The 112,572-nt window shown below is 68.1% G+C and carries 101 protein-coding genes, 6 tRNA genes and 1 riboswitch (1 of these 108 only partly in view); of the genes, 68 read left to right on the top strand and 39 right to left on the bottom strand.

All coding sequences use genetic code 11. The annotated features are described in order from the left end of the window. The 3 genes from QRN67_RS10980 to QRN67_RS10970 form a co-directional block, all read left to right on the top strand. Positions 1–392, top strand: the 3' end of a protein-coding gene (locus tag QRN67_RS10980) for an alpha/beta fold hydrolase (protein ID WP_285411780.1). It extends 502 nt beyond the left edge of the window; the window shows 392 of its 894 coding nt (coding positions 503–894); its start codon lies off the left edge, out of view; the stop codon is at positions 390–392. A 56-nt stretch (positions 393–448) separates the two neighbouring features. Beyond that, on the top strand, positions 449–955 hold the full coding sequence (locus tag QRN67_RS10975) for a DUF1993 domain-containing protein (protein WP_106937473.1): 507 nt from the start codon (positions 449–451) through the stop codon (positions 953–955). A 137-nt stretch (positions 956–1,092) separates the two neighbouring features. Continuing rightward, complete coding sequence (locus QRN67_RS10970; RefSeq protein WP_081270933.1) at positions 1,093–1,656, top strand: thioredoxin family protein; 564 nt, start codon at positions 1,093–1,095, stop codon at positions 1,654–1,656. A 7-nt stretch (positions 1,657–1,663) separates the two neighbouring features. Here QRN67_RS10970 and hemH read toward each other — a convergent pair whose 3' ends face one another. Then, positions 1,664–2,695, bottom strand: coding sequence for a ferrochelatase (gene hemH, locus QRN67_RS10965; RefSeq protein ID WP_081270892.1), 1,032 nt, complete (start codon positions 2,693–2,695; stop codon positions 1,664–1,666). Between the two features lie 15 nt (positions 2,696–2,710). On the opposite strand from hemH, the gene QRN67_RS10960 reads away from it, so the two are divergent. Further along, a complete protein-coding gene (locus QRN67_RS10960) occupies positions 2,711–3,442 on the top strand; it encodes an HAD family hydrolase (RefSeq protein WP_285411779.1) in 732 nt (243 codons plus the stop codon). Positions 3,443–3,446: 4 nt separating this feature from the next. Here QRN67_RS10960 and QRN67_RS10955 read toward each other — a convergent pair whose 3' ends face one another. Further along, complete coding sequence (locus QRN67_RS10955) at positions 3,447–3,752, bottom strand: NIPSNAP family protein (protein WP_285411777.1); 306 nt, start codon at positions 3,750–3,752, stop codon at positions 3,447–3,449. A 119-nt stretch (positions 3,753–3,871) separates the two neighbouring features. Between QRN67_RS10955 and QRN67_RS10950 the strand changes: the two genes are divergently transcribed. Further along, entirely contained in the window at positions 3,872–4,516 is a 645-nt protein-coding gene (locus QRN67_RS10950) for a LysE family translocator (RefSeq protein WP_081270889.1), read from the top strand. 16 nt (positions 4,517–4,532) lie between these two features. Here QRN67_RS10950 and QRN67_RS10945 read toward each other — a convergent pair whose 3' ends face one another. Genes QRN67_RS10945 through hpnC form a run of 5 tightly spaced genes read right to left on the bottom strand, consistent with a single transcriptional unit; the run spans position 4,533 to position 8,671 of the window. Further along, positions 4,533–4,841, bottom strand: a complete 309-nt coding sequence (locus QRN67_RS10945; RefSeq protein ID WP_285411776.1) for a hypothetical protein — start codon at positions 4,839–4,841, stop codon at positions 4,533–4,535. After that, complete coding sequence (hpnE, locus tag QRN67_RS10940; RefSeq protein ID WP_285411775.1) at positions 4,838–6,097, bottom strand: hydroxysqualene dehydroxylase HpnE; 1,260 nt, start codon at positions 6,095–6,097, stop codon at positions 4,838–4,840. Before hpnE ends, QRN67_RS10945 begins: the two co-directional genes overlap by 4 nt. Continuing rightward, on the bottom strand, positions 6,094–6,909 hold the full coding sequence (locus tag QRN67_RS10935) for a hypothetical protein (RefSeq protein WP_285411774.1): 816 nt from the start codon (positions 6,907–6,909) through the stop codon (positions 6,094–6,096). The genes hpnE and QRN67_RS10935 overlap by 4 nt, the downstream gene beginning before the upstream one ends. A gap of 11 nt (positions 6,910–6,920) precedes the next feature. Next, a complete protein-coding gene (gene hpnD, locus QRN67_RS10930; protein ID WP_285411773.1) occupies positions 6,921–7,760 on the bottom strand; it encodes a presqualene diphosphate synthase HpnD in 840 nt (279 codons plus the stop codon). Further along, complete coding sequence (hpnC, locus tag QRN67_RS10925; RefSeq protein ID WP_285411772.1) at positions 7,757–8,671, bottom strand: squalene synthase HpnC; 915 nt, start codon at positions 8,669–8,671, stop codon at positions 7,757–7,759. Before hpnC ends, hpnD begins: the two co-directional genes overlap by 4 nt. Before the next feature lie 153 nt (positions 8,672–8,824). Between hpnC and QRN67_RS10920 the strand changes: the two genes are divergently transcribed. From QRN67_RS10920 to QRN67_RS10905, 4 genes are all read left to right on the top strand, one after another. Continuing rightward, positions 8,825–10,669, top strand: coding sequence for a potassium transporter Kup (locus QRN67_RS10920; RefSeq protein ID WP_285411863.1), 1,845 nt, complete (start codon positions 8,825–8,827; stop codon positions 10,667–10,669). Positions 10,670–10,792: 123 nt separating this feature from the next. After that, positions 10,793–12,004 carry an efflux RND transporter periplasmic adaptor subunit gene (locus tag QRN67_RS10915; RefSeq protein WP_285411771.1) on the top strand — a complete coding sequence of 404 codons (1,212 nt, stop codon included), beginning with the start codon at positions 10,793–10,795 and terminating at the stop codon, positions 12,002–12,004. Beyond that, the gene (locus QRN67_RS10910) at positions 12,001–15,159 is read left to right on the top strand and encodes an efflux RND transporter permease subunit (RefSeq protein ID WP_285411770.1); all 3,159 of its coding nucleotides are present in this window, start codon (positions 12,001–12,003) and stop codon (positions 15,157–15,159) included. Before QRN67_RS10915 ends, QRN67_RS10910 begins: the two co-directional genes overlap by 4 nt. 102 nt (positions 15,160–15,261) lie before the next feature. After that, positions 15,262–15,348: transfer RNA gene (locus QRN67_RS10905), tRNA-Leu, on the top strand. An 87-nt stretch (positions 15,349–15,435) separates the two neighbouring features. Here QRN67_RS10905 and QRN67_RS10900 read toward each other — a convergent pair. Then, positions 15,436–16,413 (bottom strand): tetratricopeptide repeat protein, encoded by a 978-nt coding sequence (locus QRN67_RS10900; RefSeq protein ID WP_285411769.1) that lies wholly within the window; start codon positions 16,411–16,413, stop codon positions 15,436–15,438. A gap of 266 nt (positions 16,414–16,679) precedes the next feature. Here QRN67_RS10900 and tig point away from each other — a divergent pair, with 266 nt between their 5' ends. From tig to QRN67_RS10860, 8 genes are all read left to right on the top strand, one after another. Then, positions 16,680–17,996 carry a trigger factor gene (gene tig / locus QRN67_RS10895; protein WP_081270881.1) on the top strand — a complete coding sequence of 439 codons (1,317 nt, stop codon included), beginning with the start codon at positions 16,680–16,682 and terminating at the stop codon, positions 17,994–17,996. A gap of 115 nt (positions 17,997–18,111) precedes the next feature. Further along, a complete protein-coding gene (clpP, locus tag QRN67_RS10890; protein WP_081270880.1) occupies positions 18,112–18,720 on the top strand; it encodes an ATP-dependent Clp endopeptidase proteolytic subunit ClpP in 609 nt (202 codons plus the stop codon). A gap of 109 nt (positions 18,721–18,829) precedes the next feature. Next, a complete protein-coding gene (clpX, locus tag QRN67_RS10885) occupies positions 18,830–20,095 on the top strand; it encodes an ATP-dependent Clp protease ATP-binding subunit ClpX (RefSeq protein WP_081270879.1) in 1,266 nt (421 codons plus the stop codon). A 23-nt stretch (positions 20,096–20,118) separates the two neighbouring features. Next, positions 20,119–22,560: an endopeptidase La gene (gene lon, locus QRN67_RS10880; protein ID WP_081270878.1), complete on the top strand. Its 2,442-nt coding sequence runs from the start codon at positions 20,119–20,121 to the stop codon at positions 22,558–22,560. Between the two features lie 65 nt (positions 22,561–22,625). Further along, positions 22,626–22,701, top strand: a tRNA-Gly gene (locus QRN67_RS10875). 63 nt (positions 22,702–22,764) lie between these two features. Further along, positions 22,765–22,838: transfer RNA gene (locus QRN67_RS10870), tRNA-Cys, on the top strand. A 99-nt stretch (positions 22,839–22,937) separates the two neighbouring features. Beyond that, a tRNA-Leu gene (locus QRN67_RS10865) sits at positions 22,938–23,029 on the top strand. 20 nt (positions 23,030–23,049) lie between these two features. Then, the gene (locus tag QRN67_RS10860; protein ID WP_081270877.1) at positions 23,050–23,691 is read left to right on the top strand and encodes a DUF6806 family protein; all 642 of its coding nucleotides are present in this window, start codon (positions 23,050–23,052) and stop codon (positions 23,689–23,691) included. 13 nt (positions 23,692–23,704) lie between these two features. Here the strand turns inward: QRN67_RS10860 and QRN67_RS10855 are convergent, their stop codons facing one another. Genes QRN67_RS10855 through proV form a run of 6 tightly spaced genes read right to left on the bottom strand, consistent with a single transcriptional unit; the run spans position 23,705 to position 30,418 of the window. Continuing rightward, a complete protein-coding gene (locus QRN67_RS10855) occupies positions 23,705–24,490 on the bottom strand; it encodes a PA3715 family protein (protein WP_081270876.1) in 786 nt (261 codons plus the stop codon). 18 nt (positions 24,491–24,508) lie between these two features. Further along, complete coding sequence (murI, locus tag QRN67_RS10850) at positions 24,509–25,303, bottom strand: glutamate racemase (RefSeq protein ID WP_285411767.1); 795 nt, start codon at positions 25,301–25,303, stop codon at positions 24,509–24,511. Between the two features lies 1 nt (position 25,304). Continuing rightward, on the bottom strand, positions 25,305–26,858 hold the full coding sequence (locus QRN67_RS10845; RefSeq protein WP_285411765.1) for a fumarate hydratase: 1,554 nt from the start codon (positions 26,856–26,858) through the stop codon (positions 25,305–25,307). 54 nt (positions 26,859–26,912) lie between these two features. Next, on the bottom strand, positions 26,913–27,929 hold the full coding sequence (proX, locus tag QRN67_RS10840; RefSeq protein ID WP_285411764.1) for a glycine betaine/L-proline ABC transporter substrate-binding protein ProX: 1,017 nt from the start codon (positions 27,927–27,929) through the stop codon (positions 26,913–26,915). A 17-nt stretch (positions 27,930–27,946) separates the two neighbouring features. Further along, the gene (proW, locus tag QRN67_RS10835) at positions 27,947–29,128 is read right to left on the bottom strand and encodes a glycine betaine/L-proline ABC transporter permease ProW (protein WP_285411763.1); all 1,182 of its coding nucleotides are present in this window, start codon (positions 29,126–29,128) and stop codon (positions 27,947–27,949) included. Between the two features lie 21 nt (positions 29,129–29,149). After that, complete coding sequence (gene proV, locus QRN67_RS10830) at positions 29,150–30,418, bottom strand: glycine betaine/L-proline ABC transporter ATP-binding protein ProV (protein WP_081270872.1); 1,269 nt, start codon at positions 30,416–30,418, stop codon at positions 29,150–29,152. Positions 30,419–30,920: 502 nt separating this feature from the next. On the opposite strand from proV, the gene fumC reads away from it, so the two are divergent. Next, the gene (gene fumC / locus QRN67_RS10825) at positions 30,921–32,318 is read left to right on the top strand and encodes a class II fumarate hydratase (RefSeq protein WP_106934745.1); all 1,398 of its coding nucleotides are present in this window, start codon (positions 30,921–30,923) and stop codon (positions 32,316–32,318) included. Positions 32,319–32,438: 120 nt separating this feature from the next. Here fumC and QRN67_RS10820 read toward each other — a convergent pair whose 3' ends face one another. Further along, positions 32,439–33,056, bottom strand: a complete 618-nt coding sequence (locus QRN67_RS10820) for an NAD(P)-dependent oxidoreductase (RefSeq protein ID WP_285411759.1) — start codon at positions 33,054–33,056, stop codon at positions 32,439–32,441. Positions 33,057–33,157: 101 nt separating this feature from the next. Here QRN67_RS10820 and QRN67_RS10815 point away from each other — a divergent pair, with 101 nt between their 5' ends. Continuing rightward, positions 33,158–34,075, top strand: a complete 918-nt coding sequence (locus tag QRN67_RS10815; RefSeq protein ID WP_285411757.1) for a LysR family transcriptional regulator — start codon at positions 33,158–33,160, stop codon at positions 34,073–34,075. Between the two features lie 12 nt (positions 34,076–34,087). On the opposite strand, the gene QRN67_RS10810 is transcribed toward QRN67_RS10815, so the two are convergent. Further along, positions 34,088–34,726: a YqhA family protein gene (locus QRN67_RS10810; protein WP_081270868.1), complete on the bottom strand. Its 639-nt coding sequence runs from the start codon at positions 34,724–34,726 to the stop codon at positions 34,088–34,090. Positions 34,727–34,883: 157 nt separating this feature from the next. Here QRN67_RS10810 and acs point away from each other — a divergent pair, with 157 nt between their 5' ends. Together acs and QRN67_RS10800 are read left to right on the top strand one after the other, a co-directional pair. Then, a complete protein-coding gene (gene acs / locus QRN67_RS10805) occupies positions 34,884–36,881 on the top strand; it encodes an acetate--CoA ligase (RefSeq protein WP_285411755.1) in 1,998 nt (665 codons plus the stop codon). Between the two features lie 137 nt (positions 36,882–37,018). Beyond that, a complete protein-coding gene (locus tag QRN67_RS10800) occupies positions 37,019–37,534 on the top strand; it encodes a LapA family protein (RefSeq protein ID WP_285411754.1) in 516 nt (171 codons plus the stop codon). Positions 37,535–37,553: 19 nt separating this feature from the next. On the opposite strand, the gene QRN67_RS10795 is transcribed toward QRN67_RS10800, so the two are convergent. Continuing rightward, positions 37,554–37,868 carry a c-type cytochrome gene (locus QRN67_RS10795; protein ID WP_081270865.1) on the bottom strand — a complete coding sequence of 105 codons (315 nt, stop codon included), beginning with the start codon at positions 37,866–37,868 and terminating at the stop codon, positions 37,554–37,556. Positions 37,869–37,974: 106 nt separating this feature from the next. Here QRN67_RS10795 and QRN67_RS10790 point away from each other — a divergent pair, with 106 nt between their 5' ends. After that, a complete protein-coding gene (locus QRN67_RS10790; RefSeq protein ID WP_081270864.1) occupies positions 37,975–38,226 on the top strand; it encodes a TIGR04438 family Trp-rich protein in 252 nt (83 codons plus the stop codon). Positions 38,227–38,271: 45 nt separating this feature from the next. Here the strand turns inward: QRN67_RS10790 and ilvD are convergent, their stop codons facing one another. After that, positions 38,272–39,966 (bottom strand): dihydroxy-acid dehydratase, encoded by a 1,695-nt coding sequence (ilvD, locus tag QRN67_RS10785; RefSeq protein ID WP_081270863.1) that lies wholly within the window; start codon positions 39,964–39,966, stop codon positions 38,272–38,274. A 102-nt stretch (positions 39,967–40,068) separates the two neighbouring features. Between ilvD and QRN67_RS10780 the strand changes: the two genes are divergently transcribed. The 7 genes from QRN67_RS10780 (at position 40,069) to QRN67_RS10750 (ending at position 47,642) form a co-directional block, all read left to right on the top strand. Continuing rightward, positions 40,069–41,013 (top strand): LysR family transcriptional regulator, encoded by a 945-nt coding sequence (locus tag QRN67_RS10780; protein ID WP_285411752.1) that lies wholly within the window; start codon positions 40,069–40,071, stop codon positions 41,011–41,013. Between the two features lie 75 nt (positions 41,014–41,088). Then, a complete protein-coding gene (lgt, locus tag QRN67_RS10775; RefSeq protein ID WP_285411750.1) occupies positions 41,089–41,919 on the top strand; it encodes a prolipoprotein diacylglyceryl transferase in 831 nt (276 codons plus the stop codon). Positions 41,920–42,033: 114 nt separating this feature from the next. After that, on the top strand, positions 42,034–42,702 hold the full coding sequence (locus QRN67_RS10770; RefSeq protein WP_081270860.1) for a GntR family transcriptional regulator: 669 nt from the start codon (positions 42,034–42,036) through the stop codon (positions 42,700–42,702). A gap of 28 nt (positions 42,703–42,730) precedes the next feature. Then, on the top strand, positions 42,731–44,197 hold the full coding sequence (locus QRN67_RS10765) for a malonyl-CoA decarboxylase (protein ID WP_285411748.1): 1,467 nt from the start codon (positions 42,731–42,733) through the stop codon (positions 44,195–44,197). Positions 44,198–44,307: 110 nt separating this feature from the next. Further along, complete coding sequence (locus QRN67_RS10760; protein ID WP_081270858.1) at positions 44,308–45,294, top strand: Bug family tripartite tricarboxylate transporter substrate binding protein; 987 nt, start codon at positions 44,308–44,310, stop codon at positions 45,292–45,294. Then, the gene (locus tag QRN67_RS10755; RefSeq protein ID WP_285411746.1) at positions 45,291–46,091 is read left to right on the top strand and encodes an enoyl-CoA hydratase/isomerase family protein; all 801 of its coding nucleotides are present in this window, start codon (positions 45,291–45,293) and stop codon (positions 46,089–46,091) included. Before QRN67_RS10760 ends, QRN67_RS10755 begins: the two co-directional genes overlap by 4 nt. 12 nt (positions 46,092–46,103) lie before the next feature. Beyond that, positions 46,104–47,642 (top strand): malonate--CoA ligase, encoded by a 1,539-nt coding sequence (locus QRN67_RS10750; RefSeq protein WP_285411745.1) that lies wholly within the window; start codon positions 46,104–46,106, stop codon positions 47,640–47,642. A 12-nt stretch (positions 47,643–47,654) separates the two neighbouring features. Here the strand turns inward: QRN67_RS10750 and QRN67_RS10745 are convergent, their stop codons facing one another. After that, positions 47,655–48,719 carry a phenylacetaldoxime dehydratase family protein gene (locus QRN67_RS10745; protein WP_285411744.1) on the bottom strand — a complete coding sequence of 355 codons (1,065 nt, stop codon included), beginning with the start codon at positions 48,717–48,719 and terminating at the stop codon, positions 47,655–47,657. A gap of 18 nt (positions 48,720–48,737) precedes the next feature. Beyond that, positions 48,738–49,742 (bottom strand): carbon-nitrogen hydrolase family protein, encoded by a 1,005-nt coding sequence (locus tag QRN67_RS10740; protein ID WP_285411743.1) that lies wholly within the window; start codon positions 49,740–49,742, stop codon positions 48,738–48,740. Positions 49,743–49,932: 190 nt separating this feature from the next. Here QRN67_RS10740 and QRN67_RS10735 point away from each other — a divergent pair, with 190 nt between their 5' ends. Further along, positions 49,933–50,895 carry an AraC-like ligand-binding domain-containing protein gene (locus tag QRN67_RS10735; RefSeq protein WP_285411742.1) on the top strand — a complete coding sequence of 321 codons (963 nt, stop codon included), beginning with the start codon at positions 49,933–49,935 and terminating at the stop codon, positions 50,893–50,895. A gap of 31 nt (positions 50,896–50,926) precedes the next feature. Here QRN67_RS10735 and QRN67_RS10730 read toward each other — a convergent pair whose 3' ends face one another. From QRN67_RS10730 to QRN67_RS10715, 4 genes are all read right to left on the bottom strand, one after another. Further along, entirely contained in the window at positions 50,927–51,748 is an 822-nt protein-coding gene (locus QRN67_RS10730; protein WP_285411861.1) for a sulfite exporter TauE/SafE family protein, read from the bottom strand. A gap of 303 nt (positions 51,749–52,051) precedes the next feature. Then, positions 52,052–52,396, bottom strand: coding sequence for a cell division protein ZapA (locus QRN67_RS10725; RefSeq protein WP_285411741.1), 345 nt, complete (start codon positions 52,394–52,396; stop codon positions 52,052–52,054). Then, entirely contained in the window at positions 52,393–52,617 is a 225-nt protein-coding gene (locus tag QRN67_RS10720; RefSeq protein ID WP_081270851.1) for a DUF904 domain-containing protein, read from the bottom strand. Before QRN67_RS10720 ends, QRN67_RS10725 begins: the two co-directional genes overlap by 4 nt. Positions 52,618–52,715: 98 nt before the next feature. Beyond that, complete coding sequence (locus QRN67_RS10715) at positions 52,716–54,431, bottom strand: ClcB-like voltage-gated chloride channel protein (RefSeq protein ID WP_285411740.1); 1,716 nt, start codon at positions 54,429–54,431, stop codon at positions 52,716–52,718. A gap of 53 nt (positions 54,432–54,484) precedes the next feature. After that, a riboswitch (cobalamin riboswitch) is annotated at positions 54,485–54,748 on the top strand. Positions 54,749–54,846: 98 nt separating this feature from the next. Between QRN67_RS10715 and QRN67_RS10710 the strand changes: the two genes are divergently transcribed. The 17 genes from QRN67_RS10710 (at position 54,847) to QRN67_RS10630 (ending at position 72,004) form a co-directional block, all read left to right on the top strand. Further along, positions 54,847–56,763: a TonB-dependent receptor domain-containing protein gene (locus QRN67_RS10710; protein ID WP_285411739.1), complete on the top strand. Its 1,917-nt coding sequence runs from the start codon at positions 54,847–54,849 to the stop codon at positions 56,761–56,763. Further along, complete coding sequence (locus tag QRN67_RS10705; RefSeq protein WP_285411738.1) at positions 56,748–58,181, top strand: cobyrinic acid a,c-diamide synthase CobB; 1,434 nt, start codon at positions 56,748–56,750, stop codon at positions 58,179–58,181. Before QRN67_RS10710 ends, QRN67_RS10705 begins: the two co-directional genes overlap by 16 nt. Then, positions 58,150–58,749 carry a bifunctional adenosylcobinamide kinase/adenosylcobinamide-phosphate guanylyltransferase gene (locus QRN67_RS10700; RefSeq protein ID WP_285411737.1) on the top strand — a complete coding sequence of 200 codons (600 nt, stop codon included), beginning with the start codon at positions 58,150–58,152 and terminating at the stop codon, positions 58,747–58,749. The genes QRN67_RS10705 and QRN67_RS10700 overlap by 32 nt, the downstream gene beginning before the upstream one ends. Next, positions 58,746–59,621, top strand: coding sequence for an ABC transporter substrate-binding protein (locus tag QRN67_RS10695; protein ID WP_285411736.1), 876 nt, complete (start codon positions 58,746–58,748; stop codon positions 59,619–59,621). The genes QRN67_RS10700 and QRN67_RS10695 overlap by 4 nt, the downstream gene beginning before the upstream one ends. Then, entirely contained in the window at positions 59,618–60,643 is a 1,026-nt protein-coding gene (locus QRN67_RS10690) for a FecCD family ABC transporter permease (RefSeq protein WP_285411734.1), read from the top strand. Before QRN67_RS10695 ends, QRN67_RS10690 begins: the two co-directional genes overlap by 4 nt. Next, positions 60,640–61,416 (top strand): ABC transporter ATP-binding protein, encoded by a 777-nt coding sequence (locus QRN67_RS10685; RefSeq protein ID WP_285411733.1) that lies wholly within the window; start codon positions 60,640–60,642, stop codon positions 61,414–61,416. Before QRN67_RS10690 ends, QRN67_RS10685 begins: the two co-directional genes overlap by 4 nt. 22 nt (positions 61,417–61,438) lie before the next feature. Beyond that, positions 61,439–62,008 carry a cob(I)yrinic acid a,c-diamide adenosyltransferase gene (gene cobO, locus QRN67_RS10680; RefSeq protein WP_081266951.1) on the top strand — a complete coding sequence of 190 codons (570 nt, stop codon included), beginning with the start codon at positions 61,439–61,441 and terminating at the stop codon, positions 62,006–62,008. A 261-nt stretch (positions 62,009–62,269) separates the two neighbouring features. Further along, the gene (gene bluB / locus QRN67_RS10675) at positions 62,270–62,959 is read left to right on the top strand and encodes a 5,6-dimethylbenzimidazole synthase (protein ID WP_285411732.1); all 690 of its coding nucleotides are present in this window, start codon (positions 62,270–62,272) and stop codon (positions 62,957–62,959) included. Continuing rightward, positions 62,959–63,432, top strand: coding sequence for a MotA/TolQ/ExbB proton channel family protein (locus QRN67_RS10670; RefSeq protein WP_285411731.1), 474 nt, complete (start codon positions 62,959–62,961; stop codon positions 63,430–63,432). Before bluB ends, QRN67_RS10670 begins: the two co-directional genes overlap by 1 nt. After that, complete coding sequence (locus QRN67_RS10665) at positions 63,429–63,782, top strand: DUF2149 domain-containing protein (protein ID WP_285411730.1); 354 nt, start codon at positions 63,429–63,431, stop codon at positions 63,780–63,782. Before QRN67_RS10670 ends, QRN67_RS10665 begins: the two co-directional genes overlap by 4 nt. Then, positions 63,779–67,798: a cobaltochelatase subunit CobN gene (cobN, locus tag QRN67_RS10660; protein WP_285411729.1), complete on the top strand. Its 4,020-nt coding sequence runs from the start codon at positions 63,779–63,781 to the stop codon at positions 67,796–67,798. The genes QRN67_RS10665 and cobN overlap by 4 nt, the downstream gene beginning before the upstream one ends. Before the next feature lie 9 nt (positions 67,799–67,807). Next, positions 67,808–68,788 (top strand): adenosylcobinamide-phosphate synthase CbiB, encoded by a 981-nt coding sequence (gene cbiB / locus QRN67_RS10655; protein ID WP_503010890.1) that lies wholly within the window; start codon positions 67,808–67,810, stop codon positions 68,786–68,788. A 7-nt stretch (positions 68,789–68,795) separates the two neighbouring features. After that, a complete protein-coding gene (locus QRN67_RS10650; protein ID WP_285411727.1) occupies positions 68,796–69,812 on the top strand; it encodes an aminotransferase class I/II-fold pyridoxal phosphate-dependent enzyme in 1,017 nt (338 codons plus the stop codon). A gap of 20 nt (positions 69,813–69,832) precedes the next feature. Continuing rightward, complete coding sequence (locus QRN67_RS10645) at positions 69,833–70,186, top strand: CidA/LrgA family protein (RefSeq protein WP_285411726.1); 354 nt, start codon at positions 69,833–69,835, stop codon at positions 70,184–70,186. After that, on the top strand, positions 70,183–70,911 hold the full coding sequence (locus tag QRN67_RS10640) for an LrgB family protein (protein WP_285411724.1): 729 nt from the start codon (positions 70,183–70,185) through the stop codon (positions 70,909–70,911). The genes QRN67_RS10645 and QRN67_RS10640 overlap by 4 nt, the downstream gene beginning before the upstream one ends. Positions 70,912–70,958: 47 nt before the next feature. Further along, a complete protein-coding gene (locus QRN67_RS10635; RefSeq protein ID WP_285411723.1) occupies positions 70,959–71,510 on the top strand; it encodes a GNAT family N-acetyltransferase in 552 nt (183 codons plus the stop codon). 29 nt (positions 71,511–71,539) lie between these two features. Further along, complete coding sequence (locus QRN67_RS10630) at positions 71,540–72,004, top strand: OsmC family protein (RefSeq protein ID WP_106934718.1); 465 nt, start codon at positions 71,540–71,542, stop codon at positions 72,002–72,004. Between the two features lie 14 nt (positions 72,005–72,018). On the opposite strand, the gene QRN67_RS10625 is transcribed toward QRN67_RS10630, so the two are convergent. Both QRN67_RS10625 and QRN67_RS10620 read right to left on the bottom strand, forming a co-directional pair. Further along, a complete protein-coding gene (locus QRN67_RS10625; RefSeq protein ID WP_106937466.1) occupies positions 72,019–72,774 on the bottom strand; it encodes a flagellar brake protein in 756 nt (251 codons plus the stop codon). A gap of 199 nt (positions 72,775–72,973) precedes the next feature. Continuing rightward, the gene (locus QRN67_RS10620) at positions 72,974–73,888 is read right to left on the bottom strand and encodes a LysR family transcriptional regulator (RefSeq protein ID WP_081271222.1); all 915 of its coding nucleotides are present in this window, start codon (positions 73,886–73,888) and stop codon (positions 72,974–72,976) included. Positions 73,889–74,069: 181 nt separating this feature from the next. Here QRN67_RS10620 and QRN67_RS10615 point away from each other — a divergent pair, with 181 nt between their 5' ends. The 4 genes from QRN67_RS10615 to QRN67_RS10600 all read left to right on the top strand — a co-directional run bounded on the left by QRN67_RS10615 (position 74,070) and on the right by QRN67_RS10600 (position 81,196). Then, positions 74,070–74,966 carry an alpha/beta hydrolase gene (locus tag QRN67_RS10615; RefSeq protein WP_285411722.1) on the top strand — a complete coding sequence of 299 codons (897 nt, stop codon included), beginning with the start codon at positions 74,070–74,072 and terminating at the stop codon, positions 74,964–74,966. Between the two features lie 148 nt (positions 74,967–75,114). Continuing rightward, the gene (locus QRN67_RS10610) at positions 75,115–76,365 is read left to right on the top strand and encodes an efflux RND transporter periplasmic adaptor subunit (protein WP_081271224.1); all 1,251 of its coding nucleotides are present in this window, start codon (positions 75,115–75,117) and stop codon (positions 76,363–76,365) included. 40 nt (positions 76,366–76,405) lie between these two features. After that, positions 76,406–79,684: an efflux RND transporter permease subunit gene (locus QRN67_RS10605; protein ID WP_081271225.1), complete on the top strand. Its 3,279-nt coding sequence runs from the start codon at positions 76,406–76,408 to the stop codon at positions 79,682–79,684. A 15-nt stretch (positions 79,685–79,699) separates the two neighbouring features. Further along, entirely contained in the window at positions 79,700–81,196 is a 1,497-nt protein-coding gene (locus tag QRN67_RS10600; RefSeq protein WP_199851922.1) for an efflux transporter outer membrane subunit, read from the top strand. 84 nt (positions 81,197–81,280) lie between these two features. Here the strand turns inward: QRN67_RS10600 and QRN67_RS10595 are convergent, their stop codons facing one another. Next, the gene (locus QRN67_RS10595; RefSeq protein ID WP_285411718.1) at positions 81,281–81,703 is read right to left on the bottom strand and encodes a hypothetical protein; all 423 of its coding nucleotides are present in this window, start codon (positions 81,701–81,703) and stop codon (positions 81,281–81,283) included. On the opposite strand from QRN67_RS10595, the gene QRN67_RS10590 reads away from it, so the two are divergent. From QRN67_RS10590 to QRN67_RS10575, 4 genes are read left to right on the top strand one after another with little or no spacing between them, the layout of a single operon-like run. After that, complete coding sequence (locus QRN67_RS10590) at positions 81,663–83,123, top strand: cobyric acid synthase (protein WP_285411717.1); 1,461 nt, start codon at positions 81,663–81,665, stop codon at positions 83,121–83,123. The two genes, QRN67_RS10595 and QRN67_RS10590, sit on opposite strands and share 41 nt — an antisense overlap. Next, positions 83,120–84,178, top strand: coding sequence for a nicotinate-nucleotide--dimethylbenzimidazole phosphoribosyltransferase (gene cobT / locus QRN67_RS10585; RefSeq protein ID WP_285411716.1), 1,059 nt, complete (start codon positions 83,120–83,122; stop codon positions 84,176–84,178). Before QRN67_RS10590 ends, cobT begins: the two co-directional genes overlap by 4 nt. Next, a complete protein-coding gene (locus tag QRN67_RS10580; RefSeq protein WP_285411715.1) occupies positions 84,175–84,969 on the top strand; it encodes an adenosylcobinamide-GDP ribazoletransferase in 795 nt (264 codons plus the stop codon). Before cobT ends, QRN67_RS10580 begins: the two co-directional genes overlap by 4 nt. Next, entirely contained in the window at positions 84,966–85,529 is a 564-nt protein-coding gene (locus QRN67_RS10575; RefSeq protein ID WP_285411714.1) for a histidine phosphatase family protein, read from the top strand. The genes QRN67_RS10580 and QRN67_RS10575 overlap by 4 nt, the downstream gene beginning before the upstream one ends. A gap of 19 nt (positions 85,530–85,548) precedes the next feature. Here the strand turns inward: QRN67_RS10575 and QRN67_RS10570 are convergent, their stop codons facing one another. After that, a complete protein-coding gene (locus QRN67_RS10570) occupies positions 85,549–88,371 on the bottom strand; it encodes a LuxR C-terminal-related transcriptional regulator (RefSeq protein WP_285411712.1) in 2,823 nt (940 codons plus the stop codon). A gap of 142 nt (positions 88,372–88,513) precedes the next feature. On the opposite strand from QRN67_RS10570, the gene QRN67_RS10565 reads away from it, so the two are divergent. Beyond that, positions 88,514–90,076: a methyl-accepting chemotaxis protein gene (locus QRN67_RS10565; protein WP_285411711.1), complete on the top strand. Its 1,563-nt coding sequence runs from the start codon at positions 88,514–88,516 to the stop codon at positions 90,074–90,076. Between the two features lie 33 nt (positions 90,077–90,109). Here QRN67_RS10565 and QRN67_RS10560 read toward each other — a convergent pair whose 3' ends face one another. Next, entirely contained in the window at positions 90,110–90,964 is an 855-nt protein-coding gene (locus QRN67_RS10560; protein WP_285411709.1) for an Ivy family c-type lysozyme inhibitor, read from the bottom strand. A 25-nt stretch (positions 90,965–90,989) separates the two neighbouring features. Then, positions 90,990–91,637, bottom strand: a complete 648-nt coding sequence (gene nth, locus QRN67_RS10555; RefSeq protein WP_285411708.1) for an endonuclease III — start codon at positions 91,635–91,637, stop codon at positions 90,990–90,992. A 109-nt stretch (positions 91,638–91,746) separates the two neighbouring features. Here nth and QRN67_RS10550 point away from each other — a divergent pair, with 109 nt between their 5' ends. Further along, the gene (locus tag QRN67_RS10550) at positions 91,747–92,934 is read left to right on the top strand and encodes an aminotransferase-like domain-containing protein (protein WP_285411707.1); all 1,188 of its coding nucleotides are present in this window, start codon (positions 91,747–91,749) and stop codon (positions 92,932–92,934) included. Position 92,935: 1 nt separating this feature from the next. Here QRN67_RS10550 and QRN67_RS10545 read toward each other — a convergent pair whose 3' ends face one another. After that, entirely contained in the window at positions 92,936–93,163 is a 228-nt protein-coding gene (locus QRN67_RS10545) for a hypothetical protein (RefSeq protein ID WP_081267286.1), read from the bottom strand. A gap of 66 nt (positions 93,164–93,229) precedes the next feature. After that, the gene (locus QRN67_RS10540) at positions 93,230–94,252 is read right to left on the bottom strand and encodes a histone deacetylase family protein (protein ID WP_285411706.1); all 1,023 of its coding nucleotides are present in this window, start codon (positions 94,250–94,252) and stop codon (positions 93,230–93,232) included. 126 nt (positions 94,253–94,378) lie between these two features. On the opposite strand from QRN67_RS10540, the gene QRN67_RS10535 reads away from it, so the two are divergent. Then, on the top strand, positions 94,379–94,708 hold the full coding sequence (locus tag QRN67_RS10535; RefSeq protein ID WP_285411705.1) for a DUF6172 family protein: 330 nt from the start codon (positions 94,379–94,381) through the stop codon (positions 94,706–94,708). Between the two features lie 13 nt (positions 94,709–94,721). On the opposite strand, the gene QRN67_RS10530 is transcribed toward QRN67_RS10535, so the two are convergent. From QRN67_RS10530 to mfd, 3 genes are all read right to left on the bottom strand, one after another. After that, on the bottom strand, positions 94,722–95,786 hold the full coding sequence (locus tag QRN67_RS10530; RefSeq protein ID WP_285411704.1) for an Ldh family oxidoreductase: 1,065 nt from the start codon (positions 95,784–95,786) through the stop codon (positions 94,722–94,724). Between the two features lie 255 nt (positions 95,787–96,041). Then, positions 96,042–96,755, bottom strand: coding sequence for a phosphoserine phosphatase SerB (gene serB / locus QRN67_RS10525; RefSeq protein ID WP_285411703.1), 714 nt, complete (start codon positions 96,753–96,755; stop codon positions 96,042–96,044). Then, the gene (mfd, locus tag QRN67_RS10520; protein ID WP_106934704.1) at positions 96,752–100,234 is read right to left on the bottom strand and encodes a transcription-repair coupling factor; all 3,483 of its coding nucleotides are present in this window, start codon (positions 100,232–100,234) and stop codon (positions 96,752–96,754) included. The genes serB and mfd overlap by 4 nt, the downstream gene beginning before the upstream one ends. A gap of 119 nt (positions 100,235–100,353) precedes the next feature. Between mfd and ispD the strand changes: the two genes are divergently transcribed. Next, the gene (gene ispD, locus QRN67_RS10515) at positions 100,354–101,076 is read left to right on the top strand and encodes a 2-C-methyl-D-erythritol 4-phosphate cytidylyltransferase (RefSeq protein WP_285411701.1); all 723 of its coding nucleotides are present in this window, start codon (positions 100,354–100,356) and stop codon (positions 101,074–101,076) included. Beyond that, entirely contained in the window at positions 101,073–101,561 is a 489-nt protein-coding gene (gene ispF, locus QRN67_RS10510) for a 2-C-methyl-D-erythritol 2,4-cyclodiphosphate synthase (RefSeq protein ID WP_081267279.1), read from the top strand. Before ispD ends, ispF begins: the two co-directional genes overlap by 4 nt. Positions 101,562–101,571: 10 nt before the next feature. On the opposite strand, the gene QRN67_RS10505 is transcribed toward ispF, so the two are convergent. Next, the gene (locus QRN67_RS10505; protein WP_285411860.1) at positions 101,572–102,993 is read right to left on the bottom strand and encodes a sensor histidine kinase family protein; all 1,422 of its coding nucleotides are present in this window, start codon (positions 102,991–102,993) and stop codon (positions 101,572–101,574) included. Positions 102,994–103,068: 75 nt separating this feature from the next. Beyond that, a complete protein-coding gene (gene ompR, locus QRN67_RS10500) occupies positions 103,069–103,800 on the bottom strand; it encodes an osmolarity response regulator transcription factor OmpR (protein WP_007837017.1) in 732 nt (243 codons plus the stop codon). Positions 103,801–103,973: 173 nt separating this feature from the next. On the opposite strand from ompR, the gene QRN67_RS10495 reads away from it, so the two are divergent. Together QRN67_RS10495 and QRN67_RS10490 are read left to right on the top strand one after the other, a co-directional pair. Then, positions 103,974–104,336, top strand: a complete 363-nt coding sequence (locus tag QRN67_RS10495; protein WP_285411698.1) for a hypothetical protein — start codon at positions 103,974–103,976, stop codon at positions 104,334–104,336. A 74-nt stretch (positions 104,337–104,410) separates the two neighbouring features. Then, positions 104,411–105,115, top strand: coding sequence for an SIMPL domain-containing protein (locus QRN67_RS10490; RefSeq protein ID WP_285411697.1), 705 nt, complete (start codon positions 104,411–104,413; stop codon positions 105,113–105,115). Between the two features lie 27 nt (positions 105,116–105,142). Here QRN67_RS10490 and QRN67_RS10485 read toward each other — a convergent pair whose 3' ends face one another. Next, positions 105,143–105,913, bottom strand: a complete 771-nt coding sequence (locus QRN67_RS10485; protein WP_285411696.1) for a 3-hydroxybutyrate dehydrogenase — start codon at positions 105,911–105,913, stop codon at positions 105,143–105,145. 26 nt (positions 105,914–105,939) lie between these two features. On the opposite strand from QRN67_RS10485, the gene QRN67_RS10480 reads away from it, so the two are divergent. The 6 genes from QRN67_RS10480 (at position 105,940) to rimO (ending at position 112,080) form a co-directional block, all read left to right on the top strand. Next, complete coding sequence (locus QRN67_RS10480; protein WP_285411695.1) at positions 105,940–106,965, top strand: alpha/beta fold hydrolase; 1,026 nt, start codon at positions 105,940–105,942, stop codon at positions 106,963–106,965. A gap of 61 nt (positions 106,966–107,026) precedes the next feature. Beyond that, positions 107,027–109,216 (top strand): RelA/SpoT family protein, encoded by a 2,190-nt coding sequence (locus QRN67_RS10475; RefSeq protein ID WP_234382854.1) that lies wholly within the window; start codon positions 107,027–107,029, stop codon positions 109,214–109,216. A gap of 48 nt (positions 109,217–109,264) precedes the next feature. Next, positions 109,265–109,341: transfer RNA gene (locus tag QRN67_RS10470), tRNA-Val, on the top strand. Between the two features lie 235 nt (positions 109,342–109,576). Then, positions 109,577–109,960, top strand: coding sequence for a hypothetical protein (locus tag QRN67_RS10465; protein ID WP_285411694.1), 384 nt, complete (start codon positions 109,577–109,579; stop codon positions 109,958–109,960). A 74-nt stretch (positions 109,961–110,034) separates the two neighbouring features. Continuing rightward, positions 110,035–110,595, top strand: coding sequence for a polyhydroxyalkanoate synthesis repressor PhaR (gene phaR / locus QRN67_RS10460; RefSeq protein WP_081267273.1), 561 nt, complete (start codon positions 110,035–110,037; stop codon positions 110,593–110,595). Positions 110,596–110,673: 78 nt separating this feature from the next. Next, the gene (rimO, locus tag QRN67_RS10455) at positions 110,674–112,080 is read left to right on the top strand and encodes a 30S ribosomal protein S12 methylthiotransferase RimO (protein ID WP_285411691.1); all 1,407 of its coding nucleotides are present in this window, start codon (positions 110,674–110,676) and stop codon (positions 112,078–112,080) included. An 84-nt stretch (positions 112,081–112,164) separates the two neighbouring features. On the opposite strand, the gene QRN67_RS10450 is transcribed toward rimO, so the two are convergent. Beyond that, positions 112,165–112,249: transfer RNA gene (locus QRN67_RS10450), tRNA-Leu, on the bottom strand. Positions 112,250–112,572: the final 323 nt, after the last annotated feature.

Genomic DNA, 112,572 nt, shown 5'->3' with positions numbered 1-112,572 from the left:
TGGAGGCGTTCTTTCGCACCGTCTACAAGCCTTACGGCTGGCTCAGCGATGCGCAATGGCGCCGGCTGACCGAAAGCTCCACGCGCCGGCTGTCCGACGGCCGCGTCACGCCGCACTACGACCCGGCCATGGTCCGGCAGTTCAGCGCGCACGACAACGACTACCTGATCTGGCCGCACTACGACGCCATCGAAGTGCCTGTGCTGTGCCTGCGCGGCGTGGAGTCCGACCTGGTGCTGCCCGAAGTGGTCGAGCAGATGCGCCAGCGCGGTCCCGGCGCGGCCGGCCGGCTGCAGGTGATCGAAGTGCCTGCCTGCGGTCACGCGCCGGCGCTCAACGTGCCGGAACAACTGGAGCCGATCGAAGGGTTTATCCGCGCGGCCGGTCGTTGAAGCCCCGGCGGCAGGACAATCGCCGCCGCTTCAACCACAACAAGGCCTCGACCATCATGGCGCTCTCTCTGTACGACCTGTCGGTGCCCGTCTTCGCACGCGGACTCGGCCAACTCACCCATCTGCTCGACAAGGGCCTGGCGCACGCCAAGGCCAACGGCATCGACCCGGCCACGCTGGTCGAGGCGCGCCTGGCGCCCGACATGCTCACCCTGGCCGGCCAGATCCAGCGCGCCAGCGATGCCTCGAAGCTGGGCACGGCCCGCATCGCCGGCATCACCGCGCCGAGCTTTCCCGACGAGGAAAAGACCTGGGATGACCTGCTCGCCCGCATTGCGAAGACGCAGGACTTCCTCGCAAGCGTGGACCGCGCGCTGATCGACGGCCAGGAAGAGCGTCCCGTGACCATCAAGGCGCGCGAAGGCGAGGCGCATTTCACCGCGCAGCGCTACCTGCTGCAGTTCGCGCTGCCCAATTTCTTCTTCCATGTGACCACGGCCTACGACGTGCTGCGCCACAAGGGCATCCCGATCGGCAAGATGGACTACCTCGGGAAGTTCTGAGTCGGTCCCGGCCTTCACGCCGCCGGGACAAAGTTCAAATTGCCGTGACACATGCGCACGCCCGGGGTGCGCCGCAAACAATCGCGCCTGACCGCTGTCGGTCTGACACAAGGAACGGGGTTGCGATCATGAAGAACATGCTGTCCAGGAGAGCTTTCTCGGGGCTCGCCGCGGGGGCGTCGGCCCTGGCTGCGGCGGCCGGTGGCGGGTGGCCGGTACGCAGTGCCCTGGCCGCGTCGCCGGGCCTGCGCGACTACGGCAAGGCCCCCGAGTTCGCGGGCATCGACAAGTGGCTCAACTCGGAGCCACTCACGCTGAAGGGGCTCGCCGGGCAGGTGGTGCTGGTCGACTTCTGGACCTACTCGTGCATCAACTGCATCCGCACGCTGCCGCACGTGGTGAGCTGGTACGAGAAGTACAAGGACCAGGGCTTCGTGGTGGTGGGCGTGCACTCGCCCGAATTCGCCTACGAGAAGCTCACGCGCAACGTGGAAGATGCGATCCGGCGCTTCAACATCCGCTATCCGGTGGCGCAGGACAACGCATTTGCTACCTGGAAGGCCTACGACAACCAGTACTGGCCGGCCTTCTACCTGGTCGACAGCAAGGGCCAGGTGATGCGGCAGCACTTCGGCGAGGGCGAGTACGCCGAGATGGAAGCCGCGATCCAGGCGCTGCTGGCGCGCAAATCGGCGGGCTGAAGTCGCTTCAGCGCGCGGTCGACTGCGTTGGCCAGCCCGCCAGGTTGCGCTCGGCAATGCCCGCGAGCGCGGTGATCCATGCCGGGCTGTCGTTCAGGCACGGGATATAGCTGAATGTCTTGCCGCCCGCGTGCATGAAGGCCTCGCGGCCTTCCATGGCGATTTCCTCGAGGGTCTCGAGGCAGTCGGCCGGGAAGCCGGGGCACACCACGTCGACGCGCTGGATGCCGGAAGCGCCGAGTTCGCGCAGCGTGGGCTCGGTGTAGGGCTCGAGCCACTTGGCTCGGCCGAAGCGCGACTGGAAGGTGACGCGGTGCTGCGCTGCCGAAAGGCCCAGCCGCTCTGCGAGCAGGCGTGCGGTTTCCAGGCACTGAGACTGGTACGGATCGCCGAGCGCGATGTTGCGCGCGGGAATGCCGTGGAAGCTCATCAGCAGCACCTCGCCGCGGCCTTCGGTCTTCCAGTGTTTCTCGATGCCTTGGGCCAGCGCCTCGATGTAGGCCGGGTCGTCGTGGAAGTCATTCACGAAGCGGAACTCCGGCAGGCGGCGCTGCTTGCGGCTCCAGTCGTTCACCGCGTCGATCACGCTGGCGGTGGTGGTGGCCGAGTATTGCGGGTAGGCCTGCAGCACCAGCACGCGGGTGACGCCTTCGGCCTGCAGCGCGTCGAGGCGCGAGGCGATCGACGGGTTGGCATAGCGCATCGCGTCGCGCACCGTCACGCGGTGGCCGCGCTCACCGAGCCAGCCCGCCAGCAGCGTGGCCTGCTTCTGGGTGAACACCTTGAGCGGCGAGCCCTCGGGCATCCAGATGCTCGCGTACTTGGCGGCCGACTTGGCCGGGCGCACGCGCAGGATGATGCCGTGCAGGATGAGCGCCCAGATCGCCCTGGGAATCTCGACCACGCGCGGGTCGCCCAGGAAGTCTGCGAGGTAGGGGCGCACGGCGGCGGCGGTCGGTGCATCGGGCGAACCCAGGTTGCACCAGAGCACGGCGGTGCGCGGGGTGCCCGGCGGGGCGTTCTCGGGATGTGGAGGCATGCGATATTCTCGGTCATGACCTCCGCTTCGACGGCGCCAGCAGGCGCCGAACCCCTCGACCTCCAACGTATTTCCGCGATCTCGCTCGACCTCGACGACACGCTGTGGCCGATCTGGCCGACCATCGAGCGCGCTGAGGGCGTGCTCCAGGAATGGCTGCTGCGCGAGGCGCCCAAGACGGCCTCGCTGCTGCTGACGCCCGGCATTCTTCGCGAACTGCGCGAAGCCACCGCCAAGGAACGCTCCGACCTCGCGCACGACCTGAGCGCGCTGCGCCGGGAGTCGATCCGCACCGCGCTCAAGCGCGCGGGCGAAGACCCGGCGCTGGCCGATCCGGCCTTCGAGGCGTTCTTCGAAGAGCGCCAGCGCGTGACGCTGTATGAAGACGCGCTGCCCGCACTCAAGTGGCTCAGCGAACGCTATCCGCTGGTGGCCATCTCGAACGGCAACGCCGACATTCACAAGACCGGCGTCGGCCGATGGTTCCGCACCGCCTTCAATGCGCGGGCCTTCGGCAGCGGCAAGCCGCATGCGCCCATCTTCCGCGCCGCCGCGGCATCGGTCGGCTTCCTGCCCAAGGACGTGCTGCACGTGGGCGATGACGCCGAACTCGACGTGGTCGGCGCGCTCAATGTCGGCATGCAGGCCGCCTGGCTCGTGCGCGACGAGCGGCCCTGGGTGCACGACGCCCGGCCCCAGCTGATCGTGCCGAACCTGCACGCGCTGTGCGTGGCGCTCGGCGCCTGAGGCCTTACTTGAATACCGGGCGGAAGAAGCTGCGCTCGTAGCTGATGATGCAGCGGGTTTCTTCCGCGTACTTGAAGGCGGCTTGGCATTCCGGGTCCTGCATCGAGTCGGCGCGGTACTTTTCGTAGGCGGCCAGGCTCGGGAAGGTGAACATCGCCAGCGCGACGTTGTTCGTGCCTTCCGAAGGCAGGAAGTAGCCGTGGTGCTGGCCGCCGAACTTCTCGACCAGCGGGATCCAGAGCCTGCCGTAGTGCTCGAACTCCTTGAGCTTGTAGGCGTCGACGATGTAGCGCAGGTAGCAGGTGACCATGGGTGGGGTTCCGGGAGTGAGAGGGTATTAGCGCGGCGTCTGCGCCGATTCGCGGGGCTGACTATAGTTTCCCGTCGTCCTCAACTCCTTGCGGCATCGCGCCGCGCAGGAAACCCAAAGTGCATTTCTCGAACTGGCTCGTCTTCTGCGGCGTCACGCTGCTCGTCGCCTTCACGCCCGGACCGGCGGTGTTGCTCGCGGTCTCGAACTCGATGAGCGTGGGCCCGCGACGCGCGATGATCAGCTCGCTCGGCAACGCGACGGGGCTGTTCATGGTGTCGGCCGCGGCCATGGCCGGGCTGGGCGTGGTGCTCTCGACCTCCGCCCATGCCTTCATGCTGCTGAAGTTGGCCGGCGCGGCTTACCTGATCTACCTGGGCATCAAGCAGTGGCGCAGCCAGGGCAGCGTGTTCGCCGACCTGCAGGGCGCGCCGGCCGGTGCGGTGCCGCGTTCGGGCCTGCGCCTGTTCGGCAACGGCCTGACGGTGGCGCTGACCAACCCGAAGGGCATTCTTTTCTTCTCCGCGCTGTTCCCGCAATTCCTGACGCAGGACGCGCCGCTGGCCATGCAGTTCGCGGTGCTGACGACCACCTTCGCGACCGCCTCGGTGCTGTCGCATGCGTTCTACGTGCTGCTGGCGCGACTTCTGCGCAAGCAGCTCTCGGATCCGCGCCGCACGCGGCTGTTCAACAAGGTGTCGGGCGGGGCCTTCGTGCTGCTGGGCCTGAGCCTGCTGCGTTTGCGCAACAAGACGGCGGCCTGAGCTTCCTGTCGGGCGGTCAGTCGAGCGCGAACTGCTCGCGCAGCGCCGCGCAGAAGTCGGCGGTGCCGCTGAGCGAGAGGGTGACGGTGTCGAAGCGCGGGTTTTCTTCGCGCGTTTCCTGCAGGTCGTAGTCCCACATGGCGCCTTCGTCGAGGGCGCCGCGTGCGTGCGGGAACGTGGCCTCGGCCCACGCCAGCAGGGCGGCAATCTCTTGCTTGACCTCGGGCGTCTTCTCAGGCGTGGTCGACGCCATCGCGTCGAAGGTGCCGTGGCCTTCGGTGTCTTCGCTGTAGTCGAAGTCGAGGTAGCGCAGTTCGGTGGTCATGGGGTCAATGCCTTTGCGGCGGCGAGCCCGCTGAGGACGGCGCCTTCGAGCGTGGCCGGGTAGGGGCCTTCGGTGTAGTCGCCGCAGGCCTGCAGGCCGGGCGCGATGGCCGACGGAGGCCTGGCGAGGGCGGGTGTGCAGGCGAAGGTGGCGCGTTTCTCGACCACGGTCTGCACGAGCTGCAACCGCGTCTGGCCCAGTTGCCTGGCGGCCTGCGCGATCACCTGTTCTTCCAGCACTTCGCGCGAAGCCTCGTTGGCACTGACGACCATCGCGAGCACGCCTTGCATGCCGCCGAGCTGGCCCCGGTCGAAAGCGAACTGCGCGGGGGCGGTGGCCGGGTCGCTGCGCAGCGCCAGCATCGGTTCGGCCAGCGGCGAGGCGCCGCGCACATAGACGGTGGCGATGGCCTCGAAGCGCAGGGCCTCGGTGGTTGCGCACCAGGCATCCGCCTGCAGGCCGGACGCACGCACCAGCCGGGCGGCGTCCCACGGCGCGCATGCCAGCACGACCTGGTCGAAGATTTCATCGTCGACGCGCCACCGGCCGCCCTCGGATGCGATGGCGCGCACGCGGGTGCCGATGCGCACTTGCGCGCCCTGTGCGGTCAGCCACCGGATGGCCGCGTCGGGAAGCAGCGCGCCCAGGTCGGCACGGGGCAGCAGCAGGTCGGCGCCGCCGCTGCCGCTGAAGAGGGCATCCTTCAGCACGCGCAGGAACACTTCGCCGCTCGACTGCCCCACGGGTGTGTTGAGCGCCGACACGCACAGCGGCTCGATCAGCTCCTTCATCACGCGCGGGGTGAGGCCGGCGCACAGGTCGGCGACGGTGGTGCTGGCGGCGCAGCGAAAGCCCGCAAGGCGCCAGCCGATGGCGGTGCGCAGCAGCGACGACTTGTCGCGCCACGTCCAGCCGCGCGCGGTGAAGATGCCGGCCAGCAGGTCGAGCGGCGCGGGCAGCCGCGGCAGCTTGAGCCCGCCACCGTCCGCAAAGCGCAGCGACAGCGGCAGGCGCAACAGCACGCCGTCGACATCCACGCCGACATCGCGCATCAGCTTCAGCGTGGCGGTGTACGCGCCGATCAGGATGTGCTGCCCGTTGTCGAGCGCCAGCCCGTGCATGTCGTCGACGCGCCGCGCGCGGCCGCCGGGCATGTGCGCAGCTTCGAACAGCGTGACGGCATGCCCGAGCCGCGTGGCCTCGACCGCGCAGGCCAGGCCGGCCCAGCCGGCGCCGATGACGGCGAGTCTTTTCATTGAAAGTCGCGCGGGAGCAGGATGCGGTCGTTGTAGGGGGCCAGGTCGTTGTCCGGCTTCTCGCAACGGACGAAACACCCATGCGTCAGCAGCTCGATGCGCTCGGCCCTTGTCAGCCCGTCTTCGCGCATTCGCAGGCCGCTGTCATTCAAGTCGTATTTGCCGTCCGCGTTGAATAGCAGCTTGTCGCCCACGATGTAGTCACGCCTGAACTGCGTTGCCCATTGCGAGTTGGAGCCCCATCCGTCCGCCAGATCCTCCCTGGGCCGGTATTTGCGCCGGTGAGCCCAGTAGAGGGTCGACGACGTCGCGATTTCAGGTTGTAGTGCGCCACACACGCATGACACGGCGACACCTGCTCGCGAGAACATCATGGGACCGAGCATCAGTGCGGGCCAATCCACCCGTTCGAGATCGATGTAATCCTGGCGGGGTCGTGTTCCGTCTGCTTCGACGACTTCGACGATTTCATGAAAGAAGGGCGAGTAGGCCGGCTCGTCGACCACGCGAAAGCCCATGCCAGTCATGAACGCGAGGTACTCCGGCATGGTCAAGGCCGGGCCTTCCCAGCTGTCGTGTGTTCCCCGTTGAAACGCCATCAACAAGATCTGGTTGATGCGCGAAAGCGCATAGAGGCGCCATGAGTCATCGATTTCAATGGGCTCTGGCGACGTTTGCTGCTCGAACGCGGTCAACCATTCGCGCTCGCCTGCCATCCATGGACTGAGCAGTTCATGGAAAAGGTCAGCTTGGGGGTCTATGCTGAGGATCGCCCTGTACAGACCGACATGCGAAAGCTGGGAAGCATCCATGGAAACCGAAGCTAGATTCGCCCCAGCGCCTGGACTTTCCACGCCAGCCAGAACTTGCGCACCGGCGTCAGGCTCACGCGCTGGTTCAGCACCTGGAAATCGTCGCGTTCGATCTCGCGCAGCAGGGTGCGGTAGATGCTGGCCATCATGAGGCCCGGCTTCTGCGCGCGGCGGTCGGCCAGCTGGAGCAGGGCGAGCGCTTCGTCGTAGGCCGCGTGGGCGCGCGCGGCCTGGAACTTCATCAGCGCGACGAAGCGTTCCGAGTGCACGCGGTTCAGGATCTCGTGCGCCTTCACGTCGAACTTCTGCAGCTCGTTCACCGGCAGGTAGATGCGCCCGCGCAGGGCGTCTTCGCCTACGTCGCGCAAGATGTTGGTGAGCTGCAGCGCCAGGCCCAGCTTGTGGGCATAGGCGGTGGTCTGCGGATCGGTCTGGCCGAAGATGCGCGCCGCGACTTCGCCCACCACGCCGGCCACGAGGTGGCAGTAGCGCGCGAGTCCCTGGAAGTCGAGATAGCGGGTCTGGTCCAGGTCCATCTGGCAGCCGTCGATCACCTCGTTGAGCTGGCGCGCCTCGATGCCGTAGGCCGCGGCGTGCGGCATCAGCGCCTGCATCACGGGGTGGCGGGGCGTGCCCGCGAAGGACTGGGCCACCTCGGTGCGCCACCAGGCGAGCTTGGTGGCGGCCACGCCGGGGTCGCTGACCTCGTCGACCACGTCGTCGACCTCGCGGCAGAACGCATAGAAAGCCGTGATCGCGGCGCGGCGCGGCTTGGGGAGGAACAGGAAGGCGTAATAGAAACTGCTGCCCGAGGCGGCGGCCTTGTCTTGCACGTATTGCTCGGGATTCATCGGGGAGGCGCTGCTTTCATGGGCCGTGATTGTCTCCGCATCCGCATGGCCTTCCAGAGCAGCAGGGGGGCATCGGCCTTGCCGACGGTGGGGCGCTGCGAGAAGGTGTCGAAGCCGAGGTCGACGATCTTGTCGAGGATGCGCAGCCCGCCCTGCACCACGAGCCGCAGTTCCCAGCCAGCGCGGCCGGGCAGCCGGTGCACCAGCGGCGCGCCTTCCGTCATGAGCTCGCGCGCCCAGTAAGACACCACTGCTATCAGATTGATAGCTTCCTGCGGCGGCGGGGCCGGCGACAGCGGCGCGAACACCTTGAAGTTCTCGCGCGTCAGGCCGCGCCGGTCGCAGTCTGTCAGCGGGAAATAGAAACGCCCGCGCGGCAGGTCGACGCTCGGGTCCTGCCAGAAATTGATGAGCTGCAGCGCGCTGCAGATGGCGTCGCTCTGCGCCAGCGCCTGCGCATCGTGCACGCCGTAGAGGTGCAACAGCAGCCGGCCGACCGGGTTGGCGGAGCGGCGGCAGTAGTCGAGCAGCTCGGCGCGGTCGGCGTAGGTGCCGTGGTCGCGGGTTTTCTCGATGTCCTGCATGAAGGCGCTCAGCAGGTCGGCGAGCAGGTCTTCGGGCAGCTTGTGCTGCGCGATGCTGTGGGCCAGCGGGCCGAACACATGGGGCCAGCGCGATGACGGCAGCACCTCGCCCTGCGCGGCGGCGGCCAGTTCCTCTCGGTAGGCGCGCAGATCGGCCAGCCGCTGATCCGGCAAGGCCTCGCCTTCGTCGGCGATGTCGTCGGCGGTGCGCGCGAAGTGGTAGATCGCGGCAATGGGCGGGCGCAGGTGCGGCGGGCACAGCCAGGAGGCTACGGGGAAGTTCTCGTAGTGGGCCGGCGGGTTGGCAAGGTGGGGAGTGGCGGACACGCCACGATTGTCCGCGACGACGCAGCGCCCCGGCACTATGCTCGCAGCGTCGCCACTTTGAACTTCCTGCTTCTCATGAAAGCATCCGCACCGGCTTCCGGGTCCCAGGTTTCAGCGTACGGCGAGGCGGCGCACCCGGCGGGGCCGACGCTCATGATCGCCGCGCTGGGGGTGGTGTTCGGCGACATCGGCACTTCGCCGCTCTATGCCTTCAAGGAGACGATGAACCCCGAGCACGGCGTGCCGTTCTCGCCCGATTCGGTGCTGGGGCTGCTCTCGCTGATCTTCTGGGGGCTGATGTTCGTGGTCACGCTGAAGTACGTGGTGTTCGTGCTGCGCGCTGACCACGACGGCGAGGGCGGCATCCTGGCGCTGCAGGCGCTGGCGCGCAACGCGGTGTCCGGGCCGAAGACGAAGCCCTGGGTATGGAACGTGATCGGCATGCTCGGGCTGGTGGGCGCGGCCATGTTCTACGGCGACAGCCTGATCACGCCGGCCATCTCGGTGCTGTCGGCGGTCGAGGGCCTGGAGGTGCAGGCGCCGGTGCTGCAGAAGGCGGTGCTGCCGATCACGGTGGTCATTCTCATCGGGCTGTTCGCGGTGCAGAAGAAGGGCACGGGCGTAGTCGGCAAGGTGTTCGGGCCGGTCATGCTGCTGTGGTTCCTGATATTGGCCGCGGCCGGACTGTGGCAGGTGCTGCAGCAGCCGCAGGTGCTGGCGGCGCTCGATCCGCGCCGGGCGCTGGGCTTCCTGGTCGAACACCGGGCGCAGTCGCTGGCGGTGCTGGGCGCGGTGTTCCTGGCCTTCACGGGCGGCGAGGCGCTGTATGCCGACATGGGGCACTTCGGCGCCCGGCCGATCCGGCTCGCATGGCTGTTCATCGCGCTGCCGGGGCTGGTGCTGAACTACTTCGGGCAGGGCGCGCTGGTGCTGGCCAACCCGGCGGCCATCGACAACCCGTTCTTCCGCCTTTTCCCCGCGTGGGGCGTGCTGCCGATGGTGGTGCTGGCGGCAATGGCCACGGTCATTGCATCGCAGGCCGTGATCTCGGGCGCCTTCTCGCTCACGGCGCAGGCGATGCGCATGGGCTACCTGCCGCGCATGCGGGTGATCCAGACCTCGGGCACGGCGATCGGGCAGATCTACGTGCCCACGGTCAACTGGCTGCTGATGGTGGGGGTGCTGCTGCTGGTGCTGGGCTTCCGCAGTTCGGGCGCGCTGTCGGCGGCCTACGGCATCGCCGTGTCGATCACCATGGTGACGACCACGCTGCTGGCCGGCATCGTGGCCTGGGGGCTGTGGCGCTGGAACAAGGTGGCTGTGGTGGTCGGCGTGGCGGCCTTCGCGGTGGTCGACCTGACCTTCGTGGTGGCCAACAGCCTGAAGATTGCCGAGGGCGGCTGGCTCACGCTGGCGGTGGCGGTCGTGGTGATGGTGGTCTTCACCACCTGGGCCAAGGGCCGCCGGCTGGGACTGGAAGCCGCCGCGGCCGAGAGCCTGCCGCTGCGGACCTTCATCGAGTCGCTGGCGCTGCACATGCCGCACCGGGTGAGCGGCACGGCGGTGTTCCTGAACCCCGACGCCACGGCGGTGCCGCATGCGTTGCTGCACAACCTCAAGCACAACCAGGTTCTGCACGAGCAGGTCATCGTGCTGCGCGTGCTGCCCTGCGACACGCCGCGCGTCGATGCGCGCAACCGCATCGAGGCCGAGCAGCTGATGGAGGGCATATGGGTGGTCACCGCGCGGCACGGCTTCATGGAGCGGCCCGACGTGCCCGAGTTCATCCGCATCCTGGCCTACCAGAAGACGCTGGCGATCGACTCGATGAAAACCTCGTACTTCGTCTCGCGCGCCTCGGTCGGCGAGGAAAACCTGCCGGGCCTGAACCCGATACGGCGCGCGCTGTTCGGCTGGCTGCAGCGCAATGCGGGCCGGGCATCGGACTATTTCGAGCTGCCGGACAACCGGCTGGTGGAGATGGGGCAGCGTACGTAGGCGGCGGCCGGAGCCCAGATCGGGCTCTAGTGACCAGCGGGTCATTGACAGTGGTTCGGGTTTATCCTAGATTACTAACCAGTGGGTCATTAATGGCCCGGTTCGTCCTCTCCTGGGTGTCTCATGACCGCCTCCACCACTGTCTTTTCCCGCGCCCGCAGCGCCGCATGGCTGCTGTTTCCCGCCGTCTTCCTGGCTGGCTGCTCGCCTAAACCTGCGGTCGAGGACCCCGTTCGCGCGGTCAAGGTCGTGACCGTGGGGGCGAGCGAGTTCGACGCCCAGCCCGAGTTCTCCGCCGAGGTGCGGGCGCGCGTCGAGTCGCGGCTGGGCTTCCGCGTGGCGGGCAAGATCACCCGGCGCCAGGCGGAACTGGGCCAGCACGTGCAGGCCGGCCAGGTGCTGGCGCAACTCGATCCGCAGGATTACCGGCTCGCCGCCGAAGCCGCCCGCGCCCAGCAGGCCGCCGCGCTGACCAATCGTGACCTCGCGGCAGCCGACCTGAAGCGCTATCGCGAACTGCGCGAGCAGAACTTCATCAGCGGCGCCGAACTGGAGCGCCGCGAAACCACCTGGAAGGCCGCGCAGGCTCAGCTCGAACAGGCGCAGGCACAGCTTTCCTCGCAGGGCAACCAGGCCAACTACACGACGCTGGTGGCCGACGTGGCCGGCATCGTCACCGCCATCGAGGCCGAGCCGGGCCAGGTGGTGCAGGCCGGCACGCCGGTCGTGCGCATTGCGCAGGACGGCGCGCGCGACGTGGTGTTCGCGGTGCCGGAAGACCGCGCCACGCTCGTCAAGATCGGCTCGCCGGTCACCGTGCGCGGCTGGTCGGGCGGCAACGAACTGCAGGGCCAGGTGCGCGAGGTGGCGGCCAGCGCCGATGCCGTGACGCGCACGTATTCGGTCAAGGTCGCGATCGACGCGGCCGCCTCGCCGCCGCTCGGCGCCACGGTCTATGCACGGCCGCAGGCGCTGGCGCACGCCACCACCGCTGTCATGAAGCTGCCGACCAGCGCGCTGCGCCAGGAGGGCAAGGGCACGGCCGTGTGGGTGCTCGACCAGTCGACCATGACGGTGCGCTCGCAGGCCGTGCAGGTGGCCACGGCAGACGGCAACGAGGCCGTCATCGCCAGCGGCATCACGCCCGGCATGATGGTCGTGGCCGCCGGCGTGCACGTGCTTTCGCCGGGGCAGAAGGTCACCATCTACCAGTCGAAGGAGGCGGCCGCGGCCGCCGCCAATGCCGGTGCGAAGGCATCGGCACAGCCCGTGGCGGCCGTCGCCGCGAGCGGCAAGGAGATCGCCGCAGGCGCAACCGGCGGTGCTGCCAAATGAGCGGCAGCCCGGCGAACCCCAACGACAAGCCCGCCGGCTTCAACCTCTCCAGATGGGCGCTGGACCACGCGCCCCTGACGCGCTACCTGATGGTGGTGCTGATGGTGCTGGGCGTGTTCGCGTACTTCCAGCTCGGGCAGGACGAAGACCCGCCGTTCACCTTCCGCGCCATGGTCGTGAAGACCTACTGGCCCGGCGCCACCGCGCAGCAGGTGGCCGAGCAGGTCACCGACAAGCTCGAGCGCACGCTGCAGGAAGCGCCTTACGCCGACAAGATCCGCAGCTATTCGAAGCCGGGCGAGTCGCAGATCATCTTCAACATCAAGGACTCCTCGAAGTCCACCGAGGTGGCGAACGTCTGGTACACGGTGCGCAAGAAGATCGGCGACATGCGCGCCACCTTGCCGGCCGGCGTGCAGGGGCCGTTCTTCAATGACGACTTCGGCGATGTCTACGGCGTGATCTACGCGCTGGAGAGCGAAGGCTTCAGCTACGCCGAGCTCAAGACGATGGCCGACGACGTGCGCCAGCAGTTGCTGCGCGTGAAAGACGTGGCCAAGGTCGACCAGTTCGGCGTGCAGGACGAGAAGGTCTACATCGAGATCTCCCAGAAGCGCCTGGCACAGCTCGGGCTCGACTTCAACGCGGTGCTGCAGCAGCTCGGCTCGCAGAACGCGGTGGAGAGCGCGGGCTCCATCTCGTCGCCGCAGGACGTGGTGCAGGTGCGCGTGGCCGGCCAGTTCACCAGCGTCGACCAACTGCGCGACATGCCCATCCGCGGCAGCTCGGGCAGCCAGCTCAAGCTGGGCGACATCGCGGACATCGATCGCGGCTACGTCGATCCGCCGGCGGTCAAGGTGCACCACCAGGGCAAGGAAGTGATTGCGCTCGGTGTGTCGATGGCCAAGGGCGGCGACATCATCGCGCTGGGCAAGGCGCTGAAGGCCACCACCGCCACCATCGACAAGCGCCTGCCGGCCGGCGTGAAGCTGGCGCAGGTGCAGGACCAGCCGGTGTCGGTCGCCAGCTCGGTCAACGAATTCGTCGGCGTGCTGATCGAGGCCGTGGCCATCGTGCTGGCCGTGAGCATCATCTCGCTCGGCCTGCACAGGGGCGGGCGCTTCGGCTGGTACATCGACATGCGTCCCGGGCTGGTGGTGGCGATCACCATTCCGCTGGTGCTGGCCGTGACCTTCCTGGCGATGAACTACTTTGGCATCGGGCTGCACAAGATATCGCTAGGCTCGCTCATCATCGCGCTAGGGCTGCTGGTGGACGACGCCATCATCGCGGTCGAGATGATGGTGCGGAAGATGGAAGAGGGCTACGACAAGGCGCGCGCCGCCACCTACGCCTACGACGTCACGGCCAAGCCGATGCTCACGGGCACGCTCATCACGGCGGCCGGCTTCCTGCCGATCGGGTTGGCGAAGTCGGTGACGGGGGAGTACACCTTCGCGATCTTCGCGGTGACGGTGATCGCGCTGGTGCTGTCGTGGATCGTCTCGGTGTACTTCGTGCCGTACCTCGGCACGCTGCTGCTCAAGGTGAAGCCGCACGACCCTGACGCGCCCCCGCACGAGCTGTTCGACACGCCGTTCTACAACGCCTTCCGCCGCGCGGTGAACTGGTGCGTGCAGCACCGCTGGATGACCATCGGCGCCACCGTGCTGATCTTCGCGCTCGGCATCGTCGGGATGGGCAAGGTGCAGCAGCAGTTCTTCCCGGACTCGAGCCGACCGGAGATCCTGGTGGACATCTGGTTCCCAGAAGGCACCTCGTTCGCCGCGAACGAGGAAGTGGCCAGGCGCGTGGAGAAGCGTTTCATGGAAGAGGCCGGCGTGAGCACGGTCAGCACCTGGATCGGCTCCGGCGTGCCGCGCTTCTACCTGCCGCTGGACCAGGTGTTCCCGCAGACCAACGTGTCGCAGCTCATCGTGCTGGCCAAGGACCTGAAGGTGCGCGAAACGCTGCGCCTGAAGCTGCCGCAGCTGCTGGCGCAGGAGTTTCCCGAGGTACGCGGCCGCGTCAAGCTGCTGCCCAACGGGCCGCCCGTGGCGTACCCGGTGCAGTTCCGCGTGATCGGACCGGACCCCGCATTGCTGCGCGGCCATGCCGACGAGGTCAAGGCCGTGCTGCGCGACAACGCCAACATGCGCGGCGTGAACGACAACTGGAACGAGTCGGTGAAGGTGATCCGCCTCGAGGTCGACCAGGCCAAGGCCCGCGCCCTGGGCGTGACCAGCCAGGCCATCGCGCAGGCATCGAAGACGATGTTCAGCGGCACCACCGTAGGCCAGTACCGCGAGAACGACCTGCTGATCGACATCGTGCTGCGCCAGGCGCCCGACGAGCGCCAGGCCATCTCGGACATCGGCAATGCCTACATCCCGACGAGTTCGGGCCGCTCGATTCCGCTCGCGCAGATCGCCAAGCCGGTGTTCACCTGGGAGCCGGGCGTGATGTGGCGCGAGAACCGCGACTACGCCATCACCGTGCAGGGCGACGTCATAGAGGGCCTGCAGGGCGCGACCGTGACCACCCAGTTGCTGCCGAAGCTGCGCGAGCTGGAGGCCGGCTGGGCCGCGGCCGGGCAGGGCGGCTATCGCATCGAGGTGGCGGGCGCCGCCGAGGAAAGCAGCAAGGGCTCGGCCTCCATCGTGGCTGGCGTGCCGATCATGCTGTTCCTGGTGTTCACGCTGCTGATGCTGCAACTGCACAGCTTCAGCCGCTCGCTGCTGGTTTTCATCACCGGGCCGATGGGCATTGCCGGCGTGGCCGGCGCGCTGCTGGTGCTGAACCGGCCGTTCGGCTTCGTCGCGCTGCTGGGCGTGATCGCGCTGATGGGCATGATCCAGCGCAATGCGGTGATCCTGATCGACCAGATCGAGATCGACCGCGCGGCGGGCGTGCCGGCGTGGGACGCGATCGTCGAGTCGGCGGTGCGGCGGCTGCGGCCGATCGTGCTGACGGCAGCTGCCGCGGTGCTGGCGATGATCCCGTTGTCGCGCAGCGTTTTCTGGGGGCCGATGGCGGTTGCGATCATGGGCGGGCTGATCGTGGCAACGGTGTTGACCCTGCTCGCGTTGCCTGCGATGTACGCCGCTGCATTCCGTGTGAGGCGCGAGCCGAAAGCGGCGCCGATTAGCGTCTAAAATACAAAGCTGACCGATTTCAAGCGGATGGTCTTTGGCCCACGGGAATCCGTGGCGCAGAAAGCCCGTCCGCTTTTGCATTCACCTGAAAAGATTGGCATCGCGCGGGTGGCGAAATTGGTAGACGCACCAGGTTTAGGTCCTGACGTTCGCAAGAACGTGCCGGTTCGAGTCCGGCCCCGCGCACCAGCCCTCTGCTAAGTAGCCCGTTCTATCGAGCAGTTGAAAAAGCCCCGTTTCGTGAGGAACGGGGCTTTTTCTTTTCGGCGGGCTCTTTTACCAGTCGTTGTCGCTGCTGCTGTCGCTGCCGCTGTCGAAACTGCCGCCGCCGCTCGAGTCGTCCCAGGAACTCGTGTCCTTGATGCCGAAGTCGTTGTCGACGATGCGGTCGGGCTCCGGGGTGGTCGACGAGGGCCAGAGGCCGCGGCCCATTTCGGTGTTGCCGTTGTCTGCGATGCGGGTCGTGCCACTGTCCCTGTTGTCGATCACGCAGTTGTTGTCGCTGCCGTGCATCCAGTGGCGAACCGCCTCTTGCGCGACCATCGCGCCGACGCCCACGGCCGCACCCGTGGCAAGGGCCGAGCCGAGGCCCATGCCGGGGCTGGCGGCGGGCGGCGGCGCGGGCGTCCAGTTGCCGCCCGGGCCGTAGTTTCCATAGTTTCCATAGCCCGCCGGCGCACCTTGCTGCATGCCGGGCATGCCCGGCCCGGGGCCGTACGACGGGGCGGCCGGTGCGGCGGGCGGCGCGACCCGGCGCCGGAAGGCGAGGTAGCCGACGACCAGCAGCCCCAGCAGGGCGATGGGCATCCACGGCACGGAACTCGTCCGGCTCTCGGCGGCGCGCGGTGCCGGCGCAGCGGGCTCGCTCACGCGGGAGGGCGTGCTCCTGGCCTGCGGCGCCGGCTTGTCGAGCTTGTTCGTGAGCCTTTCGACGGCCTCGGGTTTGGCGAAGTCGAGTGCGGGCGACAGCGCCTTCGCCTTGGCGAGTTCGCTTCTCGCGTCGTCGAGCCTGCCTTCGGCCGCGAGCAGCTCGGAGTGCACGAAATGCGCTTTCGCGCTGTCGGGGTGGTCTTTCAGCACCTTCGCGATCATCGCGTCGGCGTCGGACATCCGGCCGCCGTTGGCGGCCTCGTAGATCTGCTGGATGGTCGGGTCTTTCGGAGCCGGCGCGTCGGTCCTGGCCTGCGCGAGGGAGGGCATGCCGAATGCCACGGCAAGGCTGAGGGCGAGGGCGGCAAACATTCGCTGGATCATGAGAATTTTCCTGTGCATCCCTGTGAGTGAGGATGAATCGAGAGTCACTGTACGACCCGAATATTGGCCAAACCTGACCGCCGATCGCCCCGCGCTTCAACCCCGTGAAAACCCGCTTTCCCGCCGGATTAGAATCCCGGGTTGCCCAGTTTTGCAGGCGGCACCCGCGTGCCTCCGCATAAATCCCGCCAGCGCGTGTAAGTCCTTGATCTGTATTGATAAAAAGATGCAGGCCCCGCGCACAGCCCCCTTACCAGGAAGACATCATGACCGTGACCGTTGAAACTCTCGAGAAGCTCGAACGCAAGATCACGCTGACCCTGCCGGTCGGCACCATCCAGTCCGAAGTCGATTCGCGCCTCAAGAAGCTCGCGCGCACCGTCAAGATGGACGGCTTCCGTCCCGGCAAGGTGCCGATGAACGTCGTGGCCCAGCGCTATGGCTACTCGGTGCACTACGAAGTCATGAACGACAAGGTCGGCGAAGCCTTCTCGCAAGCCGCGAACGAAGCCAAGCTGCGTGTCGCCGGCCAGCCCCGCATCACCGAGAAGGAAAACGCACCCGAAGGCGAACTGGCCTTCGACGCGGTCTTCGAAGTGTTCCCTGAAGTCAAGATCAACGACCTGTCGGGTGCCGAGGTCGAGAAGCTCTCGGCCGAAGTGGGCGACGACGCCATCGACAAGACCCTCGACATCCTTCGCAAGCAACGCCGCACCTTCGCCCAGCGCGCCCAAGACGCCGTGGCGCAAGATGGCGACCGCGTGACGGTCGACTTCGAAGGCAAGATCGACGGCGAGCCCTTCCAGGGCGGCAAGGCCGAAGACTTCCAGTTCATCGTCGGCGAAGGCCAGATGCTCAAGGAATTCGAAGACGCCGTGCGTGGCATGAAGTCCGGCGACAGCCGCACCTTCCCGCTGTCGTTCCCGGCCGACTACCACGGCAAGGACGTGGCCGGCAAGCAAGCCGACTTCCTCGTGACCGTGAAGAAGATCGAAGCCTCGCACCTGCCGGAAGTCAACGAACAGCTCGCCAAGTCGCTCGGCATCGCCGAAGCCACCGTGGAAGGCCTGCGCGCCGACATCAAGCGCAACCTCGAGCGCGAAGTGAAGTTCCGCCTGCTGGCACGCAACAAGAACGCCGTGATGGACGCCCTGGTGGCCAACGCCGAACTCGACCTGCCCAACGCCAGCGTGCAAGCCGAAGTGAACCGCATGGTCGAAGGCGCCCGCGCCGAACTGAAGCAGCGCGGCATCAAGGACGCCGACAAGGCACCGATCCCCGACGAAGTGTTCCGCCCGCAAGCCGAGCGTCGCGTGCGCCTGGGCCTGGTGGTGGCCGAACTGGTGCGTGCCAACAACCTGCAGGCCAAGCCCGAGCAGATCAAGGCCCACATCGACGAGCTGGCTGCCAGCTACGAGAAGCCGGCCGACGTGGTGCGCTGGTACTTCAGCGACAACAACCGCCTGGCCGAAGTCGAAGCCGTGGTCATCGAGAACAACGTGACCGACTTCGTCCTGGGCAAGGCCAAGGTCAATGAAAAGTCGGTGTCGTTCGACGAACTGATGGCGCAGCAGCAGGGCTGATTTCCGTCTTCGCCCGCTACGCCAATGGGGCTTGTGCTTTGCGGCACGAGCCCCATTTCACTCAGGCGTACAGTTAATAAACAGCGAACGATTTCACTTTCCGGAGAGCAAATTCATGAGCGCACAGGAAATCCAAGGCCTCGGCATGGTCCCGATGGTCATCGAGCAATCGGGCCGCGGCGAGCGGTCTTATGACATCTACTCGCGCCTCCTCAAGGAGCGCATCATTTTCCTGGTGGGCGAGGTCAACGACCAGACGGCCAATCTCGTGGTGGCGCAGCTGCTGTTCCTCGAGAGCGAGAACCCGGACAAGGACATCTCGTTCTACATCAACTCCCCGGGCGGCAGCGTGAGCGCCGGCATGGCAATCTACGACACCATGCAGTTCATCAAGCCCGACGTGTCGACCATGTGCCTGGGCTTCGCGGCCAGCATGGGCGCCTTCCTGCTGGCGGCCGGCGAGAAGGGCAAGCGCTTCTCGCTGCCCAACTCCAAGATCATGATCCACCAGGTGCTCGGCGGCGCACGCGGCCAGGCGACCGACATCGAGATCCATGCACGCGACATCCTGCGCACCAAGGACCAGATGAACCGCATCCTGGCCGAACGCACCGGCCAGCCGCTGGAAAAGGTCAAGGCCGATACCGAGCGCGACTATTTCCTCACTGCCGACGAGGCCAAGGACTACGGCCTGGTCGACCAGGTCGTCGCCAAGCGCGGTTGAAGTCCGGCGCCGGTGGCGCCAACAAATGGCAGAAACGGCGTTTTCCTTACGGGAAACGCCGTTTTTGTTTAGTTATCATTGTCCCTACCCTGTAACGAGGCATCTGTCCATGGCCGAAAAAAAAGGCTCCTCCAGCGAAAAAACGCTTTATTGCTCGTTCTGCGGCAAGAGCCAGCATGAGGTCAAGAAGCTGATCGCGGGCCCTTCGGTCTTCATCTGCGACGAGTGCATCGACCTTTGCAACGAGATCATCCGCGACGAACTGCCCGCGGGTGAAGAAGCGCGCGAGGCACGCAGCGACCTGCCGACGCCGCTCGAGATCAAGACCAACCTCGACAACTACGTTATCGGCCAGGAGCCGGCCAAGCGCATGCTGTCGGTGGCGGTCTACAACCACTACAAGCGCCTGCGCCACAAGGAAAAGGCCAAGGGCGAGGACGTCGAGCTCAACAAGAGCAACATCCTGCTGATCGGTCCCACGGGCTCGGGCAAGACGCTGCTGGCGCAAACGCTGGCTCGCATGCTCGACGTGCCCTTCGTGATGGCCGACGCCACCACGCTGACCGAAGCCGGCTACGTGGGCGAAGACGTCGAGAACATCATCCAGAAGCTGCTGCAGAGCTGCAACTACGAAGTCGAGCGCGCCCAGCGCGGCATCGTCTACATCGACGAAATCGACAAGATCTCGCGCAAGTCCGACAACCCCTCGATCACCCGCGACGTATCGGGCGAGGGCGTGCAGCAGGCCCTGCTGAAGCTCATCGAAGGCACCATGGCCAGCGTGCCGCCGCAGGGCGGGCGCAAGCACCCGAACCAAGACTTCCTGCAGATCGACACGACCAACATCCTGTTCATCTGCGGCGGCGCCTTCGCCGGCCTGGAAAAGGTCATCGAAAACCGCACCGAGGCCTCGGGTATCGGCTTCGGCGCGTCGGTCAAGAGCAAGCAGCAGCGCAGCATCACCGAGGTGTTCCGCGAAGTCGAGCCCGAAGACCTGATCAAGTTCGGCCTGATCCCCGAACTCGTGGGCCGCATGCCCGTGGTCGCGTCGCTCGCGGAACTCAGCGAGGATGCGCTGGTCCAGATCCTGACCGAGCCCAAGAACGCCGTGGTGAAGCAGTTCACCAAGCTGCTGCAGATGGAGGGCGTGGACCTCGAAATCCGCCCGGCGGCGCTCAAGGCGATCGCTCGCAAGGCCCTGGCCCGCAAGACCGGTGCACGCGGCCTGCGTTCGATCCTTGAACAGTCGCTGATCGACACCATGTTCGAATTGCCTAACGCGACCAATGTCGACAAGGTGGTGGTCGAGGAATCGACCATCGACGAAAACAAGCCCCCGCTGCTCGTGTACCGCGAAGCTGCGAAAAAGGCTTAAAGCCAAAGACGCGAAGGATCTGCATGTCTGGCCATACCCCTCTGCCTCCCGAAGCCCTCGACCTGCCGCTGCTGCCGCTGCGCGACGTCGTGGTGTTTCCCCACATGGTGATCCCGCTGTTCGTGGGTCGCCCCAAGAGCATCAAGGCGCTCGAACTGGCCATGGAAGCGGAGCGCCGCATCATGCTGGTGGCGCAGAAGGCCGCCGCCAAGGACGAGCCCTCGGTCGAGGACATGTTCGAGGTCGGTTGCGTCTCGACCATCCTGCAGATGCTCAAGCTGCCCGACGGCACGGTGAAGGTGCTGGTCGAAGGCCAGCAGCGCGCCCGCGTGAACCGCATCGATGACGGCGAAACCCATTTCTCGGCCAACGTGACGCCCGTCGAGGCGCCTGAAGGCGGCGAGAAGGGAACCGAGGTCGAGGCGCTGCGCCGCGCGGTGATGCAGCAGTTCGACCAGTACGTCAAGCTGAACAAGAAGATTCCGCCCGAGATCCTGACCTCGATCTCGAGCATCGACGATCCGGGCCGCCTGGCGGACACCATCGCCGCGCACCTGCCGCTCAAGCTCGACAACAAGCAGGCCGTGCTGGACCTCGACGACGTCAAGGCCCGCCTGGAAAACCTGTTCGGCCAGCTCGAGCGCGAAGTCGACATCCTGAACGTCGACAAGAAGATCCGCGGCCGCGTGAAGCGCCAGATGGAAAAGAACCAGCGCGACTTCTACCTCAACGAGCAGGTCAAGGCCATCCAGAAGGAGCTCGGCGAAGGCGAAGAGGGCGCGGACATCGAGGAGATCGAGAAGAAGATCAAGCTCGCGAAGATGTCCAAGGAAGGCCTGAAGAAGGCCGAGGGCGAGCTCAAGAAGCTCAAGCTCATGTCGCCCATGTCGGCCGAGGCCACCGTGGTGCGCAACTACATCGACGTGCTGATCGGCCTGCCCTGGAGCAAGAAGACCAAGATCAAGCACGACTTGGCCAATGCCGAAGCCGTGCTCAACGCCGACCACTACGGCCTGGAGAAGGTCAAGGACCGCATCCTCGAATATCTCGCGGTGCAGCAGCGCGTGGACAAGGTCAAGGCGCCGATCCTGTGCCTCGTGGGCCCGCCGGGCGTGGGCAAGACCTCGCTCGGGCAGTCGATCGCCAAGGCGACCGGCCGCAAGTACACCCGCATGGCGCTGGGCGGCATGCGCGACGAAGCCGAGATCCGCGGCCACCGCCGTACCTACATCGGCGCGCTGCCGGGCAAGGTGCTGCAGGGGCTGAGCAAGATCGGCACGCGCAATCCGCTGTTCCTGCTCGACGAGATCGACAAGCTGGGCACGGACTTCCGTGGCGACCCGTCGAGCGCGCTGCTCGAGGTGCTCGACCCCGAGCAGAACCACACTTTCGGCGACCACTACGTGGAAGTCGACTTCGACCTGAGCGACGTGATGTTCGTCGCCACCTCGAACTCGATGAACATTCCGCCGGCGCTGCTGGACCGCATGGAAGTCATCCGCCTCTCGGGCTACACCGAGGACGAGAAGACCAACATCGCGATCAAGTACCTGCTGCCCAAGCAGATGAAGAACAACGGCGTGAAGGACGAAGAACTCTTCGTCACCGAAGAGGCCGTGCGCGACATCGTGCGCTACTACACGCGTGAAGCGGGTGTGCGTTCGCTCGAGCGCGAGCTGTCCAAGATCTGCCGCAAGGTGGTGAAGGGCCTGTTGCTCAAGCAGCTCAAGCCGAAGGTCACGGTCGACGGCGCGAACCTCAACGAGTTCCTGGGCGTGCGCAAGTACAGCTTCGGCCTCGCCGAGAAGCAGAACCAGGTCGGCCAGGTGGTCGGCCTTGCGTGGACCGAAGTCGGCGGCGACCTGCTGACGATCGAGGCCGTGACCATGCCCGGCAAGGGCGTGATCAGCCGCACGGGTTCGCTGGGCGACGTGATGAAGGAATCGGTCGAGGCCGCGCGCACCGTGGTGCGCAGCCGCTCGCGCCGCCTCGGCATCAAGGACGAGGTGTTCGAGAAGCGCGACATCCACATCCACGTGCCCGACGGCGCCACGCCCAAGGACGGCCCGAGCGCGGGCGCTGCAATGACGACGGCCTTCGTGTCGGCGCTCACGGGCATCCCCGTGCGCAGCGATGTCGCGATGACCGGCGAGATCACGCTGCGCGGCGAGGTGACGGCCATCGGCGGCCTGAAGGAAAAGCTGCTGGCCGCGCTGCGCGGCGGCATCAAGACCGTGCTGATCCCGGAAGAGAACGCCAAGGACCTGCAGGACATTCCCGAGAACGTGAAGAACGGCCTCGAGATCGTCCCCGTGAAGTGGATCGACAAGGTGCTCGAGATCGCGCTGGAGAAGATGCCCGAGCCGCTGTCCGACGAAGAAGTGGCCGCATCGGCTGCTGCAGTGGCCGAACTGGCCAAGCAGCGCGCGGCGGCGCCGGCTTCCGAGGGCTCCGTCAAACATTGATCGATCGATTGATCGCAAAACTTTCGGAGCCCCGAAATATTGGTATATAATTCGAGGCTCGAAACGCGGGAATAGCTCAGTTGGTAGAGCGCAACCTTGCCAAGGTTGAGGTCGAGAGTTCGAGACTCTTTTCCCGCTCCAGTTTTGAAAAAGGGAAGCTCCAGCTTCCCTTTTTTTCGCTAGGTCGATTTCGTTTTTCTGCGTGGCGCGATAGCAAAGCGGTTATGCAACGGATTGCAAATCCGTCTAGCCCGGTTCGACTCCGGGTCGCGCCTCCACCTTCTCGTTCAACTCGATTCGACCCCGACCACCAAGCCCCGCCAACCCACGTTGCCGGGGCTTGTTTTGTTTGGGTTATCGTCGATGTTCAACCTGACGCCCGGATGGTGAAATTGGTAGACACATCGGACTTAAAATCCGCCGCTTCCTTAATCGGGGCATACGGGTTCGACCCCCGTTCCGGGTACCACATTTACAAGGGAGCATTCGATGCCTCGCTACAACGCTCCATTTGAGATCCATGTGCACGGCGATGTGCCGTTGCGTGCGGACGTGAGCTTCGACCAGATCCAGGAGGCGCTCAAGCCTCTGTGGAAGTACGCTGGCGCCAAGTCGCTGGCCGACGGCGCCACCAGCACCTACGAAGAAGAGCCGGGCATCCGCTTCGAGCAGAAGGACCACATGCTCCAGATCTGCTGGACGGTGCCGGGCGACGAAGACTTCCGCCAGGCGCTCGACGAGATGTGCATGGGCCTGAACGAGCTGTCGGAGCGCGGCGCGGCCATCGAGGTCACGTTCTACGACACCGACTTCGACGAGGAAGAGGGCGACCCTGAAGAAGAGTCGCGCGACGACTTCCTGATGCTGTTCGTGGGCCCCAACCCGGCCGCCATCATGCAGGTACAGCGCGACCTGCTGGTGGAAGACGTCGTGAACCTCATGGAGCGCCACTTCGACGGCGCCGAGCTGGGTGGGGTCGTCTCCGAGATCGATCGCCTCTTCAGCGACCGTTTCGACGCCCTGGTGAACTCTTTGGAGATCGGCAAGCGCCCGCGCGGCACGGGTGGCCCCGGCAGCGGGGGCAGCGGCGGTGGACACGGCGGCGGCCGCCGTCCGCGTCACCTGCACTGAGGCCGGAAAGACTTCAGGGTGCCTGGCGCAGCAGCGACTTCGGCACCTTGAAGCGCTCGCCGTCGTAGCGCAGCGTCACGGTGCTGAACTTCGCGGGCAGCGCCTTCTCCACGCACCCCTGGTCTTCCTCCTGCTGCGCGCGGCTTTGCACCAGCGTGCGCGACAGCTGCAGGTCGGCAAAGCCGTTGCTCGTCGCCTTGCCGACCGACAGCATCGTGCGCAGCTTCTCGAAGTGACCGGTGCAGGTCGAATCCCATCCCCCGTTGTCGTGGTCGAGCTCGACCTCCTGCAGCACCTGGCGGAATTGCTTGCCGTGCTGCACGTACAGGCGCACCGTCTCGCTGGCCAGCGGGCTGCCGGGCGCGCTGGTGCCCCGGTAGCGCACGCGCACGCCGAAGGCGCGGGCGTCGGACGCCAGCACGTAGCGCGAGGTGTCGATGCGGATGTCCTGGATCGACGTGGTGGCGTCTTCGTCGAGCGCCTCGGGCTGCAGAAGCCGGCCGATCACCACGTCGCGCTCGGTGTTGCCGTTGTCGGGCCTCTGGATCAGCAGCAACTCGAGGTCGAACACCTTGGCGCCGTTGTCGGTGGTCTCGCGGGGCAGCGGCAGCACAACGATGCTGCGCCCCGGAAAGGCCGGCCAGACCTTGCACGCCGCCAGCCGTTCGTCGAGCGGGCGCTTGGGGTACAGCTTGGCGTGCATGCGTTCGGCCAGCCCGCTCTCGCAGGCCGCGTGGCTCAGGCCCGCGGCCAGCAGAAGGCTCAGGAAGAGGGCGGCGCGGCGCATCTGGGAACGCATGGAGATGATGAAGTCCGATCAGGCTGAAGTGAACGCGCCGGCAGCAAGCCCGAGCCAGCGCGCCGCGGCGGCTTCGAGCACGGCGACATCGCCGCTGCTTTCCAGGCGCAGCCCGCCGTGGCCGTTGTCCGCGAGCCGGCCTGCCGAAGCCAGCAGGCGCCGCGTCTGTTGCGCGACCGGCACCCCGGTGTCTATGAAACGCAGCGAGGACGGCGCATGCCGGCGCAGTTCGTCCTTCACGAGCGGATAGTGGGTGCAGCCCAGCACGACCGTGTCGACCTGCGTGGGGCCGTCGCCGAAAGGCCCGGCCTCTTGCATGTAGCGCTCGCACAGTGCGGAGATGCCTGCCGCGTCGAAGCCTTCGATGGCCTTCACCAGCCCGTCGCAGGGCACCGATCGCACCTCGGCCGAGCCGGCGAACGATGCGCGCAAGGCCGCGTACTTGGCGCTGGCCAGCGTGCCGCGCGTGGCCATCACCGAGACATGCCCCGTTCGGCTTGCCGCCACGGCGGGCTTGAGGCCGGGCTCCAGCCCGACGATCGGCAAGTCGGCGTGCTCGGCGCGCATGAGGTGGATGGCGGCGGTCGTGGCCGTGTTGCATGCGACCACCAGCGCCTTGATGCCGTGCTCGCGCCGCAGCTGTTCGACCACCGCGCGCGAGCGCTCGATCACGTAGGCGTCCCCGCGTTCGCCGTAGGGCGCGTAGGCCGTGTCGGCGAAGTAGACGAAGTTCTCTTGCGGCAACTCGGCCCGCAGCGCGTCCAGCACGCTGAGGCCGCCGACCCCGCTGTCGAAGACGCCTATCGGGCTCAACTCAGGCTTCTTCCATCATGATGGTCTTGAACTCGCCGCTGGCGATGCGCTTCTGCCACTCGGCCGGGCCGGTGATGTGCGCGCTGGTGCCGCCGGCGTCGACCGCCACCGTCACGGGCATGTCGACCACGTCGAATTCGTAGATGGCTTCCATGCCCAGGTCCTCGAAGCCGACCACCTTGGCGGTCTTGATGGCCTTGCTGACCAGGTAGGCGGCGCCGCCCACGGCCATGAGGTAGGCGCTCTTGTGCTTCTTGATGGCCTCGATGGCGACCGGGCCGCGCTCGGCCTTGCCGATCATGGCGATCAGGCCGGTCTGCGCCAGCATCATCTCGGTGAAGCCGTCCATGCGCGTGGCGGTGGTGGGGCCGGCGGGGCCGACGGCCTCGTCCCCCACCGGGTCGACCGGGCCGACGTAGTAGATGACGCGGTTGGTGAAGTCCACCGGCAGCTTCTCGCCCTTGGCCAGCATGCCCTGGATGCGTTTGTGCGCGGCGTCGCGGCCGGTGAGCATCTTGCCGTTGAGCAGCAGCGTGTCGCCCGGCTTCCAGCTCGCCACTTCGGCGGGCGTGAGCTTGTCGAGCTCGACGCGCTTGCTCTTCTTCTCGTCGGGGGCCCAGTTCACGTCGGGCCACAGGTCGAGCGACGGCGCCTCGAGGTACACGGGGCCGCTGCCGTCCATCGTGAAGTGCGCGTGGCGGGTGGCCGCGCAGTTGGGGATCATCGCCACGGGCTTGCTCGCCGCGTGCGTGGGGTACATCTGGATCTTCACGTCGAGCACAGTGGCAAGGCCGCCCAGGCCCTGCGCGCCGATGCCCAGCGCGTTGACCTTCTCGTAGAGCTCGACGCGCAGGGCCTCGACCTTGCTGAGCTCGGCGCCGGAGTTCTTCTTGGCCAGCAGCTCGTGCATGTCGAGGTCGTCCATCAGGCTCTCCTTGGCCATCAGGGCGGCCTTCTCGGCGGTGCCGCCGATGCCGATGCCCAGCATGCCCGGCGGGCACCAGCCGGCGCCCATGGTGGGCACGGTCTTGAGCACCCAGTCGACCACGCTGTCGCCGGGGTTCAGCATGACCAGCTTGCTCTTGTTCTCGCTGCCGCCGCCCTTGGCCGCGACCGTGACCTCGAGCTTGTCGCCCGGAACGATCTCCGTGAAGATCACCGCGGGCGTGTTGTCCTTGGTGTTCTTGCGGTCGAACTGCGGATCGGCCACGACCGAGGCGCGCAGCGTGTTGTCGGGGTGGTTGTAGCCGCGGCGCACGCCCTCGTTGATGGCGTCGTCGAGGCTGCCGGTGAAGCCGCCCCAGCGTACGTCCATGCCCACCTTGAGGAACACGTTGACGATGCCGGTGTCCTGGCAGATCGGGCGCTGGCCCGTGGCGCTCATCTTGCTGTTGGTCAGGATCTGCGCGATGGCGTCCTTGGCCGCGGGGCTCTGCTCGCGCTCGTAGGCGCGGGCCAGGTGGGCGATGTAGTCGGCGGGGTGGTAGTAGCTGATGTACTGCAGCGCGGCGCTGATCGATTCGATCAGGTCGGCCTGCTGGATCGTGGTCGTCATGGTGGGGGCTTTTTAGGAATGTGGAAACGCCCCCCGATTATCTCAGCCCACTGCCTAGGGAGCCGCAGCGGCCCGAGCCTCGGCAATCCACCCGTCGAACAGCTGCTGGTGCGCCTTGATCCACCCGTCGGTGTGCCGTTCCACGTCCTGTTGCGTGTTGGCGCCCTGGCTCATGCGCAGGTTCTGCGCGTTGATGTCGCTGATCGGCAGCTTCATGACCTCGAACAGCTTGCCCGCCGCAGGGTTATTCTCGACGAAGGCCCGGTTCGCGACGATCTGTTCCTGGTTGGCCTGGAAGCCGTAGTTCTTGCCGTTCGGCAACTGGGTGTCGACGTTCCCGCCGTCGCCCTGCGACGAGGAAAACGGCACCTGCAGCCACACCACGTCCGCACCCGGGCGCAGCACGGCGCTGACCCAGTACGGCGTCCACGTGTAGTAGAGCACCGGCTTGTCCTGCTTGAAGCGGGCGATGGTGTCGGCCATCAGCGCGGCGTAGCTGCCTTGCTTGTGGGTGACGGTGTCGCGCAGCCGGTAGGCCGTCAGGTGGTTCTCGATGGCCAGTTCGCAGCCCCAGCCGGGGTTGCAGCCCGTCAGGTCGGCCTTGCCGTCGCCGTCCGCGTCGAACAGCCTGGCGATGGCCGGGTCCTTCAGCTGGGCGATGTTGCTGATGCCGTACTGCTCGGCCGTCTTGCGGTCGATCAGGTAGCCCTGCACCGCGCCGTCGGAGTAAACGCCCTTGCGCCACAGCTTGGCGTCGCCGCCGCTGTTCTTGTAGAAGTCGGCGTGCAGCAGGCTCCAGTGGTTGGCCATGAAGGTGGCGTCGCCGTTGGCGATGGCCAGGTGCTCGGTGGCCGGCTCCAGGTCTTTCATGGGCTCGACGGTGTAGCCGAGCTTCTCGAGCGCGCGCATCACCAGCAGCGTCTGAAAGGCTTCTTCGGCGAGCGAACTCTTGAGCGGCAGCACGGTCACGCCCTTGCCGGGCAGGTCGTTGGCCGCCTGGGCCGCCATGCCGGTGGCCACGAAGGCAAGGGCCAGCAGGCCGCGTGCGATGAGACTGGTTTTCTTCGTCATGCGTTGGTGTCCTCCGGTCATCGCGCCTGGGCCGACAGGGCGGGTGCCGGTTCGCCGGCGCTGCGGCCCGGCGCCACGGCGCGTTGCAGCACGCGCAGCGCGAAGCCCGCCGGCCCGGTGTGCCACCAGCGGCGGCCGCCGGCGCGGCGCGACTTGCCCATGGCCTGCGTCAGGCGGTCCAGCGAGATCGCCAGCAGCACGATGCCCAGGCCGCCCACGGTCGCCAGGCCCATGTCGAGCCGGCCGATGCCGCGAAGCACCATCTGGCCCAGGCCGCCCACGGCGATCATCGAGGCGATCACCACCATCGACAGCGACAGCATCAGCGCCTGGTTGATGCCCGCCATGATCGACGGCATGGCCAGCGGCAGCTGCACCTTCACCAGCATCTGCCAGGGCGAGGCGCCGTAGGCGCGCGCGGCCTCGATGAGGTCGGGACGCACCTGGCGCAGGCCGAGGTTGGTCAGGCGCACCAGCGGGGCCAGCGCGAAGACGATGGTGACGATCACCCCGGGCACGTTGCCGATGCCGAACAGCATCACCACCGGCACCAGGTACACGAAGGCGGGCGTGGTCTGCATCGCGTCGAGCACCGGCCGCATGATCCGCTGCGCCCGGTCGCTGCTGGCCAGCAGCACGCCCAGCGGCAGGCCGATGACCATGCAGAAGACCAGCGAGGTCAGAACCAGCGACAGCGTCACCATCGCCTCGGGCCAGATGCCCAGCATGGCCACCAGCAGCAGCGCCACGGTGGTGCCGATGGCCAGCGCGCGGCCGGCGAACTGCCAGGCGAACAGGCCGATCAGCGCAATCATCGCGAGCGTGGGCAGGCCGGTCAGCAGGCTCTGCACCGAGTTGAGCGTGCTGTCGATGGGCAGGCGCACGGTCTGGAAGAAGGGGCGGAAGTGCTCGACCACCCAGCCCAGGCCCTGGTTGATCCAGGCCTCGACGGGCAGCGAGCCGTCCCACAGGCGGTGCAGCTGGAAGCCGCCGCTGGCGGCGTCGGCCTGGCCGGCCAGCTGGTGCGCCGCATTGGCGGGCGCGGGTGCGTCGAGCCAGGCGCTGGTCGACGCGGGGTCGGGCGCGGCGGACAGGGCTTCCCAGGGGTCGACCGGCGTCGTCACCGGTGCGGGCGTCGCGAGCATGGAAGCAGCGTCGTTCAGGGGCGCGAGTTCGGAGGGCATTGTGGTGTCGTTCATCAGGAGGTCCTTCGAAATCGGTCAGGCCGTGGCGGCTGCCGCTGCGGGCACGGCGGCGGGTTGCTGCTGCGGCTGGTGTGCGGGGTCGATCGGCGGTGTGTCGCGGTCGAGGAACTTCAGCAGCGTCGTCTTGCTGATCGCACCGCAGAAGCGGCCGTCGGCGGCCACCACCGGCACCGCGCAAGGGGCCTGGCCCACCTGCCCGAAAAGGCCGGCCACGGGTGCGTCGGCTTCGATCACGCCGAGGTCATTGAGGAACGCGTGCCGCAGGCCCAGCGCGCCGGAGTGGCCGTCGAGCGCCGCGCGCAGGGTGTCGGCGGACACGGTGCCCAGGTAGCGCTTGTTCGGGCTGGTCACGTAGGCGAAGTCGCGGTCCTGGTCTTCCAGCTGCTTGAGCGCCGCGCGCGCACCGCGCTCGGGGTGCTCGCTGACCACGGTGAGCTGCTTGCGCGCGATGTCGCCGGCCTTGAACACGGCGGCCGCATCCACGCCGCGCACGAAGCTGCGCACGTAGTCGTTGGCGGGGCTGCGCAGGATCTCGTCGGGCGTGCCGACCTGGATCACCTGGCCGTCTTTCATGATCGCGATGCGGTCGCCGATGCGCATGGCCTCGTCGAGGTCGTGCGAGATGAAGACGATGGTGCGGCGCTGCTCCTGCTGCAGCCGCAGCAGCTCCGACTGCATTTCGGTGCGGATGATCGGGTCGAGCGCCGAGAAGGCCTCGTCCATCAGCAGGATCGACGGGTCGGAGGCCAGCGCGCGCGCCAGGCCCACGCGCTGCTGCATGCCGCCGGAAAGCTCGTCCGGGTAGCTGGCGCCCCAGCCGGCCAGGCCCACCTGCGCCAGCGCCTTGTCGGCCTGCGCGAGGCGCTCCTTCTTGCCGGTGCCCGAGAGCTCGAGGCCGAACGCGGTGTTCTCGCGCACCGTCATGTGCGGCATCAGCGCGAACGACTGGAACACCATGCTGATGTCCTTGCGGCGCAGCGCGCGCAGGCGTGCATCGGAGTGTTCGTTGATGTCGGCGCCGTCGATCACGATGCGGCCCGCGGTCGGTTCGATCAGCCGGTTCAGCAGGCGCACCAGCGTCGACTTGCCCGAACCCGAGAGCCCCATGATGACGAAGATTTCTCCGGCCTGGATTTCGAAAGTGGCGTCGAACACGCCGATCGACTGGCCGGTGCGGGCCAGGATTTCTTTCTTGGACAGACCTTGCCGGACCAGTTCCAGTGCCTGTTCGGGCTCGTCGCCGAACACCTTGAAGACATGGTCGATGAGAATTCCTTTGGCCATACGTCGGGGCTCCTTTCGTGTGAAGGGTTGACAGATCGCCGCCCCCGAAAGGACGACGCGACCACGCCCCAGCCCATTCGATGGGCTGCCGACAGGCACTGAAGACGACTTGGCGACGAAACCAGTGCCCGCCGGATGCTTCATTCGCAGAGCGGCGGGCCTGGTCGAGGGGCGCCGCCTGGATGAGCTTGGCGTGGCAATGGGGACGGAAAGATCCGCCCGGGTCGCCGGGCTGGGCCCGGCGGGGGAACCTTGCACCGCGACGGGATTCGGTGATCCGCGAGTAGTGAAGGCTTGACCGGCGCTGTCATCATCATGACTTGCCGGTCGTCAGAAGACCAAGATCATAACTTTTCGGCATGATGAGGTCAAGGTGCGGGCAGGTATCAAGCTGTCAGCGGCGGCGCAATGGCCTCGTCAGATGAGAGCTACTCCTATTGGCGCGATACTCTGCGTCGCGCCGGAAAGCGGCGCGATTTTCTTGAATGCGGAGCTTTTTCTCATGACGACTTCCCCCAAGACCCGTGCCGAGCGCGACACCTTCGGACCGATCGACGTGCCGGCCGACAAGCTGTGGGGCGCGCAAACGCAGCGCTCGCTGCAGAACTTCGACATTTCCGGCGAGCAGCAGCCGCGCGAAATCATCAAGGCGCTGGCCCAGGTGAAGCGGGCTTCGGCCGTGGTCAACCACGCGCTGGGGCTGCAGGACGAGAAGAAGACCAACGCCATCGTGGCGGCAGCCGACGAAGTCATCGCCGGCAAGCACCCGGGCGAGTTCCCGCTGGTGGTCTGGCAGACCGGCTCGGGCACGCAGACCAACATGAACGTCAACGAGGTGCTGGCCAACCGCGCGAGCGAGTTGCTCGGCGGCGAGCGCGGCGAAGGCCGGCTCGTGCACCCGAACGACGACGTGAACCGCAGCCAGTCGAGCAACGACGTGTTCCCGACCGCCATGCATGTGGCCGCGGTGGAGGCCATCACGCACAAGCTGCTGCCGGCCATCGCCAAGCTGCGCGGCACGCTGGAGCAGAAGTCGAAGGACTTCGCGGACATCGTGAAGATCGGCCGCACCCACCTGCAGGACGCCACGCCCCTCACGCTGGGCCAGGAGTTCTCTGGGTATGTTGCGCAACTGGCGCATGGCGAGGCGCACGTGCGCGCCGCGCTGCCGCACCTGAGCGAACTGGCGCTGGGCGGCACGGCCGTCGGCACCGGGCTCAATGCGCCAAAGGGCTACGCGGAGCAGGTGGCCGCCGAGCTGGCGAAGATCACCGGCCTGCCGTTCGTGACCGCGCCGAACAAGTTCGAAGCCATGGCCAGCGTCGACGCGCTGGTGCACGCGCACGGCGCGCTGAAGACGCTGGCGGCCAGCATGAACAAGATTGCCAACGACGTGCGCTGGCTGGCCAGCGGCCCGCGCAGCGGCATCGGCGAACTGAGCATCCCGGAAAACGAACCGGGCTCGTCGATCATGCCGGGCAAGGTCAACCCGACCCAGAGCGAGGCCGTCACGATGCTGGCCGCGCAGGTGTTCGGCAACGACGTGGCCATCAACATCGGCGGCGCATCGGGCAACTTCGAGCTGAACGTGTTCCGCCCCATGGTCGCGCACAACTTCCTGCAGAGCGTGCGCCTGCTGGCCGACGGCATGGTGAGCTTCAACGACCACTGCGCGGTGGGCATCGAGCCGAACCGCGAACGCATCACCGAGCTGGTGCAGCGCTCGCTGATGCTGGTGACGGCGCTGAACACGCACATCGGCTATGACAAGTCGGCCTACATCGCCAAGAAGGCGCACAAGGAAGGCACCAGCCTGCGCGAAGCGGCGATCGCCTCGGGCCACCTGACGGCCGAGCAGTTCGATGAGTGGGTGGTGCCGGAGAACATGACCGGCCGCTAACTCCGTTACGGCCCGGCTCTTTCGTGGGGGCCGCCGCGCACGGCCGCCCGAAGCGGCCGGCCCGCCCCCGGAAGGGGGTTGGCGAAGCGACACGAAGTGCGCGCAGCCTGGGGGTGAGCCTCAATATCCGATGGTGTAGCGCTGCCGGGAGTGGGCGGGCTTTTCCAGCTCGTCGATGAACGCGATCGCGTAGTCCGCGAAGGTGATCCAGCTGCGGCCCTCGGCGCTTACCAGCAGGTCGTCCTTGCCCAGGCGGAACTTGCCGGTGCGCTCGCCTTCGACGAACTCGGCGGAAGGCGACAGGAAAGTCCAGTCGAGTTCCTTCTCGTTGCGCAGCGCATCGAGGAACACGCCGCCGGCCGAGGCTTCGGCACGGTAGGCATCTGGGAAATTGGGCGTGTCGATCACCTTCAGGCCGGGCGCCGCGAACAGGCTGCCGGCGCCGCCGACCACCAGCAGGCGCTTCACGCCCGCGCGCTTGACCGGTTCGATGATGGCAGCCGGCGGCACGGTGGCGAAGTGCGCGGCGCTGAACACGGCGTCGTGGCCGGCCAGGGCCTTTTCGAGGGCTGCGCCGTCGAGCACGTCGAGGTCGACGGCCTTGACGTTCGCGCGGCCGGCCAGCTTGGCGCCGGCCTTGCGGGCGATGGCGGTGACGGTGTGGCCGCGGCGCAGCGCCTCTTCGAGAAGCTGGCTGCCGGCGCGTCCGGTGGCGCCGATGATGGCGATGTGGCTCATGGTGATCTCCAGAAAGTGGATGGGATGAACCGCATCTTAGGTTTCTGCTTTCGAAAGAAATACCTCGATTTGCGCGCTTGTTTATTCCTAAAATCGTGCAAATGGATCGATTGAATGCAATGCGGGTGTTCGTCAACGTGGTCGATTCGGGCAGCCTTTCCGCCGCTGCCGACAAGCTCGACCTGTCGCGCCCGGTGGTCACTCGTTACGTGGCCGAGCTGGAGCAGTGGACCGGCGCTCGCCTGCTGCATCGCACGACACGCCGCCTGAGCCTTACGGCGGCGGGCGAAGAACTGCTCCCGCGCTGCCGCCAGGTGCTGGAGCTCACGGGCGACATGCAGGCCGCGGTGCGTCACCCGGCCGAGGCCCCGCGCGGGCAGCTGCGCATCACGGCCAGCACGTCGTTCGCGCAAGCGCAGCTGGCCGGGGCGGTGGCCGACTATGTGCGGCTCTATCCGGGCGTGGCGGTCGACCTGGTGCTACTGGATCGGTCGGTGAACCTGGTGGACGAGCGCATCGACCTCGCGATTCGGGTGGCAGCGGAAATCGACCCCAACCTCATCGCGCGCAGACTCACCGATTGCCGCTCGGTGGTTTGCGCTTCACCGGGCTACCTGAAGGAGCAGGGCAGGCCGCTGCGGGTGGAAGAACTGGCTCAGCGCAATTGCCTGACGCATTCCTATTTCGGGCGCAGCCTGTGGAACTTCACGCGCAAGGAGGACGGGGAGCCGGTTTCGGTGGCCGTGGGCGGCAACGTATCGACCAACGATGCAGCCAGCCTGATGTACCTGGCACGGGCGGGAGCAGGCATCGCGATGCTGCCGACCTACCTCACGTCGGAGCTGCTGCAGAAGGGGGAACTGGTGCGGCTCTTTCCCGATTTCGAGCCGCAGGTGGTGGGCATGTACGCGGTGTACGCCTCGCGCAAGCACATGCCGGCCACCTTGCGCACCATGCTCGACTTCCTGGCCGGGCGCTTCACCGAAGTGCCCGCGTGGGACCTGCCGCACGCGGGCTAGCCGGGAAAAGGCTCAGTGGCGGTCGTCGCCGTGCGGTGCCGACGAGGTCATGAGCTTGTCGGTGTAGGCGATGGCCATGGCCGAGAACAGGAACGCGATGTGGATCACCGTCTGGGCGATCAGCACGCGGTCGGTGTAGTTGTCGGCGTTGATGAAAGTCTTCAGCAGGTGGATGGAGCTGATGCCGATGATGGCGGTGGCCAGCTTCACCTTGAGCACCGATGCGTTCACGTGGCTCAGCCATTCGGGCTGGTCGCGGTGGCCTTCGAGGTCCATGCGGCTCACGAAGGTCTCGTAGCCGCCCACGATCACCATGATCAGCAGGTTGGAAATCATGACCACGTCGATCAGCGCCAGCACCACCAGCATGATCACCGTCTCGTTCAGCGTGCCGACCGGGGCGGTGGTCTTGTAGCCGATGCTGGTGATCAGCGCCTGCAGCGCTTCCTTGCTGCCGAAGGCGGCTTCCACCAGGTGCAGCAGCTCGACCAGGAAATGCACCACGTACACCGCCTGCGCCACGATCAGCCCCAGGTACAGCGGCAACTGCAGCCAGCGGCTCGCGAAAATCAGCTTGGGCAGCGGCCGAAGCGGCGAACCGCGGCGCGGTACGGGCGGGTTCCGGGGGTCGAAGGGATCGGGAGCGGACATCGGGAGGCCGGTTGTTTGGGACGGGGGATTCTAGGGGTGTCCCCGTGTCGCAGTCGTGATAACCCCGCGAACTAACATCGGGCAGTCACCGACCCGTCAGTGCCCCGTAAGTGGGCACGCCGACATTACGGCCGCATCCATCCAGGAGACATAGAGCATGAGCAGCGCATCGAAGAACATTGAATCCGTCCTTGTCGAGAACCGAGTGTTCCCGCCCGACGCCCGCGCCACCGAAGGCGCCCGCATTTCCGGCATGGCCGCCTACGAAGCCCTGTGCAAGGAGGCCGAACAGGACTTCGACGGTTTCTGGACCCGCCTGGCCAAGGGCAACCTGCAGTGGACCAAGCCGTTCACCAAAACGCTCGACGAGTCGAACGCGCCGTTCTACCAATGGTTCGGCGACGGCGAACTCAACGCCAGCGCCAACTGCCTCGACCGGCACATCGGCACCCCGGTCGAGAACAAGACAGCCATCGTCTTCGAGGCCGACGACGGCACCGTCACCAACGTCACCTACAAGGAGCTGCTGGCCCGCGTGAGCCAGTTCGCCAACGCGCTGAAGGCGCAGGGCATCCAGAAGGGCGACCGCGTCATCATCTACATGCCGATGACGGTCGAGGGCGTCATCGCCATGCAGGCCTGCGCGCGCATCGGCGCCACCCACAGCGTGGTGTTCGGCGGCTTCTCGGCCAAGGCGCTGCAGGAGCGGATCATCGACGCGGGCGCGGTGGCGGTCATCACGGCCAACTACCAGCTGCGCGGCGGCAAGGAGCTGCCGCTCAAGGCCATCGTGGACGACGGCATCGCGCTGGGCGGCTGCGAGTCGATCAAGACGGTGTTCGTGTACGAGCGCACGCCCACCGCGTGGACCCGTGTCGAAGGCCGCGACAAGACCTTCGACGAGGCGCTGAAAGGGCAGAGCACCGAGTGCGCACCCGTGCCGGTGAACGCCGAGCACCCGCTGTTCATCCTCTACACCTCGGGCTCCACCGGCAAGCCCAAGGGCGTGCAGCACGCCACCGGCGGCTACCTGCTGTGGGCCAAGCTCACGATGGACTGGACCTTCGACATCAAGCCGGAAGACGTGTTCTGGTGTACCGCCGACATCGGCTGGATCACCGGCCACACCTACGTCGCCTACGGCCCGCTCGCAGCCGGCGCCACGCAGGTGGTGTTCGAGGGCATCCCGACCTTCCCGCACGCAGGCCGCTTCTGGCAGATGATCGAGAAGCACAAGGTCAGCGTGTTCTACACGGCGCCCACCGCCATCCGCTCGCTCATCAAGGCAGCCGAGGGCGACGAGAAAGTGCATCCGAAGAACTGGGACCTCACCAGCCTGCGCATCCTCGGTTCGGTCGGCGAGCCGATCAATCCCGAGGCGTGGATGTGGTACCACCGCAATATCGGCGGCGAGCGCTGCCCCATCGTCGACACCTTCTGGCAGACCGAAACCGGCGGCCACGTCATCACGCCGCTGCCTGGCGCCACGCCGCTGGTGCCGGGCTCGTGCACGCTGCCGCTGCCGGGCATCATGGCCGCCATCGTCGACGAGACCGGCAAGGACCTGCCGAACGGCGCGGGCGGCATGCTGGTCATCAAGCGGCCCTGGCCCTCGATGATCCGCACCATCTGGAACGACCCCGAGCGCTTCAAGAAGAGCTATTTCCCCGAGGAAATGGGCGGCACCATCTACCTGGCCGGCGACGGCGCGGTGCGCAGCGAAGACCGCGGCTATTTCCGCATCACCGGCCGCATCGACGACGTGCTGAACGTGTCGGGCCACCGCCTGGGCACGATGGAAATCGAATCGGCGCTGGTGTCCAAGACCGACCTCGTGGCCGAGGCCGCCGTGGTGGGCCGCCCCGACGACGTGACGGGCGAGGCAGTGTGCGCCTTCGTCGTGCTCAAGCGCGGCCGCCCGACCGGCGAAGAAGCCAAGCAGATCGCCAACGAGCTGCGCAACTGGGTCGCCAAGGAAATCGGCCCGATCGCCAAGCCCAAGGACATCCGCTTCGGCGACAACCTGCCCAAGACGCGCAGCGGCAAGATCATGCGCCGCCTGCTGCGCAGCATTGCCAAGGGCGAGGCCATCACGCAGGACACCTCGACGCTGGAGAACCCGGCCATCCTGGAACAGCTGGCCGAAAAGCTCTGACTGCTGTAGGACGCGGCCCCCTGTGGGCCCATGAGCCTGTGGACGGCCTCCGGCTGAGGTAAAACCATTGGAGTGACCGTGCGCCTCGACGCGCACGGCTGTTTCCGGTGTGTTCGATCTTTCCGAAGGAGGCCCCAATGGGCGTGAGATCTGCTTTTCTTTTCGTCATCGTGCTGCTCATCGCGGCGCTCGCCGCGCTGAACTGGGGCACGCTGTCCGCGCCCACCGATGTTTGGCTGGGCTTCATGACCGTGTCGGCGCCGCTGGGGCTGATCATGCTGGGGCTGACCGTGGTGCTGGCGGCCTTCTTCCTCGTCTACGTGCTGTACCTGCACAGCTCGGTGTTGATCGACACCAAGCGCCACACCAAGGAAATGCAGGCCCAGCGCGATCTCGCCGACAAGGCCGAGGCTTCACGCTTCACCGAGCTGCGCAATTTCCTGGAGGCACAGGAGAACAAGCACATGGCGCAGAACGCCGATCGCCAGAGCGCGCTGCTCGCGCGCCTCGACCAGCTCGAAACCTCGGTGCGGCTGCGCTCGGACCAGACCGACAACACGGTGGCTGCGCACATCGGCCAGCTCGAGGACCGCATCGAGCGCCGGCCGCTGTCGCCGGTGGTGATGCCGGCCGACATCAACCCGCGGGGCTGAGGCCGCGGCGCCTTTGGCGTTACTTCGTCTGCAGCACCCAGGCCGCGAGCTTCTTGGCGTCGGCTTCGCTGACCTGGTTGTTGGCAGGCATCGGCACCGGCCCCCACACGCCGGAGCCGCCCTTCATGATCTTGCTGGCGAGCTTGTCGACCGCGCCCTTGTCGTCCTTGTACTTGGCGGCCACGTCCTTGAACGACGGCCCGAGCACCTTGCGTTCGACTGCGTGACAGCTCATGCAGTTCTTCGAGGTGGCCAGCGCCAGGTCGGCGAAGGCGGGCGCGGCGAGTACGCCCAGGCCAAGGCCGAGGGCTGCCGTCAACAAGACTCTTGTCATGGGATCTATTTCGTAAGGGCTGAGTTACATTCGGCTCAACGCGATTGTAGGTACCGCCGTGCACGGCGTCCCTCAGCGTTGCCAATACAACCCCGAGGGATTCGCAATGTGGTTTCTGGCTTTGGGCCTGCTCGGCCTGGCCCTGAAGTATCTCGAAGTCGGCATGGTCGCCGGCTGGAGCTGGTGGATCGTGCTGTCGCCGTTTGCCATGGCCCTTGCATGGTGGGCATGGGCCGATTCGTCGGGCTATACCAAGCGCAAGATCATGGAGCGGGAAGACAGGCGCAAGCAGGCGCGCATCGACCGGCAGAAGACCAACATGGGCATGCGGCCCACCAACAGCAACAAGCGCAGATGACGCATCCGAGGCCCGGCGCACAGCCGGTGCCCCGGAGCTTCCGCTTCAGAACTTGTCCAGCACGGCGCCCGAACTCGCGCTCGACGCATTGAACGCGAACTTCGCCTGCACGCCGCGCGTGTAGCGCGGTGCCGGTGCCTTCCAGCCTTCGCGGCGCTTGGCGATCTCGGCTTCGGGCACGTTCAGTTCGAGCTTCAGTTCATGCGCGTCGATGGTGATCGAGTCGCCCTCGTTCACGAAGGCGATGGTGCCGCCCGCCGCCGCTTCCGGCGCGACGTGGCCCACCACCATGCCCCAGGTACCGCCGGAGAAGCGGCCGTCGGTGATCAGGCCCACGCTTTCGCCGAGGCCCGCGCCGATGAGTGCGCCGGTGGGTGCCAGCATCTCGGGCATGCCCGGGCCGCCCTTGGGGCCGAGGTAGCGCAGCACCATCACGTCGCCGGCCTTGATCTTGCCGTCCAGGATGGCCTTCAGCGCCGACTGCTCGTCGTCGAACACGCGCGCCGGGCCGGTGATGACGGGGTTCTTCAGCCCGGTGATCTTGGCCACGGCGCCTTCGGGCGACAGGTTGCCCTTCAGGATGGCCAGGTGGCCTTCGGCGTACATCGGCTTGTCGATCGGGCGGATCACGTCCTGGTCGGCGCGCGGCACGTCCGGCACGTCCTTCAGCACTTCCTCGATGGTCTGGCCGCTGATGGTGATGCAGTCGCCGTGCAGCAGGCCTGCCTTCAGCAGCACCTTCATCACTTGCGGAATGCCGCCGGCCTGGTGCAGGTCGACCGCGAGGTACTTGCCCGATGGCTTCAGGTCGCAGATGACCGGCACCTTCTTGCGCATGCGCTCGAAGTCGTCGATGGTCCATTCCACGCCGGCCGCGTGCGCGATGGCCAGGAAGTGCAGCACCGCGTTGGTCGAGCCGCCGGTGGCCATGATCACGGCCACCGCGTTCTCGATGGCCTTCTTGGTCACGATGTCGCGCGGCTTCAGGTCTTTCTTGATGGCCTCGATCAGCACCTTGGCCGATTCCTTGGCCGAGTTGGCCTTTTCGTCGTGCGGGTTGGCCATGGTCGACGAGTAGGGCAGCGAGATGCCCAGCGCCTCGAACGCGCTCGACATGGTGTTGGCGGTGTACATGCCGCCGCACGAGCCGGTGCCGGGAATGGCGCGCTTCTCGATCTCGAGCAGGTCTTCGTCGCTCATGTTGCCGGCGGCGTTCTGGCCCACGGCCTCGAAGACGCTCACGATGTTCAGGTCCTGCCCCTTGTAGCGGCCCGGCAGGATGGTGCCGCCGTAGACGTAGATGGCCGGCACGTTGGCGCGCAGCATGCCCATCAGGCCTCCGGGCATGTTCTTGTCGCAGCCGCCGACCACCAGCACGCCGTCCATCCACTGGCCGCCCACGCAGGTCTCGATGCAGTCGGAAATGACTTCGCGGCTCACCAGCGAGTACTTCATGCCTTCGGTGCCCATGGCCATGCCGTCGGAGATGGTGGGCGTGCCGAACACCTGCGCGTTGCCGCCGGCTTCCTCGATGCCCGCGATGGCCGCGTCGGCCAGCTTCTGCAGGCCCGAGTTGCAGGGCGTGATGGTGCTGTGGCCGTTGGCGACGCCGACCATCGGCTTCTTGAAGTCGCCTTCCTCGTAGCCCATGGCATAGAACATGGAGCGGTTGGGCGCGCGGCTCTTGCCTTCGACGATGTTGGCGCTGCGGCGATTGATCTGGATCGGTTTGGTGTCCATGGTGTCTCTTCTGTCGTGGGGGGAGATCGGGGAGCCCAAGTATCGGACTTCTGATTGATTGGTTCCAATCCGTTTTTTGCTGTCGATTGATATGCTTGGCATATGAAAGAAAGCCTGATCGACCTGCGGGCCTGGCGCCAGTTCGTGGCCGTGGCCGAAGAACTGCATTTCGGCCGCGCCGCGCTGCGCTTGCACATGACGCAGCCGCCGGTCACGCAGGCCATCGCCCAACTCGAGAAGGCGCTGGGCGTGGTGCTGTTCGACCGCACCCGCCGGCGCGTGGCGCTCACCCCGGCCGGCGAGGCGCTGCTGCCCGACGTGCGCGAACTGCTGGCGCGAGCGCAGGCGCTTCCCGCGAGGGCGCGCGCCGCGGCGGCAGGGCAGGTGGGGCGAGTGCGCATCGCCTTCGTCTCGACCGTCGGCTTCGAGCAGTTGCCGGCCTGGGTGCGTGAATTTCGCGTGCTGTGCCCAGAGGTGGCGCTGGAGCTGGTCGAGGCCACCGGCGACGTGCAGCTCAAAGCCTTCGCGCGCGGCGAGATCGATGCCGGGCTGATGCTGCATTCGCCCGGCGCGGCGCCGCCGGGGCTCGCGCGGCTGGTGGTGTCGCAGGAGCCGCTGGTGCTCGCGCTGCCCGAGCGGCACGCGCTGGCAAGCGCGGCGAAGTTGCAGCTGGCGGAGGTGCTGGCCGAGCCGCTGGTGATCTTTCCGCGCCGCATCGTGCCTTCGCTGCACGACGCCATCTTCGACCTGTACCACGCGGCCGGACGCGCGCCGCTGCTGGGGCAGGAAGCGATCCAGATGCAGACCATCGTCAACCTGGTGTCCGGCGGCATCGGCGTGGCGTGGGTGCCGGAGAGCGTCATGCAGTTCCGCCGGGCGGGCGTGGTGTACCGGCGTGCCGAAGAGTTCGCCCCGGCCGCGCGGCACCGAAATGCCCCGGTGCTGCCGGCCTGCGAGACCAGCCTGGTGTGGCCCGAGGAGGCCGCCAACCCGGCGCTTGCGCGCTTCGTGGCGTTCGTGCGGGAGCGCGGCGCGGGGCCGGCCTGAAGGACGCACGCAAGGCGGCTGGAGGCCGAATATCCCCGTCCCGGCCCCGACATCGGGCCGGGGCACAATCTGCGGATGCTCATGTATCCGCAGATCAATCCCATCGCCCTGCAACTGGGGCCGGTGGCCATCCACTGGTACGGCCTGACCTACCTGGCCGCCTTCGCGCTGTTCTATTTTCTCGGCACGCGCCGGCTGCGCCATGAACCGTACCGCTCGCTGGTGGGCGCTGGCGCGTGGCAGCGCAAGGACATCGAGGACATACTTTTCCTTGGCGTGATGGGCGTCATCGTCGGCGGGCGGCTCGGCTACTGCCTGTTCTACAAGCCCGAGTTCTACCTCACCCATCCGCTCGAAATTCTGTACGTGTGGCAGGGCGGCATGAGCTTCCACGGCGGCCTGCTTGGCGTGATCGGCGCGATGGTGTGGTTCTCGCACTCGCGCGCGCGGCCGTTCTGGCAGGTGATGGACTTCGTTGCGCCCTGCGTGCCGACCGGCCTTGCCGCCGGGCGCGTGGGCAACTTCATCAACGGCGAACTCTGGGGCCGCTTCAGCAGCCCCGACCTGCCCTGGGGCATGGTGTTTCCGCAGAGCGGCTCGATGCTGCCGCGCCACCCGTCGCAGGTCTACCAGTTCCTGCTCGAAGGTCTGCTGCTGTTCGCGATCATGTGGATCTATGCGCGCAAGGAGCGCAAGCAGGGGCAGGTGGCCGCGGTGTTCCTGATCGGCTACGGCGCGCTGCGCTTCATTGCAGAGTATTTCCGCGAGCCCGACGATTTCCTCGGCCTGCGGGCGCTCAACCTGAGCCAGGGCCAATGGCTCAGCGTGCCGATGGTCATCGCCGGCATCGCACTGTGGTTCTGGTTCGGCCGCGGCGGCAAGACCGCGGCTGCCGCACGCGCTTGACCCGGAAGTTCGCAGGGTAAGTCCCAGCCGCGCAGCGGGTTCGCCGCCTTGCGCCGGCTGGCGTGCAAGCTCAGAATTACGCGTAATTACAGGAAATTACGCGGCCCCGATCCCATGCGCCTGGTCCCCAACTCCCTGCACGACGAAGTCGCCGCCACGCTGCGCGAGCAGATCTTCGACGGCACGCTGGCGCCCGGCAGCTTCGTGGACGAGGCCGCGCTCTGCGAGCGGCTTTCCATCTCGCGCACGCCGCTGCGCGAAGCGCTCAAGGTGCTCACCGCCGAAGGCCTGCTGCGGCACGAGCCGCGCCGCGGCTGCTTCGTGCGAGAGGTGACCGAGCGCGACCTCGACGAGATATTCCCGGTCATCGCGCTGCTCGAAGGCCGCTGTGCCTACGAGGCCGCCCGCAACGCGAGCGATGCCGAACTGCACGAACTCGACGCGCTGCACGAACGGCTGGTGCGCCATGCCAAGGCGCGCCGCATCAACGACTACTACGCCACCAACCACATCATCCATGAGGCGATCATCAAGCTCGCCGACAACAAGTGGCTGGCCCAGGTCATCGGCGACCTGCGCAAGATACTGAAGCTCGCGCGCCTGCAGCAGCTGCATGCGCCCGGCCGGCTGGAGCAGAGCCTGTCGGAGCACCTGGCCGTCTTCGCGGCCCTGAAGGCACGCGACAGCGAAGGCGCCGACGCCGCCATGCGCACCCACATGCTGCGCCAGCGCGAGGCGCTGCGCGAAGTGATGCGCCATCAGAAATCCAGGGTGATGTCATGAGCATCCCCTCGAGCATTGGAGTCCCCCGATGAGTGCGACCGAATGGTTCCAGGCCCGGCTGCGGTCCGGTGAAGGCTCGAAGGTGCCGGTGGCGCCGGAGAGCACGGTAAAGAATGCGTCCAGGAGCGCCCCCAAGCCCAGCGCGCGCTCCACCGCCGAGCGCCTGCAGGTCACGCTGCGCAAGGCCGACGAGGCCCTGTCGCCGCGCGCCCTGCGCCGCGTGCTGGCCGAGCTGCAGGCGGTGATCGATCCGCGCGTGAGCGAGGTCGAGGGCGGGCGCCGCGCGCACGCCATCGCGGACGCCTACCGCGCCGCCACTGCCGAGGAGCGCCGCGACTACTGGGCGCTCATGAGCGAGTACTTCGCCGCCGACGCGCAAAAGCTCAAGGCCGCCCGCGACCAGCACCAGGCCGCGGTCGGCACCCCCGACGAGGGCCAGGCCGAACTGCGCCTGCGCCGCGCGTTGGTGTCGCCGCGCATGCGCCTGCTGCAGCGCTTCGCGGTCGAGCCCGAGGGCATGCGCTTCCTGGTCGACCTGCGCGCCGACCTGCTGCCGTGCCTGAAGGCCGACAAGCGCCTGATCGCTCTCGACGCGGAGCTGGAGCACCTGTTCTCCACCTGGTTCGACGTGGCCTTCCTCGAGCTGCGCCGCATCGACTGGGACTCGCCGGCCTCGCTGATCGAGAAGCTCATCCGCTACGAGGCAGTGCACGACATCAAGAGCTGGTCCGACGTGAAGAACCGGCTCGACGACAGCGACCGCCGCTGCTACGGCTTCTTCCATCCGCGCCTGCCCAACGAGCCGCTGATCTTCGTCGAGGTGGCACTTGTCGACCGCATCAGCGACGGCATCACGCCGCTGCTCGACGAAGCCGCCGCGCCGGTGCTGCCGGCCAAGGCCACCACCGCCATCTTCTATTCGATCAGCAACACGCAGAACGGCCTGCGCGGCGTGAGTTTCGGCGACTCGCTCATCAAGCGCGTGGTCGAGACCCTGCAGGACGAGCTGCCTCGCCTGAAGACCTTTGCCACGCTGTCGCCGATTCCGGGCTTTCGCACCTGGCTCGCGAAGAACGCGGCCGAGCTGCTGCCGAGGCTGGACGAAAAGCGCGAAGCCGAGCTCGGCAGGCTCGTCGGTTCGATGCCGCCCACCGCGGAGCGCCTGCTCGCCGCCGTGGATGCGGCCGCCGGCCTGGAGCCCAAGTCGCCGCTGCGCCAATGGCTCATGCAGGCCGCAGCCGAGTACCTGGGCCGGGCGCTGGTCGACGGCACGCCGGCCGATCCGGTGGCGCGCTTCCACCTGGGCAATGGCGCGCGCGTCGAACGCCTGAACTGGGCGGGGGACCCTTCGCCCAAGGGACACAAGCAGTCGTACGGCCTGATGGTCAATTACCTCTACGACCTCAAGCGGCTTGACAAACATCGCACCTGGCTGGCGGACGGCAAGGTGGCAGTGTCGGGAGACATCGAAAGCCTCTTCTTCAAAAAAGGCTGAAGTCCGAAAAAGAGCGCAACAGCGAGCAAGCAAGCAAGTGCCAGTGCCGGCGCAAGACACGCCGGCGGCCGCATGGGGCGGCGAATCCACAACGACAGGAGACGAGACAAATGAATTCGAACTTCCAACGCCGCGACGTCCTGCGCGTGGCCGCCGCCGGTGCGGCCATGCTTTGCGGCGCGGCGCGCGCCCAGCAGAACTGGCCGGGCAAGCCGGTGACGCTGGTCGTGCCGTTCCCGGCGGGCGGCGGCACCGACGCGTTCGCGCGGCCGCTGTCGGGCCAGTTCTCGCGGCTGACGAACCAGTCGCTCATCATCGACAACCGCGGCGGCGCGGGCGGCACGCTGGGTGCCAGCATCGCGTCGAAGGCACCCGCGGACGGCTACTCGCTCTTCATGGGCGCGGTCCACCATGCGATCGCGCCTTCCGTCTACCCCAAGCTCGACTACGACATCGAGAAAGACTTCGTTCCGCTGATGCTGCTGGCCAACGTGCCGCAGGTGGTGGTGGTCAACCCGAAGCGGGTGCAGGCCACGAGCATCAAGGAGCTCATCGCGCTGGCCAAGCGCAGCCCCGGGCAGCTCAACTACGGCTCGGCCGGCGCGGGCACCTCGCACCACCTGGCGGGCGAGCTGTTCAAGCTGCAGACGGGCACCTTCATCACCCACATTCCGTACCGCGGCGCGGGCCCGGCGCTGGCCGACCTGATCTCCGGCAACGTCGACCTGATGTTCGACGGCCTCGGCTCCTCGGCCCAGTACATCAAGAGCGGCCGCATCAAGGCGCTGATGGTGGCCGGCAGCAAGCGCAACCCGGCATTTCCCGACGTACCATGTGCGGCCGAAGTCGGCCTGCCCGACTACACCGTCACCACCTGGTACGGCCTGTGGGCTCCCAGGCGCACCCCGGCCGAGGTACAGCCGCAGATCATCGATGAAATGAAGAAAGTGCTCGCAAGCGACGACATCAAGAACATCTGGGCCCAGAACGGCTCGGAGATCCCGACCATCACCGGCGCCGCCTACGGCAGCTTCGTGAATTCCGAAATCAAGCGATGGGCGACGGTGGTGAAGGCCTCGGGCGCGAAGATCGAATGAGCATCGGCGAGCAGCGGGGCAGCCAGGTCTCGTTGCGCCGCGACGGCGCAGTCGCTTTCGTCATGCTCTCGAACGCGGGGCGGCTCAATGCAATGACGCGCGCCATGTGGCGCACGCTGCGCGCCGTGTTCGACGACCTGCGCGACAGCAGCGAAAGCGACGGCCACCTGCGCTGCGTCGTGGTGCAAGGGGAGGGTGGGGCTTTCTGCGCGGGTGGCGACATTTCCGAGTACCCGTCGTTCCGCTTCGAAGAGCCGAGCCTGCGCGAATTCCACGAGAACGAGGTCTGGGCCGCTCTGCAGGCGATGCTCGACTGCCCGCTGCCGCTGGTCGCGCAGATCGAAGGCGCCTGCATGGGCGCGGGCATCGAGATCGCGAGCTGCTGCGACATCCGGCTGGCGGGTGCTTCCGCGAAGTTCGGCGCGCCCATTGCGAAGCTCGGCTTTCCGATGGCGCCGCGCGAGGCCGCGCTGGTGCATGGCGCCATCGGCGACGTGCTCGCGCGCGACATGCTGCTGGCCGCCGGCGTGCACGGCGCCCAGCGGCTGTACGACGCGGGCTTTCTGCTGAGCGTGCTGCCAGACAACGAAGTGGCCGCCGCCGCGCGCGACCATGCCATGCGCATCGCCGCGCTCGCGCCGCAGGCGGCGCGCCTGCACAAGAAGACCTTTTCCGCGCTGCGCGCCGGTGCGCCCTCGGCCCACAGCCTGCTGGCCACCGCCTACGACTATGCCGACTCCGCCGAACACCGCGAAGGCATCGACGCCTTCCTTGCCAAGCGCAAACCGAATTTCTGAAGTACCTGCCCGATGAAGAAGCCAGCCAACGCCAACCTGTTCGCCGCCTTGCGCGCGGCCTTTCCCGCCGACCTCGACGCCATTGCCGTGGAGACCGACGACGGCCTGTTCTATTCGTGGCGTGACCTCGATCGCGCCAGCGCCATGATCGCCAACCTGCTCGATGCACTGAAGCTCGAGAAGGGCGCGCGCATCGCCGTGCAGGTCGAGAAGTCGGTCGAGGCCATGCTGCTGTACCTCGCCACCTTGCGCGCGGGCTACGTGTTCCTGCCGCTGAACACCGCCTACCAGAGCGCCGAGATCGAGTACTTCATCGGCAACGCCGAGCCCGCGGTGGTGGTGTGCACCAGCCGCAACGCGCCGTGGGTCGGCCCCATCGCCAACGCGGCGGGCACGAAGCACGTCTTCACGCTGGACGACGACCGCACCGGCACGCTGCTCGAAGTGGCGGCGCAATGCAGCGACCGGCACACGCCGGCGCACCGCAAGGCCGACGACATGGCCGCCATCCTCTACACCAGCGGCACCACCGGCCGCAGCAAGGGCGCGATGCTGTCGCACGGCAACCTGCTGTCGAACGCCGAGGTGCTGAAGGACTACTGGGGCTGGACCGAAGGCGACGTGCTGATCCACGCGCTGCCCATCTTCCATGTGCACGGCCTGTTCGTGGCGCTGCACGGCGCGCTGCTCAACGGCAGCAAGATGCTGTGGTTCTCCAGGTTCGACCCCAAGCGCGTCGTGCAGAAGCTGCCCGAAGCCACGGTGTTCATGGGCGTACCCACGCTGTACGTGCGGCTGCTTGCGGAGCCGGGCCTCACGCGCGAGGCGGTGCGCAACATGCGGCTGTTCATCGCCGGCTCCGCGCCGCTCCTCATCGAGACCTTCGAGGAGTGGCGCGAGCGCACCGGCCACACCATCCTGGAGCGCTACGGCATGAGCGAGACCGCCATGCTCACCTCCAACCCCTACAGGCCCGAGCAGGGCGAGCGCCGCGGCGGCACCGTCGGCTTCGCGCTGCCGGGCGTGCAACTGCGCGTGCGCGACGACAGCGGCCGTGATTGCACCACCGACGAGATCGGCAACATCGAAGTCAGCGGCCCCAACGTGTTCTCGGGCTACTGGCGCATGCCCGAGAAGACGAAGGAAGAGTTCACCGCCGACGGTTTCTTCAAGACCGGCGACGTGGGCAAGATCGACGGCCTGGGCTACATCACCATCGTCGGGCGCAGCAAGGACTTGATCATCAGCGGCGGCTACAACGTGTACCCGGCCGAGATCGAGGGCTACATCAACGAGATGGCCGGCGTGGCCGAGAGCGCGGTGGTCGGCGTGCCGCACCCCGACTTCGGCGAGGTGGGCGTGGCCATCGTCATTCCCAAGGCCGGCGCCGCGCTCGACGCCGAAGCCATTGTGGCCGACCTCAAGTCGAAGCTCGCGAACTTCAAGATCCCCAAGCGCTGCTTCGTGGTGCCGGAGCTGCCGCGCAACACCATGGGCAAGGTGCAGAAGGCGCTGCTGCGCGCGGAGCACAAGGCGCTGTTCGCGAGCTGACCGCAGGTCGTCTCATGCCGCGGGCGCCAGCCCGTTCATCAGCCCGCTGCGCGCGTGGCAGTTGATGTACTCGTAGCTCTGCTCGTCGGCCTTCAGCACCGACACCTCGTGGTACACGCGCAACTGCAGCTGGAAGTTCAGCGCCTGCACGTAGCGCATGAAGCTGCCGAAGATCGCGACGTGCGTCGGGTGCGACTCGGCCCAGCGCTCCATGTCCGCCAGCGAGTGCCAGTAGCTCAGGCCGAAGGACTTCTGCAGCGGCTTGCCGTGCGTGTCGAGGTGGTGCATGTAGCGGTTGCTGTAGCAGCCGATGCCCAGGCCCTGGTCGCGCAGGAAGTCCATGCCTTCGCGCAGCACGGGCTCCATCTCCTGGAGGTAGAGCGTGCGTTCCTGGCCGGTGGTGTCGGTCCACTCCTGGCCGGAGCGGATCATCGCGATGTTCTCGTGGCCGGCGATGCGCACGCGCTGTCCCGGCACCGGCGCGCCGGCGATCACCGCGCGCGTGCCTGAAGGCGCCATGGCGTCGGTCTGCGAGAGCGGGATGCGGTCGCGCATCGATCCCCAGTAGCCGTGCTCCTGCAGCTCGCCGCTGACCCCGCCCATCACCACGCCCACGCCCTCCATGCGGTCGGGCGTGTTGAACATGGTCTCGAAGTGCTGCACGCGTGGCGACGCGATCTCGCGGAAATAGCCGAGGCCTTCCGTGAGCCGCTCGTCGGTGCGCCACCATGCGTCGACAGCGGGCGTGGCGCACCAGCGCCTGAACGCATCGGGATCACGCCAGTAGGCGATGGCGATCATGTTGTCGAAGCCGTCGGCATCGACGTGGTGCGTGAGGTCGTGGTGGCCCGGCCCGTCGGGCAGGGCGAAGTCGCGCGCGATCTTCATCAGCGCGGCGCAGGCGCGGCCCTGCATGTCCGCGCCGCGCGACTGCACGCCGAAGTACCCCATGACCACCTGCGTGGTCGATACGGGCGCGCGGGCCGACCACACGGGGTAGGGCGGGGCGTAGTCGTCCTCCACGCGGCGGTGGCGCGTGCGGGGGCACTTCAGGTGTTCGGCGATGGCGGATTCCACGGCTCGGCTCCTTCGGTGTCAGGCCACGACCGGCTCGGCCGCGCTGCCCTCGGGCTCGGGCGTGAGCTGCACCACCATGGGCTCGCGGCGCGTCTTGTTCAGCAGCAGCTGCGTGACGTCGGGGCGCGAGTAATGGCCGCTGGGGTCCGCCGCGGCCTTGGCGAGCGAGATCATGCCGAGGTCGATGTCGGCGACGACCAGGCCTTCCTCGTCCTCCGCCAGCGGCGTGCCCAGCGGTGAACCGTCGGGCGCGTAGATGCGCGCGTGGCCGCCGCCCACGCCCAGCATCTGCTGCTTGCCGGCGTCGGTGCACATCAGCTCGCTCATGGCCTTGGAAACGGTGGCGCAGGGCGCGATCACGAAGCAGCCGCCCTCGACCGCATACACCTGGCTCGCCGCGTTGTTGACCTCCTGGCCCAGCGCGTAGGCCGCGCCGCGATAGAGCGAGAAGCTGGGCCAGGCAGCGCAGTGGATCTGCTCGTTCTGCGCATACATGGCGTACTTGCTGAGCGGCTGCAGATGCTCCCAGCAGCACAGCGAGCCGATGTTGCCGATCGGCGTTTCCACCACGTGCAGGTCGGCGCCGTCGCCTTCGCCGAACACGGTGCGCTCCACGTGCGTGGGCTTGAGCTTGCGGCGCGTCTGCACGGTGTTGCCCTGGTCGTCGATCAGCGCCTGCGCAATGTAGAGGCTGCCCGCCGACTTCTCGCTGAAGCCGAAGGACAGCCAGATCCTGTGCTTGCGCGCCGCGGCGTTCAGGCGCTCGAACTCGGCGGAGCCGATGACCAGGGAGTTGTCGTGGTAGCGCTGCACGAACTGCATGCCCCATGCCGGCGAGTCGAGCCATATCCACCATGGGTAGCCGGGGATCCAGGTCTCGGGAAAGGCGATGAGCTGCACGTCCTGTTTCGCGGCCTGCGCCATCAGGTCGATGGTCTTGTCGATGGTGGCGTCGAGGTCGAGGAACACGGGCGCTGCCTGAACGGCGGCGACGCGCAGCTTGGGATGGACGGTGGTCGGCATGGTGAATCTCCAGGTGCAATGAAAGTAACGAACCGCAGGCCGCGCGCACCGGGTTTGCGCTGTGGCATGCGGGTTGCTTGAAGCGTAAATTCGCGCCGCCGGAACGGCTTGACCAGGATTGGCCGCGTTCTTGTTCCAGCGTTGCATGCACCAGTCCGCGCCGTTCGCGGGCTTTCCGAGGAACCCCCCGATGACCCAGTTGATCAGCACCGACGCCGTCTCGCGCAACCAGCGGCTCGCCTACTGGACCGACATGATCTGCAACGTCTACGTGCAGCTCGGCTGCGACCCGGTGCACGAGGGCGCCACGGGCGATTTCGAGGGCAGCATCCGCCAGCACACGCTGCCGGGCCTCGACGTGTCGGTGGTCACCTCGGCGCCGCAGAAGGTGATGCGCACGCCGGGCCACATCTCGAGATCGAGCGACGACTACTTCCTCGTGAGCATCCAGGCGCGCGGCCACGGCGTGGTGCGCCAGGACGGTCGCGACGCCGTGCTGTCGGCCGGCGACTTCGCGCTGTACGACAGCACGCGGCCCTACCAGCTGCTGTTCGACGAGGCCTTCGAGCAGATCGTGCTGAAGCTCCCCGGCGAGCGCCTGCGCAGCGAACTGCGCGACACCGAGGCGCTGACGGCCACCACGGTGTCAGGCCGCGAAGGCGCGGGGCACCTGCTGCTGGGCATGATCCGCACGCTGCGGGAGGACATCGACACGCTGCAGCCCGCCTCGGCGCTGGCCGTGGCCCACGGGGTGCAGAACATCCTGGTGGCGGGGCTGCAGACATTGCCTGCGGCGCGCGCGCCGGCGCTCAGCAATCTCACGGCGTACCACTTGGCGCGCGTGAAAAGGCGCATCGACGAGCAGCTCGCCGATCCGTCGCTGTCGGTGGGTACGCTGGCAGCGGAGCTGGGCATGTCGGTGAGCCACATCCACCGCGTGTTCAAGAGCGAACCGCTCACGCCGTCGCAGTACATCTGGGAGCGCCGGCTCGAGGCCTGCAGCCGCGACCTCCTGGAGCCGCGCCTTGCTGGCCGCCCGGTGGGGGAGATCGCCTACGGGCGGGGCTTCAACGACGCGGCGCATTTCAGCCGTGCCTTCAGGGAGCGGTTCGGTTGCTCGCCGCGCGAGTGGCGGCAGCGGGTGCAGCAGTAGCCGGAGCTGCCGGACCGGCAGCTCACCGTCTTCAGCCGTGCAGGCCCTTCCAGAGCATGTAGGCCGCCAGCAGGTACAGGATGCTCGCGAACACGCGCTTGAGCTTCTTCACCGGCAGGCTGTGCGCGGCCTTGGCGCCCAGCGGCGCGGTGAGCACGCTGCACGCCGCGATCACCGCGAGCGCCGGCAGCCAGATGTAGCCGAAGGAGCCGGCCGGCAGGCCGTCGACGGATTGGCCGCTGACCACGTAGCCCGCCACGTTGGCCACCGCGATCGGAAAGCCCAGCGCCGCGCTCGTGGCCACGGCGTTGTGGATGGCCACGTTGCACCACGTCATGAACGGCACGCTGATGAAGCCGCCGCCCGCGCCCACCAGGCCCGAGATGAAGCCGATGGCGCCACCCGCCGCGAGCTGGCCGCCCGTGCCCGGCATCTGCCGCGTGGGCTTGGGTTTCTTGTCGAGGAACATCTGCGTGGCCGAGAAGCCCACGAACAGCGCGAAGACGATGGCGAGCGCCGTGCCCTTGAGCAGCGCGAACACGCCCAGGCTGCCCGCGAGGCTGCCGATGACGATGCCGGGCGCGAGCCGCTTCACGATGTCCCAGCGCACCGCGCCGCGCTTGTGGTGCGCACGCACGCTGGACACCGAGGTGAAGATGATGGTGGCCATGGAGGTTGCGATGGCCATCTTCACCGCCAGGTCGGCCGGCACGCCGCGGTGGCCCATGATGATCGTGATGAACGGCACCATCATCATGCCGCCGCCGATGCCCAGCAGGCCCGCGAGAAAGCCGGTGCCGAGGCCGAGTGCCGCGAGTTCGGCGATGAGCAGGGGGTCGAGCAGGGCGGCGATGTTCACGGTGGCGCAGGGAAGGGAAAGTGCTTCTGCAAAAAGCAGCGGCCCCGTGCAACTGGTGCAGGGGGCCGCGGCGGGAAAAGGTGTCTGCAGATGATGTGCCGGACCCGCATCCTGAACCAGGGTTCAGGTGGGCGAGGGCAGCAAGACTTCGGGTTCATCTGACGCGAGATGATCACGCCCGTCTAGCGATGTACCAAGCCCGGCTCCGGAGAGCATTGGAACAAGGAAATATTAAGCCCGACACGTCTGCAGACAGTTCGGATTTTACGCCTCCCTGCCTGTGTCCGACGAATTCATTCAGAGCAAATGTCCATCGCCGGCAAGGGCTTGATCGAGTCTCTGAATGAGCTGCGCGGCCTTCGGGTCGGTTTCCGCCGTATCGGGGGCGGTGCCTGCTGCCTCGGCGGGAGGTACTGCCGCGGGCGCGGCGGCGGCCGTGGCCTGCTGCGCGGCCAGGTCGAAGGCCAGGTTCAGCGAGGCCAGCACCGCGATGCGGTCGCGGGCCTTGACTTTTCCCGCATCGCGGATCTTGCACATGGCAGCGTCCACGCGTTCGACGGCTTCGCGCAGCTGCGCTTCGCCGCCGTCGGGGCAGCCGAGCAGATAGCTCTGGCCCATGATCTGTACTTCAATCTGCTTCATGCGGAGGGGTCTTGGGGAGGTGGTTCAGCCGGCAGCCGTTCGAGCAGCGCGTCGAGGCGCGTGCGGGCCGCAGCGAGCCGCGACTTCAGTGCGTCGCGTTCGCGCGTGAGCGCATCGACCTGTTCCTGCAGCAACTCATTGGTGCGCTGCACCTCTTCGTGACGCACGAGCAGGCGTTCGACACGCTCGGCGATCTGGTCGATGGGGCTGGATGCGGGCATGGTTGGCGATTGTAGTTTCCCTGGGAGGGGCCCTTCGCCGTGCTTGGGCGAGGGTGCGTGCAGGCTTGGATTCTGCGGCCTTCCACCGGCGTTTCAAACTACTCGCTCAGCCGCACATAGGTGGCGAGCAGCGCGCTCTTGGCCGCCACGCCCAGCAGCACCGGGTCGGCCGCGCTCTCTATCACCGGCAGGCGCTCGCCACGGTGCTCCAGGAAGCGCTGCAGCGCTTCGCCCAGGCCGGTGTCGGCGGTGATCGGCAGGATCGCCTGCGAGAGCAGGGCGCCGGCCGTGGTTTCGGCCGGCGCTGCGCCCAGCGCGGCCAGCGGCACAACGCCCAGGTAGCGCCCGTCGGCGTCGACCACGTACAGGTACTTCACGGGGTGCTGCAGGAAGAGCCTGCTCATCGCCTCGCGGTCCGCGTCGGGGCCGACCACGGTCTCGGCCGGCTGCACCAGGTCGCGCACGTGCAGCCCGCGCAGGCGCAGTTGCGCGTCGCGCTGCTCGTTGCGGCGCAGCGTGATTTCGTACATGGAGCCGGCATTGGCCGAGCGCGCGATGAAGTACGCGATGACGCTCGCGGCCATCAGCGGCAGCATGACCTGGTAGCTCAGCGTCATCTCGAAGATCATCAATATCGCCATCAGCGGCGCCTGCGTCGCGCCCGCCAGGAAGGCGCCCATGCCGACGATGGCATAGGCGAAAGGCGCGGAGCTGGAAGCCGGCCACAGCGCCTGCACCGCCAGCCCGAACAGCGCGCCGATCATGCAGCCGAAGAACAGCGCCGGCGTGAACACGCCGCCCACGGCGCCCGATCCCGCGGTGGCCATGGTCGCGGCCGCCTTGGCGACCAGCACCATCGCGATCAGCGTCCAGGGCCACGGCGTGTGCAGCACCGCGTTGACCACGCTGTAGCCGTTGCCCCAGACCTCGGGCATCGGTACGGAAATGGCGCCCATCAGCAGCCCGCCCAGCGCCAGCCGCCACGGCAGCGCGAGCGGCAACCTGGCGAACAGCGCGCGGCTGCCCTGCAAAGCGCGCAGGAATGCGACCGACGCAAAGCCCAGCAGCACGCCGAGCACGCAGAACAGCACCACCTCCGCGCCGTGGATCTCGGGGAACGCCGGCATCTTGTAAGGCGGCTGATAGCCCGGCAGCGCGCGCATCGCGACGTTCGCCACCACCGACGCGATGATGATCGGCCCCACGCTTTCCATCGCGATCGAGCCCAGCACGATTTCGGCGACGAAGAAGGCACCCGCGATGGGCGCGTTGTAGGCGGCCGTGAGGCCGGCGGCGGCGCCGCAGGCCACCAGCAGCCGCAGCCGTTCCGCCGGAAAGCGCAGCAGCCGCCCCAGTTGCGAGGCCGCCAGCGCCGCAAGCTGCACCATCGAGCCTTCGCGCCCTATGGAGCCGCCGGTGCCGATGCTCACCAGCGACGACGCGCTGCGCACCAGCGTCTGCGCGACTGGAATGCGTCCGTCGCCGAGCACGATCGCTTCCATGTAGTCGGAGGTGGCGCTTCGCTCCGCCACGCGCTTGGCAAGCACCAGCAGCAGGCCCGCCACCAGCCCGCCGAGCGTGGGGCAGGCCACGCGCGCCCACCACGGCAGGTGCCTGGCCATGGCCACCAGCCCTTCGCCGGGGCCCAGCACCAGATGCTCGAAGCCGTAGAGCGCCGCGCGGAAAAGTTCGGTCGCCAGCGTGCCGAGCAGGCCCGCGGCAATGGACCAGAGCAGCATCGACTGCCAGCCCGAAACGCCGAAAAGCCGCTGCAGCGCGGAACGAATATTCAGGAAAACCGAGGCCGGGCGCATTGCTGCGATGTTAGCGGTGCGCAACTTTCGGCTTAAATCGTGTCGGACAGGGCCTAAAATCCCGCCCGTTGGTGCCTGCGGCGTGGTTCACGCGCCGCGGTTCAACGGGAAGCAGGAGTGAAGGTCCCCCGAACGCCCTCGAGCGCGTACCGGGCCCGGCCCAAGCCGCCTGCGCTGCCCCCGCAACGGTCAAGCAGACGACGCCGCAAGGCGTCACCCCTCTCCACACAGCCACTGGGCACCCTGAAACAGGTGCCTGGGAAGGCGGCGAGGGGCGTTCTGCCAGCCCGGATACCGGCCAACAAGGCGGCTGCCGCATGCACGGAAAAAAAGAATCCGTGCGCGAGGCAGCCATTGCGCCCAGGTGCCGGCGGGGAAGCCGGCACGGGGCATTGACGTTCGTTCGGCACATTTCATGATTTCCCACGCTTCCGTTTTCCGTGGCCGCGCTCCCGCGCGCCGTCTCCGCTTCGCCTGCCTGCCGCTGGCGCTGGCATCCGCCTTCGGCGGCCTGGCCCATGCGCAACAGGCGCCCACCCTCGGCGAGACGGTGGTCACGGCCAACCGCACGCCGCAGGCGCTGTCTGACCTGGTGGGCGACGTGTCGATCATCGACCGCCAGACCATCGAGCGCAGCGGCGCCACCGGCGTGGCCGACGTGCTGGCGCGCCTGCCCGGCATCGAGATCTCGCGCACCGGCGGCATCGGCAACACGACGAGCCTGTACATCCGAGGTGCGGAAACGCGCTTCACGGCCGTCTACCTCGACGGCGTGCGCATCGACTCGCAATCGACCGGCGGCGCCGGCTGGGAGGGCATTCCGCTGTCGCAGATCGACCGCATCGAAGTGCTGCGCGGCCCGGCCGCCGCGGTGTACGGCTCGGACGCCATCGGCGGCGTGATCCAGCTCTTCACCAAGCGCGGCGAGGAGGGCGTCTCGCCCTACGCGGGCATCGGCTTCGGCAGCTACGGCCTGCGCAGGATCGAAGGCGGCGTGAGCGGGAAGTCGGGCCTGTTCGACTACTCCTTCGGTGTCGAACATGAAGAGAGCAAGGGCTACAACGTGCAGCCGGTCGACAAGCGCAACGTGGTCAAGGACGGCTTCACCAGCCCCGACCGCGACGGCTACAACAGCACCTCGGGCAACGTGAAGCTGGGCTTCCAGCTCACGCCCGACCAGCGCCTCGACGCCACGCTGCTCGCGAGCGACATCAAGGCCGGCTACGACGCCTCCGTGTCGTACAGGACCAAGCTGCCGTTCCTGTTTGCCAACGACATTTCGAGCAACACGCTGCGCACCGCCGGCCTCACCTGGTCGGCCAAGTGGAACGACGTCTACAGCACCCGCGTGCAGATCACCGATTCGCAGTCGGTCTACAAGACGCAGCCTTCGTTCTACCGCACCGAAACCCACCTGCGCGGCTACCTGTTCCAGAACGAATTCCGCTTCGGCCCGCACCTGGTGACGGCCACCCTGGAACGCCGCGAGGACGCACTCGACAACGCGCCCACCACCAGCTCGAAGCTGCTGTCGCGCGACCGCGCGCAGGACGCGCTGTCGCTGGGCTACGGCTTCGTGCAGGGCCCGCACTCGCTGCAGCTGCATGTGCGCCACGACCGCGACAGCGAATTCGGCGGCAAGACCACCGGCAGCGCCGCCTACGGCTATGCCATCACGCCGTCGCTGCGCTTCACGGCCTCGGCCGGCACCGCCTTCCGCGTGCCCACGCTCTACCAGCGCTTCAGCGAATACGGCCTGGCCACGCTGCAACCCGAATCCAGCCGCAACGTCGAACTGGGCCTGCAATACACCGAAGGCGCCTCTCACGCCGGGATCGTGGTCTACAACAACCAGGTGCGCAACCTGATCAGCTTCGACGGCACGGCCAAGGGCTGCGCCTCGTCCTTCGGCTGCTACAGGAACACGGCGCGCGCCCGATACCAGGGCGTCACGCTGTCGGGCGGCCACCGCATCGGCGACGTCACGCTGCGCACCTCGCTCGACTTCCAGGACCCGCGCGACCTCGGCACGCACAACCTGCTGGCTCGCCGCGCGCAGCGCCACGCCACCTTTGGTGCCGACTGGCGCGTCGCCGGCTGGACGCTGGGCGCCGAGGTGCAGACCTCGAGCCGCCGCTACGACGACGCCGCCAACAGCGTCAAGCTCGGCGGCTACACCGTGCTGAACCTGTCGGCCAGCAGGCAGCTCACGCGCGACCTGAACCTGATCGCGCGGGTCGACAATGTGGGCAACAAGGACTACCAGTACGCACGCCTGTACGCCACCGCCGGCCGCACCGCGTACGTCGGTCTCAAGTGGACGCCGCAATAAGCAACCCCTCGCAAGCAAGCGACACCGCCGGTGCCGCGGCGGCCGCCTGCGCCGCGGTGCTGGTGGCCGCGCCGGCCTCGGGGCAGGGCAAGACCACGGTCGCGGCCGCGCTCGCGCGGCTGCACACGCGGCAGGGCCGGCGGGTGCGGGCCTTCAAGTGCGGGCCCGACTTCCTCGACCCGCTCTGGCTCGCGCTGGCCACCGGCGCGCCGGTGCATTCGCTCGACCTCTGGATGACCGGCGAAGCCGACTGCCGCGAGCGCCTGCGCGCGGCGGCGGCCGACTGCGACCTGCTGATCGTCGAGGGCGTGATGGGCCTGTTCGACGGCACGCCGAGCGCGGCCGACCTGGCCGTGCGCTTCGGCCTGCCGGTGCTGGCCGTGATCGATGCGCATGCCATGGCCGGCACCTTCGGCGCGCTGGCCTACGGCCTGCAGAACTTCCGGCCCGGCCTGCCGTGGGCCGGCGTGCTGGCCAACCGCGTGGGCAGCGAGCGCCATGCCGGCATGCTGAAAGACGCGCTGCGCGAGCCTTCGCAATGGCTCGGCGCCTTGCCGCGCGACGCGGGCTTCACGCTGCCGGAGCGGCACCTGGGGCTTGTGGTGGCGGACGAACTGGGCGACGCGATGGCGCGCCTCGACGCCGTGGCCGACGTGCTGGCCGGCACGCCACTGGGGCAGATGGACATCGCGCAACTGCCGCAGGTGCGCTTCGATGCCGCACCGCCTGTCGCGAACATGCAGCCGCTGCTGGCCGGCCGCACCATCGCCATCGCACGCGATGCCGCCTTCTCTTTCATCTACCCCGCGAACCTCGACGTGCTCACCGCACTGGGGGCGCGCCTTTCCTTCTTCTCGCCGCTCGCGGGCGACGCCTTGCCCGCTTGCGATGCGGTCTGGCTGCCCGGCGGCTACCCGGAGCTGCACGCCGAGGCGCTGTCGCGCTGCGAACCGATGCGCGCCGCGCTGGCGGCCCACGTGGCGGCCGGCAAGCCCGTATGGGCCGAGTGCGGCGGCATGATGGCGCTGTTCGAAGAGCTGGCCACGCATGAAGACGCGGAGGCCGGCAACGTGCATCGCCTGTGGGGCCTGCTGCCGGGCAGGGTGACCATGCAGAAGCGGCTGGCCGGCCTCGGCCCGCAGCAGTTGCAGCTCGGCTGCCACGCCTTGCGCGGTCACACTTTCCACTATTCGCGCTGCGAGACACCGCTCGCGCCCGTCGCGCGCACCGCCCGGCCAGGCACGACCCAGGCCGTGGGCGCGCAGGGCGGCGAGGCGCTCTACGTGCACGGCCCTGTGCGCGCCAGCTATTTCCATGCGTGGTTCGCTTCCAGCCCCGAAGCCACCGCGCGACTTTTCGGCGCCATGCCCACCGAGTTGCAAAGCCATGCCCACCATGATCAAGCCCGCGACTGTTGAGCACGAGTTCATCCTCGGCGGCCAGAAGAGCGGCAAGTCGCGCCGCGCCGAGCAGCGCGCCGCCGACTGGCTCGCCGCCGAGCCGCGCACCCGCCGCGCCGTGATGATCGCCACCGCGCAGGCGTACGACGACGAGATGCAGGAGCGCATCGTGCGCCACCAGGCCGACCGTGCCGAGCGCGTTCCCGGCATGCGCACCATCGAGGAACCGATCGAGCTCGCGCGTGCCGTGGTCACGCAGAGCACGCCCGACACGCTGGTGGTCGTCGATTGCCTCACGCTCTGGCTCACCAACCTGCTGATGCCGATGCCCGCCGGAGATGCCCGCCCTCCCACGCGCACGCCGTCCACGCACATGGGCATGCTCATGGTCGCGTTGCGCGAGGCGCGCGGCCCGGTGGTGCTGGTGGGCAACGAGATCGGCCTCGGCGTGATTCCGCTGGGCCGCGAGACGCGCGCATTCGTCGATGCGCTGGGCCGCCTGAACCAGGACGTAGCCGCCGCCTGCCACCGCGTGACGCTCATGGCGGCCGGCCTGCCGCTGAGCCTGAAGGTCCCCGCCGCATGAGCGCGAGGAAGATCCGAATTCCGCTGGCCGCATTCGGCCTGGCGCTGTTCGCGCTGGCGGCGCACGCACTCGACGTGGTCGACGAGCGCGGCGTGACCGTGAGCCTGCGCGAGCCGCCGCGGCGCATCGTCACGCTGCTGCCCTCGCTCACCGAATCGGTCTGCGCGCTCGGCGCCTGCGACCGGCTGGTGGGCATCGACCGCTATTCCAATTCGCCCGAGCAGGTGAAGGCGCTGCCGCAGGTCGGCGGCGGGCTCGACCCGAACGTCGAGGCCATCGTCGCGCTCAAGCCCGACGCGGTGCTGCTCGCCAAGTCGTCGCGCGTTACCCAGCGGCTCGAGGCGCTGGGCGTGAAGGTGCTGGTGCTCGAGCCCAAGAGCCATGCCGACGTGCGGCGCGTGCTCGACAAGCTCGACCAGGTGCTGGGCACGCACGAGGCACCCAGGGTCTGGCGCGTGATCGACGCCAGCGTGTCGGCCGCCGCGCAGTCGCTGCCCGCGAGCGCGAAGGGCCTGCGCGTGTACTTCGAAGTGAACAGCGCGCCGTACGCGGCGGGCGAGTCGTCGTTCATCGGCGAAACGCTCACCCGGCTCGGCGCGAAGAACATCGTGCCGGCTTCGCTCGGCCCGTTTCCCAAGCTCAACCCCGAATACGTGGTGCGCGCCAATCCCGACCTCATCATGGTGAGCGTGCGCAGCGCGCAGGGGCTGGAGCAGCGCCCCGGCTGGGCCGGCATCCGCGCGGTGCGCGAAGGCCGCATCTGCCGCTTCAGCGCCGAGCAGTCCGACGTGCTGGTGCGGCCCGGCCCGCGCATGGACGAGGCCGCGCGCCTCATGGCGCAGTGCCTGGGCGACAAGGGCGGCCGTCGGTGAACGCGGCGGTCAGGCACACGGCGCACCTGCGGCGGGTTCTGCTGCTGGGCTTCGGCCTGCTGGTGCTGGGCGCGGGGGCGATGCTGCTGGGCCTGGGCATCGGCAGCACCGGCTTCGAGAGCCTGCTGTCGGCACGGCACGACCCGGTGGCGCTGCAGATCGTGTGGGACATCCGCCTGCCGCGCACGCTCGGCGCCTGGCTGGCCGGCGCCTTGCTCGGGCTGGCGGGCGCGGTGGCGCAGGGGCTGTTCCGCAATCCGCTGGCCGACCCGTACCTGCTGGGCAGCGCCTCGGGTGCCTCGCTGGGCGTGGCGCTGGCGCTGCTGATGTTCGGCGGTTCGGCCGCCAGCACGCAATGGGTGATGCGGCTCGGGCTGACGGGCGCGGCCTTCATCGGCGCTGTGGTGGCGGTGATGCTCACGCTGCTGCTCGCGCGCGGCGTGCAGCAGACGCTGCGGCTGCTGCTCGCGGGCGTGATCGTCGGCGTGGTGCTCGGCGCCGCCAAAGATCTCATCACCATCGCTTCGGCCGACATCCTTCAGGCCATCCAGGGCTTCATCCTCGGCAGCACCGGGCTGGTCGGCTGGAGCGCCTGCGCGGTGATGGCGATGGTCGGCGCGGTGTGCCTGCTGCTCGGCTGGGCGCTGGCGCCGGTGCTCGACGGGCTGGCGCTGGGCGAGGCCACGGCGCGCAGCCTGGGACTGCCGCTGGGCGCGATGCGCGCGGCGCTGGTGGTGGTGCTTGCGCTGGCCACCGGCGCGGCAGTGGCGCAGACCGGGCTGATCGCATTCGTTGGCCTGGCGGCGCCGCACCTGGTGCGCTCGGTGGTCAAGACCACGCATGCGCGGCTCATCCTGTTGTCGGCGCTGATGGGCGGCTTGCTGCTGATGTCGGCCGACCTGCTGGCGCGCTGGCTGATCGCGCCGCAGGAACTGCCAGTGGGCGTGCTCACGGCGGTGCTGGGCGGCAGCTACCTGCTCTGGCTGATGCACCGGCGCAGCGCCCGCGGGGGCGTGGCATGAACAACGCACCGGCGCTCGAAGCGCGCCGCCTGAGCGCCACCCTCGGCGCCGCCGAGGTGCTGCACGGCATCGACCTGGCGCTCGCGTCCGGCCGCTGGACCAGCATCGTCGGGCCGAACGGCGCGGGCAAGTCGACCTTGCTCAAGGCGCTGGCGGGGTTGCTCGCGCATCGCGGCGAGGTGCGGCTGTTCGGCGAGCCGCAGGCGAAGATTCCGGCGCGCGTGCGGGCGCAGCGGCTGTCTTGGCTCGGCCAGAGCGGCACGGGCGAGGGCAGCGCCGACGACCTGATGGTCTACGACATCGCCATGCTCGGCCGGCTGCCGCACCAGCGCTGGCTGGCAGCGCCCAGCGCGGCCGACCGAGACGCGGTGGAGCGCGCGCTGCGCACCACCCAGGCCTGGGACTGGCGTGACCGCCCGCTGGGCCAGCTCTCCGGCGGCGAGCGCCAGCGCGTGCTGCTGGCGCGTGCGCTCGCGGTCGAGGCCGATCTGCTGCTGATGGACGAGCCGCTCGCCAATCTCGACCCGCCGCACCAGGCCGACTGGATGCAGACCGTGCGCGCCCTCGTCGCCCAGGGCAAGACCGTGGTCAGCGTGCTGCACGAATTGCCGATGGCGCTGGCCGCCGACGAACTGGTGGTGATGAACCGTGGCCGCGTGGTGCACCACGGCACCTGCGGCGACCCGGACACCCATGCGGCGCTGGAGCAGGTGTTCGACCACCGCATCCGCGTGCACCGCGTCGCGGACCAGTGGATCGCGCTGCCGCAGTAACACACACACGAACCGAAGAATCATGCAGATCGAAACACCCCCCAGCGAGAAGCCTTACGAAAAGCCCGAGGGCGAGCGCCGAGGGATCGTCATCGTCAACACCGGCGACGGCAAGGGCAAGAGCACGGCGGCCTTCGGCCTCGCGTTGCGCGCTCATGGCCGTGGCAAGGCGGTGAAGATCTACCAGTTCATGAAGGTGCCGAGTGCCCGATTCGGCGAGCACCGGATGTTCGAGCAGATCGGCATTCCGATCGAGGGGCTGGGCGACGGTTTCAGCTGGAAGAGCCAGGACCTGGAGCGCTCGGGCCAGCTTGCGCGCGACGGCTGGGAGAAGGCGAAGGCGGCGATCATGTCGGGCGAGTTTTTTCTCGTGGTGCTGGACGAGATCACCTATCCGCTGATCTACGGCTGGCTGCCGCTTGAGGGCGTGCTCGAGACTTTGCGTGCCCGGCCCAGGCATGTGCACGTGGCGCTGACGGGGCGCCGTTGTCCGCCGGAGATCATCGAGTTGGCCGATACGGTGACCGAGATGACTCTGGTGAAGCACGCGTTCAAGGCTGGGATTCCTGCGCAGCGTGGGATCGAGGATTGACGTGGGGCGCGCTCACGCCGGCGGGGTGCCTTGCTCCGCGAATGTCCCCCGGCCTTCGGCCTCCTCCTTTATTTCGCTGCGCAAGGCACCCCGCCAGCGTGATCGATGGACGCAGCGGTTGATCCGACGGCATGAGCAGAGCGCCCGATGTGCACAGGGCGCCGGGTGCTCCCCGCAGCGAAATAAAGGAGGAGGCGAAGCCGGGGGACATTCGCGGAGGGGAGTACCCGGTGGCCTGTGCACCCACCCCGAAAGAGCAGCGTGACCACCCCGGCTTTCACCAGAAACGACAAAGAAGCGGTCTACCGCGCCATCCACGAGCGCCGCGACATGCGCCACTTCGCCGGCGGCCAGGTGGAGCCCGATGTACTGCGACGGCTGCTCGACGCGGCACACCACGCGCCCAGCGTCGGTTTCATGCAGCCCTGGCGCTTCATCAGGATTCGCGGCGAAGCCTTGCGGCAGCGGCTGCACCACGTCGTCGAACAGGAACGCGTGCTCACGGCCCGCGCGCTCGGCGAGCGTGAAGACGAGTTCATGCGGCTCAAGGTGCAGGGGCTGCTCGACGCGGCCGAGCTGCTGGCGGTCACGCTGGCCGATGGACGCGAGAAGCACGTGTTCGGCCGCCGCACCCTGCCGCAGATGGACCTGGCCTCGGCCTCCTGCGCCATCCAGAACCTCTGGCTCGCGGCGCGCGCCGAAGGGCTGGGCATGGGCTGGGTGTCGCTGTTCGATCCGGCCGAGGTGTCGGTGCTGCTCGGCCTGCCCGAAGGTGCCGAGCCCATCGCCTTGCTGTGCCTGGGGCCCGTGCACCAGTTCTACGAAGAGCCGATGCTGCAGCGCGAACGCTGGGCGACGCGCGAACCGCTCGCGTCGCTGGTGTTCGATGAAAGCTGGGGCCGCGCTTCCGACCTGTTCGACAACCCTTCTTCTCCCACGGAGCCGACCTGATGCTGGCCTTCGACACCGTTCTCTTCGAGCTTGCGCGCCTGTTCCTCTGGCCGGTGACGCTCGGCGTGCTGCTGTCTTTCGTCTATGCGGTGTATTGCCTCGGTGCCTTCGGCATCGAGTATGTGCAGCGCCGCCGCGATCCGTCGCGAGCGCTGGTGCTGCAACGCCACGCCGCCGCGAGCCAGGAGCAGATGGAACTGGTCGTGCTCAAGCAGCTCGAAGGCGTGCGGCTGTGCAGCCGCGTGGCGCCGATGCTGGGGCTGATCGCCACCATGATCCCGATGGGCCCGGCGCTGGTGGCCGTGGCTTCCGGTGAATCGCAGGGCGTGGCGCAGAGCCTGGCGCCGGCGTTCGCCAGCGTGATCGTGGCGCTGGCTTCGGCCTCCATTACTTTCGTGGTCTACACCGTGCGCCGCCGCTGGCTCATGCGCGAACTGGTGACGGTGCTGGACGCGCGGGACCGTCTCTCATGAGTCGGCGGCAGTTCTCCATCCTGAGCAGCCTGGACAGCGACGACGACGATCCGGTGCTCTCGACCATCAACCTGATCGACGTGTTCATGGTGGTGATCGGCATGCTGATGATCGCGGTCATCAATAACCCGATGAACCCGTTCGCGCAGGACAAGGTGACGATCATCCGCAACGAAGGCAAGCCCGACATGGAGATCATCACGCGCGAGGGCCAGAAGCTCACGCGCTTCAAGGCCAGCGGCGCGGCGGGGCAGGGCGACGGCGAGAAGGCCGGCACGGCCTGGCGGCTGAAGGACGGCACCATGGTCTACGTGCCGGCGGACGCGGTGCCTGCGCAAGGCGGGAAGTGACGCGGGTTCTTTTCTGGCTGTTCGGGGCCCTGGCGACGCTGGGCCTTCTGGCGCCGGCCCATGCACAGCCGGCGGGCGGGCGCGTGGTGGTGCTGGGCACCTCGCTGGTGTCGCCGGCGCGGGTGTTCCGGCTGGAGGCGGCGGCGCGCGAGGCGGGGCTGCCGCTGCAGGTGGTGTCGGCTTCGAAGGATTCGCCCGAGACGCTGGCGGCCGCGCTCGAAGGTGCGCGGCTGCTCGTCATCGATGCGCCGCACGTCAGCGTGGCGCAGGCTGCCGACGCCCGCTTCGGCGACGTGATTTCGCGCGGCGCCGTGCCCTATGTGCTGGTGGGCGAGTTCGCGCTCGTCGCCAAGGGGCAGGCCTCCGCCCCCGCGCCGCTTTCGGCGGAACGCGGCGTCGATGCCGCCTGGGCGCAGCGGCTGCGCGAGTACTGGCGCTTTTCCGGAGCGGCCAACCTTGCCGCCTCGATGCAGGCGCTGGCCAGGCCCGGCGACTCGGCGGGGCTTCCGGCGCCGGTGCCGCTGCCGCTCGCCGGCCTCTATCACCCCGGCTGGCCGCACATCGAAACCGACATCGCCGCGCTCGACCGTCTGCCCGGCGATCCCGCAAGCGGCACCGTCGCCGTGGCCATCAACAGCGCCACCGTCACCGGCGACGACACCGGCTGGCTCGACGCGCTCATCGCCGCGCTGGAGCAGCGCGGCCTGCGCGCCTATGCGTTCTACGGCCCGCGCCAGCAGAAGGACCTGTTCTTCGGCATGACGCATGCCGGCGACCGGCGCGTGGCCGACCTGATCGTCAATGCCTCGCTGGTCTTCAACCCCAACGAGCGCAAGGCCGAGCTCGAACGCATCGGCGTGCCCGTGCTGCAGACGCTGCCCTCGCTGGCGATGGACGCCGCGCAATGGGCCCAGAGCAAGGACGGTCTCGCGCAGGCCGACATCGCCTCTTACTACAGCCCGAGCGAGCTGGCCGGCATGACCGACCCGATGCTGGTGAGCGCGCGCGACGCCGCATCGGGCACGCTGCAGCCGCTGCCCGCGCAGATCGACGCCGTGGCCGCCAAGGCCGCCGCGCTGCTGCGGCTGCAGCGCACGCCGGCGTCGCAGCGGCGCGTGGCGATGCTGGTCTACAACTACCCGCCGGGAGAGGCCAATTTCGGCGCGTCCTTCCTCAACGTGCCGCGCAGCGTGAACAACATGCTCGCGGCGATGAAGTCCGCCGGCTACAGCACCGAGCTGCCGGGCGCCGACGCGCTGATCGCGCAGGTGCAGGCGACGATGAAGGCCTACTACCCCACAGGGCAGGACGACGCCCTGCAGCCGCTGCTCGACAGGGGGCTGGCCGACGCGATGCCGCTGTCGCGCTATCTCGCGTGGTTCCGCACGCTGCCCGCCGAGACGCAGCGGCGCATCGAGGCCTACTGGGGGCCGCCGGAAAAATCGACCATGCTGCGCCCCGTTGCGGGTGAGCCGGCGTTCGTGATTCCGCGGGTGCGCTTCGGCAATGTCGTGGTGCTGCGCCAGCCGCCGCGCTTCGAGCCCGGCACGCAGGTCGTCGACAAGGCCCGGCAGGTCTATCACCGCTCGGCCGTGCCGCTGAGCCACGGCTACCTGGCCACCTACCTGTGGCTGCGCACGCAGTTCGGCGCGAGCGCGGTGGTGCATGTGGGCACGCACGGCACGCTCGAATGGTCGGCAGGCAAGGAGCGCGGGCTGTCGGTGCAGGACGATCCGCTGCTCGCGCTGGGCGACCTGCCGAACGTGTACCCGTACATCATGGACAACCTCGGCGAGGCCACCACCGCCAAGCGGCGCGGCCGCGCGACGATGGTGAGCCATTCGACGCCGATGTTCGCGCCCGCCGGTTTCCGCCCCGGCGTGCAGGCCATGCACGAGCGCATGCACGACTGGGAAACCCTGTCGCCCGGGCCGGTGAAGACGGCCATGGAAAGGCAACTGACGGCCGAATTCGCCGAGCAGCACTACGACCGCGACCTGCAATGGACGCCCGCGCGCATCCGCGCCGACTTCGCGGGCTTCATCGCGGTGCTGCATCCGTACCTCGACGAGCTCGCGCAGACCGCGCAGCCGCTGGGCCTGGCCACCTTCGGCCAGGCGCCCGATGCCGAACGCCGCCGCATGACGATCCTGCAGATCCTCGGCAAGCCGCTGGTGGAAGCGCTGGGCGAGGACATCGACGAGGCCTTTCTCATCGATGCGAATAACGTGGCCGGCTCGCGGCCTGCGCGCTGGGTCGAGCTTGCGCTGAGCGACGCCGCAACCGCGAGCGCCATGGGCAAGTCGCCGGCCGACGTGCGGAAGCTGGGCGAACTGGCCGGGCGCGCCCGCAAGCTCGACGCAGTGCTCGCGCACAACGAGGAAATCGAAGGCCTGCTGACCGCACTGGACGGCCGCTACCTCAAGTCCAGCTATGGCGGCGACCCGGTGCGCAACCCCGACAGCCTGCCGACCGGCCGCAACCTCTACGGTTTCGACCCGAGCCGCGTGCCGACGCGCGCGGCATGGGAGGCGGGCGTGGCCGCCATGGACGCCTGGATCGCCGAGCATGCGAAGAGCTACGGCGGCAAGACTCCCGGCAAGATCGCGTTCACGCTTTGGGCCGGCGAGGCTTCGCGCCATCAGGGCGTGCTCGAAAGCCAGGCCTTCTACGCGATGGGCGTGAAGCCGCGCTGGGACGACGCGGGCCGCATGAGCGGCATCGAAGTGATTCCGGCGCAGGTGCTGGGGCGTGCGCGCATGGACGTGCTGGTCAGCGTGACCGGCTCCTACCGCGACCAGTTCCCGAACGTGATGCGCTGGCTCGACGAGGCGGTACGGCAGGTAGCTGCCTTGCCCGAACCCGGCAACGCGGTGGCGAAGCACAGCGATGCGCTGGCCGCGAGGCTGCGCGCGCAAGGCGCTACGCCGGAGGAGGCGAGGCGGTGGTCGACTGCGCGCGTGTTCTCGAACGAGCAGGGCAGCTACGGCGCCGGGCTCGAAGAGGCCGCGCTCGCGAGCGATGCGTGGAAGCGCCAGCAGCGCGGCGGCGGCGACGCGCAGATGGCGCAGCTCTACATGGACCGCATGGGCCACGCCTACGGCAAGGGCCTCGACGGCGCTGCGCGGCCCGGCGCCTATGCGGGCAACCTGGCGCAAGTGGACGCGGCGCTGATGGCGCGCAGCTCCAATCTCTATGGCGTGCTCACCAACGACGATCCCTTCCAGTACCTCGGCGGCATCGCGCAGGCGGTGCGGCAGCTCACCGGCAAGGACCCGGCGCTGTACGTGCAGAACCTGCGCGACGGCACGGCGGTGCGCACCGACACCGCCGCCGGCGCCATCGCCCGCGAGATGCAGACGCGCTACCTGCATCCGCAGTGGATCGCCGCGCAGAAGGCCGAGGGCTACAGCGGCACGCTGCAGGTGCTGAAGACGGCGCAGTTCCTCTGGGGCTGGCAGGTCACCGCGCCCGACGCCGTGCGGCAGGACCAGTGGCAGTCGCTGCACGACGTGTACGTGCGCGACAGATACAGGCTGGGCACACGCGAATGGCTCGAAGGCGACAACCGCGCGGCGTTCGCGCAGACGCTGGAGCGCATGCTCGACGCGGTGCGGCTGGACTACTGGAAGCCGGACGCAGCCACGCGCCGGGAACTTGTGCGTGCGTATGCCGAGGCGGCGCGGGCCACGGGCCTGCGCGAGCGGAACGACGGCGTGCAGCGGTTCGTGCGGCAGCAGCTTGCCGCGCCGGCAGCGCCCGTCGCGCAGGCCGCGCCGGTCGTGCCGGTGGTCGCGGCCCCGCCGGTGCCTGCACCCGCCAAGGTCGCTGCGGCCGAGCCCGTGGCCGACGGCGCGCAACCCGTGAGTGGCCTCAGGCTCGAACCCACGCCCGATACGCCCCCGGCGCCCAAGGCCGAATCCGTTGTCCTGCGCCTGTGGGTCGTGTTCGGCGCCGCATTGCTGGTCGCGCTCGGCGCGCTGGCGCAGTGGCGGCGCGGCAGGGCGGCCGCCTGATTCGCGAGAATGGCGGCTCCCATGCCTGCTGACGATTCGCTCCTGTCTTATTCCCTCGCCCTCGTCGGCGCGCTGTGGATCGCGCTGGCCATCGACCGCTGGCTCGGCGAGCCGCGCGCCTACCTGCATCCCGTGGTGTGGATGGGCAACTACCTCGGCTGGATCGGATCGAGCGTCGCGCCGCTGCATCCCCGGGCGAAGCCGGTCGACCTGCCGGCCTTCCTCATCGGCGCGCTGACCTGGTGCATCGGCGCGATGGCCGTCTGGGGCGTGGCCTCGGCCTTGCAGGGCGCGATCGTGCAGTGGCTGCCCGCATGGGCGGTGGCCGTGCTGCTGGGCCTGCTGTTCAAGCCGCTGTTCGCCTGGCGCATGCTGCGCGACGAGGTGCTGGCCGTCGAGGACGCGCTGGCCGTGTCGCTCGACGCGGGCCGCGCGCAGCTCGCGCGGCTGGTGAGCCGCGACGTGGCCGGGCTCGGCGAGCGCGAAGTGCGCGAGAGCGCCATCGAGTCGCTCGCCGAGAACCTCAACGACTCGCTGGTGGCCCCGGTGTTCTGGTTCTTGCTGTTCGGCCTGCCGGGCGCCGCGGTCTACCGTTTCGCCAACACGGCGGACGCAATGTGGGGCTACCGCGGCGAACGCGGCAAGCGCGACTGGACATGGTTCGGCAAATGGGCCGCGCGCGCGGACGACGTGCTCTCCTGGGTGCCCGCGCGCATCACGGCATTGCTGCTCGCACTGGCCGCCTGGCGCTGGCCGGCCGGGTTGCCTGAAGAGGCTCGGCGCACGCCGTCGCCCAACAGCGGCTGGCCGATGGCGGCGATGGCCTTGCTGCTCGGCGTTCGGCTGGCCAAGCCCGGCGTGTATGCGCTCAATGCCGAAGGGCGCGCTGTCGCCGCGGCCGACACCCGGCGTGCCGCGCAATTGGGCGCAAGTGCGGTGGTGGCGTGGGCTGTGTGCGCTTCGGCGGTCATCGTCGCGGTGATGGGGTGATGCGCGAATGACGCACGGCCTTATCCATGGCGGCCCCGACGCATCGGGCGCGGCGCCGCACGACTTCTCGACCAACGGCAATGCGGTGGGCGCGTGCCCGGCCGTTCTGGCCGCGCTGCGCGACGCCGACGCTGCGCATTACCCGGACCCGCGCTACACCGCCTTGCGCGACCGGCTCGCGGACTTGCACGGCGTGGCGCCGGAGCGCATCGTGATCGCGGCCAGCGCTAGCGAATTCATCCACCGCATCAGCGCCGCCGTCGCGCAGGGCGGCGCCCGCACGGCCTGGCTGCCGGCCCACAGCTACGGCGACTACGAGCGCGCCGCGCGGGCCTGGGGCCTGCAGGTGCTGCGCGCGCCGGCGCCTTTCGACGCAGCCGGATTGCGCTGGTGCTGCGAACCGTCGAGCCCGCTCGGGCAGCCGCAGGCCGACCTGGTGGCGCATGCGCAGGGCGAGGGCGGGCCTTGCGTGCTCGACATGGCCTACGAGCCGTTGCGCCTCGAAGGCCGTCCTTCGCTGGGCGCGGCGCAACGCGACCGCGTCTGGCAGATGTGGACGCCGAACAAGGCCATGGGCCTCACCGGCATCCGCGCCGCCTATGCCATTGCGCCCCTCGACGCCGTCGGCTCTCCATTGATGGAGCGCCTCGAACTGCTGGCGCCCTCGTGGCCTCTGGGCACGCATGGCGTGGCGCTGCTGGAGGCATGGACCGGCAATGGAGCCCGGCACTGGCTCGCGCAAAGCCTGGACACCCTTCGCGAATGGAAAGCGCGGCAGCGCGCCGTGTGCGTGTCCCTCGGCTGGGAGTGCCTGCCCGGCGACGCGAACTTCTTCTGCGCCCGCACCGACGAGCCGTATCCCCGTGTCGCCACGGCACTGCGCGCGCAGGGCATCAAGCTGCGCGACTGCGCTTCGTTCGGCCTGCCGGGCCACGTGCGGCTGGGCGTGCTGCCGCCCGCGAGCCAGCAAGCCCTGAAGCAGGGGTGGACAAGCGCTGCACGCTCCCCCGAACATCCGTGCTGAGCCGACACCCGAAAAGAACCATGCTCTACGCCATCACCACGCTCTTTCTTTGCCAACTCGCCGGCGAACTGCTCGTGCAGTGGCTCAACCTGCCGATCCCGGGGCCGCTGATCGGCATGGTGCTGCTGTTCGTCGGCCTGCTGGTGCGCGGCCGCGTGCCGCAGTCGCTGGGCGACACCGCGGGCCATCTGCTGCGCAACCTGATGCTGCTCTTCATCCCTGCGGTGGCCGGCGTCATGCTGCACTTCGAGCGGGTGGGGCGCGAGTGGCTGCCGTTCCTCGCGGCAGGCATCGTGGGCGCGGCCTTCACCATGACGGTCACCGCGCTCACCTTCCGCTGGATGATCCGCATCACCGGCAAGGATGCGGAATGAGCGCACCTGCCAGGCTGTCCGAAATCTGGGTCTTCCTCGCGCAGTCGCCGCTGCTGTGGCTGTCGCTGACGCTGCTGGCGTACCTGGGCGCGCTGTGGCTGCACACGCGCAGCGGGCGCAATCCGGTGGTCAACCCGGTGCTGATATCGGTGATCGTCATCGTCTCCGTGCTGCTGCTCACCCGCACGCCCTACGACACGTATTTCGAGGGCGCGAAGTTCGTGCACTTCCTCATCGGCCCGGCCACGGTGGCGCTGGCGGTGCCGCTCTACGGGCAGGTGAGCCGGCTGCGCAGGCTGTGGCTGCCCATCGGGGTGGCGCTGCTCGTGGGCTCGGTCGCTGCCATTGTTTCGGCCATCGGCATCGCGTGGGCGTTGGGCGGTTCGCACGAGCTGATGATGTCGCTGGCGCCCAAGTCGGCCACCATGCCCATCGCGATGGGCGTGGCCGAGAAGATCGGCGGCCTGCCGTCGCTGGCCGCCGTGGCTGCTGCCATTGCGGGCATCTCCGGCGCCATCATGGCCACCGGGCTCCTGAACCTGCTGCGCATCCGCGAGCCCGCGGTGCGCGGCTTCGCGGTCGGCATGGCGGCGCACGGCATCGGCACGGCGCGGGCCATCCAGGTGAACGAGACGGCGGGCGCGTTTTCGGCGCTGGCCATGGGGCTCAACGGCATCGCGACGGCGTTGCTGGTGCCGCTGATCGTCAGGCTGATGGGGGCCTGAGGCGCGTGCCGCGGTACTGGCCAAGATCCATCACCGAGCCGCGGCCGATGGAGCTCGTCTGGCCCGCGAAGCCGTACCTGGCCAGCTATGCGTCGGCCCTGAACCGGGGCTGGGCGCGCGACGAGTCGCGGCCCGAATCGGGCGCCGAGGAGCGCGCGGCCATCGAGGCCGATGCCGCGTTGTTCCTCGAGAACCTGGTGGACCGCGAGGCCAAGGGCCCGCCGGTCACGCTGCCCGACGGCTCGCGGGTGCCGCGCCTGCCGGGCTACAAGCTCTGGATGTGGGACGGCGAGTTCTGCGGCAGCATCGACCTGCGCTGGCAGCCCGGCACCATCGCCTTGCCGGTCTACTGCCTGGGCCACATCGGCTACAGCGTGGTGCCATGGAAGCAGCGCAGGGGCTACGCGACGCGCGCGCTGGGCGCCATGCTCACGCTGGCCGCCGGCGAGGGACTGAGCCGCGTCGAGATCACGACCAGCCCCGACAACTTCGCGTCGCAGAAGGTGATCCTGGCCAACGGCGGCGTGCAGGCCGAGACCTTCCTCACCCTGCCAAGCCAGGGCAGCCTGACCAAGTTCCGCTACTTCATCCATCTCTGACAACCGCCGACAGGCAAGGAGCGCCACCCATGGCCCACTACACAGCCGAAGTCCTCTGGCAGCGAGGCGAGCAGGATTTCCTGGGCAACACCTACAGCCGGCGGCACACGCTGCGCTTCGACGGCGGGGCGGAGGTGCCGGCGTCGTCGTCGCCGCACGTGGTGCCGCTGCCCATGTCCGACGCCTCGGCCGTCGACCCGGAGGAAATGTTCGTCGCCTCGCTGTCGAACTGCCACATGCTGTGGTTCCTCACGATGGCGGTGAAGCGCAAGTTCGTGGTCGACCGCTATTTCGACGCGGCCGTCGGCACGATGGAAAAGAACGCCGAGGGAAAGATGGCCATGACGGTGGTCACGCTGCGGCCCGAGGTGCATTTCTCGGGCGAGCACCTGCCCACGCGCGAGCAGATCGACCAGATGCACCATCGCGCGCATGAAGAGTGCTTCATCGCGAATTCGGTCCGCACCGAGGTGCGCTGCGAGCCGGTGTACTGACCGGCCGACCGGCTTCAGCCCACCAGCGAACGGCTCTTCATCTCGAGCCGGGTGATCAGCCGCTGCAGCGCGGTTTCGGCGCCGGCCGGCAGGGCCACGAAGCGGAATCCCAGCTGGTAGCGGATCGTGCCGTTCTCCAGCGTGGTGTCGCGCCGCGACACCAGCTGGATGTCGAGCGTGAGCTGGCCCAGCGTGCCGAGCGACAGTTCGCAGTCGAGCAGGCGCGTGCCCACCGGCAGTTCGGCCACGCGCTCGTCCTTGGTGCGCAGGCCGACGCCGCCGATCGACAGGTCCTGCACCTCGAAGCTGAACGGATCGCCCTTGGGCGGCAGGCGGCCCGAGCAGGTGTACGAATCGAGGATGGGCGCGTCGACGCGGAAGTACTCGCGGCGCTGCATGTAGACCAGCACTTCGGGAAAGTCGGCCTCGAATGCGGGCATGCCTTCGTAGCGGACCTCGCGCGGCGTGCCGATGGAGAACTCGATGCGCACGCCTTCCGGCTGGGCCTGGAACAGGCAGCGCCGCGCCGCCAGCAGGCCCCGGTTCTGCTCGGGCTGCGAGCCCCAGTCGAAGGTGAAGACACGCCTGCGCAGATCGACGTCCAGCAGCTGCGTCACGAGCTGGCCGCCCGCGTACTGGACGGTGAGGTTGTTGCTGCGATTGACGAGATTGCGCAGCTGAACGCCGATTTCCGCCGGCGTGCGGCGTCCGAAATTGCCTGTGCTTTCGTCGGGCGCGTCGGCTTGGCCGTTCGACTGGTCTGTATCCATGAGCTTGCCGGTGTGTATGTTCTTGCGGGCGCGTACCAAGGCTCCTGCCGGGGCTGCTGCGCGGCCCCCAGTGGGCCCGCGGCACGTGCCTCCAACCGGAAATCGCGACGCTTTCCGGAATCGGACCTCAGTTAATAGCGGCATCGGACGGCCAAGTTTTAGGGCCCGGCGCGAATTATCTTCTGCAAATGTGGCGCAATCAGCGCCGCTGCAGCCTCGGATTCTTCGCGAACAGCTCCGCGGCCCAGTCCACGAAGGCCCGTACCTTCGCGCTCAGGTGCCGGTTGGGCGGGTAGACCACGTGGATGGGCAGCGGGTCGCGGCTCCAGTCGGGCAGCACCTCGACCAGTTCGCCGCTTTCCAGCAGCGGCTCGGCCATGAAGGTGATGCACTGCGAAATGCCGAAGCCGCCCAGCACCGCCGTGATGTGCGCGTTGCTTTCGTTCACCGACACCCGGTAGGGCCCGTTCAGCTCGATCTGCTCGTCGCCCTTCTTGAACTCGTGCGGGTACACCCGCCGCGTGGTGCCCGAGAAATAGCTCACCACGTGGTGCCGCTTCTCGATGTCGTTCGGGTGCTGCGGCATGCCGTAGCGCTTGATGTACGCCGGTGACGCCACGGTGACGAAGTGCAGCGTGCCGATGCGCCGCGCCACCAGCGACTGGTCGCTGAGTTCGCCCGCGCGGATCACGCAGTCGACGTTGTCGCTGATCAGGTCGACCGTGCGGTCGCTCACGCCCAGGTCGACCTGGATGTCGGGGTAGCGGTCGCAGAAGCTGGCCAGCGCGGGCAGGATGATGAGCCGCGCCACCGAGGTGCCGATGTCGATGCGCAGCCGCCCCGTGGGGTTGGCCTGCGCATTCGTCATGCTGGCTTCCATGTCGTCGAAGTCGTTCAGCAGGCGCGCGGCCCGCTCGAAGTACGCTGCGCCGTCGGGCGTGACCGTCACGCGGCGCGTGGTGCGGTTGAGCAGCTTGACCCGCAGGCGCGATTCCAGCGCCTGGATCTGCTTGGTGACGGTGCCTTTGGGCAGCGCGAGCGAGTCGGCGGCCCGGGTGAAAGTGCCTGCCTCCACGACGCGGACAAAGATCCGCATGGCCTGGATTTGATCCATTGAATGCCTGTTCTGGGATACCCGGCCCACACCGGGGGGAGCGGATTCTCACATATGCGGGCATTCCCCATGGCGCCCGGGATTGTTGTCGGTTTGGAAACAGAGTGGGGCCATGTTTCCTGTTTAAGGCCTCATGTAGCGCCTTATATTTCAACCATCGCCCATTCCCCCGAGGTCGCCCATGTCACCCGTTCCATCGTCCAGTTCAGCCGAAGCCGCAGCGCGCGCCGCGGCACAAGGCGTGGAAGCCGATCTGTCGATCGAGCTGCCCGGCCGTGAGCCGGTCGGCGCGCGGGTGTACGGCCAGCGCGCCAAGGGCGACGTGGTGCCGCTGGTGCTGCATTTCCACGGCGGCACCTTCGTGTGCGGCGGCCTGGACAACGGCCGCAACGTGGCCCGGCTGCTCGCCGGCGCCGGGGCGGTGGTGGTTTCGCTGGCCTACCCGCTGGCGCCCCAGTCGCCGTTCCCGGAGCCGATCGAGGTGGGCTATGCCGCCCTCGAATGGCTCTACAAGCAGCGCACCAAGCTGGGCGGCAAGGGCGCGCAGGTCTACCTGGCCGGCGAGGAAGCCGGGGGCAACCTGGCCGCGGCCGTGGCGCTGATCGCCCGCGACCGGGCGCATCCGCCGGTGGCGGGGCAGATCCTGCTGTCGCCCATGCTGGACCCGTGCGCCGGCACCGCCTCGCTGCGCAAGGCCACCAACGACGCGGCCGAGTGCCGCTGGGCCAGCGGCTGGGAAAAGTACCTGAGCTGCCCCTCGAACGCCACGCACCCCTATGCCGTGCCCAGCGGCTCGCTGCGGCTGTCGGCCCTGGCGCCTGCGCTGGTGCTGGTGGGGCAGGACGACGCCATGCGCGACGAGGCGATGACCTTCGCGGGCCGCCTGCGCGCCGCCGGCATCGAGGTCACGAGCAGCGTGCTGCCCAGCGCCACCGACTGGCCGAAGGCGCTGTACGACACCGAGAACACGGCTTGCGTGGCCTGCGAGGCCACGGTGCAGCAGCACTTCCGTGATTTCTTCAGCGCCACCACGCCAAAGGCCGTGCCCAAGGGTACGGCGCCCAACCACCCCAGTTAGTAGCCGGCCGACCCCGTCCGCCTGATCGACACGCTGCCAGCGCGGCAGCGTGCGAGGGCCTCTTTTTTTCCGAAATCCGCCTCCTGGTGCCGAAAAGCGCCGGGCTGGCCTGTTGCATCCCAAAAGTCATCGAGAAGGACGAACCATCATGTCGAACAACGAGAAAAAGCTGTCTTCCGCAACCCGCAAGGGCCTGTGGCCCGCCGTGACCGGCCTGACCGCGCTGCTGGCGGTGGCGGCCGCGGTGGTGGGCATGTACAGCTTCAAGGCCGAAGCCAACAACGCCCCGGCCGCGCCGCAGGCCACGCCGGTGTCGGTGGCGACCGTGGCTTCGAGCGAGATCAACGCCTGGGACGAGTTCTCGGGCCGCCTCGAAGCCGTCGAGCGCGTCGACGTGCGCTCCCGCGTCGCGGGTGCCGTGCAGTCGGTGCACTTCCGCGAAGGCGCGCTGGTGAAGCAGGGCGACCTGCTGGTGACCATCGACCCCGCGCCGTACGCGGCCGAGGTCGAGCGCGCCGAGGCGCAGGTGGCCTCCGCCCAGGCCCGCCAGTCTTTCAGCCGCAGCGAGCAGGAGCGCGCCAGGCGCCTGTGGGACGACAAGGCCATCGCCCAGCGTGAATTCGACGAGCGCGTGAACGCCGGCCGCGAAGCCGACGCCAACCTGCGCGCTGCGCAAGCCTCCCTGCAGTCGGCGCGCCTGAACCTGGGCTACACCCAGGTGCGGGCGCCGGTGTCCGGCCGCATCGGCCGCATCGAAGTGACGGTGGGCAACCTGGTGGCGGCCGGTCCGGGCGCTCCGGTGCTGACCACGCTGGTGTCGGTGAGCCCGATCTACGCGAGCTTCGACGCCGACGAGCAGGTCATCACCCGTGCCCTGAAGGAACTGCCCACCGGCTCCAGCGCCCGCGGCCAGATCGAGAGCATTCCCGTGCAGATGGGCACCGCCGGCCTCGACGGCACGCCCTTCACCGGCAAGCTGCAGCTGATCGACAACCAGGTCGACGCCAAGAGCGGCACGGTGCGCGTGCGTGCCTCGTTCGACAACAAGGACGGCGCGCTCATCCCCGGCCAGTTCGCCCGCATCCGCATGGGCCAGGCGCGCAGCGACAGCGCGCTGCTGGTGAGCGAACGCGCCATCGGCACCGACCAGAACAAGAAGTTCGTGATGGTCGTGGGCGACGACAGCAAGGCCGCCTACCGCGAAGTGACGCTGGGCGCCTCCATCAACGGCCTGCGTGTCGTGAGCAAGGGCCTGAAGGCGGGTGACCGCGTCATCGTCAACGGCCTGCAGCACATCCGCCCGGGCGCGCTGGTGGCGCCGCAGCAAGTGACGATGGACGCCAAGGCCGACCCCAAGCAACAACAACCGGAACGCGTGGCCGAGGCCGCTAAGTCCTGATTTCGGAGGAGGGCGCTCCCGCGCCCGCCGGAGAACCAACATGAATCTCTCAAAATTCTTCATCGACCGGCCGATCTTTGCCGGCGTGCTGTCGCTATTGATGCTGATAGCCGGCCTGATCGCGCTGCGCGGGCTGCCGATCTCGGAGTACCCGGAAGTCGCGCCGCCCTCGGTGGTGGTGCGCGCCCAGTACCCCGGCGCCAACCCGAAGGTGATCGCCGAGACCGTCGCCACCCCGCTCGAAGAGCAGATCAACGGCGTCGAAGGCATGCTCTACATGGGCAGCCAGGCGACCACCGACGGCGTGCTGACGCTCACCGTCACCTTCCGCCTGGGCACCGACCCCGACAAGGCACAGCAACTGGTGCAGAACCGCGTCTCGCAAGCCGAGCCGCGCCTGCCCGAGGAAGTGCGCCGGCTGGGCATCACGACCGTCAAGAGCGCGCCCGACCTGACGATGGTGGTCCACCTCGTCTCGCCCAACAACCGCTACGACATCAACTACCTGCGCAACTACGCGGTGCTGAACGTGAAGGACCCGCTGGCGCGCATCGAAGGCGTGGGCCAGGTGCAGATCTTCGGCGGCGGCGACTACTCCATGCGCGTGTGGCTCGACCCGCAGAAGGTCGCGCAGCGCGGCCTCTCGGCCAGCGACGTGGTGGCCGCCATCCGAGGCCAGAACGTACAGGCCGCGGCCGGCGTGGTCGGCGCTTCGCCGGGCCTGTCGGGTGTGGACATGCAGCTCTCCATCAATGCGCAAGGGCGCCTGCAGAGCGAGGAAGAGTTCGGCGACATCATCGTCAAGAGCGGCACCGACGGCGCCGTGACCCGCCTGCGCGACATCGGCCGCCTGGAAATGGGCGCCGCCGACTACTCGCTGCGTTCGCTGCTGAACAACGACCCGGCCGTCGGCATGGGCGTGTTCCAGGCACCGGGCTCCAACGCGCTCGACATCTCGGCCAACGTGCGCAAGACGATGGAAGAGCTCAACAAGAACATGCCCGAGGGCCTGGAATACCGCATCGCCTACGACCCGACGCAGTTCGTGCGCGCATCGATCGAATCGGTGATCCACACGCTGCTCGAAGCCATCATGCTGGTGGTGCTGGTCGTGATCCTGTTCCTGCAGACCTGGCGCGCTTCCATCATTCCGCTGCTGGCCGTGCCGGTGTCGGTGATCGGTACCTTCGCGGTGCTGCACGTGCTGGGTTTCTCGATCAACGCGCTGAGCCTGTTCGGGCTGGTGCTGGCCATCGGCATCGTGGTGGACGACGCCATCGTGGTGGTGGAGAACGTCGAACGCAACATCGAGGCCGGGCTCACGCCGCGTGAAGCCACGTACCGCGCGATGCGCGAAGTGTCGGGCCCCATCATCGCCATCGCGCTGGTGCTGGTGGCCGTGTTCGTGCCGCTGGCTTTCATCAGCGGCCTCACGGGCCAGTTCTATCGCCAGTTCGCGGTGACGATCGCGATCTCGACGGTGATCTCGGCGATCAACTCGCTCACGCTGTCGCCCGCGCTCGCCGCCTTGCTGCTGCGCGGCCACGACCAGCCCAAGGACGCGCTCACGCGCGGCATGGACAAGGCTTTCGGCTGGCTGTTCCGCGGCTTCAACAGGCTGTTCCATCGCGGCTCCGAGGCCTACAGCGGCGGCGTGAAGAACGTCATCTCGCGCAAGGCGCTGATGCTGGCGATCTACGTTGCGCTCATCGCCGTGACCTTCGGCCTCTTCAAGGCGGTGCCCGGCGGCTTCGTGCCGGCGCAGGACAAGCAATACCTGATCGGTTTTGCCCAGCTGCCCGACGGCGCCACGCTGGACCGCACCGACGAAGTGATCCAGCGCATGGGCGAGATCATGAAGAAGAACCCGAACGTGGAAGACGCCATCGCCTTCCCGGGCCTGTCGATCAACGGCTTCACCAACAGCTCGAACTCGGGCATCGTGTTCGCCACGCTCAAGCCCTTCGACCAGCGCAAGCGCCCCGACCAGAGCGGCGGCGCGGTGGCCGGCCAGCTCAACGGTGCCTTCGCCGGCATCCAGGACGCCTTCATCGTGATGTTCCCGCCGCCGCCGGTGGCGGGCCTGGGCACCACGGGCGGCTTCAAGCTGCAGCTGGAAGACCGTGCCTCGGTGGGCTACGACCAGATGGACGCGGCAGTGAAGGCCTTCATGGCCAAGGCACAGCAGGCGCCCGAGCTGGCTGGCATGTTCACGAGCTGGCAGGTCAACGTGCCGCAGCTGTACGCGGACATCGACCGCACCAAGGCGCGCCAGCTGGGCGTGCCTGTGACGGACATCTTCGACACCATGCAGATCTACCTCGGCAGCCTGTATGCGAACGACTTCAACAAGTTCGGACGCACGTACAGCGTGCGGGTGCAGGCCGATGCGCCTTACCGCGCCCGTGCCGAAGACGTGGGCCTGCTGAAGGTGCGCTCGACCTCTGGCGAGATGGTGCCGCTGTCGGCCCTGATGAAGGTCAACTCGACCTTCGGGCCGGAACGCGCCATGCGCTACAACGGCTACCTGGCCGCCGACATCAACGGCGGTCCGGCACCGGGCTACTCGTCGGGCCAGGCGCAGGACGCGATCACCAAGATCGCGGCCGAGACGCTGCCCAAGGGCGTGAGCTTCGAGTGGACCGAGCTGACGTACCAGGAAATCCTGGCCGGCAACTCCGCCTTCCTGGTGTTCCCGCTGGCCATCCTGCTGGTGTTCCTGGTGCTGGCCGCGCAGTACGAAAGCCTGACGCTGCCGATCGCGATCATCCTGATCGTGCCCATGGGCATCCTGGCCGCGATGACGGGCGTGTGGATATCGGGGGGTGACAACAACGTCTTCACGCAGATCGGGCTGATCGTGCTGGTGGGGCTGAGTGCGAAGAACGCGATTCTCATCGTGGAGTTCGCGCGGGAGCTGGAGTTTGCCGGCCGCACACCGGTGCAGGCCGCCATCGAAGCCAGCCGCCTGCGCCTGCGCCCGATTCTCATGACCTCGCTGGCCTTCGTGATGGGCGTGCTGCCCCTCGTGCTGTCGACCGGCGCGGGCTCGGAGATGCGCAAGGCCATGGGCGTGGCGGTGTTCGCCGGGATGATCGGCGTGACGGCCTTCGGCCTGTTCCTGACGCCGGTGTTCTATGTGCTGCTGCGCCGCCTGGCGGGCAACCGGCCGCTCAAGCTGCACGGCCAGGTGCCGCATGGCGAAGACTTCGTGTCGGCCGAGCATCCGGCCGCGCCGGCCCCTTCGTCGCACGGTGGTTCGGGTGGCGGCGGGCTGCACCCCGTGCCTGCGTCGCCGCGTCCTTCGCATGACGACTGATCAAGAAAGTTCATCATGAATATCCAAGCAAAGACTTTGGCGAGGCCCCTTCGCGCCGCCGTGCTGCCGCTGCTGGCCGCCCTGGCGCTGGCCGGCTGCGCCACCGTGCCTTCGGGCCTGCCCGAAATCACGACCACGGCCCAGTTCAAGGAGCAGGGCAAGGACCAGGGCGCCACGCCGCCCGCCGGCTTCACGCGTGCCGTGCCTTCCGAGGCACAGTCGCGCGGGGCCTGGTGGCTGGTGTTCAACGACCCGACGCTCAATGCGCTGGTCGAGAAGGCGGACATCCACAACAACGACATCCAGGCCGCCGCCGCGCGGCTGGCCGAGGCCCGCGCGCTGGCGCGCACCGCCGACGCCGATCGCCTGCCGCAGATCGGCCTGGGCGCCGGCGCCAACCGCGGCGCGGGGCTGGACAAGGCCACGGCCAGCACCCGGCCGGCCACGATGACCAACATCGGCGCCACGTTCTCGTACGAGCTCGACCTGTTCGGCCGCCTCTCGGGCGCCAGCAACGCGGCCAGGCTCGACGCCGCGGGCCGCGAGGCGCTGCTGCAGAGCACCCGGCTCGCGATACAGGCGCAGACCGCGCAGACCTACCTGCAACTGCGCGCGCTCGATGCCGAACGCGCCCTGGTGCGCGAGCAGGTCGAGGCCTACCGCGACACGCTGCGCCTGTCGCAGCGCCGCGAGCAGGCCGGCGACATCGCCGAACTCGACGTGGCGCGGGTGCAGACCGAGGTGTCGTCCACCGAGTCCGACGCGCTCGCGCTCGACCGGCAGCGCGCCCAGGTCGAGCATGCGCTGGCGGTGCTGGTGGGCGATTCGGCCTCCAGCTTCGGCCTGCGCACCGACGAGTGGTCGACGGTGCTGCCGAACATTCCGCCGGGCGTGCCCTCCACCGTGCTGATGCGCCGGCCCGACGTGTCGGCCGCACAGAGCGCCGTGCTGGCCGCGCAGGCCCGGGTGGGCGTGGCGCAGACCGCGTGGTTCCCCGACATCTCGCTGACCGGCGCCGCCGGCTACGCATCGCCCGAGATCGGCGACCTGTTCAAGTGGTCGGCCCGCTCGTGGGGCGTGGGCGCGCTGCTGTCGCTGCCCATCTTCGACGGCGGCCGCCGCGAGGCCGGCGTGCAGGGCGCCAACGCCCAGCTCGACGGCGCGCTGGCCAGCTACCGCACGCAGGCGCTGGTGGCGTTCCAGGAGGTCGAAGACCAGCTGGCGGCCATCCGCATCCTGCAGGAGCAGTCGGTGGTGCAGGCGCAGGCCGTGACTTCGGCCCAGCGCGCCACGAGTCTTTCGGACACGCGCTATCGCAACGGCTACATCAGCCAGCTCGACCTGCTGGACGCGCGCCGCAGCGAGCTGCGCAACCGCCGTCAGGCGCTGCAGGTGAAGTCGGCGCAGTACCAGGCGGCCGTGGGGCTGATCCGCGCGATCGGCGGAAGCTGGGATGTGCCGGCGCCGGTGGCGTCAGCGTCGGCCACCGGACAGGCCGTGGCCGCGCGCTGATTGATGAGCGGCCGGGAACGATCGGAAGAACTGGAAGAATTGAAAGCCTGAACGCTGCAAGGCGGTCTTTGCGCCGCCGTGGGTTCAGTCGGTATTGCCGGCTGTGCCTGCGGCGGCGCTTATTTTTTGCAGTTCCAGGACGCCCATCGCCAGGGCGTTGGAGTAGGTGGCCTGCGGCTTGGCGGCGGTGCGGTAGACCCGGTAGTCGAGGGTCTCGGATGCGTTGCCGCCGTGATGGGCTTCGAGAAGGGTCCAGAAAAACTGGCCCGGCTCGTGTTCCTCGACGGCTAGCGCCAAATCGTTCAAAACTGGCATGGTCCCTGAATGCTGTGCGTTGTGTGAGCCGTGTCTACGCATCAGAGCCACTTTTGGATTCAAGCGCATCATTTGAAATGCTCCAGGTGTGAAAGATGTCTCATTTCGTCGCTCCGCCTGGACGGTTTTGGCGCTCAACGACAATTCGCCGATGAGTTCAACGGCAACAAACCGGCCGGCGCGGTGCGTCATGGTCCTCGGCACCACCAGCGGGGCCGGCAAGAGCTGGCTGGCCACGGCGCTGTGCCGCTGGTATGCGCGGCGCGGCCTGAAGGTGGCGCCGTTCAAGGCGCAGAACATGAGCAACAACGCCCGCGTGGTGGGCGGCGGAGAAATCGGCAGCGCCCAGTATTTCCAGGCCCTGGCCGCCAACGCCGTGCCCGACGTGCGCATGAACCCGCTGCTGCTCAAGCCCGAGCGCGACACCCACAGCCAAGTGGTGCTGATGGGGCAGGTGAGCGAAGAGCTGTCGGCCCTGCCATGGCGCGGGCGCAGCGAGCGCGTCTGGCCGCAGATCGCCCGGGCGCTCGACGAACTGCGCGCCGGGAACGACGTGGTGGTCATCGAAGGCGCCGGCTCGCCGGCCGAGATCAACCTCATGGCCAGCGACATCGTCAACATGCGCATCGCCCGCCACGCCCAGGCCCGCTGCCTGCTGGCGACCGACATCGACCGTGGCGGCGCCTTCGCGCACCTGTACGGCACCTGGGCGCTGCTGCCCGACGCCGACCGCTCGCTGCTGCACGGCTTCGTGCTCAACAAGTTCCGGGGCGACGCCGCGCAGCTGGCGCCCGCGCCGCAGCAACTGCAGGAACTGACCGGCGTGCCCACCGTGGCCACGCTGCCCATGTGGTGGCAGCACGGCCTGCCCGAGGAAGACGGCGTGTTCGACGACCGCAGCCGCGCGAGCGGCACCGTCACCCGCACGGTGGCGGTGGTGGCGTATCCGCGCATCAGCAACCTCGACGAATTCCAGGCGCTGAAGAACGTACCGGGCGTGCGGCTGGTCTGGGCCCGCACGCCGGCCGACGTGGCCGGCGCCGACTGGATCGTGCTGCCCGGCTCCAAGCACACCAGCGGCGACCTGGCCTGGCTGCGCGCGCAGGGGCTCGACAGCGCCGTGGCCGCGCACGCCGAACGCGGCGGCGCGGTGCTGGGCATCTGCGGCGGATTGCAGATGCTGGGCGAGGCGCTGGTCGATCCGCACGGCATCGACGGCAACGCGCCGGGGCTGGGCCTGCTGCCGCTGGTGACGGTGTTCGCGCGCGAGAAGACGGTGCGCCACCGCGCCGCCACCTTCGGCGAACTGGGCGGCGCATGGGCCGCGCTGTCCGGCGTGCCGGTGGCCGGCTACGAAATCCACCACGGCCAGACGGCCGCCCATCCGCAGCTGGCGCACGACGGCCGGCCGGTGATGCCCGACGGGCTGGCCTGGCAGAACGCGCGCGGCAATGTGCTGGGTATCTACATGCACGGCCTGTTCGAAGACCCCGGCGCGCTTCATGCCTTGTTCGGCGCCTCGGCTCCCACGCTGGACGCCACCTTCGACGGCCTGGCAGATTTCATCGACACACACTTCGACGCCGGCGTGCTGGCCGGGCTGATTGCATGAACAAAGACGACGACCTGATTCCCGCCATTCCCACCATTCCCGACCTCGCCGACGCAGCGCTGGCGGTGCGCCTGCAGAGCGCGCTCGACAACAAGACCAAGCCGCTCGGCGCGCTCGGCCGGCTGGAGGCGCTGGCCTTGCGCATCGGGCTGATCCTGGGCACCGCACTGCCGCTGCTCGAGGCGCCGCAGATGCTGGTCTGCGCGGGCGACCACGGGCTTGCGGCGCGCGGTGTCTCGGCCTATCCGAGCGACGTGACCTGGCAGATGGTCGAGAACTTCCTGGCCGGCGGCGCGGCGGTGAGCGTGCTGGCGCGCCAGCACGGGCTGGCGCTGACGGTGGTCGACTGCGGCGTGCGGCGCGACTTCCAGCCCCGGCCCGGCCTGGTCTCGCGCCGGATTGCCGCCGGCACGGCCGACGCCTCGGCCGGCCCGGCCATGACCGCCGGGCAATGCGCCCAGGCCATCGCCAACGGGCGCGAAGTGGTGCGGGCGCTGCCGGGCAACGCCTTGCTGCTCGGCGAGATGGGCATCGGCAACAGCTCGTCGGCCGCGCTGCTGCTGTCGCGGCTGGGCGGCCTGCGCATCGACGACTGCACCGGCATCGGCACCGGGCTCGACGGCGCGGGGCTGGCGCGCAAGCGCGAAGTGCTGCGACAGGTGCTCGCGCTGCACGCGGACGCGACGGCGCCGCTGGACGCGCTGGCGGCCTTCGGCGGTTTCGAGGTGGCCACGCTGGTCGGCGCCGTGCTGCAGGCGGCCGAAGAGCGCCGCGTGATCGTGGTCGACGGCTTCATCGCGAGTTCTGCCGTGCTGGTGGCGCAGGCCCTGCAGCCGCATGTGGCGCAGCGCTGCGTGGCCGCGCATTGCTCGGCCGAGCCGGGCCACGTGCTGCTGCTGGAGCAACTGGGCCTGGAGCCGCTGCTGAACCTGGACCTGCGGCTGGGCGAAGGCTCCGGCGGGGCGCTGGCGTGGCCGCTGCTCGAATCGGCCTGCCGCATCCTGCGCGAAATGGCGAGCTTCGAGGCGGCGGGCGTGTCGCGCAAGGACGCATGAGCGGCATCAGGCACTTCCTGCTGGCGCTGCAGTTCTTCACGCGGGTGCCCGTGACGGGCCCGCTCGCGGACTGGGTCGGCTTCAGTCCGCAGATGCTGCGCGCGAGCGCCGCGCACCTGCCTGGCATCGGCTGGCTGGTGGGCAGTGTGGCCGCCCTGGTCTTCACCGGAGTGGGCATGGGGTTGCCCGGCGTGGCGGGCGCGCTGGCGGCGGCGGTGCTGAGCACCGTCGCCACGGTGATGCTGACCGGTGCCTTCCACGAAGACGGACTGGCCGACGTGGCGGACGGCCTGGGCGGCTCGGCCCGGCGCGAAAGGGCGCTGGAAATCATGAAGGACTCGCGCATCGGCGCCTTCGGCGCGGTGGCGCTGGTGCTCGCGCTGGGCCTGAAGTTCGCGCTGCTCGCCACGCTGGCCGCGCGGGGGCTGCAGCCGGTGGCCATCGCCATCGTCGGTACGCACGTGCTGTCGCGGCTGATGCCGCTGTTCCTGATCCGCTGGCTGCCTTATGTGGGCGACAGCGGCGCGAGCAAGGCCAAGCCGCTGGCGGACGCCATCAGCGGCGGCGCGCTGCTCATCGCCGTGCTGTGGACGGTGCCGGCCGTGGCCTTGCTGCTGCTGGCGCACGACGCAGTGCACGTTGGCGCGGCGGTGCTCATGGCCCTGCTGGCCGCGGGCTGGATGGCGCGGCTTTTCATGCGGCGGTTGCAGGGCTTCACGGGCGACGGCCTGGGCGCGACCCAGCAGGTCTGCGAGCTCGCGATCTACCTGGCACTGGCCTGGCGGGCATGAGCACGCTCTGGCTCCAGCGCCATGCCCCGGTGGTGGCCGAACCGGGCCTCTGCTACGGCGCCACGGACCTCGAAGCCGATGCCGGCGCCACGCTGGACGCCGCCCGGCGCATCGCGCCGTTGCTGCCGGCCGGCACGCTGCTGTGCAGTTCGCCGCTGCGGCGCTGCGTCGCGCTGGCCGACGCCATCGCCGCTCTGCGGCCCGAGCTGCCGGTGCGGCGCGACGCAAGGCTGGCCGAGATGGATTTCGGCGCCTGGGAAGGCCGCGCGTGGGCCTCCATTCCGCGCGAAGACTTCGACGCCTGGACCGCCGATTTCGCGGACCTGCGCGTGGGCACCCATGGCGAGAGCGTGCGCGCCTTCATGGCGCGCATTGCCGCCGCGCACGACGAATGGCTGGCGCAGCGGCGCGACACGCTCTGGGTCACGCACTCCGGCGTGCTGCGCGCGGTGACGCTGCTGCAGCGCGGCATCCGTTGCCCGGCGGCAGCGGGCGACTGGCCCGGCGGCGAGATGCCGTTCGGCGGCTGGCTGACCTTCGGGCATCCGACCTCCGCGTGACAGAGAGAAATGTCGGCGGCTACCTGCCGTCGTCGTCGCGCTCCGCCTCCTGCCGCATGCGCTGCGCGACGGCGCTGCGCCCGTGGGCGTCCAGCTTCATGTAGATGTTCTTCAGGTGCCACTTGACCGTGTCCAGCGACAGGCCGAGGGTCAGCGCGATCTTCTTGTTGGGCAGCGACTGCAGCAGCAGCTCGGCGATCTCGGCTTCGCGCAGCGTGAGCTGGCTGCTCGGCCGGCGGTCGTCCCTGAAGCGCGGCGCCGGCGCGGGCTCGGCGCTCGCGTCGCGTTGCGATTGCGCCAGCGCCTCGATGCGTTCGATGAAGAACGACAGCACCGGGTCGAGATTGGGAATCGTGGTCGCGGTGCGGATCAGCTCCAGGGCGTTGTCGTGCGCGCCGAGCAGTGTGGCCAGCAGCCCCAGCCTGTGGCCCAGGCGCAGGGCCGCGCACACGCGCGCCTTCGACGCTTCGGCGCGCCCGAGCCTGCGCTCGACCTCGGCCGCCTGGAGCTGGAGCGCGGCGACGAAGCCGATCTGCCCGCGTTGCCCGTAGCGGTGCGAGAGGGTTTCGATCTTCGCCAGCGTGGGCAGCAGTTCGCCGTCGTGCATCGCCAGCCAGATGCGCGCCTGCTCCACGACGTCGGCGATGCGCCGCAGGGTGCCGGGCTCGACGCCCGGGTGCCGGCTCTGCAGCACTTCCAGTTCCTGCAACGACGCCCGTGCCGCTTCGGCGTCCTTGCCCGCCAGCTGGATCCTGAATTGCTCCAGCAGCACGCAGGCCAGTGCGCGGTCCATGCCGAAGCGCCCCAGGAAGCTCGCGGCCTGCGCCAGGTGCTCCAGCGCCTCGCGCCGTCGGCCGGCGGCCTGCTGCGCGCGGTTCGACACGATGATCATGCGCAGGGCGGTGTCCGGAATCAGGCCGTCGGGCGCGCCCAGCTGTTCCTGGATGAAGCGCGCCGCCACCAGCGGACCGTGCTGCTCGTAGAGCACCTCTACCAGCAACTGCGCGGTCAGCCGCTCGGCCTCGGCGCAGCGCGCGCCGCGTTCCTGCGCTTCGTTCAGCACCTGGCGGTAGATGCGCTCCGCGCGGTGCATCTGGCCCTCGACGGCATACGACAGGCCGACGAGGCAGCGTCCCATCAGCGAACCGAACAGGGTGCCGACCATCGGTTCGCCGTCCACCCGCGGCGTGGGCTCGTCGCGCTGTATGCGCCGCGCCTGCTCGAACTCGCTGCGGTGCAGATAGAGCCAGGTGAGCACGTTGCGCCGTCCGGCCAGCGCGAAGTCGTCGGCTCCCGGCGGCGGGGCCAGCAGCTCCGGCAGCAGCCGCGAGAGCGCGTCGTTGTCGTCGTTGCGGATGGCGAGCAGGCAGCTCAGCAGCGTGAGCCGGTAGCGCATGTCCGGCGCTAGATCCGGCGCACGATCCGGCGCACGATCCGGCGTAGTGGCGCCCGCCTGTCCGCGCAGCCGCTCGATGCTGCGCGCGCAGTCGTCCAGGCGGTAGTCGGCCAGTTCGACCCAGGCCATCCAGAGAGCGAGATTGGTGTTGTCGCCGACGGTCCGGGCGTCGAGCTGGCGCACCAGCGCGATCACCTCGTTCATCCGGCCCTGGGTGAACAGGGCCGCCGCGCCGCGCTCGGCCAGCCGGGCGGCCGTCTCGCGGTGGCCGGCGGCCAGCGCATGCCGCACGGCCTGGTGGTGCAGGCCGCGCAGCGCGAACACCTGGCAGGCCGTGGCATGCACCCGCAGGCGCTCCGCCTCGGGCCAGGCCTCGAAGCGCGTCAGCAGCACGCTGCGCAGCAGCGGGTGCATGTGCCACCAGCGTTCGCGCGGCGGTGCGGCGTCTTGTGCTTCCAGCGGTTCGGGTGTTTCCGGCCCTTCCGGCGGGGAGGACAGCAGGCCTTCGCGCGCCAGCGGTTCCAGCAGCTCCGAGCACAGAGTGGGCGTGTAGCCGGCACCCGCCAGGTCGGCGCACAGCAGCGCGTTGAAGCGGGTGGCGGCGGCGCAGCAGGTGAGCAGGCGCAGTTGCGTGGCCGAAAGGCGGGAGAACACGTGCGCGTGGAAGTACGCGGCAAAGGGCTCGGGGTCGGGCACGCCGTGGACCAGGGGCGACGACTGCACCCCGCGCCGCCGGCGCACGTCGGCGCTGGCCAGCCGCAACAGGGCCGGCCATCCTTCGGTGAGCCGGTGGATCGCCGTGGCGGCGCGTTCGTCCAGGTCGGGCAGGCGCATGCCGAGGTAATCGATCGACTCCGCAAGGCTGAAGCGCAGGTCGTCCCTGCGCAGCTCCAGCACCGTCTTGGAGCCCGGGGTGTGCGCCAGCGTCATCGGCAGCTCTTGCTGGCTCGCGAAGACGCACAGCAGGTTGGGCGGCGCGTATTCGACGAGCAGTTGCAGCGCGTGCAGCACGTTCTCGCTCTGCGCGCAGTGCACGTCGTCCACGATCAGCACCACCTTGCGGCCGTGCGCGGCGATGCCCCGCACCAGCGCGATGACCAGCCGCTCGATGGCGTAGGCATCGGGGCGGGCGTGTGCCACCGCCTGCCGGGTGATGGCGGCATCGATGGCGCCCAGTGCCGCCATCAGGGCGGTCATGAAATGCAGGTCGCCCTCGGGAACGTCGGCGAGCCTGAGCCAGGCGATATCGGTTTCCGCCGAGACCAGCTCGCGCTGCCATGTGAGCAGGAGCGAACTCTTGCCGAAGCCGGCGGGCGCCCGAAGCACGACACAGCGGCGCGTGCCCGGCCCGGCGAGCCGGTCGAGCAGGCTCTGGCGGACCAGCAGCCGGCGGCTGCGGCTGCGGGCGCGCAGTGCGGTCGCGCCGGGGGAGAGGTCGGATTGCATCCGTGTGAATTTTCATTCATCCGGCGCCCGCTGAAACACATGTATCCGGGTTTGCCCATCCCACCCTTCAGGGGTGGGGTGGCGCATGCCGGGGCCGCCGATGACGAAAGGGAGACCACGCAACTTTTTTTGAGGAAGCCACATGCTCGATCTTTCGAATCTCAGGATTGGAGCCCGCCTCGGGCTGGGTTTTGCGCTGTTGCTGCTGCTCCAGCTGGTCATCACCGGCATCGGCCTGCACCAGATGGCCAATCTTTCGCAGCGCATCGCCTTCGCGACCGAGGTCGGCCAGCGCAAGCTCGACGAGCTCAACAGCGTGCAGTCCGCCATCGGCAAGCGCGCCATCGCGGCGCGCAACCTGGCGCTGGTGAAAGACTCGGCCGGGCAGAAAGGAGACATGGAGCTCGTCGGCAGTTCGCAGCGCGAGATCGACGCCGGCCTGCAGGGCATGGCCGCGGTGATGGCCGACCCGGCCGCCTCGACCCCGGAGGAGCGCCAGATGCTCGAGAAGCTGCGCGCGCTCGAGGCGCAGTACCTGCCCATTGCCGGCAACGTGGTCGCGCTCGCCACCTCGCACCAGACCGAGGCGGCAGTCAGGGTGCTGACCCAGGAATGCATGCCGCTGCTGAACCAGGTGCTGGCGCATGTCGCGGCCTTCCAGGCGCAGCTGAAGAAAAGCGCGGACGAAAGCACCGCATCGATCCAGGCCGCGTACCAGCGCGCCAAGTGGCTGATCGTGTGGATCAGCTGCGCCTCGTTGGTCGGCGGGCTGCTGCTGGCGTTTCGCATGACGCGCTCGATCACGCGGCCGCTCGGGCAGGCGGTGACGGTGGCGCAGCAGGTGGCGTCGGGCGACCTGACGGCGCGCATCGAGGTGGCCGATTCCTCGGAATCCGGCATGCTGATGCGCGCGCTGCGCTCCATGAACGACGAGCTGGCCAAGGTGGTGGGGCAGGTGCGCGACGGCACCGATTCCATCGCCACGGCGTCGAGCCAGATCGCCTCGGGCAATCGCGACCTGTCTTCGCGCACCGAGGCTCAGGCCAGCTCGCTGGAGCAGACGGCGGCCTCCATGCAGGAGCTGACCTCCACCGTCAAGCAGAACGCCGACAACGCACGGCTGGCCAACCAGCTGGCCGACTCGGCCTCGCAGGTGGCTTCGCGTGGCGGCGCGGTGGTGGACCAGGTGGTGGAGAAGATGGCGTCCATCAACGCCTCGTCGCGCAAGGTGGTGGAGATCATCGGCGTGATCGACGGCATCTCGTTCCAGACCAACATCCTCGCGCTGAACGCGGCGGTGGAGGCGGCGCGTGCCGGCGAGCAGGGGCGGGGCTTCGCGGTGGTGGCGTCGGAGGTGCGCAGTCTGGCGCAGCGCTCGGCGGCGGCCGCGAAGGAAATCAAGACGCTGATCGGCGACTCGGTGGGCGAGGTCGCGGCCGGCAGCACGCTGGTCAATGAAGCCGGCAAGACCATGGAAGAGATCATGGGCAGCGTGCGGCGGGTGACGGACATCATGGCGGAGATCACCGCGGCCAGCCAGGAGCAGTCGGCCGGCATCGAGCAGGTCAACGACGCCATCAAGCAGATGGACCGCACCACGCAGCAGAACGCCGCGTTGGTCGAGCAGGCCTCGGCCGCCGCGCAGTCGATGAACGATCAGGCCGCGGGCCTGGTGCATGCGGTGCGCATGTTCAAGCTGGCCTGAGTGCCGCCTGGAGCGGCCCGGGGCGGGCGCCGCTCAGCTCTTCTTGCGCCACTGCTCGCGCCACAGCTTGTCGAGCTGGGGCGCGAGCGCGGCGGGCGGCGTGCCCACCAGCCGGTTCCTGCCGCCGCGCTGCACCAGGCCGTAGATGCGGCCCGAGCCCTGGTCGTACAGGGCGATGGCGTTGTTGTCGTAGCAATCGTGCGGCTTGCAGAAGGCGTGCAGCAGGTAGCGCGTGCCGTCGACCGTCACCCATTGGGGTTCCGGCGCCGGGCCCTCGCGGCGCACCAGCCAGCGGTCGGTTTCGCGCGTGCCGAGTGCGGCGCGCCAGGCCTTCTGCATGGCCGGCCCCTGCGCGAGCGCGGCGGGGCTGCCTGTGGGCGGCGCCGGCTGCTTCGCCGGCACGGCGGCTTCGGCCGGCGGCGGCACGGCGCGCGCGGCGCCGTCGCAGCGCCAGTAGCGCAGCTTCATCATGTCGGGGCCGAGCTGGCCGGCAACGGGCTTTTCGGCGTCCAGCGTGATCGACTGGCCGCGCGCCTCGCGGTAGACCAGGAAGTTCAGGGCGCCGGCCTTGGGCACGCTGCTCATCAGCGCCACGTCGAAGTTGGGCGGGGGCGGGCTGTTGCCGAAGAAGCTGTGGGCCGTCTGCGGTGCGGTGCCGACCACGCGGCGCTTGCCGCTTTCGGCGATCAGCATGTCGGCGTGCACCTGCACGGTGGGTGCGGCGGCGTTGGCGCAGTCGGTCGACCAGCGCCCGCCGTATTGCGCCATCGCATCGGCGCCCAGGCCGGGCGATGCGGCCTGCGACCACGACACGGCCGGCAAGCAGGCGGCCATGCCGAGCAGGACGGTGGCCAGGAGCGCGCGGGACGGGTGCTTCTTCATTGTCATTCGGTGTGTCGTCGGATGTGTTTCTTCAGGCCGTCTTCGGCGCGGGTGTCTTGGGCTTGTAGTCGCAGAAGGTGGCGACCGCGCATTCCCAGCAACGCGGCTTGCGCGCAACGCAGACGTAGCGTCCGTGCAGGATGAGCCAGTGATGCGCGTGCAGCCGGTACTGCAGTGGGACGCGCTTCTCCAGCTTGAGTTCCACCTCCAGCGGCGTCTTGCCCGGCGCGAGCCCGGTGCGGTTGCCCATGCGGAAGATGTGAGTGTCGACCGCGATGGTGGCCTCGCCGAAGGCCACGTTCAGCACCACGTTGGCGGTCTTGCGGCCAACGCCGGGCAGCGCTTCCAGCTCGGCGCGGGTGCGCGGCACTTCGCCGCCGTGCTGCTCCACCAGCATGCGGCATGTCTCGATCAGGTGCCTGGCCTTGCTGCGGTACAGGCCGATGGTCTTGATGTATTCCTCCAGCCCCTCCACGCCGAGGTCGAGGATGGCCTGCGGCGTGTTCGCCGCCGGGAACAGCTTGCGCGTGGCCTTGTTCACGCCCACGTCGGTGGCCTGCGCGGACAGCAGCACGGCGGCCAGCAGCTCGAAGGGCGTGGTGTATTCGAGTTCGGTCTGGGGTTCCGGGTTGGCCGCCTGCAGCGTGGCGAAGAAGAGCGGGATGTTTTCTTTTTTCATGGGGCGGAGGTCGGCGTTAGCGCAATATATCGTTGAAAGGCCAAAGCCTTACGCAGCTTTATTGCCCGCGGCTTTCGCGACAATGGCACCCCAGAAAGAGAGCCAAACCATGCAATTCGCCTCCCGACTCGACAACGTCGAGACCTCCGCCATCCGCGAACTCTTCAAGCTGCTGGGCAAGCCCGGCATCATCAGCTTCGCGGGCGGCTTCCCTGACAGCGCCATGTTCGACGTCGAGGGCCTCAAGGAGGCGAGCAACAAGGCACTCACCGAAGAACCCGGCGGCGCGCTGCAATACGGCGCCACCGAAGGCTACGAGCCGCTGCGCACGCAGCTGAGCGCCTTCATGAAGACCAAGGGCGTCGAGGTCGACCCCGCCGGCCTGATCGTCACCACCGGCAGCCAGCAGGCGCTGGACCTGCTGGGCAAGACCATGATCTCGCCCGGCGACAAGGTGATCGTCGAGGGCCCGACCTTCCTGGCCACCATCCAGTGCTTCCGCCTGTACGGCGCGCAGCTCATCAGCGCACCCATCGACGCCAACGGCGTGAAGACCGACGAGCTCGAGAAGCTCATCGCCGAGCACAAGCCCAAGTTTGTCTACCTGATTCCCACCTTCGGCAACCCCAGCGGCGCCATGCTGAGCCTGGAGCGCCGCAAGAAGGTGCTCGAGCTGGCCGTGAAGTACCAGACCCTGATCGTCGAGGACGACCCCTACGGCGACCTGTACTTCGGCGAAGCCCCGCCGCCGTCGATCATGGCCCTGAGCAAGGACGTGCCCGGCAGCCGCGAGCTGCTGGCGCACTGCGGCAGCCTGAGCAAGGTGCTGAGCCCGGGCCTTCGCATCGGCTGGATGATCGCCCCGCCCGAGCTGCTGGCCAAGGCCACCATGTGCAAGCAGTTCAGCGATGCGCACACCAGCACCTTCTCGCAAGCCACGGCGGCCCAGTACCTCAAGAGCGGCCGCATGCCCGCCACGCTGGCGCACGTGCGCGAGGTGTACGGCCAGCGCGCGCAGGCCATGGGCAATGCGCTCAAGCGCGAACTGGGCGACGCGGTGAGCTTCACCCAGCCCAACGGCGGCCTGTTCTTCTGGGCGCGCCTCACGGGCGCCAACGGCAAGCTGGCCGATGCGAACGAACTGGCCAAGCGCGCCATCGAGAAGCTCGTGGCCTTCGTGCCCGGCGCGCCGTTCTTCGCCGAGAAGCCCGACGTGGCCACGCTGCGCCTGAGCTTCGCGACGGCCGACGTGGCCAAGATCGAAGAGGGCGTGAAGCGCCTGGGTCAGGCGCTGTAAATCACGGCGAGCGGTGCAGCCGGGGGGCTGCGAGCAGCTCCAGGTTGTCCGCAATGGCCGCATCCACGTTCGGATAGCGGCCTTTCATTTTCGAGAGCGTCATGATGGTCTGCAGCGCCTTCAGGTCCTTGACCGAGGGCGCGACCTTGATCTGCGCGATGGCTGCGGTGGGGTTGCCACCGTTGATCAATGCCATCACCTTGCTTGCCCAGTCGTTTGCGCGCGCCATGTCTTCACCTGCTTCCATTCGAAGCGCCGACTGTACACAGCGCGGCGGCCGCCGCCGCCAAGACCATCACGCGATATCCGCGAATCCCCCGAAGAAGGCGCTTGCGTTGGCTTCCAGGCTCTCGAGGTGATAGCCGCCTTCCTGCACGATCAGCGTCGGCAGGCCCAGCGCGCCCACGGCCTTGCCCAGCCGGGCGAAGCCCTCGGTCGTCACCGCCACCTGCGACTGCGGATCGTCCTTGTAGATGTCGAAGCCCAGCGCCAGAACCAGCGCATCGGGCGCGAAGCGCCGCAGCACCTGCGTTGCGTCGTCGAGCCGCTCGAAGAAGACCGCCTCCGGTGCGCCGTGCGGCATCGGGAAGTTGACGTTGAAGCCTTCGCCCTCGTCCGCGCCGCGCTCGTCCTCGTAGCCGGCCACGGCCGGGTAGAAGTTGGTCGGGTCGCCGTGGATCGACACGTACATCACGTCGCTGCGCCCGTAGAAGATCTCCTGTATGCCCTGTCCATGGTGCATGTCGGTGTCGAGCACCGCCACGCGAGCGAAGCGCCCGCGCAATGCCTGGGCGGCTATGGCGGCATTGTTGAGGTAGCAGAAGCCGCCGGCCGCATCGACGCGGGCGTGGTGGCCGGGAGGGCGGCACAGCGCATAGGCCGCGCGGGCGCCGCCGGTGATGGCCGCCGCGCCGGCCACCGCGCTCTGGGCCGACCAGTACGCCGAACGCCAGGTCTCGGCCCCGACCGGGCAACTGCCGTCGGCCAGGTAGCGCGCCGCCTTGGCCAGGATGCCGCGCAGGCGGTTGGGCTCGCGTACGTAGACGTTCGACATCACCTCGTCGCCCCAGTCGGGCGGCATCTGCTTCCATTCGCCGTGGGCTTCCTCGAGAAAGCGCAGGTAGTCGCCGCTGTGCACGGCGGCCAAGGGCGCCATGCCGGCATCGCCCGGCGTCCGGAGGTCGAAGCCGAGCGACTGCACGGCGGCGACGAGCCGCAGCGCGCGCTCCGGAATTTCCTGCGGGGTGCGCATCTGCCCGCGCGACAGGTAGCTGCGCGGGTGGTGCAGCAGTTGCTCCGGATGAAAGAAGGTCAGCATGGGTGAATCGGCATGGCCGCCGCGGGATCTGTTGCCTGGCAGCCATGGTAGCGAGCAAGATCGGTGCCCATCCGGGGCATCGGGCGGTGCCGGATTCGGCGGCTTTCACATTGGTTACGATCACCCATGAGAAAAACCTTTCAGCTTCAGGTCGAGGGCAAGCACCCCGACCGTCTCCTCGAAGCCATCAAGCACGAGATCCGCAAGTACATCAAGCGCGAGCGGCGGCGCGAATTGCCCGAAGGCGCCGACTTCTGGGACTTCGACTGCAAGTTCGGCACGGCCGAGGAATCGGCCGAAGTCGTCCACCTCTCGGCCATCACCGGCCTGATCGACGGCGTGGTCAAGGACGGCGGCAGGCAGTTCTATGTCGAGGTCGTGGCCAAGCCCGGCAAGCGCAAGCCGCGGCCCGCGGGCGAAGCCGCTCCCGGCTCTTTAGAAACCGAAGAAGACTGAGCCTGCCTCCGGTCTAGACCAGCGCCTGCGCCAGCCGCAGGCCGTAGCGCTGCTCGGCATCGTGCAGCGCACGCGCGATCGACGGGTGCAGCCGCACCCCGTTCCTCGATTGCGCATCCCGACGCTTCAGACCGCCTTCGCCCGGCAGCCGCACAGGCTTGGCCAGGTCGATCGGCGTGTTGGCGCGGCACTGCGCGGCCACGTGGTCCATCTGGCGCAGGAAGGCTTCCTTGCCGCCGAAGGCGTCCAGGTCGTGCAGCGTGATGTGCACCGTGGCGCCCCAGCCTTCGGGCGGGTCGGCCCGGCCGTGGCCCGCGAGGCCGGCGGTGAGCGTCTCGACCAGCAGCGCCATGCCGTAGCCCTTGTGGCCGTAGCTCAGGCCGCCCACAGGCAGCAGCGTGCCGGGCGGCTGGTCGAACAGCACCTGCGGGTCGTTCGACGGCTTGCCGGCGGCGTCGATCAGCCATTCCTCGGCGAAGGTCTCGCCGGCGGCGCGCTTGCGGTTGCTCATGCCGTTGGTGGTGATGGACGCCGAGATGTCGACCATCACGCCGCCCTGCGACAGCGGAAAGCCCATGGCCAGCGGATTGGGCGTGAACACGGCTTGCGTGCCGCCGAAGGGCGCGACGCTGGCGGTGTTGGGGTCGGAGCAGGCGAGCAGCATGAGCATGTCTTCCTGCAGCGCGCGCAGCATGTAGACGGCGAGGCAGGCGATGTGGTGGCTGCGGCGGATGACGAGCGAGGCGGTGCCCAGTTCCCGCGCGCGCGGCACCAGCAGGTCCATGCCCTGGTCCATGAGCCAGGGGCCGGGCAGTCGCTTGCCGTCCCACAGCACGGCGGCGGGGCGGTCGGACAGCACTTCGGGTGTGCCGTCGCGGGTCATGCCGCCCGATTCCAGTTCCTTCACATACCCGGCCAGCAGCGCGAGGCCGTGGGTGTCGTGGCCCAGCAGATCGCCTTCGACCAGGGTGCGGGCCACGCTGTCGGCCTTGGATGCTTCGAGCCCGGCTTTCTGGAGGAGGGCGCTGGCGTAGTCCTTGAGGGCGTCGGCGTTGTAGAGCGGGGTGGTGTCGGTCATGTTGTCTCGTCGTGTTGTTTGCTGTTGTTCAGGGCTGGTGCGCAGGCCATCGGGTACTCCCCTCCGCGAATGTCCCCGGCGCCCTGCGCACATGGGCGCTTCCGTTGTGCCGGCCGATCAACAAGTGCGCTGAACGATCACGCTGGCGGGGTGCTCTGCGCAGCGAAATAAAGGAGGAGGCCGCAGGCCGGGGGACATTCGCGGAGCAGAGTACCCCGTCGGCGGGAGCGCGCCCCGAGTCACGCCCCCAAAATCTCATCGCAGTATTTCGAGAACGCGGTCCAGGCCGCCTTCATTGATCGCGACCATCGACTGCTCGCGCACCTTCGGCTTCGCGTGGTAGGCCACGGAGAGACCAGCTTCGCCCATCATCGGCAGGTCGTTGGCACCGTCTCCGACGGCGATAGTTTCCTGCGGCGAGATGCCCATGAGCGAAGCCACCTCCAGCAGCGTGCGGCGTTTCTCGGCACCGTCGCAGATGTCGCCCCAGCTTTGCGTGACGACCTCGCCGGTGAGCTTGCCGTCGGCTTCGTCGAGCAGGTTGGAACGCGCGAAGTCGATCGCCAGGCGCTCCTTCACGCGATTCGCAAAAAAAGTGAAGCCGCCCGACACCAGCAGCACCTTTAGGCCGGCCTTCCTGCAGGCCGCGACCAGCTCGCTCGCGCCCGGGTTGAGCTTCAGCCGCTCGTCGTACACCTGCTGCAGCGCCTCGACCGGCACGCCCTCGAGCAGCGCCACGCGGCGGCGCAGGCTCTCCTTGAAGTCCTTGATCTCGCCGCGCATCGTGGCTTCGGTGATGGCCGCCACTTCGGCCTTCTTGCCGACCGCGTCGGCGATCTCGTCGATGCACTCGATGTTGATCAGCGTCGAGTCCATGTCGAACGCGATCAGCTTGAAGTCGGCCAGCTTCAGCGGCGGCTTCACGCGCTGGATGACCAGGCCGGGGGAGATTTCTTGAATGGCGCTCATGCGGTGGCGGTTTCCTTGACGATGGGTTGGCCCAGGCTGCGCAGCACGTCGCGCACCAGTTGGGCCCGGTCTTTCGGCTCTTTCAGTTCGCGCTCGATGCGCAGCTTCTCGTTGCCGGCGAGCTTGATGTGCTTGTTCTTCTGGATCAGCTGGATGATGGCCATGCCGTCGACCGGCGCGTCTTTCCTGAAGGTGATGTTGATGATGCCCGGCGCGGCATCGACCTTCACCACGCCGTAGGGCCGCGCCAGCACGCGCAGGCGGTGCGTGTCGATCAGCGTCTGCGCCTGCGGCGGCAGCTTGCCGAAGCGGTCGACGATTTCCTCGAGCAGCGTGTCGATCTGGTCGGGCGTCTTCGCGGTGGCCAGCTTCTTGTAGAACGACAGCCGCAGGTGCACGTCGCCGCAGTAGTCGTCGGGCAGCAGGGCGGGGGCGTGCAGGTTGATCTCGGTGGTGACCGACAGCGGCGACAGCAGGTCGGGCTCCTGGCCGGCCTTGAGCGCGCGCACGGCCTCGCTGAGCATCTCGTTGTAGAGCTGGAAGCCGATCTCCATCATGTTGCCGCTCTGGCTTTCGCCGAGCACCTCGCCGGTGCCGCGGATCTCCAGGTCGTGCATGGCCAGGTAGAAGCCGGAACCCAGCTCTTCCATCTGCTGGATGGCGTCGAGCCGCTGTGCCGCCTGCTTGGTCAGGCCCTCCGTGTCGGGCACCATGAGGTAGGCATACGCCTGGTGGTGCGAACGGCCGACGCGGCCGCGCAGCTGGTGCAGCTGCGCCAGGCCGAACTTGTCGGCGCGGCTCATCACGATGGTGTTGGCGGTCGGCACGTCGATGCCGGTCTCGATGATGGTCGAGCACAGCAGCAGGTTGTAGCGCTGCGCCACGAAGTCGCGCATCACGCGCTCCAGCTCGCGCTCGGGCATCTGGCCGTGGGCCACGGCGATGCGGGCCTCGGGCAGGATTTCCTCGAGCTTCTGGCGGCGGTTCTCGATGGTCTCGACCTCGTTGTGCAGGAAGTAGACCTGCCCGCCGCGCTTGAGCTCGCGCAGCACGGCTTCGCGGATCACGCCGGTGCCTTCGTTGCGCACGAAGGTCTTGATGGCAAGCCGCCGCTGCGGCGCGGTGGCGATCACGCTCAGGTCGCGCAGGCCTTCCAGCGCCATGCCCAGCGTGCGCGGAATCGGCGTGGCGGTGAGCGTGAGCACGTCGACCTCGGCGCGCATGGCCTTCATCGCCTCTTTATGGCGCACGCCGAAGCGGTGTTCCTCGTCGATGATGAGCAGGCCCAGGTTCTTGAACTTGACCGACTGCGAAAGCAGCTTGTGCGTGCCGACCACGATGTCGACCTGGCCCTCGGCCAGCCCCTTGGCGGCGGCGGTGATTTCCTTGGCGGAGCGGAAGCGGCTCATTTCCGCCACCTTCACCGGCCACTTGGCGAAGCGGTCGACCAGCGTCTGGTAGTGCTGCTCGGCCAGCAGCGTGGTGGGCGCAAGGAAGGCCACCTGCTTGCCGCCGGTGACCGCGATGAAGGCGGCGCGCAGCGCCACTTCGGTCTTGCCGAAGCCCACGTCGCCGCACACCAGGCGGTCCATGGGCTGGGGCGAGATCATGTCCTGCACCACCGCATGGATCGCGGCCTTCTGGTCGGCGGTTTCCTGGAAGCCGAAGTCGTTGGCGAACACCTCGTAGTCGGCCGGCGAATAGCGGAAGGCGTGGCCCTCGCGCGCGGCGCGGCGGGCATAGATGTTGAGCAACTCGGCAGCCGAGTCGCGCACCTGCTCGGCAGCCTTGCGCTTGGCTTTGTCCCACTGGCCGGAGCCCAGCTTGTGCAGCGGTGCCTCGTCGGCGCTGACGCCGGTGTAGCGGCTGATCTGGTGCAACTGCGAGACCGGCACGTAGAGCGTGGCCTTGTCGGCGTACTCCAGGTGCAGCATTTCCTGCAGGAGGGGCTTGCCGTCGGGGCCGTTGCCCTGGCCCAGGTCCATGTGGATCAGGCCGCGGTAGCGGCCGATGCCGTGCGCGGTGTGGACCACCGGGTCGCCGACGTTCAGCTCCGACAGGTCCTTGATGAGCGCCTCGACGTCGCTGACCTGTTCCTGCTTCTTGTTGCGCCGGCGCGTGGTGGGCGCGGTGGCGAACAGCTCGGTTTCGGTGACGAGGTCGATGCCTTGCTCGCGCCACGCGAAGCCCGACGCCAGCGCGGCGGTGGCGATGCCGACTTTCTCGTCGGCGGAGGCTTCGAATTCGGCCAGCGAGTCGAAGGCCGGCGGGTTCACGCCGCTGGCGCGCAGGAAGTCGAGCAGGCTCTCGCGGCGGCCGTCGCTCTCGGCGATCAGCAGCACGCGGTGCGGCGTCTTCGCGATGTGCGCCTTGAGGCCGACCAGCGGGTCTTCGGCGCCGCGCACCACGGCGAACGGCGGCAGTTTGTCGAACTCGGCGTAGGGCGCTTCGGTGGGCACGTCGCCACGGATGGCGAGCTGCGCATGGGGCTTGGCGCGCTGGTAGAACTGCTCGGCGTTCAGGAACAGCGCTTCGGGCGGCAGCGCCGGGCGTTCGGGGTCGCCCTGCACCAGCCGGTAGCGCTCGTTGGTGTCCTGCCAGAAGTGCTGGAACGCGGGCTCCAGGTCGCCGTGCAGCACCACGGTGGCGTCGGGGCCGAGGTAGTCGAACACCGTGGCCGTCTCGTCGAAGAACAGCGGCAGGTAGTACTCGATGCCGGCGGTGGCCACGCCGTTGCCCATGTCCTTGTAGATGCGGCTCTTGGTCGGGTCGCCTTCCAGCAGCTCGCGCCAGCGGCCCCGGAAGCGCCCGCGCGCGTCGTCGTCCATCGGGAACTCGCGGCCCGGCAGCAGGCGCACCTCGGGCACGGGGTAGAGGCTGCGCTGGGTGTCGGGATCGAAGGTGCGGATGGAATCGATCTCGTCGTCGAACAGGTCGACGCGGAAGGGCACCGGCGAGCCCATGGGGAACAGGTCGATCAGCCCGCCGCGCACCGCATATTCGCCGGGGCTCACCACCTGCGTCACGTGGCTGTAGCCGGCCAGCGTGAGCTGGGCCTTGAGCTTCGATTCCTCGAGCTTCTGCTTGGCCTTGAAGTGGAAGGTGTAGCCGGCCAGGAAGGACGGCGGCGCCAGCCGGTAGAGCGCGGTGGTGGCGGGCACCAGCACCACGTCGGCTTCCTTCTGGCTGATGCGCCAGAGGGTGGCCAGGCGCTCGCTGATCAGGTCCTGGTGGGGCGAGAAGCTGTCGTAGGGCAGCGTCTCCCAGTCGGGGAACAGGGCGCAGCGCAGGTCGGGCGCGAAGAAGGCGATCTCGTCGATCAGGCGCTGGGCGTCGTTGGCATCGGCGGTGAACATCGCCGTGGCGCGCCCGGCGGCTTTCTCGCGCATGGCCAGCTGCGCCAGCAGCAGTGCATCGGCCGACAACGGGGGACGCGGCAGCGTGAAACGCTTGCCCGCCGTGAGGTGGGGGAGGTCCATGTAACGCTTAGGAAATGCACAACACCCCGCGCCGGCTGGCGAGGGGTGTGCGAGGGGCAATTCTAGAATGGCGGCCCTTCATCCGCTTGTCGGCCATTGGCCCGCCCGTACAGGACCTCATGTCTTCTTCCCGATTTTTCGTGCTGATTCCCTGCGCCGGCTCCGGCCATCGCGCGGGCCATGCGCAGTCCAACCAGCCCAAGCAGTACCAGCGACTGGCCGGCCTGCCGATGGTGGCGCACACGCTGGAGGCCTTCCGGGCGCTGGCGGGGCGCTTCGCGGGGCTGGCGCTGGTGGTGTCGCCGGACGACCGTGATGTGGACGCCGCGCTGCCGCGCTTTCCAGCCGAGAACGAATACCTGCTGCGCGTGGGCGGCCTGACCCGGGCGGCCACGGTGCGCAACGGCCTGGCGGCGCTGCGGCAGAAGGGCGCCGGCGCGCACGACTGGGTGCTGGTGCACGACGCGGCGCGCTGCCTCGTCAGCTCCAGCCAGATCGAGGCGCTGATTGCCGCCTGCGAGCACGACGCCGTGGGCGGCCTGCTGGCCCACCGGCTGGCGGACACGCTGAAAGCGTCGACGACGGAAAGCCGCGTGGCCCAGACCCTGCCGCGCGCCGACAAGTGGCTGGCGCAGACGCCGCAGATGTTCCGCATCGGCATGCTGCTCGACGCGCTGGAGCGCATCGGCGACGCCGTGACCGACGAGGCCGGCGCCATCGAGGCCATCGGCCTGTCGCCGCTGCTGGTGCCGGGCAGCGCCCAGAACTTCAAGGTGACCTACCCCGAAGACTTCGCACTGGCCGAGGCCGTGCTGCTCGGCCGCAGGAAGGGCATGGCATGACGGGCGCTTTCAACATCCGCGTCGGCGAGGGCTGGGACGTTCACCAGCTGGTGGCCGGGCGCAAGCTGATCCTGGGCGGCATCGAGGTGCCGCACGTCACCGGCCTGCTGGGCCATTCGGACGCCGACGTGCTGCTGCATGCCATCACCGACGCGCTGCTGGGCGGCGCCGGGCTGGGCGACATCGGCCGGCATTTTCCGGATACCGATCCGCAGTTCCGCGGTGCCGATTCGTCGGTGCTGCTGGCCGAGGCGGCACGCCGGGTGCGCGCGGCGGGCTGGGAGATCGGCAACGTCGACAGCACCGTGATCGCCCAGGCGCCCAAGCTGGCGCCGCACATTCCGCTCATGTGCCAGCGCATCGCCGACACGCTGGGCGTGGCGCTGGAACAGGTGAACGTGAAGGCCAAGACGGCCGAGAAGCTGGGCCCGGTGGGCGAGGGCCGCGCGATGGAAGCGCGCGCGGCCGTTCTGCTTCACCGCTGAGGCGGGGCGCTCAGGCCGGCTTCTTGCCGCCCTGCGACTCTCCGGGCTTGCCGGACGCCGCCGGCATTGCGCGCGGCATCCGGATGTGGGCCGCGAGGCCGCGCCCCGGCGTGCTGGTCAGCGCGAAGGTGCCGCCCATGCGCTCGATGTTCTTCGCCACGATCGACAGGCCCAGGCCCGCGCCGGCCGCCGAGGTGCGGGCGGTGTCGCCGCGGAAGAAGGGCTTGGTCAGCTGCGAGAGCAGGGCAGGCTCCACGCCCGCGCCGTGGTCTCGCACCTTGATCAGCACCGCGTCGTTGTTGGCCTGCGCCTGGATCGTCACGTCGGCCACGCCGGTGGAGGGCGTCTTGCCGTAGCGCCGCGCGTTCTCGACCAGGTTGGAGATCACCCGCGTGAGTTCGACCTCGTCGCCCAGCACGCGCAGGTCGGCGGGCACGTCGACGGTGATGTTCATCTCGTCGTAGTCCTGCACGGCGTAGGTGCAGGCGTCGACCACGTCGCGCAGCAGCACCGGGCGCGGGTCGACATGGTCGGGCCGGGCGTAGTCGAGGAACTTGTCGATGATCGCGTCGAGCTGGGCAATGTCGGCGGCCATGTGGTCGCGGGCGTCCTCGTCGGCCACGCTCATCTCGGTTTCGAGCCGCAGCCGTGCCAGCGGCGTGCGCAGGTCGTGCGAGATGCCGGCCAGCATGATGGCGCGGTCCTGCTCGATCTTGGCGAGCTGGTCGGCCATGCGGTTGAAGCCGATGTTCACGGCGCGGATCTCGTTGGTGCGGGCGCGCTCGTCGAGCCGGTGGGCCTCGTATTCGCCTTCGCGCACCTGCATGGTCGCGCGCGACAGCTGCTTGAGCGGCAGGTTGATGAGCCGCGTGATCAGCGCCGCACCCGCCAGCGACAGCGCCATCGCCGTGCTCAGCCAGACCAGCCAGGTGCGCCCGCCCACGCGGCTGAAGCGCGTGGGGTCGAGCAGCAGCCAGTAGGTGTCGCTCTCGATGGTGAAGCCGATCCACAGGCCGGCTTCGTCGTTCACGCGGCTGGCCACCGTGGTGCCTTCGCCGAGCTGGTCGATCAGCTCCTCGGTCACGCGCAGGTCGAGCGCACCGCTGGTGTAGGGCTCGAAGCGGTCGTTGGGCTCGCGCGGCAGGATGCGCACGCCTTCCTGGTCGGCCAGTGTCTTGATCAGCGAGACCCGCGTGATCGCGTCCGAATACACCAGCGCCGCGCGCGTGAGGTTCACGAGCGAGGCGATCTGGTGCGCGGTCTGGATGGCACGGGGCTCGTATTCGAGCGAGCGGAAGGTCTGCAGCCAGGCGACCGTACAGCCGATCAGCAGCAGCGCGAGGAGGAAGAAGGTGCGCCAGAAAAGGCTGAAACCCAGCTTGAGGCCGGGGCGACGATCACGGTGCGAACTCGCCTCGAGCGGGCTCGGCATCGTGACCTGTGCGCCGTCCTCCTGGACCAGGCCCTGTCTGGCGGGTTGGCCGATGGGCACCTTTCAAACGGGCGTTCAGGCCGTGCCGTCCGGCACGAACACGTAGCCCACGCCCCAGACGGTCTGGATGTAGCGCGGCGCGGCGGCGTCGGACTCGACCAGCTTGCGCAGGCGCGAGATCTGCACGTCCAGGCTGCGGTCGAAGGGCTCGAACTCGCGCCCGCGCGCCAGCTGGGCCAGCTTTTCGCGCGACAGCGGTTGACGCGGATGGCGCACCAGCGCCTTCAGCATCGCGAACTCGCCGGTGGTCAGCGAGAGTTCTTCGCCATCCTTCTTGAGGGTGCGCGAGCCGAGATCGAAGGCGAACGGGCCGAAGGTGACGGTCTCGTTCTCCGTGGAAGGGGCGCCGGGCGCCTCGAGCGGCGGACGGCGGCGCAGCACGGCGTGCACGCGGGCCAGCAGTTCGCGGGGGTTGAAGGGCTTGCCGAGGTAGTCGTCGGCGCCGACTTCGAGGCCGACGATGCGATCCACGTCTTCGCCCTTGGCGGTGAGCATGATGATCGGCGTGCGGTCATTGGCGGCGCGCAGGCGGCGGCAGACCGAGAGGCCGTCTTCGCCGGGCATCATCAGGTCGAGCACGATCAGGTCGACCGTGTCGCGCAACAGGATGCGGTTGAGCGCCTTGCCGTCCTCGGCCACGATCACTTCGAAACCTTCCTGCGTCAGGTAGCGGCGCAGCAGGTCGCGGATGCGGGCGTCGTCGTCGACGATCACGATCTTGTCGGTGCGAGCGGGAACTTGAGTCATTTCTACAACGATGAATTTGTAACAGGGCCGATTCTGAAGGCGTTGAGCACCCGTTGAGCCAGATTTACTTATGGTTTGACACTAAGTTACAAAACTTGCGGACGCTCGCGGTCTGGTCACCAGCCGTACGCGTTGAGGTGGCAAAGTCACTGCTGCCTTATGACTTTCGCTCAATGAGACAACCATACTTTGCCCGGTCATTTCTTGTCGCCTGTGCTTGTGCGCCGCTGTGGGCGCAGGCGGTTCCCGGCAATTTACTGAGGGTGGGCGAGGTGCGCCGCAGCGAGGTTCGCGATGCCGTCGCGGCCCATCGGGCCGGGCAACGCGAAGAGGTCCGCCGCGAGGAAGCCATGGCCGGCCGGCGGCTGACGGCCGCCGAACTGTTCGAGCTGCGCCAGCAGGTTCGCGGCCAATGGACCCCGCCCGCCGCGGGTGCATTGGTCAATTCGGCAGAATCGCAGCCGGCCGAGCGGATCGCACCGGCACCGCCCACCGCGGCCCGTCCGCTGACGTCTCCAAGCAGCCAACGCCGCTGAGGCGTTCCGGCGGATCAGCCGGATGGCCTGCCGGCCTCGGCTTGTCTTTCATACCAACTGGGGAGAACTACACCTTGAAAACCATCAAATTGCTCGCGGCCTGCGCCGCCCTGGCCATGGCCGGCACCGCCATCGCGCAAAGCGTCGTCACGCCCGCGCCGCAGAACGTTCTGCAGCTGTCGGCGGCCGGAACGGTCGAGGTGCAGCAGGACATGCTGAGCATGACGCTCACCACCACCCGCGACGCCGCCGATGCCGCCACCGTGCAGACGCAGCTCAAGGCAGCGCTCGATGCCGCCCTGAGCGAGGCCAGGAAGAGCGCCCAGCCGGGCCAGCTGGACGTGCACACCGGCAATTTCAGCCTCTCGCCGCGCTACACCAAGGACGGCAAGATCAACGGCTGGCAGGGCTCCACCGAGCTGGTGCTCGAGGGCCGCGATTTCCCGCGCATCACCCAGACCGCCGGCCGCATCAGCACGCTGAGCGTGGGCAATGTCGGTTTCGGCCTGAGCCGCGAGCAGCGCGCCAAGACCGAGGCCGAGGCGCAGGGCATCGCCATCGAGAACTTCAAGCAGAAGGCCGCCGAGCTGGCCAAGGGCTTCGGCTTCGGCGGCTACACGCTGCGCGAGGTGTCTGTGAACGCGAGCGACAACGGCCCGCGCCCGCGCATGATGGCGATGCAGGCGAAGGCGTCGTTCTCTTCCGATTCGGCCGTGCCGGTCGAGGCCGGCAAGACCAGCGTGGTCGTGAACGTGTCGGGTTCCGTGCAGCTCAAATAAGAAGGCTGCGTACCGCCGGGCTACCCTTTACTGGGCAGTCCAGCCGCCGTCCATGGCCCAGGCAACGCCCCGGACCTGGTCGGCCGCCGGCGAGCACAGGAACACGGCCAGGCCGCCCAGCTGCTCGACGGTGGTGAACTGCAGCGAAGGCTGCTTTTCGCCCAGCAGTTCGTTCTGCGCCTGCGCGGGCGTGATGCCTTCGCGCGCCGCGCGGTCGTCGATCTGCTTTTGCACCAGCGCCGTGAGCACCCAGCCGGGGCAGATGGCATTGACGGTGACGCCGGTGGTCGCGGTTTCCAGTGCGACCGACTTGGTCAGGCCGACGATGCCGTGCTTGGCCGCCACGTAGGCCGACTTCTGTGCCGAGGCCACGAGCCCGTGGGCGGAGGCGATGTTGATGACGCGGCCCCAGTTGGCCTCGCGCATCGCCGCAATCGCCAGCCGGGTCGTGTGGAATGCGCTGGTGAGGTTGATCGCGATGATGGCGTCCCAACGTTCGGCGGGAAAGTCCTCGACCTTGGCCACGTGCTGGATGCCGGCGTTGTTCACGAGGATGTCGACGCGGCCGAACTTCGACGCGGCGAACTTCATCATGTCCTCGATCTGCGCCGGCTTGCTCATGTCGGCCCCGTGGTATTCGGCGCGAACGCCCAGCGCCTCGATCTGCGACCTTGGAGCCTCGGCGTCGCCGAAACCATTGAGCACGATGTTCGCGCCCTGTTGCGCGAGCGACTTGGCGATGGCCAGGCCGATGCCGCTTGTGGACCCCGTGACAAGCGCGGTTTTGCCTTTGAGCATGTAGATCAATCTCCGGATGAATTAGGATGCGACGAGACAATTATCCGCACCAGGACGACTTCGTTTTCATGACCGAACCGACGCTTCATTACGTGGCGTGCGACGACGCCCAAGGCGGCCATCGCATGGCCTATTGGCAATGGGGCGACGCACGCAGTGCGCACGTCGTCGTCTGCGTGCACGGCCTGACCCGGCAGGGGCGCGATTTCGACTTGCTGGCACAGGCCATCGTGGCACGCGCCGGCGGCAACGTGCGCGTGGTCTGCCCCGACGTGGTCGGGCGCGGACGCAGCGACTGGCTGCGCGATCCGTCCTTCTACCAGGTGCCCGTCTACGCGGCCGACATGGTGGCGCTGGTGGCGCAGCTGCATCGCGAACACCCCATCGACACGCTCGACTACATCGGCACCAGCATGGGCGGGCTGATCGGCTTCGTGCTCGCGGGGCACAAGGAGCTGCCCCTGGCCCGGCCGATCCGCCGGTTCGTCCTCAACGATGTCGGCCCGACCATCGAGCCTGCTGCGGTGCAGCGCATTGGCGCCTACGTGGGCAAGAGCGGCCGCTACGAAAGTGTGCAGGCTGCGGCCGACGCCATGTGGGCGCTGTCGACCACTTTCGGGCCCCACACGCCGGAGCAATGGCTGGCGTTGTCGCGGCACATGGTGGTGCCGGCGTCCCTGCGCACGGCCGACGGCTCGGCCAAGGTCGAGGCAAGCGGCAAGGAGGGCGGTGAAGAAGGCGGCGAGGAGGGCGGCGAGGAGGGCGGCTGGCTGTTGCACTACGACCCCGCCATCGGCGTGGCTCTGCGGGCCATCACTCCCGAGGCCGCGGCGCAGGGCGGCGCGATCATGTGGAGCCTGTACGACGCCATCGAGGCGCGCACGCTCATCACGCGCGGCGCCGTGTCCGATCTGCTGTCGCGCGAAACCGCGCAAGCGATGACGCAGCGCGGCCCGCACGCCGCGCTGGTCGAGTTCGAAGGCGTGGGCCATGCGCCGACCTTCGTCGACCCCGCACAGATCGCCGTCGTCACCCGCTTCCTCTTCGATTGAGTGAAGAAGCGTGAAGCGCGATTCCTCGAGCCTCCAGACGGCGCCCGTGACCGACGCGGCCATGGTCGACTATCCGTTGTCCGCTGCAACAGCCGAGCGCTCGCCGGTGATGGAGAACATGCTGGCGCGTGCGCGCGCATTCGCCGAGCCGCTGATTGCCGATGAGAAGCTGGACACGGGCGAAAACACGCTCGCGCATGCCGATGCAGTGGCCGCCATCGTCGCGAAGATGGGCGGTTCCGAGGCGATGCAGGCGGCGAGCTACCTGGTCTATGCCTGCCAGCACCTGAACCGTCCGCAGGAGGTGATCGCCAAGGTGTTCGGCGACAACTTCGCGGCGCTCGCCGTCGAGACGACCAAGCTGGTGCGCGTGCAGGAACAGGCGCGCTCGGCCTCGCAGGGGAACCACGCCGAAGGCGCCGGCGCGCAAACGGAAAACGTGCGCAAGATGCTGCTGGCGTTCTCGCGCGACTTGCGCGTGGTGATGCTGCGGCTGGCTTCGCGCCTGCAGACGCTTCGGCATGCGGCGGCAAGCAAGCAGCCGGCGCCCGAAGGCGTGGCGCGGGAGTCGCTGCAGGTGTTCGCGCCGCTGGCCAACCGGCTGGGCATATGGCAGGTGAAGTGGGAGATCGAGGATCTTTCGTTCCGCTTCCTCGAGCCCGAAACCTACAAGCTGATCGCGCGGCTGCTCGACGAGAAGCGCATCGAGCGCGAAGGGCACGTCGAGCAACTGCGCTCGCAACTGGAGCGCGAACTGCAGGCCGAGGGCGTCAAGGCCACGGTGCAGGGGCGGCCAAAGAACATCTACAGCATCGTCAAGAAGATGCGCGGCAAGTCGCTCGACTTCGCGCAGGTCTTCGACATCCTCGCGCTGCGCGTGGTTGTGCCCGACGTGAAGGACTGCTATGCGGCGCTGGCCTGGGTGCATTCGCACTTCCAGCCCATCGACGAGGAGTTCGACGACTACATCGCGCGGCCGAAGCCCAACGGATATCAGTCTTTGCACACCGTGGTGCGCGAGCTGGTCGACGGCAAGCCGGGCAAGCCCATCGAGATCCAGATCCGCACCGAGGAAATGCACGACCATGCCGAGCACGGCGTGGCCGCGCATTGGGCCTACAAGGAAGCCGGGCACAAGGGCTATGCGGGCGTGTGGGCGAGCGGCGAGTACGACGCCAAGATCGCGGTGCTGCGGCAACTGCTGGCGTGGGAGCGCGATCTGTCCGGCGGGCTGCAGGGGCAGGGCCTGTTCGACGACCGCATCTACGTACTGACGCCCGATGCGGCGATCGTCGAGCTGCCGCAAGGTGCGACGCCGGTCGACTTTGCGTACACCGTGCACACGACGCTGGGCCATCGCTGCCGCGGTGCGCGTGTCGACGGCGCGATGGTGCCGCTGAACACGCCTCTGTCGAACGGGCAGACGGTCGAGATCATCGCCGCCAAGGAAGGCGGGCCGTCGCGCGACTGGCTCAATGCCGAGCTTGGTTATCTCGCCAGCCATCGTGCGCGCGCGAAGGTGCGCGCATGGTTCAACGCGCAGATCACGCACGAGACCGTGGCGCGTGGGCGCGAGGCGGTCGAGAAGCTGCTGCAGCGAGAAGGCAAGACGGCGGTGCGGCTGGAAGACCTGGCTTCGCAGCTGGGCTTCAAGTCGGCGGACCATCTGTTCGAAGTCGTCGGCAAGGACGAGTTCTCGCTGCGCAACATAGAGACGCTGTTGCGTCCGCCGGAGCCCGCACCTGGGCCGGACGACGGCGTGCTGATCAAGAAGGCACGCGGCAGCGAGAAGTCGGGCAAGGGCGGCGTGCTGGTGGTTGGCGTGTCCTCATTGATGACGCAACTGGCCAAGTGCTGCAAGCCGGCGCCGCCGGATGCGATTCGCGGCTTCGTCACGCGCGGGCATGGCGTCAGCGTTCACCGTAGCGATTGCAGCAACTTCCGCACGATGGCCGCCAAGGATGGCGAGCGCGTCATCGATGTCGAGTGGGGTGCTCCCAAGAAGGGGGGCGACGTACCTGTCTATGCGGTGGACGTGGCCGTGGAAGCGGCCGACCGCCAGGGTCTGCTGCGCGATATCTCCGACGTCTTTGCGCGCGAGAAGATGAACGTCATCGGCGTGCAGACGCAATCGATCAAGGGCACGGCGTGGATGACGTTCACTGTTGAAATCGCCGACGCCGCGCGGCTCACGCAGGTGCTTGGCGTGGTCACTGCAGTAATTGGTGTGCGATCTGCACGTCGTCGCTAAAAAGTGCCATTTCTCCTGCTACAATAGCTGCTTCTCGGACACATCCTTAGGCGCGTAGCTCAGCTGGTTAGAGCACCACCTTGACATGGTGGGGGTCGTTGGTTCGAGTCCAATCGCGCCTACCAATTTTCCCTCTGAAGAAGACCAGTCTTCAGGCCCACAGGGAAAATTTGAAAACTGCAGCTGCCTAGAAAAGCAGCCTGCAACTTTTCTTTCTTGCCGCCGTGATGGCACCCTCAATTCATCTCGCACAGATCCGACATCAGCGTTCGGATGTTTGCGTCATGCAGTCTGGTTTTGGAAGACCTCGGCCTTGTTGTTGTGCTACCTTGAGGGCTCTGAAATTTCATTCCAATTTTCTTGATTAGCGATCCGATACATACGCGATCAACGCTGGTTGATCCGGCTCATGCCGAGAGGCGTCTCGCGGCGCTGATGAGGCAGGCTCCTCTCGAGTTTGCACGCGCTGTCTACGGCATCAACGACCACTCGAGCGGCCGCACCGACACCATGGCCGCACGCGAGGTAGCGCGTGCACAACGCCAGGGTATGCCGGTGACCGAAGAGCGGGCTGAACAGCGTGCGCGCGCCTATCTGCCTACCGCCGGGCAGGAGCACTGCCCGCGCTGCTGGGTTGTCTACGGGCAGAAAAATCCGCTGCGTTTTCGTGATACCGCTGCAGAGCGGCCCGAAACCGCGCTCTGCCACGCATGCGGCGCGGAGTACGCAACATCGCCGGATTGAACAATGTGCGGCGCGCGGTCAGGGTAAACCTTGTCGCGATGCAGCAAAACGGCTCCCTAGAATCATCCGATGACATGGGCGTCCATGTGAAGGAGTCCGCAGTGCAGAGCAAGAAGTCCGGGGTCAAGCCGGTACAGCGTGTGATCAAGAAGTACCCCAACCGAAGGCTCTACGACACCGAGACATCGACGTACATCACCTTGACCGAGGTGAAGCAGCTGGTCATCCAGAATGCGCAGTTCGTGGTGCGCGATGCCAAGACCGGCGACGACCTCACGCGCAGCATCCTGCTGCAGATCATTCTCGAAGAAGAGGCGGGCGGCGCGCCGATGTTCACCGAGCAGGTGCTGGCCAACATCATTCGCTTCTACGGTCAGGCAATGCAGGGGTACATGGGGCCGTATCTCGAGAAGAACATCCAGGCCATGACCGAAGTGCAGGCGCAGTTGGCCGACAAGGCCGAGGGCCTGACGCCCGAGATGTGGTCGCGCTTCATGACCATGCAGTCGCCGATGCTGCAGGGGCTGATGGGCAACTACGTCGAGCAGTCCAAGAACGTTTTCCTGCAGATGCAGGAGCAGATGCAGAAAAACACCGAGCAGGTATTGGGGGCCTTTGGCATCAAGCGTCCGTGAGTACCGCCCGATCGCCGTAAGTCGAAGGTTTTTCGAAGGGCGCCCGGCCGTCGCCGATAGCTGGGACAATAGAGGCATATGAGCGAAGTTGCCTCCCCCGAACGAACGGCCACGCCGACCGCCCCCAAGGTCGGATTCGTGAGCCTGGGCTGCCCCAAGGCCCTTACCGATTCCGAATTGATCCTGACCCAGCTGAGTGCCGAGGGTTATCAGACCGCCAAGACCTTCGAAGGTGCCGATCTGGTGATCGTCAACACCTGCGGCTTCATCGACGATGCCGTGAAGGAGAGCCTGGACACCATCGGCGAAGCGCTGGCCGAGAACGGCCGTGTCATCGTCACGGGTTGCCTGGGTGCCAAGACCGGCGACCAAGGCGGCAACCTGGTGCGCCAGATGCATCCGAGCGTGCTGGCCGTTACCGGCCCCCATGCCACGCAGGAGGTGATGGATGCGGTGCATGCGAACCTGCCCAAGCCGCACGACCCGTTCATCGACCTGGTGCCCAACACCTTCGGCGTTGCCGGCCTCAAGCTGACGCCGCGCCACTACGCCTACCTGAAGATCAGCGAAGGCTGCAACCACCGGTGCACCTTCTGCATCATCCCGTCGATGCGCGGCGACCTCGTGTCGCGGCCTGTCGGCGATGTGCTGGGCGAGGCCAAGGCCCTGTTCGAGGGCGGCGTGAAAGAGCTGCTCGTGATCAGCCAGGACACCTCGGCCTACGGCGTCGACGTGAAGTACCGCACCGGTTTCTGGGACGGCAAGCCGGTCAAGACCCGCATGCTCGAGCTGGTGCGCACGCTTGGTGAGATCGCCGAGCCGTACGGCGCCTGGGTTCGCCTGCACTACGTGTACCCGTACCCGAGCGTGGATGAAGTCATTCCGCTGATGGCGAGCGGACAGGTGCTGCCGTATCTCGACGTGCCGCTTCAGCACAGCCACCCCGATGTGCTCAAGCGCATGAAGCGCCCGGCCAGCGGCGAGAAGAACCTCGAGCGTCTTGCGCGTTGGCGCGAGGTGTGCCCGGAGCTCGTGGTCCGCAGCACTTTCATCGCCGGCTTTCCTGGCGAAACCGAACATGAATTCGAGCATCTGCTCGACTTCATCCGCGAAGCCGAGATCGATCGTGCCGGTTGCTTTGCCTACAGCCCGGTCGAAGGCGCCACGGCCAACGACATTCCAGGCATGCTGCCCGAACCGGAGCGCGAAGCGCGCCGTGCCCGCTTCATGGAAGTGGCGGAGGCTGTATCGATCGCCAAGCTCCAGCGTCGCATCGGTTCGACCATGCAGGTGCTGGTCGATTCGGCGCCGGGCCTGGGCCGCAAGGGTGGAGTGGGGCGCACGTACGCCGATGCGCCGGAGATCGATGGCACCGTGCGCCTGCTGCCGCCCGAGAAGATCAGCAAGACGCTGAAGGTCGGCGAGTTCACGCGCGCGCGCATCGTGGGCGCCGAAGGCCACGACCTGATCGCCCTGCCGATTTGATGCAGATTCGAACGGACAAGAAAAAAGCCACCGGAGACCGGTGGCTTGTTTCGGAACACGACCTGGCGGGGGTCAGTGTGAATTTGGTGCCCAGAAGAGGACTCGAACCTCCACGATGTTACTCGCTAGTACCTGAAACTAGTGCGTCTACCAATTCCGCCATCTGGGCATTCTCTGCTTTTCAGCAAAGACTGCGATTATATACACAGATTCGGCGCAACCTTTTTGGCCAGTCGAAATTTTTGCGCCTGCATGGTTCTGCCCATGTGGACGGTGTGTTGCCGAACGCGGGCGAGCGTGGTCGTGCGCGCGAGGTCGGTGTCCGTGGGGGCAATCTCGTGAACGCGTCGCGTGTCACGCAGATGCGAGCGACCATGAAAAAAGCCACCGGAGGCCGGTGGCTTGAATCGAATGACCTGGTAAAGGTCTGTTTAAACTTGGTGCCCAGAAGAGGACTCGAACCTCCACGATGTTACTCGCTAGTACCTGAAA

The organism is Variovorax sp. efr-133-TYG-130 (assembly GCF_030208835.1).
Classification (GTDB): domain Bacteria; phylum Pseudomonadota; class Gammaproteobacteria; order Burkholderiales; family Burkholderiaceae_C; genus Variovorax.
This window is presented reverse-complemented; position numbering and strand designations above follow the sequence as displayed.

Bases quoted from the DNA above. Each gene is read 5' to 3' on its own strand.
- QRN67_RS10975 (WP_106937473.1), top strand. From the start codon at position 449: ATGGCGCTCTCTCTGTACGACCTGTCGGTGCCCGTCTTCGCACGCGGA.
- QRN67_RS10970 (WP_081270933.1), top strand. From the start codon at position 1,093: ATGCTGTCCAGGAGAGCTTTCTCGGGGCTCGCCGCGGGGGCGTCGGCC.
- hemH (WP_081270892.1), bottom strand. From the start codon at position 2,695: ATGCCTCCACATCCCGAGAACGCCCCGCCGGGCACCCCGCGCACCGCC.
- QRN67_RS10960 (WP_285411779.1), top strand. From the start codon at position 2,711: ATGACCTCCGCTTCGACGGCGCCAGCAGGCGCCGAACCCCTCGACCTC.
- QRN67_RS10955 (WP_285411777.1), bottom strand. From the start codon at position 3,752: ATGGTCACCTGCTACCTGCGCTACATCGTCGACGCCTACAAGCTCAAG.
- QRN67_RS10945 (WP_285411776.1), bottom strand. From the start codon at position 4,841: ATGACCACCGAACTGCGCTACCTCGACTTCGACTACAGCGAAGACACC.
- hpnE (WP_285411775.1), bottom strand. From the start codon at position 6,097: ATGAAAAGACTCGCCGTCATCGGCGCCGGCTGGGCCGGCCTGGCCTGC.
- QRN67_RS10935 (WP_285411774.1), bottom strand. From the start codon at position 6,909: ATGGATGCTTCCCAGCTTTCGCATGTCGGTCTGTACAGGGCGATCCTC.
- hpnD (WP_285411773.1), bottom strand. From the start codon at position 7,760: ATGAATCCCGAGCAATACGTGCAAGACAAGGCCGCCGCCTCGGGCAGC.
- QRN67_RS10920 (WP_285411863.1), top strand. From the start codon at position 8,825: ATGATCGCCGCGCTGGGGGTGGTGTTCGGCGACATCGGCACTTCGCCG.
- QRN67_RS10915 (WP_285411771.1), top strand. From the start codon at position 10,793: ATGACCGCCTCCACCACTGTCTTTTCCCGCGCCCGCAGCGCCGCATGG.
- QRN67_RS10910 (WP_285411770.1), top strand. From the start codon at position 12,001: ATGAGCGGCAGCCCGGCGAACCCCAACGACAAGCCCGCCGGCTTCAAC.
- QRN67_RS10900 (WP_285411769.1), bottom strand. From the start codon at position 16,413: ATGATCCAGCGAATGTTTGCCGCCCTCGCCCTCAGCCTTGCCGTGGCA.
- tig (WP_081270881.1), top strand. From the start codon at position 16,680: ATGACCGTGACCGTTGAAACTCTCGAGAAGCTCGAACGCAAGATCACG.
- clpP (WP_081270880.1), top strand. From the start codon at position 18,112: ATGAGCGCACAGGAAATCCAAGGCCTCGGCATGGTCCCGATGGTCATC.
- clpX (WP_081270879.1), top strand. From the start codon at position 18,830: ATGGCCGAAAAAAAAGGCTCCTCCAGCGAAAAAACGCTTTATTGCTCG.
- lon (WP_081270878.1), top strand. From the start codon at position 20,119: ATGTCTGGCCATACCCCTCTGCCTCCCGAAGCCCTCGACCTGCCGCTG.
- QRN67_RS10860 (WP_081270877.1), top strand. From the start codon at position 23,050: ATGCCTCGCTACAACGCTCCATTTGAGATCCATGTGCACGGCGATGTG.
- QRN67_RS10855 (WP_081270876.1), bottom strand. From the start codon at position 24,490: ATGCGTTCCCAGATGCGCCGCGCCGCCCTCTTCCTGAGCCTTCTGCTG.
- QRN67_RS10845 (WP_285411765.1), bottom strand. From the start codon at position 26,858: ATGACGACCACGATCCAGCAGGCCGACCTGATCGAATCGATCAGCGCC.
- proX (WP_285411764.1), bottom strand. From the start codon at position 27,929: ATGACGAAGAAAACCAGTCTCATCGCACGCGGCCTGCTGGCCCTTGCC.
- proW (WP_285411763.1), bottom strand. From the start codon at position 29,128: ATGAACGACACCACAATGCCCTCCGAACTCGCGCCCCTGAACGACGCT.
- proV (WP_081270872.1), bottom strand. From the start codon at position 30,418: ATGGCCAAAGGAATTCTCATCGACCATGTCTTCAAGGTGTTCGGCGAC.
- fumC (WP_106934745.1), top strand. From the start codon at position 30,921: ATGACGACTTCCCCCAAGACCCGTGCCGAGCGCGACACCTTCGGACCG.
- QRN67_RS10820 (WP_285411759.1), bottom strand. From the start codon at position 33,056: ATGAGCCACATCGCCATCATCGGCGCCACCGGACGCGCCGGCAGCCAG.
- QRN67_RS10815 (WP_285411757.1), top strand. From the start codon at position 33,158: ATGGATCGATTGAATGCAATGCGGGTGTTCGTCAACGTGGTCGATTCG.
- QRN67_RS10810 (WP_081270868.1), bottom strand. From the start codon at position 34,726: ATGTCCGCTCCCGATCCCTTCGACCCCCGGAACCCGCCCGTACCGCGC.
- acs (WP_285411755.1), top strand. From the start codon at position 34,884: ATGAGCAGCGCATCGAAGAACATTGAATCCGTCCTTGTCGAGAACCGA.
- QRN67_RS10800 (WP_285411754.1), top strand. From the start codon at position 37,019: ATGGGCGTGAGATCTGCTTTTCTTTTCGTCATCGTGCTGCTCATCGCG.
- QRN67_RS10795 (WP_081270865.1), bottom strand. From the start codon at position 37,868: ATGACAAGAGTCTTGTTGACGGCAGCCCTCGGCCTTGGCCTGGGCGTA.
- QRN67_RS10790 (WP_081270864.1), top strand. From the start codon at position 37,975: ATGTGGTTTCTGGCTTTGGGCCTGCTCGGCCTGGCCCTGAAGTATCTC.
- ilvD (WP_081270863.1), bottom strand. From the start codon at position 39,966: ATGGACACCAAACCGATCCAGATCAATCGCCGCAGCGCCAACATCGTC.
- QRN67_RS10780 (WP_285411752.1), top strand. From the start codon at position 40,069: ATGAAAGAAAGCCTGATCGACCTGCGGGCCTGGCGCCAGTTCGTGGCC.
- lgt (WP_285411750.1), top strand. From the start codon at position 41,089: ATGCTCATGTATCCGCAGATCAATCCCATCGCCCTGCAACTGGGGCCG.
- QRN67_RS10770 (WP_081270860.1), top strand. From the start codon at position 42,034: ATGCGCCTGGTCCCCAACTCCCTGCACGACGAAGTCGCCGCCACGCTG.
- QRN67_RS10765 (WP_285411748.1), top strand. From the start codon at position 42,731: ATGAGTGCGACCGAATGGTTCCAGGCCCGGCTGCGGTCCGGTGAAGGC.
- QRN67_RS10760 (WP_081270858.1), top strand. From the start codon at position 44,308: ATGAATTCGAACTTCCAACGCCGCGACGTCCTGCGCGTGGCCGCCGCC.
- QRN67_RS10755 (WP_285411746.1), top strand. From the start codon at position 45,291: ATGAGCATCGGCGAGCAGCGGGGCAGCCAGGTCTCGTTGCGCCGCGAC.
- QRN67_RS10750 (WP_285411745.1), top strand. From the start codon at position 46,104: ATGAAGAAGCCAGCCAACGCCAACCTGTTCGCCGCCTTGCGCGCGGCC.
- QRN67_RS10740 (WP_285411743.1), bottom strand. From the start codon at position 49,742: ATGCCGACCACCGTCCATCCCAAGCTGCGCGTCGCCGCCGTTCAGGCA.
- QRN67_RS10735 (WP_285411742.1), top strand. From the start codon at position 49,933: ATGACCCAGTTGATCAGCACCGACGCCGTCTCGCGCAACCAGCGGCTC.
- QRN67_RS10725 (WP_285411741.1), bottom strand. From the start codon at position 52,396: ATGAAGCAGATTGAAGTACAGATCATGGGCCAGAGCTATCTGCTCGGC.
- QRN67_RS10720 (WP_081270851.1), bottom strand. From the start codon at position 52,617: ATGCCCGCATCCAGCCCCATCGACCAGATCGCCGAGCGTGTCGAACGC.
- QRN67_RS10715 (WP_285411740.1), bottom strand. From the start codon at position 54,431: ATGCGCCCGGCCTCGGTTTTCCTGAATATTCGTTCCGCGCTGCAGCGG.
- QRN67_RS10710 (WP_285411739.1), top strand. From the start codon at position 54,847: ATGATTTCCCACGCTTCCGTTTTCCGTGGCCGCGCTCCCGCGCGCCGT.
- QRN67_RS10700 (WP_285411737.1), top strand. From the start codon at position 58,150: ATGCCCACCATGATCAAGCCCGCGACTGTTGAGCACGAGTTCATCCTC.
- QRN67_RS10695 (WP_285411736.1), top strand. From the start codon at position 58,746: ATGAGCGCGAGGAAGATCCGAATTCCGCTGGCCGCATTCGGCCTGGCG.
- QRN67_RS10685 (WP_285411733.1), top strand. From the start codon at position 60,640: ATGAACAACGCACCGGCGCTCGAAGCGCGCCGCCTGAGCGCCACCCTC.
- cobO (WP_081266951.1), top strand. From the start codon at position 61,439: ATGCAGATCGAAACACCCCCCAGCGAGAAGCCTTACGAAAAGCCCGAG.
- QRN67_RS10670 (WP_285411731.1), top strand. From the start codon at position 62,959: ATGCTGGCCTTCGACACCGTTCTCTTCGAGCTTGCGCGCCTGTTCCTC.
- QRN67_RS10665 (WP_285411730.1), top strand. From the start codon at position 63,429: ATGAGTCGGCGGCAGTTCTCCATCCTGAGCAGCCTGGACAGCGACGAC.
- cbiB (WP_503010890.1), top strand. From the start codon at position 67,808: ATGGCGGCTCCCATGCCTGCTGACGATTCGCTCCTGTCTTATTCCCTC.
- QRN67_RS10650 (WP_285411727.1), top strand. From the start codon at position 68,796: ATGACGCACGGCCTTATCCATGGCGGCCCCGACGCATCGGGCGCGGCG.
- QRN67_RS10645 (WP_285411726.1), top strand. From the start codon at position 69,833: ATGCTCTACGCCATCACCACGCTCTTTCTTTGCCAACTCGCCGGCGAA.
- QRN67_RS10640 (WP_285411724.1), top strand. From the start codon at position 70,183: ATGAGCGCACCTGCCAGGCTGTCCGAAATCTGGGTCTTCCTCGCGCAG.
- QRN67_RS10635 (WP_285411723.1), top strand. From the start codon at position 70,959: ATGGAGCTCGTCTGGCCCGCGAAGCCGTACCTGGCCAGCTATGCGTCG.
- QRN67_RS10630 (WP_106934718.1), top strand. From the start codon at position 71,540: ATGGCCCACTACACAGCCGAAGTCCTCTGGCAGCGAGGCGAGCAGGAT.
- QRN67_RS10625 (WP_106937466.1), bottom strand. From the start codon at position 72,774: ATGGATACAGACCAGTCGAACGGCCAAGCCGACGCGCCCGACGAAAGC.
- QRN67_RS10620 (WP_081271222.1), bottom strand. From the start codon at position 73,888: ATGGATCAAATCCAGGCCATGCGGATCTTTGTCCGCGTCGTGGAGGCA.
- QRN67_RS10615 (WP_285411722.1), top strand. From the start codon at position 74,070: ATGTCACCCGTTCCATCGTCCAGTTCAGCCGAAGCCGCAGCGCGCGCC.
- QRN67_RS10610 (WP_081271224.1), top strand. From the start codon at position 75,115: ATGTCGAACAACGAGAAAAAGCTGTCTTCCGCAACCCGCAAGGGCCTG.
- QRN67_RS10605 (WP_081271225.1), top strand. From the start codon at position 76,406: ATGAATCTCTCAAAATTCTTCATCGACCGGCCGATCTTTGCCGGCGTG.
- QRN67_RS10600 (WP_199851922.1), top strand. From the start codon at position 79,700: ATGAATATCCAAGCAAAGACTTTGGCGAGGCCCCTTCGCGCCGCCGTG.
- QRN67_RS10590 (WP_285411717.1), top strand. From the start codon at position 81,663: ATGAGTTCAACGGCAACAAACCGGCCGGCGCGGTGCGTCATGGTCCTC.
- QRN67_RS10595 (WP_285411718.1), bottom strand. From the start codon at position 81,703: ATGACGCACCGCGCCGGCCGGTTTGTTGCCGTTGAACTCATCGGCGAA.
- cobT (WP_285411716.1), top strand. From the start codon at position 83,120: ATGAACAAAGACGACGACCTGATTCCCGCCATTCCCACCATTCCCGAC.
- QRN67_RS10580 (WP_285411715.1), top strand. From the start codon at position 84,175: ATGAGCGGCATCAGGCACTTCCTGCTGGCGCTGCAGTTCTTCACGCGG.
- QRN67_RS10575 (WP_285411714.1), top strand. From the start codon at position 84,966: ATGAGCACGCTCTGGCTCCAGCGCCATGCCCCGGTGGTGGCCGAACCG.
- QRN67_RS10570 (WP_285411712.1), bottom strand. From the start codon at position 88,371: ATGCAATCCGACCTCTCCCCCGGCGCGACCGCACTGCGCGCCCGCAGC.
- QRN67_RS10565 (WP_285411711.1), top strand. From the start codon at position 88,514: ATGCTCGATCTTTCGAATCTCAGGATTGGAGCCCGCCTCGGGCTGGGT.
- QRN67_RS10560 (WP_285411709.1), bottom strand. From the start codon at position 90,964: ATGACAATGAAGAAGCACCCGTCCCGCGCGCTCCTGGCCACCGTCCTG.
- nth (WP_285411708.1), bottom strand. From the start codon at position 91,637: ATGAAAAAAGAAAACATCCCGCTCTTCTTCGCCACGCTGCAGGCGGCC.
- QRN67_RS10550 (WP_285411707.1), top strand. From the start codon at position 91,747: ATGCAATTCGCCTCCCGACTCGACAACGTCGAGACCTCCGCCATCCGC.
- QRN67_RS10545 (WP_081267286.1), bottom strand. From the start codon at position 93,163: ATGGCGCGCGCAAACGACTGGGCAAGCAAGGTGATGGCATTGATCAAC.
- QRN67_RS10540 (WP_285411706.1), bottom strand. From the start codon at position 94,252: ATGCTGACCTTCTTTCATCCGGAGCAACTGCTGCACCACCCGCGCAGC.
- QRN67_RS10535 (WP_285411705.1), top strand. From the start codon at position 94,379: ATGAGAAAAACCTTTCAGCTTCAGGTCGAGGGCAAGCACCCCGACCGT.
- QRN67_RS10530 (WP_285411704.1), bottom strand. From the start codon at position 95,786: ATGACCGACACCACCCCGCTCTACAACGCCGACGCCCTCAAGGACTAC.
- serB (WP_285411703.1), bottom strand. From the start codon at position 96,755: ATGAGCGCCATTCAAGAAATCTCCCCCGGCCTGGTCATCCAGCGCGTG.
- mfd (WP_106934704.1), bottom strand. From the start codon at position 100,234: ATGGACCTCCCCCACCTCACGGCGGGCAAGCGTTTCACGCTGCCGCGT.
- ispD (WP_285411701.1), top strand. From the start codon at position 100,354: ATGTCTTCTTCCCGATTTTTCGTGCTGATTCCCTGCGCCGGCTCCGGC.
- ispF (WP_081267279.1), top strand. From the start codon at position 101,073: ATGACGGGCGCTTTCAACATCCGCGTCGGCGAGGGCTGGGACGTTCAC.
- QRN67_RS10505 (WP_285411860.1), bottom strand. From the start codon at position 102,993: ATGCCGAGCCCGCTCGAGGCGAGTTCGCACCGTGATCGTCGCCCCGGC.
- ompR (WP_007837017.1), bottom strand. From the start codon at position 103,800: ATGACTCAAGTTCCCGCTCGCACCGACAAGATCGTGATCGTCGACGAC.
- QRN67_RS10495 (WP_285411698.1), top strand. From the start codon at position 103,974: ATGAGACAACCATACTTTGCCCGGTCATTTCTTGTCGCCTGTGCTTGT.
- QRN67_RS10485 (WP_285411696.1), bottom strand. From the start codon at position 105,913: ATGCTCAAAGGCAAAACCGCGCTTGTCACGGGGTCCACAAGCGGCATC.
- QRN67_RS10480 (WP_285411695.1), top strand. From the start codon at position 105,940: ATGCGACGAGACAATTATCCGCACCAGGACGACTTCGTTTTCATGACC.
- QRN67_RS10475 (WP_234382854.1), top strand. From the start codon at position 107,027: ATGGTCGACTATCCGTTGTCCGCTGCAACAGCCGAGCGCTCGCCGGTG.
- phaR (WP_081267273.1), top strand. From the start codon at position 110,035: ATGGGCGTCCATGTGAAGGAGTCCGCAGTGCAGAGCAAGAAGTCCGGG.
- rimO (WP_285411691.1), top strand. From the start codon at position 110,674: ATGAGCGAAGTTGCCTCCCCCGAACGAACGGCCACGCCGACCGCCCCC.